The organism is Bacteroides sp. (genome assembly GCF_030151085.1).
In the GTDB taxonomy this organism is placed as follows: Bacteria; Bacteroidota; Bacteroidia; order Bacteroidales; family Bacteroidaceae; genus Bacteroides.
The window spans coordinates 1-101,792 of sequence record NZ_JASLER010000002.1 but is presented as its reverse complement, the minus strand read 5'-3'; the positions used below and the strand labels follow the sequence as shown (position 1 = coordinate 101,792).

General features: G+C 39.9%; 78 protein-coding genes and 1 tRNA gene. 27 read left to right on the top strand and 52 right to left on the bottom strand.

All coding sequences use genetic code 11. From position 1 onward, the window contains the following. Nucleotides 1-299 precede the first annotated feature (299 nt). Together dapA and ligA are read right to left on the bottom strand one after the other, a co-directional pair. On the bottom strand, nucleotides 300-1,193 hold the full coding sequence (gene dapA / locus Q1W14_RS00750) for a 4-hydroxy-tetrahydrodipicolinate synthase (RefSeq protein ID WP_300698278.1): 894 nt from the start codon (nucleotides 1,191-1,193) through the stop codon (nucleotides 300-302). A 103-nt stretch (nucleotides 1,194-1,296) separates the two neighbouring features. Further along, nucleotides 1,297-3,294 (bottom strand): NAD-dependent DNA ligase LigA, encoded by a 1,998-nt coding sequence (gene ligA, locus Q1W14_RS00745; RefSeq protein ID WP_300698276.1) that lies wholly within the window; start codon nucleotides 3,292-3,294, stop codon nucleotides 1,297-1,299. 78 nt (nucleotides 3,295-3,372) lie between these two features. Here ligA and trmD point away from each other — a divergent pair, with 78 nt between their 5' ends. Continuing rightward, nucleotides 3,373-4,050 carry a tRNA (guanosine(37)-N1)-methyltransferase TrmD gene (trmD, locus tag Q1W14_RS00740; protein WP_300698274.1) on the top strand — a complete coding sequence of 226 codons (678 nt, stop codon included), beginning with the start codon at nucleotides 3,373-3,375 and terminating at the stop codon, nucleotides 4,048-4,050. Nucleotides 4,051-4,143: 93 nt separating this feature from the next. Here the strand turns inward: trmD and Q1W14_RS00735 are convergent, their stop codons facing one another. The 5 genes from Q1W14_RS00735 to Q1W14_RS00715 form a co-directional block, all read right to left on the bottom strand. Further along, nucleotides 4,144-5,055: a dihydroorotate dehydrogenase gene (locus Q1W14_RS00735; RefSeq protein ID WP_300698272.1), complete on the bottom strand. Its 912-nt coding sequence runs from the start codon at nucleotides 5,053-5,055 to the stop codon at nucleotides 4,144-4,146. Continuing rightward, nucleotides 5,043-5,819, bottom strand: coding sequence for a dihydroorotate dehydrogenase electron transfer subunit (locus tag Q1W14_RS00730; protein WP_300698270.1), 777 nt, complete (start codon nucleotides 5,817-5,819; stop codon nucleotides 5,043-5,045). The genes Q1W14_RS00735 and Q1W14_RS00730 overlap by 13 nt, the downstream gene beginning before the upstream one ends. Nucleotides 5,820-5,872: 53 nt before the next feature. After that, nucleotides 5,873-6,337 (bottom strand): helix-turn-helix domain-containing protein, encoded by a 465-nt coding sequence (locus tag Q1W14_RS00725; RefSeq protein ID WP_300698268.1) that lies wholly within the window; start codon nucleotides 6,335-6,337, stop codon nucleotides 5,873-5,875. 838 nt (nucleotides 6,338-7,175) lie between these two features. Next, nucleotides 7,176-8,195, bottom strand: coding sequence for a DNA polymerase III subunit delta (holA, locus tag Q1W14_RS00720; RefSeq protein WP_300698266.1), 1,020 nt, complete (start codon nucleotides 8,193-8,195; stop codon nucleotides 7,176-7,178). Between the two features lie 46 nt (nucleotides 8,196-8,241). Next, complete coding sequence (locus tag Q1W14_RS00715; RefSeq protein WP_300698264.1) at nucleotides 8,242-9,018, bottom strand: AMP nucleosidase; 777 nt, start codon at nucleotides 9,016-9,018, stop codon at nucleotides 8,242-8,244. A gap of 64 nt (nucleotides 9,019-9,082) precedes the next feature. Here Q1W14_RS00715 and Q1W14_RS00710 point away from each other — a divergent pair, with 64 nt between their 5' ends. Further along, nucleotides 9,083-9,532 (top strand): type I restriction enzyme HsdR N-terminal domain-containing protein, encoded by a 450-nt coding sequence (locus Q1W14_RS00710; RefSeq protein ID WP_294591493.1) that lies wholly within the window; start codon nucleotides 9,083-9,085, stop codon nucleotides 9,530-9,532. 118 nt (nucleotides 9,533-9,650) lie between these two features. Here the strand turns inward: Q1W14_RS00710 and Q1W14_RS00705 are convergent, their stop codons facing one another. The 10 genes from Q1W14_RS00705 to Q1W14_RS00660 form a co-directional block, all read right to left on the bottom strand. After that, nucleotides 9,651-12,770 (bottom strand): efflux RND transporter permease subunit, encoded by a 3,120-nt coding sequence (locus Q1W14_RS00705; protein WP_300698262.1) that lies wholly within the window; start codon nucleotides 12,768-12,770, stop codon nucleotides 9,651-9,653. 24 nt (nucleotides 12,771-12,794) lie between these two features. Continuing rightward, complete coding sequence (locus Q1W14_RS00700; RefSeq protein WP_300698260.1) at nucleotides 12,795-13,895, bottom strand: efflux RND transporter periplasmic adaptor subunit; 1,101 nt, start codon at nucleotides 13,893-13,895, stop codon at nucleotides 12,795-12,797. Between the two features lie 36 nt (nucleotides 13,896-13,931). Beyond that, a complete protein-coding gene (locus Q1W14_RS00695) occupies nucleotides 13,932-15,365 on the bottom strand; it encodes an efflux transporter outer membrane subunit (RefSeq protein WP_300698258.1) in 1,434 nt (477 codons plus the stop codon). Nucleotides 15,366-15,429: 64 nt separating this feature from the next. Further along, the gene (locus Q1W14_RS00690; RefSeq protein WP_300698256.1) at nucleotides 15,430-16,212 is read right to left on the bottom strand and encodes a porin family protein; all 783 of its coding nucleotides are present in this window, start codon (nucleotides 16,210-16,212) and stop codon (nucleotides 15,430-15,432) included. Between the two features lie 24 nt (nucleotides 16,213-16,236). Then, the gene (locus tag Q1W14_RS00685) at nucleotides 16,237-17,361 is read right to left on the bottom strand and encodes a PCMD domain-containing protein (RefSeq protein ID WP_300698254.1); all 1,125 of its coding nucleotides are present in this window, start codon (nucleotides 17,359-17,361) and stop codon (nucleotides 16,237-16,239) included. A gap of 145 nt (nucleotides 17,362-17,506) precedes the next feature. After that, nucleotides 17,507-18,346 (bottom strand): C4-type zinc ribbon domain-containing protein, encoded by an 840-nt coding sequence (locus Q1W14_RS00680; RefSeq protein ID WP_300698253.1) that lies wholly within the window; start codon nucleotides 18,344-18,346, stop codon nucleotides 17,507-17,509. A 5-nt stretch (nucleotides 18,347-18,351) separates the two neighbouring features. Next, the gene (locus Q1W14_RS00675; protein ID WP_300698251.1) at nucleotides 18,352-19,446 is read right to left on the bottom strand and encodes a Nif3-like dinuclear metal center hexameric protein; all 1,095 of its coding nucleotides are present in this window, start codon (nucleotides 19,444-19,446) and stop codon (nucleotides 18,352-18,354) included. 181 nt (nucleotides 19,447-19,627) lie between these two features. Further along, nucleotides 19,628-20,428 carry an ABC transporter permease gene (locus Q1W14_RS00670; protein WP_300698249.1) on the bottom strand — a complete coding sequence of 267 codons (801 nt, stop codon included), beginning with the start codon at nucleotides 20,426-20,428 and terminating at the stop codon, nucleotides 19,628-19,630. Nucleotides 20,429-20,438: 10 nt separating this feature from the next. Further along, on the bottom strand, nucleotides 20,439-20,720 hold the full coding sequence (locus tag Q1W14_RS00665; RefSeq protein WP_300698247.1) for a hypothetical protein: 282 nt from the start codon (nucleotides 20,718-20,720) through the stop codon (nucleotides 20,439-20,441). Between the two features lie 10 nt (nucleotides 20,721-20,730). Beyond that, on the bottom strand, nucleotides 20,731-21,354 hold the full coding sequence (locus Q1W14_RS00660; protein WP_300698245.1) for an ATP-binding cassette domain-containing protein: 624 nt from the start codon (nucleotides 21,352-21,354) through the stop codon (nucleotides 20,731-20,733). Nucleotides 21,355-21,444: 90 nt separating this feature from the next. Here Q1W14_RS00660 and Q1W14_RS00655 point away from each other — a divergent pair, with 90 nt between their 5' ends. From Q1W14_RS00655 to Q1W14_RS00645, 3 genes are all read left to right on the top strand, one after another. After that, nucleotides 21,445-21,987 carry a ferredoxin domain-containing protein gene (locus tag Q1W14_RS00655; protein ID WP_300698243.1) on the top strand — a complete coding sequence of 181 codons (543 nt, stop codon included), beginning with the start codon at nucleotides 21,445-21,447 and terminating at the stop codon, nucleotides 21,985-21,987. 146 nt (nucleotides 21,988-22,133) lie between these two features. After that, nucleotides 22,134-23,246 (top strand): agmatine deiminase family protein, encoded by a 1,113-nt coding sequence (locus Q1W14_RS00650; protein WP_300698241.1) that lies wholly within the window; start codon nucleotides 22,134-22,136, stop codon nucleotides 23,244-23,246. 37 nt (nucleotides 23,247-23,283) lie between these two features. Beyond that, on the top strand, nucleotides 23,284-24,171 hold the full coding sequence (locus tag Q1W14_RS00645) for a carbon-nitrogen hydrolase (RefSeq protein ID WP_300698240.1): 888 nt from the start codon (nucleotides 23,284-23,286) through the stop codon (nucleotides 24,169-24,171). 13 nt (nucleotides 24,172-24,184) lie between these two features. On the opposite strand, the gene Q1W14_RS00640 is transcribed toward Q1W14_RS00645, so the two are convergent. From Q1W14_RS00640 to Q1W14_RS00625, 4 genes are all read right to left on the bottom strand, one after another. Further along, nucleotides 24,185-24,565 (bottom strand): GtrA family protein, encoded by a 381-nt coding sequence (locus tag Q1W14_RS00640; protein ID WP_300698238.1) that lies wholly within the window; start codon nucleotides 24,563-24,565, stop codon nucleotides 24,185-24,187. A gap of 20 nt (nucleotides 24,566-24,585) precedes the next feature. Next, nucleotides 24,586-26,343, bottom strand: a complete 1,758-nt coding sequence (gene aspS / locus Q1W14_RS00635) for an aspartate--tRNA ligase (RefSeq protein ID WP_300698236.1) — start codon at nucleotides 26,341-26,343, stop codon at nucleotides 24,586-24,588. A gap of 123 nt (nucleotides 26,344-26,466) precedes the next feature. Further along, a complete protein-coding gene (locus tag Q1W14_RS00630; protein ID WP_300698234.1) occupies nucleotides 26,467-28,686 on the bottom strand; it encodes an ATP-binding protein in 2,220 nt (739 codons plus the stop codon). Nucleotides 28,687-28,712: 26 nt separating this feature from the next. Continuing rightward, nucleotides 28,713-29,756 (bottom strand): diacylglycerol kinase family protein, encoded by a 1,044-nt coding sequence (locus Q1W14_RS00625; RefSeq protein WP_300698232.1) that lies wholly within the window; start codon nucleotides 29,754-29,756, stop codon nucleotides 28,713-28,715. A 208-nt stretch (nucleotides 29,757-29,964) separates the two neighbouring features. On the opposite strand from Q1W14_RS00625, the gene Q1W14_RS00620 reads away from it, so the two are divergent. Both Q1W14_RS00620 and Q1W14_RS00615 read left to right on the top strand, forming a co-directional pair. After that, complete coding sequence (locus Q1W14_RS00620) at nucleotides 29,965-31,152, top strand: aminotransferase class I/II-fold pyridoxal phosphate-dependent enzyme (RefSeq protein WP_300698230.1); 1,188 nt, start codon at nucleotides 29,965-29,967, stop codon at nucleotides 31,150-31,152. 99 nt (nucleotides 31,153-31,251) lie between these two features. After that, the gene (locus Q1W14_RS00615; protein WP_300698228.1) at nucleotides 31,252-32,058 is read left to right on the top strand and encodes a M48 family metallopeptidase; all 807 of its coding nucleotides are present in this window, start codon (nucleotides 31,252-31,254) and stop codon (nucleotides 32,056-32,058) included. Nucleotides 32,059-32,094: 36 nt separating this feature from the next. On the opposite strand, the gene Q1W14_RS00610 is transcribed toward Q1W14_RS00615, so the two are convergent. From Q1W14_RS00610 to Q1W14_RS00585, 6 genes are all read right to left on the bottom strand, one after another. Further along, nucleotides 32,095-35,721: an AAA family ATPase gene (locus Q1W14_RS00610; protein ID WP_300698226.1), complete on the bottom strand. Its 3,627-nt coding sequence runs from the start codon at nucleotides 35,719-35,721 to the stop codon at nucleotides 32,095-32,097. Between the two features lie 713 nt (nucleotides 35,722-36,434). Beyond that, nucleotides 36,435-37,241 (bottom strand): hypothetical protein, encoded by an 807-nt coding sequence (locus tag Q1W14_RS00605; RefSeq protein ID WP_300698224.1) that lies wholly within the window; start codon nucleotides 37,239-37,241, stop codon nucleotides 36,435-36,437. A gap of 71 nt (nucleotides 37,242-37,312) precedes the next feature. After that, nucleotides 37,313-38,398, bottom strand: a complete 1,086-nt coding sequence (locus Q1W14_RS00600) for a carboxypeptidase-like regulatory domain-containing protein (RefSeq protein ID WP_300698222.1) — start codon at nucleotides 38,396-38,398, stop codon at nucleotides 37,313-37,315. Nucleotides 38,399-38,402: 4 nt separating this feature from the next. Continuing rightward, entirely contained in the window at nucleotides 38,403-39,479 is a 1,077-nt protein-coding gene (locus Q1W14_RS00595; protein ID WP_300698220.1) for a hypothetical protein, read from the bottom strand. Between the two features lies 1 nt (nucleotide 39,480). Further along, entirely contained in the window at nucleotides 39,481-41,952 is a 2,472-nt protein-coding gene (locus tag Q1W14_RS00590; RefSeq protein WP_300698218.1) for a tetratricopeptide repeat protein, read from the bottom strand. 11 nt (nucleotides 41,953-41,963) lie between these two features. Continuing rightward, nucleotides 41,964-42,584, bottom strand: a complete 621-nt coding sequence (locus Q1W14_RS00585; RefSeq protein WP_300698216.1) for an NYN domain-containing protein — start codon at nucleotides 42,582-42,584, stop codon at nucleotides 41,964-41,966. Nucleotides 42,585-42,812: 228 nt separating this feature from the next. Here Q1W14_RS00585 and Q1W14_RS00580 point away from each other — a divergent pair, with 228 nt between their 5' ends. Continuing rightward, nucleotides 42,813-43,499, top strand: coding sequence for a hypothetical protein (locus tag Q1W14_RS00580; protein WP_300698214.1), 687 nt, complete (start codon nucleotides 42,813-42,815; stop codon nucleotides 43,497-43,499). Between the two features lie 5 nt (nucleotides 43,500-43,504). Here Q1W14_RS00580 and Q1W14_RS00575 read toward each other — a convergent pair whose 3' ends face one another. The 10 genes from Q1W14_RS00575 to Q1W14_RS00530 form a co-directional block, all read right to left on the bottom strand. Next, nucleotides 43,505-45,520: a hypothetical protein gene (locus Q1W14_RS00575; RefSeq protein ID WP_300698213.1), complete on the bottom strand. Its 2,016-nt coding sequence runs from the start codon at nucleotides 45,518-45,520 to the stop codon at nucleotides 43,505-43,507. Next, nucleotides 45,517-46,161 carry a hypothetical protein gene (locus Q1W14_RS00570; protein ID WP_300698211.1) on the bottom strand — a complete coding sequence of 215 codons (645 nt, stop codon included), beginning with the start codon at nucleotides 46,159-46,161 and terminating at the stop codon, nucleotides 45,517-45,519. The genes Q1W14_RS00575 and Q1W14_RS00570 overlap by 4 nt, the downstream gene beginning before the upstream one ends. 28 nt (nucleotides 46,162-46,189) lie before the next feature. Continuing rightward, a complete protein-coding gene (locus Q1W14_RS00565) occupies nucleotides 46,190-46,480 on the bottom strand; it encodes a RyR domain-containing protein (RefSeq protein ID WP_300698210.1) in 291 nt (96 codons plus the stop codon). Nucleotides 46,481-46,646: 166 nt separating this feature from the next. Next, complete coding sequence (locus tag Q1W14_RS00560; protein WP_300698209.1) at nucleotides 46,647-47,321, bottom strand: ABC transporter ATP-binding protein; 675 nt, start codon at nucleotides 47,319-47,321, stop codon at nucleotides 46,647-46,649. 39 nt (nucleotides 47,322-47,360) lie between these two features. Further along, complete coding sequence (locus Q1W14_RS00555; RefSeq protein WP_300698208.1) at nucleotides 47,361-49,718, bottom strand: ABC transporter permease; 2,358 nt, start codon at nucleotides 49,716-49,718, stop codon at nucleotides 47,361-47,363. 57 nt (nucleotides 49,719-49,775) lie between these two features. Then, entirely contained in the window at nucleotides 49,776-52,118 is a 2,343-nt protein-coding gene (locus Q1W14_RS00550; protein ID WP_300698207.1) for an ABC transporter permease, read from the bottom strand. 16 nt (nucleotides 52,119-52,134) lie between these two features. Continuing rightward, entirely contained in the window at nucleotides 52,135-54,507 is a 2,373-nt protein-coding gene (locus Q1W14_RS00545) for an ABC transporter permease (RefSeq protein ID WP_300698205.1), read from the bottom strand. 2 nt (nucleotides 54,508-54,509) lie between these two features. Continuing rightward, nucleotides 54,510-56,822: an ABC transporter permease gene (locus Q1W14_RS00540; protein WP_300698204.1), complete on the bottom strand. Its 2,313-nt coding sequence runs from the start codon at nucleotides 56,820-56,822 to the stop codon at nucleotides 54,510-54,512. A gap of 42 nt (nucleotides 56,823-56,864) precedes the next feature. Then, the gene (locus tag Q1W14_RS00535) at nucleotides 56,865-58,115 is read right to left on the bottom strand and encodes an HlyD family efflux transporter periplasmic adaptor subunit (protein WP_300698202.1); all 1,251 of its coding nucleotides are present in this window, start codon (nucleotides 58,113-58,115) and stop codon (nucleotides 56,865-56,867) included. Between the two features lie 316 nt (nucleotides 58,116-58,431). Beyond that, nucleotides 58,432-59,883: a TolC family protein gene (locus tag Q1W14_RS00530; protein WP_300698279.1), complete on the bottom strand. Its 1,452-nt coding sequence runs from the start codon at nucleotides 59,881-59,883 to the stop codon at nucleotides 58,432-58,434. A gap of 252 nt (nucleotides 59,884-60,135) precedes the next feature. Between Q1W14_RS00530 and Q1W14_RS00525 the strand changes: the two genes are divergently transcribed. Then, entirely contained in the window at nucleotides 60,136-61,509 is a 1,374-nt protein-coding gene (locus tag Q1W14_RS00525; RefSeq protein ID WP_300698200.1) for a sigma-54 dependent transcriptional regulator, read from the top strand. After that, nucleotides 61,506-62,471 carry a HAMP domain-containing sensor histidine kinase gene (locus Q1W14_RS00520; RefSeq protein WP_300698198.1) on the top strand — a complete coding sequence of 322 codons (966 nt, stop codon included), beginning with the start codon at nucleotides 61,506-61,508 and terminating at the stop codon, nucleotides 62,469-62,471. Before Q1W14_RS00525 ends, Q1W14_RS00520 begins: the two co-directional genes overlap by 4 nt. A gap of 54 nt (nucleotides 62,472-62,525) precedes the next feature. Here the strand turns inward: Q1W14_RS00520 and Q1W14_RS00515 are convergent, their stop codons facing one another. Next, entirely contained in the window at nucleotides 62,526-62,882 is a 357-nt protein-coding gene (locus Q1W14_RS00515) for a lipocalin family protein (RefSeq protein WP_300698196.1), read from the bottom strand. A gap of 213 nt (nucleotides 62,883-63,095) precedes the next feature. Between Q1W14_RS00515 and Q1W14_RS00510 the strand changes: the two genes are divergently transcribed. From Q1W14_RS00510 to Q1W14_RS00485, 6 genes are all read left to right on the top strand, one after another. Then, nucleotides 63,096-63,170: transfer RNA gene (locus Q1W14_RS00510), tRNA-Pro, on the top strand. A 158-nt stretch (nucleotides 63,171-63,328) separates the two neighbouring features. Further along, complete coding sequence (locus Q1W14_RS00505) at nucleotides 63,329-64,351, top strand: sensor histidine kinase (RefSeq protein ID WP_300698194.1); 1,023 nt, start codon at nucleotides 63,329-63,331, stop codon at nucleotides 64,349-64,351. Nucleotides 64,352-64,357: 6 nt separating this feature from the next. Further along, entirely contained in the window at nucleotides 64,358-65,113 is a 756-nt protein-coding gene (locus tag Q1W14_RS00500; protein ID WP_300698193.1) for a LytTR family DNA-binding domain-containing protein, read from the top strand. Between the two features lie 33 nt (nucleotides 65,114-65,146). Further along, nucleotides 65,147-66,631: a 4Fe-4S binding protein gene (locus Q1W14_RS00495; RefSeq protein ID WP_300698191.1), complete on the top strand. Its 1,485-nt coding sequence runs from the start codon at nucleotides 65,147-65,149 to the stop codon at nucleotides 66,629-66,631. A gap of 29 nt (nucleotides 66,632-66,660) precedes the next feature. Next, on the top strand, nucleotides 66,661-68,064 hold the full coding sequence (locus Q1W14_RS00490) for an aldo/keto reductase (RefSeq protein ID WP_300698188.1): 1,404 nt from the start codon (nucleotides 66,661-66,663) through the stop codon (nucleotides 68,062-68,064). A 36-nt stretch (nucleotides 68,065-68,100) separates the two neighbouring features. After that, on the top strand, nucleotides 68,101-70,401 hold the full coding sequence (locus tag Q1W14_RS00485; RefSeq protein ID WP_300698187.1) for a TonB-dependent receptor: 2,301 nt from the start codon (nucleotides 68,101-68,103) through the stop codon (nucleotides 70,399-70,401). Nucleotides 70,402-70,420: 19 nt separating this feature from the next. Here the strand turns inward: Q1W14_RS00485 and Q1W14_RS00480 are convergent, their stop codons facing one another. Next, entirely contained in the window at nucleotides 70,421-72,127 is a 1,707-nt protein-coding gene (locus Q1W14_RS00480) for a lipid A phosphoethanolamine transferase (RefSeq protein WP_300698185.1), read from the bottom strand. Next, the gene (locus tag Q1W14_RS00475; protein WP_300698183.1) at nucleotides 72,114-73,307 is read right to left on the bottom strand and encodes a BamA/TamA family outer membrane protein; all 1,194 of its coding nucleotides are present in this window, start codon (nucleotides 73,305-73,307) and stop codon (nucleotides 72,114-72,116) included. The genes Q1W14_RS00480 and Q1W14_RS00475 overlap by 14 nt, the downstream gene beginning before the upstream one ends. A 206-nt stretch (nucleotides 73,308-73,513) precedes the next feature. Between Q1W14_RS00475 and Q1W14_RS00470 the strand changes: the two genes are divergently transcribed. From Q1W14_RS00470 to Q1W14_RS00460, 3 genes are all read left to right on the top strand, one after another. Continuing rightward, nucleotides 73,514-74,800: an NAD(P)/FAD-dependent oxidoreductase gene (locus Q1W14_RS00470; protein WP_300698182.1), complete on the top strand. Its 1,287-nt coding sequence runs from the start codon at nucleotides 73,514-73,516 to the stop codon at nucleotides 74,798-74,800. A 56-nt stretch (nucleotides 74,801-74,856) separates the two neighbouring features. Continuing rightward, on the top strand, nucleotides 74,857-75,294 hold the full coding sequence (locus tag Q1W14_RS00465) for a DoxX family protein (RefSeq protein ID WP_300698181.1): 438 nt from the start codon (nucleotides 74,857-74,859) through the stop codon (nucleotides 75,292-75,294). A 137-nt stretch (nucleotides 75,295-75,431) separates the two neighbouring features. Then, nucleotides 75,432-75,986: a DUF3332 domain-containing protein gene (locus Q1W14_RS00460; protein ID WP_300698180.1), complete on the top strand. Its 555-nt coding sequence runs from the start codon at nucleotides 75,432-75,434 to the stop codon at nucleotides 75,984-75,986. A 91-nt stretch (nucleotides 75,987-76,077) separates the two neighbouring features. Here Q1W14_RS00460 and Q1W14_RS00455 read toward each other — a convergent pair whose 3' ends face one another. Then, a complete protein-coding gene (locus tag Q1W14_RS00455; RefSeq protein WP_300698179.1) occupies nucleotides 76,078-78,390 on the bottom strand; it encodes a BamA/TamA family outer membrane protein in 2,313 nt (770 codons plus the stop codon). A gap of 144 nt (nucleotides 78,391-78,534) precedes the next feature. Here Q1W14_RS00455 and Q1W14_RS00450 point away from each other — a divergent pair, with 144 nt between their 5' ends. After that, nucleotides 78,535-79,296 carry an RNA methyltransferase gene (locus Q1W14_RS00450; RefSeq protein ID WP_300698178.1) on the top strand — a complete coding sequence of 254 codons (762 nt, stop codon included), beginning with the start codon at nucleotides 78,535-78,537 and terminating at the stop codon, nucleotides 79,294-79,296. A 297-nt stretch (nucleotides 79,297-79,593) separates the two neighbouring features. Here the strand turns inward: Q1W14_RS00450 and Q1W14_RS00440 are convergent, their stop codons facing one another. From Q1W14_RS00440 to Q1W14_RS00400, 9 genes are all read right to left on the bottom strand, one after another. Next, nucleotides 79,594-80,517 (bottom strand): DUF4296 domain-containing protein, encoded by a 924-nt coding sequence (locus Q1W14_RS00440; RefSeq protein ID WP_300698176.1) that lies wholly within the window; start codon nucleotides 80,515-80,517, stop codon nucleotides 79,594-79,596. Then, on the bottom strand, nucleotides 80,514-81,143 hold the full coding sequence (locus Q1W14_RS00435; RefSeq protein ID WP_300698173.1) for a lipoprotein signal peptidase: 630 nt from the start codon (nucleotides 81,141-81,143) through the stop codon (nucleotides 80,514-80,516). Before Q1W14_RS00435 ends, Q1W14_RS00440 begins: the two co-directional genes overlap by 4 nt. 2 nt (nucleotides 81,144-81,145) lie before the next feature. Next, nucleotides 81,146-81,526 carry a TraR/DksA C4-type zinc finger protein gene (locus Q1W14_RS00430; protein WP_007218473.1) on the bottom strand — a complete coding sequence of 127 codons (381 nt, stop codon included), beginning with the start codon at nucleotides 81,524-81,526 and terminating at the stop codon, nucleotides 81,146-81,148. A gap of 30 nt (nucleotides 81,527-81,556) precedes the next feature. Then, entirely contained in the window at nucleotides 81,557-85,045 is a 3,489-nt protein-coding gene (ileS, locus tag Q1W14_RS00425) for an isoleucine--tRNA ligase (protein WP_300698172.1), read from the bottom strand. Between the two features lie 220 nt (nucleotides 85,046-85,265). Then, on the bottom strand, nucleotides 85,266-85,370 hold the full coding sequence (locus Q1W14_RS00420) for a smalltalk protein (RefSeq protein WP_300698170.1): 105 nt from the start codon (nucleotides 85,368-85,370) through the stop codon (nucleotides 85,266-85,268). 36 nt (nucleotides 85,371-85,406) lie between these two features. Continuing rightward, nucleotides 85,407-86,087, bottom strand: coding sequence for a DUF6266 family protein (locus Q1W14_RS00415; protein WP_300698168.1), 681 nt, complete (start codon nucleotides 86,085-86,087; stop codon nucleotides 85,407-85,409). A gap of 350 nt (nucleotides 86,088-86,437) precedes the next feature. Beyond that, on the bottom strand, nucleotides 86,438-88,249 hold the full coding sequence (locus Q1W14_RS00410) for a DUF3987 domain-containing protein (RefSeq protein WP_300698166.1): 1,812 nt from the start codon (nucleotides 88,247-88,249) through the stop codon (nucleotides 86,438-86,440). Nucleotides 88,250-88,269: 20 nt separating this feature from the next. After that, a complete protein-coding gene (locus Q1W14_RS00405; RefSeq protein ID WP_300698164.1) occupies nucleotides 88,270-88,908 on the bottom strand; it encodes a BT4734/BF3469 family protein in 639 nt (212 codons plus the stop codon). Then, nucleotides 88,895-89,260, bottom strand: coding sequence for a helix-turn-helix domain-containing protein (locus tag Q1W14_RS00400; protein ID WP_300698162.1), 366 nt, complete (start codon nucleotides 89,258-89,260; stop codon nucleotides 88,895-88,897). The genes Q1W14_RS00405 and Q1W14_RS00400 overlap by 14 nt, the downstream gene beginning before the upstream one ends. Before the next feature lie 287 nt (nucleotides 89,261-89,547). Here Q1W14_RS00400 and Q1W14_RS00395 point away from each other — a divergent pair, with 287 nt between their 5' ends. After that, nucleotides 89,548-90,435, top strand: a complete 888-nt coding sequence (locus tag Q1W14_RS00395) for an Rpn family recombination-promoting nuclease/putative transposase (RefSeq protein WP_300698160.1) — start codon at nucleotides 89,548-89,550, stop codon at nucleotides 90,433-90,435. A gap of 15 nt (nucleotides 90,436-90,450) precedes the next feature. Beyond that, the gene (locus Q1W14_RS00390) at nucleotides 90,451-91,458 is read left to right on the top strand and encodes a hypothetical protein (protein WP_300698158.1); all 1,008 of its coding nucleotides are present in this window, start codon (nucleotides 90,451-90,453) and stop codon (nucleotides 91,456-91,458) included. A gap of 9 nt (nucleotides 91,459-91,467) precedes the next feature. On the opposite strand, the gene Q1W14_RS00385 is transcribed toward Q1W14_RS00390, so the two are convergent. After that, a complete protein-coding gene (locus Q1W14_RS00385; RefSeq protein WP_300698157.1) occupies nucleotides 91,468-93,000 on the bottom strand; it encodes a carbon-nitrogen hydrolase family protein in 1,533 nt (510 codons plus the stop codon). A 215-nt stretch (nucleotides 93,001-93,215) separates the two neighbouring features. Here Q1W14_RS00385 and Q1W14_RS00380 point away from each other — a divergent pair, with 215 nt between their 5' ends. From Q1W14_RS00380 to Q1W14_RS00360, 5 genes are all read left to right on the top strand, one after another. After that, nucleotides 93,216-93,494: a hypothetical protein gene (locus Q1W14_RS00380; protein ID WP_300698155.1), complete on the top strand. Its 279-nt coding sequence runs from the start codon at nucleotides 93,216-93,218 to the stop codon at nucleotides 93,492-93,494. Nucleotides 93,495-93,549: 55 nt separating this feature from the next. Then, nucleotides 93,550-94,656, top strand: coding sequence for an efflux RND transporter periplasmic adaptor subunit (locus Q1W14_RS00375; RefSeq protein ID WP_300698153.1), 1,107 nt, complete (start codon nucleotides 93,550-93,552; stop codon nucleotides 94,654-94,656). A gap of 15 nt (nucleotides 94,657-94,671) precedes the next feature. Then, nucleotides 94,672-97,779 carry a CusA/CzcA family heavy metal efflux RND transporter gene (locus Q1W14_RS00370; protein WP_300698151.1) on the top strand — a complete coding sequence of 1,036 codons (3,108 nt, stop codon included), beginning with the start codon at nucleotides 94,672-94,674 and terminating at the stop codon, nucleotides 97,777-97,779. After that, nucleotides 97,766-99,022 (top strand): TolC family protein, encoded by a 1,257-nt coding sequence (locus tag Q1W14_RS00365; protein ID WP_300698149.1) that lies wholly within the window; start codon nucleotides 97,766-97,768, stop codon nucleotides 99,020-99,022. Before Q1W14_RS00370 ends, Q1W14_RS00365 begins: the two co-directional genes overlap by 14 nt. Nucleotides 99,023-99,105: 83 nt before the next feature. After that, nucleotides 99,106-100,302, top strand: a complete 1,197-nt coding sequence (locus Q1W14_RS00360; protein WP_300698147.1) for an ectonucleotide pyrophosphatase/phosphodiesterase — start codon at nucleotides 99,106-99,108, stop codon at nucleotides 100,300-100,302. A gap of 72 nt (nucleotides 100,303-100,374) precedes the next feature. Here the strand turns inward: Q1W14_RS00360 and xylE are convergent. Next, nucleotides 100,375-101,792 (bottom strand): D-xylose transporter XylE (gene xylE, locus Q1W14_RS00355; RefSeq protein ID WP_300698145.1); only part of this gene is annotated, 1,418 nt, incomplete at its 5' end.

The following is a 101,792-nucleotide window of genomic DNA, read 5'->3' as shown; positions in this document are numbered from 1 at the left end:
GCACATCAACAAGATCAAAGTAATCCAAAGTACCTTCAGGAAGAAGAAGGCGATAACCATTTAACTCCATAATCAATTAATTTGCAGGCAAAGATAAAAAATTATAATTTTATCCCCTCAGGTTTTTACATTGATCCGTTTTCACTTCTTTGCCATCGAAATGGCAAAACTTTGCCTTACCTTTGGCAGGCTTTTGCCACTTCGATGGCAAGGTCTTGCCAAAGGCATGGCAAAGAATAAAAAAAGCCCTGCATAAGCAGGGCTTTAAATTTAAATTATAAATTATAGGAAGTAGGTAATCAACATTTTATATTCAATTCATCCAAAATCTTACGCATAGCTTCGAAAGTAGTAATTCTGGTAGGTACTAATGGTAGGCGAAGCTTATTCTCAATCATTCCCATTACGTTCAGCATTGCTTTTACACCGGCAGGATTGCCATCAACAAATAGCAGTTTAAATAATTCAGCAAACTTATGATGGATTGTTAGTGCATTGGCATAATCACCTTGCAATGCCAGACGTACCATACGACTAAATTCACGTGGAAATGCATTTCCAATGACCGATATGATACCAACGGCTCCCAAGGTAATCAAAGGGAAGGTAATGCCATCATCTCCCGAAATAACGTCAAAATTGGCAGGTTTATTTTTAATGATATCATCCATTTGGGTAATATCACCTGAAGCTTCCTTGATAGCAATTACATTTTTGAAATCGTGTGCTATGCGCAAAGTCGTTTCTGCTTTCATGTTAACACCTGTACGGCCAGGAACATTATAAAGTACAATAGGCAGTGGTGTAGCTTCTGAAATAGCTTTATAGTGTTGATAAATACCTTCTTGTGATGGCTTATTGTAATAAGGTACAACAGAAAGAATAGCATCTACTCCGGTGAAATCGTCATTTTTCAGTGTTTCCACGATAGCGCGTGTATTATTGCCACCCACTCCAAGCAGGATAGGTATTCTTCCGTTCACACGTTCGATGACCATTTTCTTGATTTTCATCTTTTCTTCTTCCGTTAATGTCGGAGTTTCAGCAGTGGTGCCTAGAACACACAGAAAATCAGTATTGTTTTGTAGTTGATAATCTACTAAACGCATTAATGCATCGTAATCAACGCTTTCATCCTCTTTAAATGGAGTAATTAGCGCTACCCCCATTCCTTTCAATCTTGTCTGTATCATGAGTATTATAAAGTAATCTCTTATTAAATGACTCGCAAAAGTACGAATTTTTTCGATTTAGCCTACAAATATAAGCTATAAAAAAGCTTTTTGTAGAAATTTGTTAGGATATCAGCTCTAAAAACTCATCTTCGCTCATTATCTTTACTCCTAATTTCTCTGCTTTTTCTAGTTTGGCAGGTCCCATATTATCTCCAGCCAAAATGAAACTGGTCTTGGCAGAAATACTTCCTACATTTTTGCCTCCATTTTTTTCAATCAGATCTTTGTACTCATCTCTTGAGTGATGGGTAAATACTCCGCTGATAACAATAGACTGCCCTGCGAGTTTATCAGTATAATCGCTTCGATCTTCTTCTTTGCGGAATAGTTGTAAACCGGCAACTTTCAAGCGATTAACCAAATTGCAATTTGCTGGGTTAGAGAAGTATAATATAATGCTTTGCGCTATTTTTTCGCCGATTTCATCGATGTTTTTCAGCTTTTCTAGATCTGCGTTTTTCAGTTCTTCAATGTCTGCAAATGATTTGGCTATTTTCTTGGCTACGGTTTCCCCCACAAAACGAATGCCTAATGCGAACAGTACTCTTTCAAAAGGAACTTCTATACTTGCGGCAATTCCATTTATGATATTTTCAGCAGATTTTTCTCCCATTCTATCCAGTCCTTTGATATCATCAGTTTTGAGCAGATATAAATCTGCTGTATCTTTTATCAGTCCTAAGCGGAAGAACATATCTACGGTTTCCGGTCCCAAGCCATCTATATTCATAGCTTTGCGACTAATGAAATGTTCTATTTTACCTTTTATTTGCGGGGGACAAGCAGTTTCATTGGGGCAATAGTGAGCCGCTTCACCCTCATAACGTATGAGTTTACTACCGCATTCGGGACAATGTGCGATGAACTTTACTTTTTCACCTAGCAACATGCTTCGGGCATCTATATCAACTCCTGTAATTTTGGGTATTATTTCTCCACCTTTTTCTACATATACCATGTCTCCGATATGTAAATCCAACCCCTCTATAATATCTGCATTGTGTAAAGAAGCTCTTTTTACTATTGTACCGGAAAGTTGTACCGGATCAAGGTTTGCTACAGGGGTTACGGCACCCGTACGCCCTACCTGATAGGTCACTTTGTTTAAACGAGTTAAAGCACGTTCTGCTTGGAATTTATATGCTATAGCCCAGCGGGGAGATTTTGCGGTGAAACCGAGATTTTTTTGCTGCCTTAAGCTATTGACTTTTAAAACGATGCCATCAGTTGCTACCGGCATATTTTTGCGTTCAGTATCCCAATAGTTGATAAAATCAAATACTTCATTCAAACTATGAGCTTTTCTCATATGTTCAGATATCTTAAATCCCCAGCTAGCAGCCATTTGCAGGTTTTCGTAATGTCCATCACAGGGTAAATCTTCTCCTAATAGATAATACAGGTAAGCATCAAGTTTGCGAGAAGCTACAATTGCGGGATTTTGCAATTTCAAAGTACCTGATGCAGCATTGCGCGGATTTGCAAATAAAGGTTCTTCGCGAGCTTCTTTTTCACGGTTTAACTCTTCAAACACTTCCCAAGGCATTAGAATTTCTCCTCTTATTTCAAATGATTTGGGGTAATCGCCATGAAGTACCAAGGGGATAGAACGGATTGTTTTAACATTATCGGTTACATCGTCTCCTTTTTCTCCATCTCCACGGGTAACGGCACGCACTAATTTTCCATCTTCATAAGTTAATGAGATAGAAGTACCATCGTATTTTAGTTCGCAACAGATTTCAAAGTCTTCATTCAACGCTTTATTTACACGCTCGTAGAAATCTGTTACTTCGCTTTCAGAGTATGTATTGCCGAGCGAAAGCATCGGATATTTATGCGATACTTGCGTAAAATTCTTGTTTATATCACTTCCTACACGCATCGTAGGTGAATTATCATCTTGAAATTCAGGATGTTCTCTTTCCAAATCCTGTAATTCACGCATCTTGTCATCAAACTCTTTATCAGATGTTTGAGGGGTATTCAGCACATAGTAATTGTAATTATGCTGATGTAATTCAGCTCTGAGTTGCTCTATTTTTTCTTTTACGGTCATATGGTTTCGGATTGTTTGAACACAAAAATACAGGTTTCTCCCCGAATATTTGTATTTTTGCAGAAAATTAAAGTTTATATGCGCATTGACATTATAACAGTTTTGCCGGAGATGATTGAAGGGTTCTTCAATTGTTCCATTATGAAACGTGCTCAGAATAAAGGGCTTGCAGAAATACATCTGCATAACCTTCGTGATTATACAGAAGACAAGTATCGCCGTGTGGACGATTATCCTTTTGGAGGATTTGCTGGAATGGTTATGAAGATAGAGCCTATTGAATGTTGTATCAACGCCTTGAAAGCTGAACGCGATTATGATGAAGTGATTTTCACTACACCTGATGGTGAACAGTTTAATCAACCCATGGCAAATACATTATCTCTTGCCCAAAATCTCATTATTCTCTGTGGGCATTTCAAAGGCATCGATTATCGTATTCGCGAACATTTTATAACTAAGGAAATCAGTATTGGCGATTACGTACTAACAGGTGGTGAACTGGCTGCTGCTGTAATGGCAGATGCTATTGTACGCATTATACCAGGTGTTATTTCTGATGAACAGTCTGCACTTTCCGATTCTTTTCAAGATAACTTATTAGCTGCTCCTGTTTATACGCGACCTGCTGAGTACAAAGGTTGGAAAGTTCCAGATATTTTACTTTCTGGTCATGAAGCTAAAATTAAGGAATGGGAACTACAACAATCTTTGGAAAGAACCCGTAGATTACGTCCGGATTTGCTAGATGAGTAAGATTACTAATGTAAATAAAAAGAAAAAGGACATTCACAATTGAATGTCCTTTTTTATGAATATGAATAGCGAATGGCAATTCATTGTTATTCATTATACCTCAAGCGCACCAATTATTTCCTTTACAGACTTGTATCCGTGTCTGTCGAGATAATCATTAATACCTTCTTCTACCTTTATGGTTATTTCTGGATCAATGAAGTTAGCAGTACCAATTTGGATAGCAGTAGCCCCTGCGAGCATGAATTCTACTGCATCTTTCCAATTCATGATTCCGCCTAAACCTATGACGGGTATTTTTACCGCTTTAGCTACTTGCCATACCATGCGTAGTGCTATGGGTTTTACAGCTGCACCGGACATACCGCCTGTTATAGTAGATAGTATAGGGCGTCTGCGCTCTGCATCAATAGCCATTCCTAACAGCGTATTGATAAGGGAAACACTGTCTGCTCCGCCATTTTCAGCAGCACAAGCCATTTCTGCAATATTAGTAACGTTGGGTGAGAGTTTTACGATAAGTGTCTTTTTGTAAACTGAGCGAACTGCTTTAGTCACTTCTTCCACACCTTCAGTTGTGACACCAAAAGCCATTCCACCTTGCTTTACATTAGGGCAAGAAATGTTTAACTCAATAGCAGGAATTTTGTCAAGTTCATTAATAATTGCTGCTGTTTCAACATAATCTTCGATAGCAGAACCCGAAACGTTTACAATCATGTGGGTTTGAATATCCTTGATACGGGGATATATATGTTCAACAAAGTAATGAACACCCTTATTTTGCAGACCTACAGCGTTTAACATACCTGCTGGAGTTTCTGCCATACGAGGATAAGGGTTACCTTCACGTTTGTGAAGAGTGGTTCCCTTTACAATTATACCACCTATTCGCGATATATCAATGAAATCAGCAAACTCTTCACCATATCCAAATGTTCCGGAAGCTGTCATTACCGGATTCTTCATTTGTAATTCGCCAATATTTACATTTAAATCTGCCATAATAGTTTGTTTATATTAAAAATCGGACCTTCTTTACATACACATAGATGTCCCTCTGTAGTATTTTCTACACAGCATAAGCAGGCACCAATGCCACATGCCATTGTGTTTTCCAATGATACTTCACAATTTATACCTTTACTTTTGGCATATTTAGCTACGGCTACCATCATCGGTTTTGGACCGCAAGTATATATTTGTTCAAACTCCACCTTGTTTAATATGGAATGTTGTGTTACATATCCTTTTTCTCCATAGCTACCATCTTCAGTAGTAGTATATACATTACCATAAGTCTTAAACTGATCTAGTTGAAGCAAGTCTTTATTGCTTCTGGCACCTAATAAGAAAGTAGGTTTACATCCCTTTTTAGCCAATTGCTCACCTAAATACAACATTGGTGCCGTACCTACACCTCCGCCCACTAATAGAAGCCTGTCTGAAGGCTTTTCAGGCATAGAAAAGGAATTTCCCAGCGGAAGTACCACATTAATAATATCGTTTGCTTTAGCTTCTCCTAAACGCTTAGTGCCATCACCTATAAGCTGGATTAAAAACCATATTTCATTATGTAGTCTATTTACATAGTTAATTGAAATGGGGCGGCGTAAGAAGGTAGAAGGCGAACCATCTACACGGATCTCTGCAAATTGTCCTGGTAGCATTTCCGGAAGCGGAGACGGAGAAGTCAGTTTCAGCAATACATAGTTTGCATGCAGACGGACGTTCTCGGTCACAGTCAGATCTAAAATATATTTTTTCATATTATCTATAAAAGAGGTATTATCTTTTCGGGTACAAAGATAGTGGAAACTTCTTATTTTTCAGGCCTGAATGTTTCGTAAGTATTATCATCAAAGAAAATTCTTATTTCGGTTATTTTCCTTGAAGGTCTTTCTTTATAGATAATCTCTTGTTTTACAATCTCTTTAGTAGCTATTTTAGGAGATTCTAGTGCAATTTCCTTGCGATTTTCAATTTCTTTCGATCTATCGGACAGATTTTCGGGATTGTCAGCGAATAGAGGATAATCAAATCCGCTATTGTCTTTGCTTTCATTGTTGCTGTTACTCATTTCACCTTCGCCGGTAAGTAGCCATTCCAAGTTTATATCATTATACCGTTTGTGTAATCGGAGGATTACTTCAGTACTTGGATATTTATTACGGGGGCCTAAGATGTGGGAAATAGTAGCTTGTGCTACGTCTATACTTTCAGCGAAAGCTCCAGCCGTTAACTTTTCCCTGTCCATTATCATTTTAAATCTATCCTTGATGCTCATGACTTGAATGTTATTACAATTGTACTTCTCTAGAAATGCATCACAAAAGTAAAAAATGAAAATCACAAATGCAAATTATAATTGTAAAATATGTAATTTTACCTTTGTAATTAGTATATTTCAATTGTTATTAGTACAAAAGTAATGATAAGATTACGACACTAATATGATATATAGTTTTAGTGCATTAAAAATGCGTATATGATTGATATATATAATTATATGTTTATGTTTTATGAAGACAAAATAGCCTTTACAATTGTTTTTATATCATTTTGGACTAGTATTAATCAATCGATTTATTTATATAGTATATATATCAGATTTACAGTGTATTATTATTTAAAATACAACAAGTTAAGATGATGCATACACAAACGTAATGTGTATATATTTAGTGCTAATTATATGTGTATTACACTTGTAATAGATCGGACTTGGTTACTATTGTTATATTTCAAATATATATAATTACATTAGTGATATGATTAAGTTTACATTAATGAATATATATAGTTGTAATATATAACTATTATCTAAATTAGTATATGCCTATTGTTGATTATATGCCCTCTGTATAATAAAAAAGATCTGACATGAATGTAGAATTTGAGACTTTTTTATAGACTTCTATTCTATGTTGTCAAATCTGAGCTTTATTTCCGTAGAATGGATCAGTTGATTGAAAATAAACGATTCTCAGAGCTTGAAAAATGATGTATAATTCTGTATTTCAGTAGTATACGTGCTGTTTTTATGTTGGAGGGATTAGCTGAAATAGAAAAAAGGGGGATAAATCCCCCTAAATATGACAAAATGATATGAAATAAATATGTTTTTAGTGCAAAATCTTAAAGACCAATTCCCGGAGAATGTCTCCGTCATTTAAAGAAGAATTGCCAACTCCTTTTGATTTAGCATCTGCATAACGAATTTCTCCGATGATTTGCATGGTCTTTACTCCACTGTACCGACGCATGGCACTTAGATATTCTCGAGACTGCCATGGACTTTTCAGACCTATGAAGGTAGCAAGTCCTTGCTCTGACTTTTCGGGTGCATAATAGGCTAACATTAAATTGGAAAAGAAGCCAAAAAGTAAAGATAAAGTCATCTGAATAGGATTTGTTTTGGGATTTTCTTCAAAATATTTTATTATCTTATTAGCCTTTAAAATATCTTTTTCTACTATGGCTCCACGGAGTTCAAAATTATTATAATCTTTGCTGATACCAATGTTACGTTCTATCTGTTCAGGGGTAACTCGTGTCTGACCTTTTGGAAGTGTTATTATCAGCTTTTCCAGCTCTCCGGTAAGGCGACTGAGATCAGTACCGACGAAATCTGCGAGCATGGAAGTAGCTTTGGGTTCAAGATCTATACCCTTGCGTTTCATATAAGATGTGATAAATGCCGGAAGCTGGGCATCTTTCACTTTTTTAGATTCGAATAGAAAGCCTATTTTTTCAATTTCAGCGGCTAGCTTTTTTCTTCTATCCAATACTCCGTGCTTATGGCAGATAACTAGAATCGTTGAATTTAGTGGCTTTTGCAGGTAGTATGATAACTCATCCATATTGCGGATGGATTGTGCTTCTTTAACTACGACGACTTGATATTCAGACATCATAGGATATCGTTTAGCTGCATTAATTACAGTGGCTATATCTACATCAGCACCATATACAACAGTTAGGTTAAATTCTTTTTCAGTATCAGTCAAGATATTGTCTGTGATATAGTCTGCAATAAGATCGATGTAATACGGTTCTTCACCCATCAGGTAATAGATGGGACGATACTGCTTGGCTCTTAACTCTTTTAATATGTCGTCATAAGTTATTTCCTGTTTTGCCATATAAAAAATATCTATAGTTCTGATTATCAATTATAAATGTAAACGATTACCAGTCGAATTTTAGGTGTTTTACGGTTTTTTTCTCGTCAATAATCATGCGGAGGGATGCAATACCTATTTCAACATGCTCCGTTACGTAGTTTTGGGTAACTATGCTGTCGCTCTTATCCGTTTTTACTCCTTCAGGAATCATGGGTTGATCAGAGACTAATAAGAGAGCACCTGTGGGGATATGATTGGCAAAACCGCAGCTAAATATGGTTGCAGTTTCCATATCGACTGCCATAGCGCGCGTTTTCTTCAAATAATCCTTGAAAGCTTCATCGTGTTCCCATATACGGCGGTTGGTGGTATAAACAGTACCGGTCCAGTAGTCGCGAGCATAGTCACGAATGGCAGATGAGACGGCACGTTGCAACATAAATGCCGGAAGTGAAGGAACTTCGGGTGGAAAATAGTCGTTGGAAGTACCTTCGCCACGGATAGCGGCTATTGGAAGGATAAGATCCCCTATTCTATTTTTCTTGTCAATGCCGCCACACTTACCTAGAAACAGGCATGCTTTGGGGTGAATAGCACTCAGTAAATCCATGATAATGGCAGCATTAGGACTTCCCATACCGAAGTTGATGATGGTCATGCCTTCTGCAGTGGCAGATATCATATTGGCATCTTTACCTAAAATGGGAACATTGAATTTTTCTGCGAATATTTCTACGTATCTGTTGAAGTTGGTCAACAAAATGTACTCTCCAAAATCCTCCAGGTTACGTTTTGTGTAACGGGGCAGCCAATTAGCTACGATTTCTTCTTTTGTTTTCATAAGATTTCATTAAATTTGTGTTCCCAAAAGCAGGGAGCCATTATTTAACTTACAAATGTAGTAAATGTTATCGTTAAACCTACCAGCATTCGATGCTAAAATTGACACTAGGAACGGAAAAAATGTTATTTTTGATGTGATACGTCGTCGATATGTCGCCTTAACGCCCGAAGAATGGGTACGACAGCACTTCGTTCACTTTCTTCTTGCTCATAAAGGATATCCGCAGGCGTTAATGGCAAACGAGGTGCAGGTACAACTGAATGGCACAAAGAAGCGTTGTGATACTGTGTTATACCGTCGTGACCTTACGGCGCGAATGATTGTAGAATACAAAGCTCCGGAAATAGAAATTACTCAAGCTGTTTTCGACCAGATAACCCGTTATAATATGGTGTTGAAAGTAGATTATTTGGTAGTAAGTAATGGGTTACAACATTATTGTTGTCGCATGAATTATGAACAAAATAGCTATACTTTCTTACGTGAAATACCTGATTATCAACTATTATAATTTAACTTTTCGGATTGAGTTGATGAGGAGTCTATATCGAACTATATTCACTATACGACTGAATGCCATTCAGTCGTATAGTGAAATAGGTTCAGTCGTATAGTGAATGCATCTCTCATTACTTCACTTTCTTCTTACTGAATTTTTCTTGCAGTTTCTGCATAAGTTCATAGAAATTAGGAATGTAGATCGTGGCAAGTAATGTGTTCAATGCCATACCGAATACGACTGCCGCACCAAGGGCAACACGACTACCTGCTCCCGCTCCTGTAGCGAACAGTAAGGGCATTACACCGAAAACGAAAGCCAGTGAGGTCATTAGAATCGGACGTAGACGGATATGCCCTGCCTGGAATGCGGCATCGCGTATAGAATTGCCTTGAGTACGGAAATCGCGTGCAAATTCCACGATAAGAATACCGTTTTTAGCAGAAAGAGCTACTAGTAAGATGATACCGATTTGAGTATAGATACTTACCGGTGTCCCCATGATATAACATCCTATCATAGCACCCAGCAATGCAACTGGAAGGCCAATGACAGCTGCCACAGGGCTGGTCCAGCTTTCATATTGTGCAGCAAGGACAAGGAAGGCAACTAACAATGCCATAATAAATACGATGGTTGTTGTAGAGCCTGCATGTGTTTCCTGATAAGCCACAGAAGTCCATTCATAACCGAATTCATTACCCAGTTGATCATTGATAAGACTCTCCACCTGTTTGATAGCCTCGCCGGAGCTGCTGCCCGGAGCTACATTACAAGTGACAGATGCAGTAGAGTACATATTATATCGGTTTATCTGATCCATACCCAATTGCTCTTCAATACGAGTGAAAGAAGAGAATGGAACCATCTCGCCCGAAGCGTTGGGGACACTTAATTTAAGAACATCGTTGATGATGCGTTGCGAATTGTCGCTCGCCTCCAACTTAACCTGATAAATATGTCCGAATTGAACATAATCATTGACATAAGCCTGCCCCATATAATATCCAAGTGCTGTGAATACACTACTCAAAGGGATACCCATTAATTGTACTTTGTCACGGTCTATATTCAGAAAATATTGTGGAACATTGGCTTGATATTGGCTGCTGACGGACGTTAAGGCCGGATAATTGCGATAATTAGCCATTAGTGTCTCCACAGCCCGTTGCATTTCGGTTGGACCTAAATTATTTCGATCTTCCAATTGCAGTTGTAATCCTCCAGTTGCTCCCAGTCCGGGTATGGCTGGCGGAACCATTGCGAATATTTCTGCTTCCTGAATTCCGTACACTTCCATATTGAAACGTTGTACAATTGCACCGGCGGTATGCTCCTTGCCTTTACGTTCGTCCCAATTCTTCAGTACAACGAAATAAGTGGCCGCATTACTTTGCTCTCCACCTCCCATAATTGAGAATCCCGATATGCCGATATAGTCTTTGACTTCCGGATAAGTGCTGAGAATAGCGTTTATTTGTTTACCTACGGCTTGTGTACGTTCCAAACTAGCGGCAGGCGGTAGTTGTACAACGGCAAGAAAGTAACCGTCGTCTTCTTCCGGCATAAAAGTGGAAGGCCATTTTACGAAGAACAAAACAGCAATCAGCGTAAGTACTGCATAAGAGATTAATGCGGCAAACGGACGTTGCAATAGATATTTTACAACTTTATCATACAATCCCTGTGTCTTATCAAACAAGTGGTTAAAGCCTTTGTATAAGGGGAATTTAGAGGGTTTGGTCGGTTGTAACATCAATGCGCAAAGTGCCGGAGTAAGTGTCAATGAATTGAAACCACTCAACACTGTGCTGGCGGCAATTGTCAAAGCAAATTGCTTGTACAACTGCCCTGAAATACCTCCTACCAACGTTGTAGGAATGAATACTGCCAACAATACCAATACAACTCCAACGATGGGACCCGTAATTTCTCTCATCGCTTCTGAAACAGCTTCGCGAGCAGTATATTGTCCGGTGTCTAATAGTCGGGTAGAATTTTCTACAACTACAATGGCATCATCCACCACAATGGCAACAGCAAGTATCAGTCCGAACAGCGTCAGTGTATTGATTGAGAACCCGAATAATGCCATAACGGCCAATGTACCTATCAATGAAACCGGAATAGTAATACATGGAATAAGGACTGCTCTCCAGTTTTGTAGGAATAGGAAAATAACGAGTACAACGAGTAATGTCGTTTCTAAGAAGGTTACCATAACTTCATCAATAGAAGCATGAATAACATCTGTTGTATCCAGCGTTACGTTATACTGTATGCCTGATGGGAAATTTTGAGCCAAATCCTGCATTTTGGTTTTTACCCCTTTTGATACATCCAATGAATTACTGCCAGGTTGCTGGTAGATAGCAATAGCAGCGGTTGGTTGCCCGTTTAGCTGGGAAACAACGCTGTAAGAGGCAGATCCCAAATCAATATGTGCTACATCACGAAGGCGTAGCACTCTCCCGCCCGATTCGGTGCGCAGAATGATATCACCGAATTCTTCAGGAGATGTAAGGCGTCCTTTTACAGTCAAGCTGTATTGATAAGCATTCTTATTATCAGTACCGATGGGTTGTCCAACGTTTCCGGCACTGACTTCAATATTCTGCGTCTGAATAGCTTGATAGACATCGGTAGGTGATAAATTACGAATACGCATGGCTGCCGGATCGAGCCAAACGCGCATGGAATAATCACCCGCTCCCATTACGTTGACGGCACCTACACCGGGTACACGTGTCAACTGATCTATAAGGTTCAATTTGGCATAATTGCTTAAGTACAGTCCGTCATAATCTTTATTATCAGATTTTAAAGTGAGGAACATAACAATATTGCTGGACTGCTTCTGTACCGTCACTCCTTGTACAACCACAGGAGCAGGCAGTGAACTTTGCGCTATACTGACACGATTTTGTACTTGTACTGTTGCCATATCAATGTCAGTACCCACGGCAAAAGTTATCGTCAGAGAGTAAGCTCCTGAAGAAGAGGAGTTTGAGGACATATAAAGCATACCATCCACTCCGTTTACTTGCTGCTCAATGGGGATACCGACAGTTTGTGCTACAGTTTGCGCATTAGCACCGGGGTACACAGCACTAACTTGTACGGTTGGTGGTGTGATCTCCGGATATTGCGCAATAGGCAGAATACCTAAAGTGACCAATCCCGCTACAACGATGAGCAGCGCCAGAACAGTTGCAAATATGGGACGGTTTATGAAGAACTTTGAGAACATAATCTTTATATTAAATGATTATTATTAATTTTGTACGGGTGAAACCTTCATTCCATCCCTTACTTTTATTAATGCCTTGGTAACATAACGTTCTTGCGGGGATATCCCTTGCTTGATTTGCCGTAAACTATCCCCTATCAGTTGACCTATTTCTATATGGCGATAACGCACTATATTCGAGTCGTTAACGATATATACATATTTCCCTAACTGATCGGTACCAATAGATGCATCAGGTATCAGGATCGCCTGTTTCTCTTTTCCGTAAGGCAAGGTGATACTCACATATAATCCGCTTTTCAGTAATCCTTTAGGATTATCCAGGCGGGCACGAATATTCAAAGTTCCAGTATTCAAATCCACATTAGGCGAAAGATAATCCAATGTAGCAGGATAGCTAAGATTTCCATCTTTTCCAAGGCTTACCGTAACTTGCCGCGGAATGCTATCTCCTTGTTGCATCATCATGGAAAGCCATTGATTATCTGCGACATTAAAATAACTATATAACTGGTTATCTTTATAAATGGTGGCTAAAGTTGCAGGTTGTACGCCTCCATTGACGTATCCTCCCGCATCAATAAGATTACGGCTTACGGTGCCATCAAACGGAGCACGTATTGTACAGTAACTGAGGTCGGTACGTGCTGTATTCAGAGTTGCTTCCGCATTACTCACAGCAGCTTGCGAACTGGCTACGTTCGACTTGGATTGAAGTACTTGTATCTGGCTCACCGCATCAGTTTTTACAGCTTCCTGCATACGCTCATAGTTGTTTTGCGCATATTCCAGGTTAGCCTTGGCCGTCTTGAGTGCGGCTTCCGCTTGAGCTACATTATCTTGATAGACTGTAGGTTCGATCACAAACAATACTTGTCCCTGGCGAACCCGACTTCCCGGTGCATAAGCAATAGTTTGTAGGGTTCCACTGACTCTGCCTACTAAATCAACCGTTTTTTCTGAGCTCAGATAACCCGGATATTCTTTCGTCAACGTAATGTCCTGTACCGATGGGTGGGCAACGCTTATTTCGGGAACAGGCATTGTACGTGCAGCTTCTTTCTTGTCCCCACATCCTGCCAACAATGGAAGGATGAACAGGGCGATGTACATTTGATTCTTCATATATGGTTTGGTTTTTAATTCATGTCAAAATCTTAATTACTTTTCATTCATTCCGTATCCTCCACCTAACGCCTGATACAAAGCGATTAGTTGGAGTAACGAACCACCTTGTGCCTGCACTAACTGATTTTCGTAACTCAATAGCGAACGTAAGGCATCCAATACATTTTGGAAAGGACTGAGTCCTTGCTTATAAAGGTCAAGAGAGAGTTTCAAAGTTTCTTCTCCTTGATGGCATACTTCGCGCATTGCTACAATTTGTTGTATAGAGTTGCGGTAAGCATTCATAGCATTATCCGTTTCCTGTACAGCAGTAAGTACGGTTTGATTAAATTGATGGATAGATTCATCCAATTGAGCATGTGCCAAACGAGTGGCATTGACCAGTTTAGTTCCATTGAACAGTGTCCAGCTAATACTTGGGGCTATTTCGAAGGTCATGCTGTTTCGTTTGGTCAGGTCATTCAGGTCATGTGAAGAATAACCTACAGAACCCTTTAAGAAAATTTGGGGCAACCAGTCACTTTTTGAGGCTCCCAGCAGTGCAGCTTGAGCGTTGACTTGTCTTTCGGCTTGTCGAATATCGGGACGACGCAACAGTAAATCAGCAGGAATACCTACACCGATGGGTTCCATATAGTCGGGCAATTTACCGGATTGCTCTAAGATGGGACGAATATGTTGCGGATAAGTACCTAGTAAAATTGCTAAAGTAGTGATGTATTGGTTAATCCCTGCTTCCAGCTGTGGCATGGAGGCTTTTGTACTATAATATACGGATTTAGCTTGGGCTACATCTAATTTTGAAACCAATCCTGTTTTATACCGTGTTTCAGTAATGCTGAGTACAGCAGCCTGTGTATCGTAGTTTTTGGTTACTACGCTGAGTTCTTGCTGCAATTCACGCAATCCTACATAAGCGGAAGCTATCTGAGTACAGAGTGAAATCATTACGGAAGTATATTCTTCTTTACTGGCGGCAAAGTTTTCCCGTTGTGCTTTTACCCGTTGTCGGATGCTACCGAATACGTCCAGTTCCCAACTAGCATTGAGTGAGGCACTGTAGGCACTACTTATAGACTGCGGCAATGCTGTAACATTACCACTACTTTGCTGACGATCCCACCCGCCGTTTAAAGAAATAGAAGGGAAAAAACTGCCACGTTCGATTCGCAGATTAGCCTTTGCCATATCCATGCGATCTATGGCGGAAAGTACGGAATAATTTTGAGTAGATGCTACTGTGATAAGTGAGTCGAGCATGGGGTCACCAAATGCTTTCCACCATTGATCATCAACGGGTTGTATTTGCCCCGTGAATAGATTGTCATCACCTGGAATAGCGTGTGATGTATCAGTTCCCCACCCTTGGGGAAGCGGCTTCTCCAAATATCGGTTATTCTTCTGAGCTATAGCCGCAGGACATAAGCATAAAATGAGCAGCGCAAGGCTCCAAACTTTTATATTCATAAGGTTTAGGTTGTTATGTTATGGGAAAGATAACAACCTAAACCTTTATTTGTTTATGCTAATTTTAGAAGGCGTATCCGAATCCTACATTTAGATAGATAGGATACATAGCGAAAGTAATTGTATTAAAATCTTTCTTGAAAATGTCGTTCATTCCCCAGGTAAGATCGGCAAATACATTTAAATGTTTGAAGGCACGCCAGTCTGCTCCGGCTTGTATTCCCCATGCAAATTTTCGCATATCATTAGTAAAGTCATAATTAGCAACTGCTCCATTAGTGAAATTGACTTTTTCTCCGGTAGGATTTCCTTCGCGTAAATAGCCTTCGTAAACATATCCGGAGAATTCTCCATCCATCAGGTAAGATACGTATGCTCCTAGTTTTGCACGCCAACGTGAACTTATTTTATATGCACCAAGCACCGGAACGGTAACGTATGCATTGCGTACTTTGGTTTGTACTCCTCCTGTCCAGTTCCCTTTCAAGTGATTGCCGTCACCACCAATGATTTCCATGCCATAGTTTTTTACTGTTGCTTTGGTAATCATATTCTTGTTTTCCACACGTACACCAGTTATTACGCCCCACTTCTTTTGTGTTCCTAGCCATTTGATGGCATTTCCTTCGAGTACAAAAGCTAAAGTAGGATTATATGAATCAATACTTCGTATTTCCACAGGCAGAGGTAATGGAGCAGTACCGCCAATGCTAATACCGGCTTTTAACTCGTACTCCCATCCATGCAGTGCTGCATTGATGAGTGTCCGGCTCTGATTTTCCTGAGCATGTAAGGTGATGTGTATTCCACCTATCAATGCGATGAGTATTACTATTTTCTTTATCATAATGTTTCGAGTCTTAGAGTTGTATTATTCGTAAATCAGTTCCACTTCATCTATTAAGAGGGTACTTCCGGGTGCACCTTGAAAGAGAGCTCCATCTTTACTTGAAGCAAATATGATACTTACTTTGTATCCGCCGCTGGCCAGTTTGTTTTCATCGATTGTCTTTCCATATCGTTTGTAGTCGAATGGAATATCAAAGAATTCCCAATCATCTGTTTCGTGTGGGTTGGATATCAAGGCAAGAGCTACCATATTAGGATTATTGTAGTTTTCATTTGCCAAATTTCCGTCTAACATTTCAGTATCTTTCGTGGTCTCATAAAAGATAGCATAGATATTGAACATATCTTTGCGGTTTGTATAGCCTCCGTTTTCATAGAACTTCTCACCTGCTTTGTATTTGTAATAACCAATTAAGCGTGTCGGTCTATTATAGAAAGGTACTCCAAAGCGAGTAGCGGTAAGCGGACTGGTGATGGCATTCAGCATATTAAAGCTTCCAATAAACAGATTACCGGCAGCGATAGGCATTTTTACCATTTCTCCCAAAGAGCCGGTTGTCCTTGTTTCTAATTTTGCGCATTTACCTACTTTTCCATGAGCATATTGTACAGTCGGATATTCATCTGCTTTAGCCTCACTCATGGCGAAGTTAAAACCTGCATTACCACTTGCCCATGTCAACTCCTCACCATTTTGCTCAGAGTAAAATTCTTGATATTTGTTTTTGATAAGTCTCACGTGCTCAAAGTGATATGTGGTAGGAATATTACTTGCACTTTGCTCTTTAGCAGTGATCAAGTAGATACGTTGCCATTTCTTGTCTTCCGAAGTTACAGTATAGCGTACCGGATTTGTGAAGTTTTGGCTACTACCACTCGCAGGATTAATGGTGGCACCGGGAGTCAGTTCAAATATAGGAGCTAGATCAGTAAGGTCAGTTCCTTCCTTTACACTGATTAGTATTGGATATGCTTTTGATATTTCGTTATAGGGTGGATTAAGATCAATATAAGAATTAGCCAAAACATCTTCTTGGAAGGATATATTTGTTATATCTGCTTCAGCATTGGGTGCTTCGTCTTGTATACACGACCCTAGCAGTAACCCTATAAAGGTGCATTGCAAGAATATTTTTGTTAGTTTCATACGTTTCTAGTTATTTAAGTCTTTTTATTTAAATGACAAAATTACGTTTTTTTCTTTAGATAATTAGATATAATGTTCATATTTAACAAAAAACGGCAATAGTTGTTCCTCTATTGCCGTTTTTAGTATGAAAAATGTTCTATTTTTAATCTTCTGATCCGATATGCACGATTTTTCTTTTAGCTCTTGTCGGCTTTTCTTTTGGAACTTCTACCTTTATCTCTGGACATATACCTGCCAATTCAGGGTCAATCATAATACGACCACAGTATTCGCAAACGATAATTTTCTTACGAGAGCGGATATCCAATTGTCTCTGAGGCGGAATTTTGTTAAAGCAACCACCACATGCGTCACGTTGTACATAAACAACTCCTAATCCATTACGTGAGTTTTTACGGATACGCTTGAATGATTGAAGCAAACGTGGTTCGATTTTTGTTTCGAGTTCTTTTGCTTTGTCTCTCAATTTTTCTTCTTCCTGCTTGGTTTCTGAAACAATCTCGTCCAATTCGCTCTTCTTCACCTCCAAGTCTTTTACTCTTTCATCTAAAGCTGCAGTGCTGTCTGCTACTTCATTTGACTTTTCAGCCTCTTGTTCTGCAAATTCCTTAATACGTTTTTCGCAAAGTTCAATTTCCAAAGTTTGGAATTCAATTTCCTTGCTCAAGAAATCATATTCACGGTTATTGCGTACGTTATCTTGTTGATCTTTATATTTTGCAACAGAAGCCTTTGCTGTTTCTATTTCTACTTTCTTACCGGCAATAGCAGACTTTAATTCTGAAACTTCAGCTTTGATTCTGTCAATACGAGTACTCAGACCGGCAATCTCATCTTCCAAGTCTTGTACTTCCAACGGAAGTTCACCTCTTAACGTCTTGATTTCATCAATTTTAGACAACATGGTCTGCAATTGGAACAAAGCTTTCAACTTCTGTTCCACTGTTAATTCCTGAGGATCTTTTTTTGCTTCTTTAGCCATTTTACTTACATGTATTTTATGGGATTTGTATTCACTTTGGTCTGTTGAACCTCCAAGTTTGGAAATAAATCCCGGATTAATGTATAAAATATTTCTTTAGTATATTGTTCGCTCTCGTAATGTCCTATTTCAGCCAGTAAGATGTCATTTTCATGTCCGAAATAGTCATGATATTTAATTTCACCCGTTATGAAAACATCGGCATGGTTGCGTATGGCGAGCGGCATCAGAAAAGCACCTGCACCACCGCATAGAGCAACTGTTTGTATTTCACGTCCAGTCAATTTGTTGTGTTTGAGGCAGCCTACCTCAAAAGTCTTTTTAATACGTTTCAAAAATTCCAGTTCGGTTTCTGTAGTTTCCAGTTCACCAATAACACCTGCTCCTGCCTGTGCCCAAGTATTCTGCAAAGGGTAAATGTCGAATGCAGGTTCTTCATACGGATGGGCGGCTAATAATGCCTTGACGGCTTCTGCCTTTTTATAAGCAAGTAAAATAGTTTCAATGCGTATTTCTTTTTCAGTATGGATCTCTCCTATTTCTCCACAATATGGATGAGTTCCTTCGCTTGCACGGAAAGTTCCTTCTCCTTCCAGATTATAACTACAAGAATCATAGTTGCCGATATTACCGCATCCTGCATTGAACAGTGCTTTACGCACATCTTCAGCCTGTGCTGTGGGTACGAAAGTTACCAGTTTTACCAAAGCATTTTCTTTCGTTTCCAAAACACGCACATTCTTTAATCCTATTTTCTCTGCAATCTTGAAGTTAACGCCTTCAGGCGCATTGTCCAGATTAGTATGAGCAGCATAAATTACGAGGTCGTTCTTGATGGCTTTCAAGATACAACGCTCCACATAATCCTTACCTGTAATGGATTTATACCCTTTAAAAATGAGGGGATGATGTGCAATTATCAAGTTGAATCCTAACGCAATAGCTTCATCCAATACGGTTTCAGTAACGTCAAGACACAACAAAGCCCCTGTAACTTCCGCATCTGTCAATCCGATTTGCAGGCCGGCATTATCAAATCCGTCTTGCAATGGCAGAGGCGCGAACTGTTCAAGGGCGCTTACTATTTCCTTAATTTTCATTATGAACAGAAAATTTGGTTGCAAATATAGCAAAAAGTAATGAATGGGGAATTCTTTTTTATTCTTTTTTATTGGTATTGTATAATTCAAGAAATTAATATCGTGTAGTACAGTAAGTTAATATCGTGTTTACACGTTACATATATCCTGTAAACACGATATTAACTTCTTGGTAGAGTCTTTATTTATGCTCTTTTTTTTCAACTGTGACCGGTAATAACTTACCGTATGCATCAAATGATTTGCGGGAAGCCAAAGATATTGTGATCATCAGCGAAAGCATGGATGCTGCAAAAGTAATAACCATAATCATCATCTGATATTTGATGGCTACATTCGGACTACTTCCTCCTAATATTTGCCCGATCATTGTACCGGGGAAAGCCACTAACCCCATGACGGAAATATTGGCTATCAACGGACTGAATGACTTGATAATAGCTTGGCGTATAAATGGTGCTTGCGCCTCTGCTCTCGTAGCGCCGTTTCCTAGAAGATAGCGATAGAGTTGCTGTTCCCGTTTTAGTCCGCTGTAATATGCATTGAGAGCTATCACATTGCTGGATAACATATTGCCCATTAGTATACCGAAAATTGGTATAAAGTACCGCGCACTAAAAATATTCTCAATTCGCAAAACTATCCCGATAAAATACAAACCTACACATACTACACTACACAAGAATCCTATGGAAATGGGAATAAGCAAGATTTTTCGCTTCAGTTGCGTACGTACCAGTGCTGTATGGGATGCAACAAATATCATCACAATGACCCACAAGAAATTAATCCAGGGGTTATCCCATAAAAAAAGATAATTCAGATAAATACCGATGAAAAATAATTGTACAATCATACGAGCCGTACCAATAAGAGTGGCTTGCAAAAGTCCCGTCTTGAACTTCCAGATATAGAACAACGGAATTAATAATAAGAGTAAACCGATGCCTAGGCTTAAATATGATATATCGATAGTTCCCAAAGTTATATTTCTATTTGATAAATATAAATACTATGATTGATGCCAGTACAATGCAAATAACTAAAATGATCAAAGTGATGCGTAGCCTGTAACGTTGTTCCTGACATTCTTTCTCTGCCGTTTGTTTTTGTATTTTCTCCATATCTTCGGCAGTTGTATTTTGCGGTAATCCAATATGCCCCTCATACATTTTGTTTCGACGGTCGTTTAAGCGTTGCCGACGTAAATTGCGCAAATCACGGTTTTCCTTATCGCGCCGTATCATATCGAAAACAAATCCTGAGAAGCTCATGGTATTCTTTTTATTTCATTATTATGTGTTGGTCACATCCCGAGAAGAATCCTTCATCGTGTGATACGGCCAATATACTGCTGCCTATCTCCATTTGCTGCCGGAAAAAAGAGAGAACTTTTTCAGTAGAACCTGAATCTAATGCAGATGTAGGCTCATCGACAATGATTAACGGTTTGCCAATCATGGAGGCTACGGCTATCATTATGCGTTGCCGTTGACCACCAGAAATTTCATTTACACGTTTATTATATAGCTTTTGCTCCAATCCTAAATGTTCAAAGCAGGCAAATAACCGGGTTTCAGAAAAAGGACTGTTCCGATTAGCTTTCAAACCAAACGGGAGTTGCACCATGTCTTTTACCCATTCTATTGGCAATGCCAATTCTTGGGGAATCCATGCTATCTGTTTTCTGATTGCGTCAACATTTCCTTTTTCTAAAGTAATGCCATTTAGGGTAATGCTCCCCTCTTTTAGAGGAGTAAAACCTAGTATGGCATTAAGCAGCGACGTTTTTCCGCAGCCCGAAGGTCCGGAAATGCTTGCAATCTCTCCCCGTCCAAGGTAGAGGTTGAATTCGGAGAAAAGTATATTATTGCCATATGCTATACAGGCATCTTTTATTTGGAGCATTTGTTTCTCTTTAATTTAGCATCAGCAAAGATAGAGAAAAAAATATTTGTACTATCTTTGTCCTACTAATTAATTCAGGAAAGGAAAACTATGATACAGAATGAACGTGATTGCCGTCATGAACATGTGCTAGACGTAGCAAGACAAATGTTGACTGCCGCTCGCACGGCACCAAAGGGTAAAGGTATTGATATAATTGAAGCAGCTTTGGTTACAGGTGAAGATGTGAAGAAGCTGGCAGCAAAGATGGTTGCTATGGTTGAAGAGCATGGAATGAAGTTTTTCCTCCGTGATGCGGATAATATTTTGCAAGCCGAATGTGTGGTTATTATAGGTACGCGCGAGCAAGCTCAAGGATTGAACTGCGGACATTGTGGCTTCTCTACTTGTGCAGGGCGTACAGAAGGAGTACCTTGTGCGTTGAATACACTGGATGTGGGTATTGCTATAGGCTCTGCATGTGCCATGGCTGCTGATATGCGTGTAGATACTCGCGTGATGTTCTCTGCCGGACTTGCAGCACAACGCTTGGATTGGCTAAAAGGCTGCAAAAATGTTTTCGCTATTCCTGTCAGTGCATCTTCAAAGAATCCGTTCTTTGACCGGAAACCGAAAGAAGAAACTGCCAAATAACAAGGAGACTTTACACATATAAGTCCGTAGCCTTACACTTATAGGACCGAAGGCTTACATATATAAGAGTGTGAGCTTACGCATATAAGAGTGTAAAATGAAAAGTATATAATAGGTTTTAAAGGGAAAAATTTAATTGATTAAATATGGGAATTATTGTCGGACTTCCATTGGGTGGAGCTTCAGAGAAAGATTATCAGGTACAATTTGGTAAGAATATAAACGTACAAGTAGAAACGCGTGCCCCTCTCCTGCCCGCCGAATGGGCGCTTCAAAGCGGTATACAATTGACTTGGCCTCATGCAGGAACTGACTGGGCATATATGCTCGACGAAGTGCAGGAGTGTTTCATCAATATAGCCCATGAAATAGCTCTACGTGAGAAGTTGCTTATTGTAACTCCGGATTCGGAAGAAGTAAAGCGCTTGATTTCTGATAAGGTCAACATGGAAAATGTACATTTTTTGCAATGCGAAACGAATGATACTTGGGCACGCGATCACGGGGCGATTACCATGATGAATGCTGATGGTCCTTCCCTGCTCGATTTTAAATTTAATGGTTGGGGTTTGAAGTTTGCTTCCGACAAAGATAATTTAATTACGCGCCATGCTGTAGAAGCCAAAGTGCTAAAGGGAAGCTATATAAATCGTTTAAATTTTGTTCTTGAGGGTGGCTCCATCGAAAGCGATGGCGTGGGTACATTGCTCACCACATCCGAATGCTTGCTTTCTCCTAATCGTAACGGACAAATGAATCGGGTGGAGATAGAAGAATATCTTCGTTCTGTATTTCATTTAGAGCAGGTGCTTTGGCTGGATCATGGTTATTTGGCAGGCGATGATACAGATAGTCATATCGACACGCTTGCCCGTTTTTGTTCACCCGATACCATTGCATACGTGCAATGTACCGATGCCAATGACGAACATTACGAAGCACTCCGAGAGATGGAAGAGCAGCTGAAGACATTTCGCACATTAAAAGGCGAGCCTTATCAATTACTGCCTTTGCCTATGGCTGATAAGATTGAGGAAGAAGGTGAGCGCCTTCCAGCTACTTATGCTAATTTCTTGATAATGAATGATGCCGTATTGTATCCTACCTATCGCCAGCCGGAAAATGATGTTCGTGCCCGAGAAGTATTGAAAGAAGCTTTTCCGCAACATGAAATTATCGGTATTGATTGTAGAGCTTTGATAAAACAGCATGGTTCCTTGCATTGCGTGACAATGCAATACCCTGCAGGTGTGTTTTAAATATTTAATTGTAACCCTTTAAATTATAACTAGATAGATGACAAGAAAGATAAAAGTCGGTATTATCCAGCAAGCTAATACGGCTGATCTCCGGACAAACCTGATGAATCTAGCCAAAAGCATTGAAGCTTGTGCTACTCAAGGTGCCCAATTGGTAGTTTTGCAGGAATTGCATAACTCTTTATACTTCTGCCAAACGGAGGATACGCAATTGTTCGATCTGGCAGAGCCTATCCCCGGACCTTCTACCGGATTCTATTCGGAACTGGCTGCTGCTAATAATATCGTGCTTGTTACTTCATTATTCGAGAAACGTGCTCCGGGACTGTATCATAATACAGCCGTAGTTTTTGAACGTGATGGAAGTATTGCCGGAAAGTATCGTAAAATGCATATTCCGGATGATCCGGCTTATTATGAAAAGTTTTATTTTACTCCCGGAGATATAGGTTTTGAACCTATTCAGACGTCTTTAGGCAAATTAGGAGTATTGGTTTGTTGGGATCAGTGGTATCCTGAAGCTGCTCGTCTCATGGCGCTTAAAGGTGCGGAAATCCTGATTTATCCTACAGCTATCGGTTGGGAAAGTAGTGACACAGAAGAAGAAAAATCTCGTCAGCTCAATGCTTGGATTATCTCTCAACGCGGACATGCTGTAGCTAATGGCTTGCCGGTAATTTCTGTGAACCGTGTGGGACATGAACCCGATCCTTCTAAACAAACAAATGGTATCTTGTTCTGGGGAAACAGCTTTGTAGCCGGACCTCAAGGTGAGTTCCTTGCACAAGCAGGAAATTGCGATCCTGAAAATTTGGTTGTAGAGATAGATATGGAACGTTCGGAAAATGTACGACGCTGGTGGCCGTTCTTGCGTGATCGTCGTATTGATGCTTATGAAGGACTGACGAAGCGATTCCTTGATTAGTTTGTATGCTTTCTTATTTGAAAGTTAATTTCTTGTTCATCATGAAATTAACTCCTCCATACAGAAACAAGCCCAAGAACTGAGCAAGGTATTCATCGCAATTCAACCCCTCTACCAATCCGATTAAGAAAAGGAATTGTGCTCCGTATGCCATTCCGAAAGCTATAGAAAAGAGCAGCACTTGTCGCCAAGTGTTGCTCTTTTCATTTTTGGGGAATATCCAATACTTGCACCACATGAAGTTGTGAATCTGTGCAAGTATGTATGCAGTTACGTTAGAGAGCATGTAATTGATATCCAATTCATCCATCATTATCCAAACGGTAACAGCCATGATAATGGCATTCAATGTACCGATTACTGCAAAACGAAAAATGCGCGTGGACTCTTTCACTCTCTCCTGACTCTTCGCTATTATTCTTTCACCTCAACAATCAGATTCAGTTCATCCAATTGCTTTTGATCGATAGCCGAAGGAGCATCCAGCATCACATCGCGTCCGCTGTTGTTCTTCGGGAATGCGATGCAGTCACGAATACTATCAAGACCGGCAAAGATACTAACCCAACGGTCGAGACCGTATGCCAAACCACCGTGAGGAGGTGCGCCAAACTTGAATGCATTCATCAGGAAGCCAAACTGTTCTTGTGCTTTCTCCGGAGTGAAACCTAAAATTTCGAACATCCTTGCCTGTAATTCTGCATCGTGGATACGGATAGATCCACCACCTACTTCGATACCATTGCAAACCATATCGTATGCGTCTGCACGAACAGCTGCCGGATCAGTATCCAACAAAGCGATATCTTCATCTTTCGGATGAGTGAACGGATGGTGCATAGCCATCAAGCGACCTTCTTCCTCACTCCACTCAAACATCGGGAAGTCAACAATCCACAACAAAGCGTACTTGTTTTTGTCACGAAGACCCAATTGGTTACCCATTTCAAGGCGAAGTTCATTCAGCTGCTTGCGAGTTTTCATTGCATCGTCGCCGCTCAGAATCAAGATTAAATCACCCGGCTTGGCACCGAAAGCAACTTTCATTTCTTGCAGAACTTCTTGTGTATAGAATTTGTCTACACTCGATTTTACTGTTCCGTCTTCTTCTATACGGGCATAAACCATACCTTTGGCTCCAATCTGAGGTTTCTTCACGAATTCAGTCAGAGCATCCAGTTGTTTGCGTGTATAGTGTGCGGCACCTTCTGCACAGATACCACCTACATAAGCAGCGTTATCGAATACAGAGAAACCATGTCCCTTCATGATATCCATCAACTCAACGAACTTCATACCGAAGCGGAGGTCTGGTTTGTCACTTCCATAATATTTCATAGCATCAGCCCATGGCATACGTTGGAATGGTTCAGTTAGTTCCACACCTTGAATTTCCTTGAACAGATACTTAGCCATACCCTCGAAAAGGCTGATCACATCGTCTTGTTCTACGAAAGACATTTCACAGTCAATCTGGGTAAATTCCGGTTGACGGTCGGCACGCAAGTCTTCGTCACGGAAGCATTTTGCAATCTGGAAGTAACGGTCAAAACCGGATACCATTAATAATTGCTTTAGTGTTTGCGGGCTTTGCGGCAAAGCGTAGAATTGTCCCGGATTCATACGTGAAGGAACAACAAAGTCACGTGCACCCTCAGGAGTAGAACCTACAAGAATAGGAGTTTCTACTTCAATGAATCCTTTGCTATCCAAGTATTTACGTACTTCAATAGTCATTCTGTGACGAAGTTCAAGATTGCTGCGTACATTTGCACGGCGCAAATCAAGATAACGATATTTCATACGGATATCGTCACCGCCATCTGTATTCTCCTCTATAGTGAAAGGAGGTGTTAATGAGGAATTCAGTACATTCAGTTCTGAAACGATGATTTCAATATCTCCGGTTGGAATATTGTTGTTTTTGCTGAAACGTTCGTTTACAGTACCTGTTATCTGGATAACGAATTCACGCCCCAGACGATTGGCACGCTCACAAAGTTCAGCGTTTACCTCTTCATTAAATACTAACTGGGTGATTCCGTAACGGTCGCGAAGGTCGATAAAAGTCATACCACCCATTTTGCGACTACGCTGTACCCAACCTGCCAGCGTTACTTGCTTGTTAACATCGGAGATACGCAATTCTCCGCAGGTTTGTGATCTATACATCTTTTTTATATTTAACTATTTACAATTTGCTATTTGGACTGTGCTGTGAGGGCACAGTATATAAATATCATGCAAAAATACATAAAACATATTATATGTCACACCAAAGAGAGGGAGATTCTTTTAAAAAATCACTTTACAAGGCAGTATTATTGTAAAACGGCTGCCTTTACCGGGTTCCGACCAAAGCTCTATGCATCCGTTCAACCTGTCAATGATACTTTGGCAGATGGAAAGTCCCAGTCCAACCCCTTGGGCAAACTCATCTTCCTTATAGAAACGATTGAAGATCATTTTCTGTTCTTCAGGATTGATACCTTTTCCTGTGTCTTCTACAAAGATTTCCACAACGGATCTTGCAGGAACATACCGGTAACCCAGGGTTATACTTCCCTGCTTGGTAAACTTGCAAGCATTGTTTAAAAAGTTTGTAATAACCTGTGTTATACGTACTTTATCTGTACTTATCTGAAGCTTGACATTAGTTTCCTCTTCTAGTAAAAATTGCAAATAGTCAGGTATCAGCATTTGATGAGTGATGTAAACGTTATTAATTAATTCGTCTACACGACACTCTTGGTATACAAAAGTCATATTACCCGATCGTAAACGGGATAATTCCAAAATATCATTTATTAGTTTCAGCAGCAATTCATTGTTATGATTGATAGCCTGAATGTAGTCCTCCCTTTCTTCTTTATCGAGTTTTTCATCCGAGCCCAAAATAGTAGAAAAGCCCACAATAGCATTTAAAGGGGTCCGTATTTCGTGGCTCATATTAGCAAGGAACGATTCTTTGAGTTCTGCTTTCTCGGCCAGTTGCTTAGCTTCTTCCAGTTCCTTCTCTCGTTCTTTAAACTTTTGGATATTAAGCAATAAACCGGCAGTACGAAATTGCTTACTAGTGGTATAACGGAATTCCCACCATTGGTACCCCTTATTATTGAAGTCGCATTGTACTTGGACTATTTCCTTTTGTGCGGTATCCAGTCTTTCCCAATTCTGGATGAAGATTTTCCGATAATCAGGATGAAGAAACTCGATGATTTCTTTAATGGTTAGCTCTCGTGGGAAAAGACCTAATGACTGCCAAAATGCTCTTTCGAAAGTAATGGTATCACCCTCTAATTTCCAGACAAAAGTATTACTACCTTCAATAGCTAGCGCAAGTGTTTCTTTTTCATCAGCCAATGCGAACAATGCCTTTTTCTTTCTTTTGTGTTCGCGCTTATATAAGAAGGTAAGCCATATAATAAGAGATAGAAGCAACAAGCTTGAAAGAATAATGCTGACAATCCAAAGAGTGTAGTGCTTCAATCTAAAAGGTGCATTCGGAATGATATAGTCAGTAGGTATCTTACTGATAGGAATTTCCAGTTGTTCCATAACCTTCCAGTCGACAATGTATTGTTTGGCACTTTCCTGAATAGGCATCTCCGATGGCTTTTTGCCATGCAGAATCTGAATGGCAGCTCCAACTTCCTCTTTTACCTGTATGGAAAGAGGGGTAAAATATCCCCCTAATAGCTTCTCTCCTCCTTCGAATGCTTCGTTGATAGCTGTAAGACTTGGACTGGAACTGATATTACCAATATTCACTGTAGTAAAGTCACGCTTTACTTGAAGATAACATCGGTTTTTGGTGTATTTACTGAGAGTCCACATTACTGGCCCATCTCCTATATGACTACGTACTGAAACAGTGCTATATACAGTAGGGGTTTCTCTTTGTCGCATATACTTGACACCAGTCTCTAAAAAGATTATTCCTTTTCCTTTAATTTGTTCTTTGATATCCGAACGTATACGCTTGTCTAAAAATGTGCTATCGAGTATTGAAAAAAAGTTTGTTTGATTACCGAAGATCTTCTTTCCCATACTAATATTTGCCATGTAATCTATTTTATCATGAAAGCCGGTAACATTCGGGAATTGCTTGATTAAATTCCAATTAGGGTAATTGACTCCACCAAAGACAATAGGCAGACGTTTTACCATGGGATTGTTGCATTTCAGTAAAGAGTAGGTGGCTTGATCTTCATTGACTATTATGATTTCGGGATTCCAGACTTTAAAAGAGTCAAGCAGACTATTCATCCGTTCTAATTCAGGTTTCTCCTGATACAATTCACAGTCTAAATATATATAATGTATGTCAGCCTTAATACCTTGTTTCTTAAACTCTTCTGCAATAAGACGATTGAATTGAGGATATCCTACATAACTATCCTCATACGAATGCACAACAAGTACTCTTCTAATTTCCGTTTTGGTGCAGCTACTAAAGCTAAAGCTTAATAGTACCAAAATAAAAAATAGTTTGATTGTACTTATTCTATTCATAGTATCAGCAGGGTGTGCAAGTGTTTTTAGATTTTTGTTAACTTCTTTATCTTCTCTTTTCCTCTATCTATTATCTTTTTGTTTTTGTGAGTGAGGTCCTCCACAAAAGCTTCGTTTATCTGCTTCAATCCATTGATATAATCTTGTGCCCGTTGAATCACATTCGAAGTATCTTTCTCTGCATTCTTGGGAATAATGACCTGCAAGCCTTTCTGAATGATTTCAACATCCACATTCTCTCCCATTATCATAGGGTCTCCATCAAAATGAACCACTCCCTGTGTGGCACGATGAATACGTAATGTTTTGCAACGGAAAGTCTTGATACGGCTGTTCTGATCAATGGTTTTATTGAATAGTTGGAATGAAAGCGACGGTACATCCAGCACGGTAAATGGCTCCAGGATTGTAACATCCAGCAATCCATCATTCAATGTGGCTTGAGGAGTGATGTACGCATTATTTCCGTATTGCGATGCATTGCCGCAGGCTATCAGGAATGCCTTGTAGCGCGAGGTACTACCATCCATTTCCAATTCATAAGTTTCCGGACGATAGTTCAGACTCTCGATCAAAGTCTTTTCCATATAAGTAAGGGGACCTCTCTTACCGGCCTTGGAGAATTGCAGACTGACAAATGCGTCGAATCCTACTCCACAGGTACAAAAGAAAGGTACATTATTTATTTTGCCATAATCGATAATGTCTATCAGCCCTTCATTGATAATGTCAATGGCTTTTTTAGGTTCCATTGGAATTTGCAAATGCCGGGCCAGTCCGTTGCCTGAACCACAGGGAATAATACCCAATGCGGTCTTTGAATGTACCAACGAGCGGGCTATTTCATTAATTGTGCCGTCTCCACCAATAGCAACGACCGCATGTACACCTTCCTGAGCTTTTGTTGCAGCAATTTCTACAGCATGTCCTGCGCGCTCTGTATAAATAACCTCATGTACATACTTCTCTTGATCCAGCTTTTCATTAACCCATTTCAAGATCTGTTCTTTGCTTTGGGTTCCGGAAATTGGATTTATAATAAATGATATTTTTTTCTTTTGTTCGTCCATGCAAAAGCGTGTTACTATGCAACTTTTCTGTCTTGCAAAAGTAATATAATTCCTTTAAATTTTAACCATCTTGGTATTTTAAAACGAGGATAATAGATTTTTTAGAGTAAATGAAACACATAACAACATATTTTGTTATCTTTGCCCCCTGTTTTCAGAGTTTACTATTTTAATAGTAATTAAATATTCATTATATAATAGACATTTCATGGGTTTACTACAAGACAAATTTGCGAAATACGACGTGCCACAACAGTTTATGGCAAAAGGCGTATATCCTTATTTCCGTACAATTGAGAGTCATCAGGATACAGAGGTGATGATGGATGACAAGAAGGTCCTGATGTTCGGTTCGAACGCGTATACAGGATTAACTTATGATAAACGAATCATAGATGCCGCAAAAGCAGCTACAGATAAATACGGTACAGGTTGTGCCGGTTCTCGTTTGTTGAACGGTACACTCGACATCCATGTTGAACTGGAAAAAGAACTGTCTGAGTTCGTTGGTAAAGATGACGCCTTGTGTTTCTCTACCGGTTTTACAGTAAATGAAGGTGTGATTCCCCAATTAACCGGACGTAACGATTATATTATTTGTGACGACCGTGTGCACGCATCTATCGTAGATGGACGTCGTCTCTCCTTCTCTACTCAGTTGAAGTACAAGCATAACGATATGGAAGACCTGGAAAAGGAACTCCAAAAGTGCGAACCGGATGCTGTCAAGTTGATTGTGGTAGACAGTGTATTCTCTATGGAGGGTGACCTTGCCAACTTACCGGAAATCGTTCGACTGAAGAAGAAATATAATGCCAGCATTATGGTGGACGAAGCTCATGGCCTCGGTGTATTCGGTAAAGAAGGACGGGGTGTTTGCGATTACTTTGGTGTAACCGATGATATAGATTTGATAATGGGTACCTTTAGCAAATCATTGGCATCTATCGGTGGTTTCATTGCCGGTGACAAAGAAGTAATCAACTGGTTACGTCACAATGCTCGCTCTTATATCTTCCAGGCAAGTAATACTCCTGCTGCAACAGCAGCTGCTCGTGAAGCACTTCATATTATCCGTACTGAGCCCGAACGTCAGGAACGTTTGTGGGAAATTACAAATTACGCTTTAAAGAAGTTCCGCGATGCAGGATTCGAAATTGGTGATACAGAGTCTCCTATTATTCCGTTGTATGTTCGCGATGCAGAACTGACATTTACTGTAACGAAGCTGGCTTTTGATGAAGGTATTTTTATCAATCCGGTTATTCCTCCTGCATGTGCTCCGCAAGACACATTGGTACGTGTAGCATTGATGGCTACTCATACAAAAGAACAAGTAGACTATGCTGTGGAAAAGCTGACAAAATGCTTCAAAGCATTGGATATCATTAAGTAATTTGACAGAAACATATTGAGAAAACCGTTTAGTCATAAGATTAAGCGGTTTTTTTCTAAATAGCAAACTGAATTAAAACCCATTAAACTGTTAGTAAACATGAAAAAGACATTTTTCATTATTGCCGCTATTGTATGCGGTATGAGTTTTGCCACTACTGCATCGGCACAATTTAAAATCGGTGGAAAGAAAATTAACGTAGGTAAAGCTGTACAAGCAGGAACTGACGCTGTTAAAGCCGTAACTTTGTCTGACGCAGACATTGCAGCCATGAGTAAAGAGTATATGCAATGGATGGATACGCATAATCCATTAACAAAGCCTGATACTGAATATGGCAAGCGTTTGGAAAAGTTAACCGGAAACATTAAGGAGGTAGACGGTTTGAAAGTAAACTTCGGTGTTTACGAGGTAATCGACGTTAACGCCTTTGCATGTGGAGATGGTAGTGTACGAGTATGTGCAGGCTTGATGGATATTATGACTGACGAAGAAGTGATGTCTGTAATTGGTCATGAAATAGGTCATGTAATTCATACAGACTCTAAAGATGCTATGAAGAACGCTTATCTTCGTTCTGCTGTGAAAAATGCAGCCGGTGCTGCAAGCTCTACAGTAGCCAAAATGACTGATTCTGAATTGGGTGCAATGGCAGAAGCTTTGGCAGGTGCACAATATTCTCAAAGTCAGGAAACAGAAGCAGACGATTATGGATTTGAATTCTGCATTAAGAATAATATCGATCCTTATGCCATGTATAATGCTTTGAATAAGTTGCTGGAACTTTCTGCTGAAGCTCCAAAAGATTCCAAGTTCCAAAAATTATTCTCTTCCCATCCTGATACGGCTAAGCGTGTAGCTCGTGCCAAGGAGAAAGCTGACGAATATATGAAGAATAAGAATTAAATCTTTTCTATATAGTATAATAAGGTGGGGTCAGAATTACTTGAACCCCACCTTATTTTTTATATTTTTCCAAATGAATCCTTCTACATCTTGAGCTATTACTATTCCTTTGGTAGCTTCTTTATCTAATTTGCTTTCACGTAACAAGGCAATGCCAGCGATGGAACGTGAAAGAAGCTTCATAGTGCGTGCATTGGCATATCCCAATTCTCTGTTTTCGCAAAGTTGGGAAATATATTTAGCCATGATAACTTTAGCTTTAGTTTCCATTTTCATTTTCCGCTTTTTCAGCATTTGTTCCAGAATTTGTAATAGCTCATTAGCGGTATAATCTTCGAAATGCAGGGTGTGGTCAAACTCCGCTATTCCACATTGCTTCAGGCTATTTACCAAAGGCTGTCTGATGGCTTCATGTTCAGCAATAATTAAGGCATAATTTCCCGGAAGATCCGCCGTTAGCGATGTTAACCGGAAACGTAACCTCTCACTATCAAAGTGTGATTGCGAACTTTTGAATGCCGGTGCATCCCCATCGATAAATAGCAATCCTTGCTGTGAACGCTTCATGGCATTTTTCAGAATCTCATCGACTTTATAATCTTGTACATTGTATATTTCTTCAGCTTTCAATTCTATCAGTTGCCCTTTGCCCAATAAGTTCATGGCATGAAGTAGTTCGGCCATAATACCGGCAACGGTACTTTTGCCGGTACCGGTATTTCCGGTGAAGCTCCATTTTAGAGGGCCGGCATTTCCAGCGTATGCCAATTCCTGACTATTAAGGTAACGTGATATGTCTACAAAGTCGTGAATAGCTTTCTTTATCTGCTGCAAACCTATCATGCTGTCCAGTTTCTGTAGAGAGCGAGCAATGCTTTTCTCGTCGAATCCGTTATTTTGGATATTTTTCAGTTCATCTTCCGTGATTGGAATATCCTGCGCTTGAATGGTTTGCAAAGTGTTTTTGTTTTTCAATTTACTTTCGGGCAAGGTGGCCAAACGGCTACTCATAGCAGGAATAATCTTAGTGTTAATGAGCTGAGTTACAAAACGTCCGTTGCCGAAGTGCCGGTCTTTATGCCGTACTTCTTTTGTTATCAAGGCTTTTAATGCTTTGATGGCAGCCGCAGAGAAACTGTAACCATTCTTTTGGGCTACTCCCTTTGCTATTTCCATTAATTCGTCCGCTGTGTAATCTTCAAAGTGGAAAATATATGGAAAACGTGATTTCAGTCCGGGATTGGATTCAAGCAGTTTTTCCATCTCTTCCGGATAACCTGCCATAATTACAAGCATATCGGTTTCTTCACGTCCAAGGGCGGTAAGCATGGTTTCTATCACTCTGGGACCTGAATCATTGGAAAATTCGCTTTCTTTTAACAAAGAATAGGCTTCGTCAATGAAAAGTACATTGCCTTGGGCGCTTTTCAGGATTGCTTTGGTTTTTAGTTCTGTTCCTCCTACCCGCGTATCCATAAAGTCACTCCGTTCTACGCGTACCACATTACCTTTTGATAACAATCCCAATGAAGCATAGATTTCTCCGATAAAATCGGCAACAGTTGTTTTTCCTGTACCGGGATTTCCGGTGAATACCATGTGCATGGATGGTAAAGTAGTATGAATGTCTTGCTCATTCCGGAGGCGGACCAAGTTTACAAAATTCAGATGATTGCTGATACTCTTCTTGAGTTGTTGCAACCCGATCATTTGCTGTAATTTAGCTAATGACTTCTTGTAATCACCCTGTTTCAGACGAGGGATATCTTCTTTTTCTATAGTGATGAGTTGTTCGCGTGTTGGAGACGAAATCTTACTGATGCGTTGTGCCATGTTATGCAGGATTTCTTCCGAAAACAGTGTTTCCATGTAACGCCCGTTGCCAAAAGTTTCATCGTGCATATTGTATGCCCGTTTTACAACCGACTGCAAGGCTTTTCGAGCATCTTTTGTAAGCTCGTAACATTTTTGTCGACAATAAAGATCACCAATTTGCATCAGTTCATCCATACTATAATCATCAAAATAGTAACGGTTGGTTTCGGGAATACGTGATTCAAGTCCGGGATTGCCATTCAGCATATTTTTCATAGGTCCAGGATAACCTGCCAATAATAACATCCAGTCGCGGTTCGATTCGTCGGCTAAAGCTGTGAGCAAGGTTGTCAGAATGTTCATGCCGGGATCTTTGGGATCTTCCGGTTTATAGAGTGTATATGCTTCGTCTATAAATAAGATACCACCTTTGGCACGCTTCATGGCAGCAATAGTCTTTTCTCCTTCGCTGCTATAATATTGCCCTAACAAAGTACTGCGTTCTTCATATACCACATGTCCTTTGGAAAGCATACCCATATCTTTCAGAATCTTGCCAAGCAAGCCGGCTACGGTAGTTTTACCAGTTCCCGGGTTACCAATAAAAGCAGCGTGCAACGAGTGCATTTGTGTAGGAAGTCCCATAGCGTTGCGTTTCTGCTCCATGAGAATAAGGCTCCGGTAATCGCTAATTTTATTTTTAACACTGGCAAGCCCTATCATGTCATTCAGTTTTTGCATGGGGTCGTTCACTATATCCGAGCGGAGAATCTTCTTTCCGGCAATGTTCGTCTTGGGTTGTATAGCTTCTTGTCCATATATGCTTTCTACATCTTTATTCCCGATTTCGAATGGAGCGGATATAATGGTCTCGTCCATGAAAAGTATTTCAACGAGATAAATACCTTTTTTCCAGAAATTCCGTTTGCCTTGTCCTATCTCCCAACATAGAGACAGATACTCTTGCTCTTCGCTAGTACAGAAGTTACTAGACATAATCTCTGTAACTACAATCCGTCCTGTTTCGTCATGCAGGCGTACTTCGAATTCGGGAGTGAAGCTCGGAACCTCTTTCTCTGACAATAAGCTTTTGACGATTTGTACCATAACAACGGATCCTAAATGGAGTTGGTTGAAACAGCTTTGCGGACGCATCGGCTGACTGTAATCCACCTCTTCACCTTCTTCATTACGGAATAATGCAAAAGAGTGTTGTTGAAAACATTCCGTATAGCTTTCCGGAAGTTCCATCAACTGAAAACCTTTGCAATGTACTTCTGATCCGTTGTGACATACGGTAATAGAGAAACGGCTGTTTCTGATATTATCCAGGTCGAGCATATTACTAGGTACCGGGAAAGATATATATAACTTTCCAAGTAGGTCATGTCTGTTTACCTGAACAGTCCGGGTTATCTTGTCCAGCTGCTCGTCGTTATTGTCTAATGTGATATTGAGTTTTCTGCTCCAACGGAATTCTTCATAATGCGGATTGTGTATTTGTATTTCTGCATGTAGATACTCTCCCGGCTTGGGTGAGCGAAATTGAGTGCGTTTCGTAAAGCAACCACTATATTCCTCTTCCGCAGAAAAGGCTAAAAGGATGTCAGTAATGCGTACTTGAGGTTCTTCGTCGAAGAAATGTTCTTCTTCTTCGTTGTCGTCATCTTCTTCTTCAATATCATTATCTTCCAAACTTGTTTTGATGAATTCATCCAGTAAACGTGTAAATTCATCATCATCGTCGTCTTGTTCTTTTAAGTTTATGTCATCAGCCTTTTCAGGGGTAAATTCTGCATCTGTTGGCAGTTTGTCGAATTTGTCTTCCTTTGTATTTTCAGTTTCCATAATTGATTCCGGGTTTGGAGGACAAATATAATTATTTTTGTTAGAATGCTTGTATTTCCGATTATAAAACGTTTGTTTTTATGTTCAGTAAGAGTGAATAGTACTGTTTATTTTATTATAAGATTTGCTTCCACTTCCACTCTTTTTATTAAGCTATTGATTATCAACTGATATGTATCTAATAAAAGATGTATGCGGGTGTATGAAGATATTTTACTTCCACTATACCTGCTGCTTTTTATCCTTAATATTAGTCTGTAACATCCTTATTTACAGGCTTTACATATACTTTATGGCATCCCTGCCCTTTTGTCGTTAAATAGCCTTTATCTACGAGTATCGTTCAGCGCTATCAATGTCAGCCTATGTCTGAAACCATAAGCATTACTGTGCTTTCCTATAGTGATAATTGATACACGATATGTCTAATTGTCAGTGTATTGCATTTACATATATATTACATGCTAATGTAAATGTCGTTACATATAAGTGTAACAGCCTTTACGTCATATTGTAACGATCGTTACCTAATAGTGTAAACACCTTTACTCCATAGGGTAAAGGATGTGATGCAATGAGGTAACTGATGTCTTCTTCTAATGTAATGGGACTTATTGACTACAGCCTTAACTCCTGCAACTACTCACTTGCGTAACATCAGTATTCATCTTATTGTTATGTAAAACTTTGTTTTGGGAGTAAATGAATGAGGGTTATTTTATTTTCTCTTTTATTTCTTTCAATAACTTTTCTTCAAATTCTAACACTGTAATGGCTGTTTCGTCCGTCTTTTGTAATTCCTTGAATAGAGAATGCGCTTGTTCGATTGATTTTATTGCGTTGTCCCAGGATTGTCCCTCTTTGTAAAATATCCCGATGTTATGGTGAGACATGGCATAAAGTTCTAAAAGACGTTCGGATTTATCTTTTTCATATAGATATTCATAAGCCTCAATATGTGCCAAAAGTGCTCGTTCAGCTAATTTTTTATCTCTTATTTCTCCTGTATGCCAATAACTATACCCTATTTTGTAGAAAGTTTTGGCTATGAATTCCTGATATTTCATCTTTTCGAACTTAAGCATTTGTTTTTGGAAGACAAGTGCTTTGGAGAAAAGAGGTATGGCTTCCTTATAACGTTCTGCCAGAAAGAATATGTTTGCAAATCCAAAAATCAAATCGGCGGCGAGGCTGATATAATCGCTTGCTAATTCTTCGTCTTTTATACTTTCAGAATGTTCGCAGTAATAAATGACTTTCTTATAATATTCCATAGCTTTGTCTAAACTCCCCCCTTCACTACGGCGATAATGATCCCCCAAGCAGCAATAGATGTCGACGAGTTCGATTTCAAAACGCAATTTATCAAGTTTGTATCCTTTCAATGCTAACTTTAAGGCATTCTGCATCAGTTTTTCTGCTTGTTGGGGTTGCTCGTGTTTTATACTTTTGCTGTCTGCCATCAGTAAGGCTATATTGTCTACTAGCTCTTCTATGCTTTTTTGTATTTCTTCTTCCATTGAATTGGGGATTTATAGTTGGTAAAACTGGAGGATGAGATTTATAAATTCTGCTTCCACTGCTTATTAAATTACTGCCTTAAAATAATTTTCCATTCTATTTTATTAGATACAGGTCCTGTAAAATCCCATAGTTCATATCCTTTTTTAGTCACTACAATTCTCTGCTCCACACTTTGTAAATGAGCAGGAATATCAATACTAAAATATCCATTTTCATTAGTTATCGCACTAAGTTCACCTATGGCAACACAAGCTCTCTCTACAGGTACATTATTTTCATCTTTCACCATTCCAAACACATGTCCAAATGTATTATCCCGATGAATTGGAAGTACTATATTTCCACTCAATACTAAAGTTGTATCAATTGATTGAAAACCGGGAGAGGAAAATAATATTTTTGCAATTTTACCCATATAACGAGAATGAACTTCTTTATAAATCAGCTCTCTTCCCAAAGCTTCTAAATGTTGCATTTCATTTTTATCAGCATACTGTAAACTAATATCTGCTCCTTCAAAAGCAAGTGGAGTTGGAGATACTTCCTGAACACGGATGGTGACTGTATTAGGAGTAAAATAGTAAAAAGTTAAATATCCCAATATCACAACTATCAGTGGCAGTAGAACATATAGTGAAACAAAACGAACAATGCGTGGAAGATCTATCGGGTCTGATTGGATGAATCTTTCATTTTCAAGCAATTGCAGTTGTTTGTCAAACTTCATCAACAAATCTTCATAGGAAGAATACACATCACAAAAATGTCCTAATTCTTTTTCGCATGTTCTTTTAAATATGCCCATTTCCGCATCTTGATTTTCGGTTTCTTTGAAGTAAATAAAGATACGCGGTTTCTTTCCTGAACGTTGAAAACATTCTTGCGCCTTCTGCAACTCTTCCAACGTATATTGTCCCATTTTGCTATGAAATAGGAATACGGCAATATCACATTGATTAATATATTCATTATAACGATCTTGTAAACGTCCGGTGTGGGTTAAAGTGCTGACAAAATCTTTCCAAGTACGTTGATCAAAATCAATATAACGTTTTCTGTATAGCTTGTTCTTTTCAGAAAAGTATAGATCGAAACGGGTCTTATCCTCATCAAGTTCAGCTGATGAACCTATAAAAACTTTTACTACTTTCATGTATTTAGTATGTTTTATATTTTACAATACGTTGTGCACTCTTTATTCTCGCTTCCAACGACTTGACTTTGAACGAATTTATTAATTGAGGATTTTGTTGCAGCCTTTCTATATGTGCTGCCAATACATTGAGCTCAACGGTATCTCCGGAAATAGTCAAAACGCTCAGTAATGAATTATAAACATTTAGTGCTTCATTATATTGCTTATAGTTCAGTAACCATTCTGCATAGCTATATTTGTAAGACAAGTTTTTGGGAAAAGATGCGGTTAATACATGATAAATGGAATCTATCCTATTGTTATATTCGCCTTTATCATTGACTTCTTTCAATAGCTGCAATTCTTTAAACAAGTTTTTTTCCATGATTACCAAATTTTGCATTGCATTATTTCGTATTTCTCCGTGTTCATCCATCTTTTGAAGAAGTTGCATTTCTTCATAAACGCGAATCGCTTCTTCTATTTTTCCTTCATCAACCAATATGAGGGCTCTTTTTTCTATATCATCCAGTTTATCCCGATTAATTCTTGCAAACTTATCGGCATACGCATTCAGTTTCAAACAGTATTCTTGTAATTTACTATTGAGAGAATCTACTTTCTGCTGGTACAATTGCTCTGACAATTGTTGGGCTGCCTTTTCCTTGATTAAATTATCAAGGATACTTTGATATTTCTTTTGGTACGCAGTCACACCAATCCGATAATACTTCCGTTTGGCATCCTCAATATATCCCGAACGGGCTAAAACAATGCTCAATGTATGCTTTTCCGAAAGTGCCCAAGTGTTGATTTCGTTCTTATTCACAAGCTCATATCCTTTTTTATAAATCTCATGCACCATCAGTACATCTCCGGGGAAAGCATCTCGGAAATTCAAACAAAAATGCCCATTAGTATCACTATCAGTAGGCGGAGCATTGGTTATGATAATAGATACTCCGGCAATAGGTTTGCCACCGGAACTAATTTCGGTAACCACTCCATTTTGCATAACTTGTCCGGATGCTTGCGTAGCATATAAAAAAGCTACGAAAAGAATACGACACAGTCTCAACAAGATATCCATCTTTCTCATGCTAATTTTTCTCTCTATAAAATTCACCAGCTTGATAATATCCTATCATAGATGTTACCATCGGATTATCAGAATAGGCTTTCAAGTCTTCTAACGCTTTTCTTACAATGAGTCCTCCTTGTTGGGTACGTCCGGTCTTCTCATACAATACCCCTTTATATAGTTGTGTTATAAAAATAATCGGAGTATAATCATTAGAATATTTTTCAGCTGCATCAAATGCTAAAGCACTCACGTTTTTCAAGACTTCTTCTGCCTGTTTCAAATTCTTATTCATGTAATAAGCAGAAGATAAATTTAATTCGTTAAGCAGAAAATACAATAAATATACTTGCTCATCATAACTCACAAGGATTTTAAATTCCCTAGCAGCTTCTTTTAAGTTTTTAATGGCTTCTACACTTTGCTTTAATTCCAACCCTATACTTCCGCTATAACTGCAATTGTAAGCATGCTGGAACTTTTTTTCTATATCTTGTGGAAATTCTTCCATTTTTTGTAAACTAAGCACTTGTGCTTCTCGAGAAACTTGTAGTGCCTGAACTAAATTATGTTCTTCATAATATATGCCGGACAACTTATTAAAAACATAGCTATATATACTTTCCATTCCTATATGATGGTTCGGATAAAGAGTGAAGAGGTTGGCGACTTTCTCATAACAAGTCTTAGCAGTCACAGTATCTTTTTCAAGCATGGCAAGCGCTCCTTTGGTATAATATGCCATAGCTATGCTAGAAGCACCCGTTTCAATATTACAATTCTCCATATAATTAGCAATTTCCATAGCTTTTCTATTCCATGAAGCAGCTTCTTCATATTGTTTTTGGCGGATATAATGAATAGCGATAATCGATGGATAATTGTAAATGCCATATAATTGAGTCTGAACTAAAGATTGCTCTTTTTCATTCCCTTTTAAAAAAAATGTCAAAGCTTGTTCGTTATTTCCTTTCTTTTGCTCACTTGCTCCTAATATATGATATATCGAGCAAAAGTTTCCTGCAGTTTTATAATTTACTTTTTTTATATTCTTGCCAATTTCTAATGCTTCCCACGCATTAGAAATTGTCTTATTAATATCTTTATCTTTCCACCAAGCGTATTCCGCCATACGAGTTTTATATTCAAAGAGAATCACACGCCTATCTTCCTCATTCGTGGTTCGTGATAAAAGTGATTCATAATATGCATCATTATATTTCAAAGCTAAATCCCAATTTTTCATTGCATCATAACAAAGTGATATATTGCTATATATACTTTCTTTAGAAACTGTTTGATCACTTCCATACTGTTTTTCATATGACTTTATACTTTCCAATGCTCTCTTACTTTCTTTTATCGCTGCTTCATAATCACCAGCTCCATAGAGCAGCATTGGAAGTATAGTACATCTTCCTAAAAAGTAAACCTCACGTATTATCGGCGCTATTTGCAAATTCGGATCTTCAATACACTCAGAAAAGCGATCGTAACTTTTTTGCATTAACGTTTTGTTTTCTACTAATAGTGATTGTCCTCCATAAGCACAAACAAGAAAAAACAAAGCCTGCACAAGCTCGGCATCACTACTCACTAACTTTACTGCTTTTTCACACCACAAGTATACATCCTTGGATGCAGTATTTAGCAGAAAGCTGGCATAAGCATTCACATACGTATAATTATCCGGATTATCTTCTGCTATTTTTTTATAAATATCTTCCGCCTTTTTTCTGTTTTTTTCATCTCCTGCTAACATACAAATATTAGCATACCTATAAAGAATGGAAATGTAATTTTCTACTGTTTCAGATTCTTTGATTGAAATGTTCAGTTGTTTAATGGCTTGTTCTAACAGTTGTGACTGACGATATATCGTAATAGCTTGTTCTATATTTCCCCGCTTTACATAATTTAGTACCTGTTTCTCTAATTTTGTAATTTCATCAGGATTAATACGGGCAAAATAGTCAGCACATTGTTCAAATGCTTTCTTTTGAGAAGCTATTTCCATTTTTAACGAAGTCAGTTTCTCCTCTCTTTGTTCAAGAGTCATCTTCCCTGCACGATACAAAGAGTTCAGTTTTTCTTGTTGTTGATTTAACCTCATATTGGCTTGTTTCAGACCAACATCATAAAATTTCTCTTTACTTTCATTTATGGTTCCGACAGGTGCCATTACTATATTCATTGGTCGCTTCTCTGAAATAATCCATGAATATAGCATTTGATCATTAACCAATTCATACCCTTTTTTGTAAATACTGGTAACTACCAATGCTTGCCCCGGAGAAGCTTTGGGAAGAGTCAATACAAAATTACCATTAGCATCCGTATCAGAAGCAGGAGCTCCAATAACAAGAATTTCTGTTCCGGACAATGGCTGTTTACCCGAATTGAATAAAGTAACTTTCCCTTTTTGAGTAGCTTGTCCATGGCTATAAAGGGTAAAAAGTGATATAAATAAAAATAGAAGTACGTTTTTCATGCCATTGATGTTCAATTTACACATAATTTCTTCAATAAATCTTTTTCCTTCGTTATCAAATTACTTAGCTCCAAATGAGTGCATGCTTCATCTTTCAGCAATTTTGCAGTAGAAGTAGATTTATCATCCGACACATCCCACGTTAGTAGGATTGTATATATCTTCAATGACTTTAATTTTCGAATCAGCATTTCGTGGTCTGCATCACCGGTAATTAATACTACATAATCAAATTTGCGAATTATGGAAAGTTCGTATGCTTCGAGAGCAAACGATACATCTATACCTTTTTCAATAACGGTGATTTCACCTTCTCTTTGGACTTCACGCAAATGTTTATAATGGAAGATAACATCATTCTCGATGAGGGAATCTTCAAATTTACGTTCACTGAATAGAAGATGCTTGTTATTGGCATCGTTTACCCGATAACGTCCACGAAAATAATGGCTTTCTATAATATGGCAATCTGCAACAGGAGACTTGCTCAATAAACTGACTTGCTGGCGAATGAAGTTCATAAAAGCAGTCACATTAATATTTAAAGAAAAATGTTCCTCTAAAACTTCGTTGATTTTAGCAAAATAACCACCATCAATAAAGAGACCTATTGACTTGTATGTGTCGTTCATAGTTGAATTAATTATGTTTATTGACAACAATATTAAGCATTAAAACTTAATATCACAAGAAAAGATGTAACATTTTGTTTGAATATAATAAAGTGTCACGGTTTTCCGTTACAAGTATTCAGCCGATTGATATTATTACGATTTTATCTATTTATTTGCCAATATGCTTTCGATTTAGAAAATAATTAGTATGTTTGCCACGTAATTTATGAAAAACATGACTTTCGTATGAAAAAGCAAGATTTTATCTTTACTCTGGTATTAGTGGTAATTTTCTTACCATTCTTTTTAAGTGATACAATTTACGACTGGTACAAATCTTTTAATGCAGCACATGGAATGGTAATGAGCTTCATTAAGTTTGGAATTCTTGCTACGATGGGTGAAGTGCTAGGACTTCGCATTAGTGCGGGAGTCTATAATCGAAAAGGCTTCGGTATACTTCCTCGTGCAGTGGTTTGGGGACTTTTAGGTTTAGGAATCAATGCCGCTATGATAATCTTCTCCAAAGGTGTGCCACAGTTCATGGCATATATGGGTATGGCTGATGCTGCAAATATTATAAATGGAGTATTTAGTGCAGATAAAGTTTGGATAGCTTTCGCTATTTCAGTTGCTATGAATACGATATTTGCACCTGTATTCATGACATTTCATAAGATTACTGATACACATATTTTAGATTGCGGCGGTTCTCTTCGCAGTCTTATCACTCCTATTCCAATGACACGTATCATTACACATTTGAACTGGGATGCACAATGGAACTTTGTATTCAAGAAAACGATTCCTTTCTTCTGGTATCCGGCGCACACCATCACATTCCTCCTGCCTGGAGAAATGCGAGTGTTGTTTGCTGCTATTTTGGGTGTGGTGCTAGGTGTATTGTTGGCTATTGCAGCGCGAATGAAGTGAAAGACTTAATCGCACTTTACGACCAGCGGTATTCCTGCTGTAATACATTTGTCATAATTCTTCGATCCTTCTGACAATTCATCGTATGGACGGATATCTGGATGCACAAAGCGTTTTTCTTTATACTCCTTTTTCTTCGCTTTACTACTGTTGATGATAACTTCTTCTTCAGCAGTAGGTTTGCGATAGCCGAGTAGTAGTTTTTCCATATTCCAACGATTATGTTCCACTTCCGACAAAAGTGCTATTTGATCATCAGTTAACTGTATATGGTTACTTGTGATTTGCAAGGAACGAAGCTTGGGGCCGATAGAAAAGGCACTGTATAAATTAGACCATTGGTGGGAAACCGGACGCGTATTCCACATTTTCTTTAATTCCACATCATTTGGACAAGCTTGAGGAACACTGCCATAAGTATCATAAAAGTTATACACGTAATGAATAATCTGGCCTTTACGCTGACTTTGTTTATCTAAATCGTAACAGTTGTCAAGCATTCCAAAAGGAAAAATATGAGAGTATTTGTGTATTTCGTCGTCTTTCTTTTTACTATTAAGCATATTAAGTAAAGCACTGGAAGTTTCCTGACGAACAAGTACCGGAATGTTGTTGTCATAAACATCGTCCGGAAGATATAACCCCATAGCCATGCTTTGAGGGGGATAATTGAGGCATACTGCAATAGTTAGGATTTCATTCGGATTGTGAACCCACTCCTTAATTCTATTTTGAATAATAGGGTTTTCTGCCCGGCCTTTTATAAACTCGAATTGTACGTCCAGGAAGTCAGCATCTTTCCCACTAAAGCGACTTGGAGGAATTACTTTTTTTCTGACTTCATCACTACTCATATCATAATAGCATGTAGAAGCTATTTCAAAATAGTGCCGGTAGCGTCCGCAGAAAAAGTTCATTTCTTCATCTGCAATTTCATCTATGAAAGTGATAACGCTCTTTTTACTATTATCTCTACAGAAATTAGGGAAATGAAGTAGATGGGCAGCTTCCACTCCGAGGGCTACTCCCATACGGCTCATACCAATAATCACCAAATGAACATATTTGTTACTTTCGTAAGTAACCGCTTCATGATCGAGTGGCAAATATTTAATCAAGTCTTCTCCTTTACCGTATTCTCTATTGACGAGTATCTTCTTTGCCCAACCCTCATAGAAATTGAATGGATGGAATTCAATGTATTTTCTCCATTCTGCGGATAAGTCGGTAAGTTGGAAAGCAGCAAAAGTTGTTTGATTTTCAAAGAGTACAGTGAATGGAATGAGCGGACAATTCTTACACTTCTTATGTATATCCACTATTTTTTTAAGGCAATCGATATTAAGGGAATCGTGGTCATGTTCATCTCTTTCTCCAATAATGAATACTTCACGTGCTTTAGTAGTATAAAGTTTCTCTAGCTCTTCTGTTGAGTTACGTTGAGCATGCAATACCACTATTCTTTTTTCGTTCTTGGCATCCAGTTCTGTATGAATTTTGCTGCGAATATCTTGTGCCGGCAATGAACTTTGAATTAATATGTGGCATTTCTCGTATTGGGCATAATCACAGATTTGCTGAACAAGTGTAGGTACCATGTCATCAAAACCGATAACCACAATATGATTACGTAGCGGATAAACAATATCTCCTTCACGGAAACGTTCTACCCTACGTTCTAACATATTAGAAATGACCGAAATAAGCAGACCACAGAACAGGATGAGCCCTAATAATACTACTAATAAAGAAAACCAACGTAGTGCAGGTGGAACCTCTGTAATATTTCCGGGATCAATAAATAAACAGATCAATTGGAGTAAACGTCCCATTGGCACATCACCCTGCTGCTCTAAAGGTTTTATTTCAGATGGATCTGGAAAATGATATATAAAACTGATGAAATAAATTGTAACAAAGACCGTTACAATAACTCCAAAAAGCCATGCTAGCTGTTTCCAACCTTTCCCTGAAAAAGAACGGTCGAAATGAAGTGTAAATAGTCGGGTTATGAGATTCATTTGATAATGATATCTTTTTCAAGTAATTGTTTATTGATTTTCTCAAGATACTCTATTTTCTCTTTCTGAAACTTTATGAGGGCTGTTTTTTCATATTCTCTTTCATTCATATTTTGAAGCTTCTCAATTAAGTCTTTTTGGGCTTCTTCTGTTTCTTTCAAGTTCTTGATAGTATTCCGAGCGTCTTTCAACTCATCTTTTTCATTTTTTTCTGCATCTTTTGCCTTATCAAGCCTAACAATAAGCCGTTGTTGCTCTTCTAAGTATAAATTTGCTAAAATCTCTCTCTCTCTTTCCATATTCTTGGCATATATAGCTATCAATTTTAAGATAGCAACACATAGGCAAATAAAGACAACTACAGCAATAACAGAATGCAGAGTCATTAAATATAGTCTTCCACTAGTAGGATAGTATAATGAGAAGTTTTGGGTTGTAAAGTACACCATGTAAATACCTACTATTAAAAACAGACCAATTAGTATAGGAATTGCCCATTTCCATGATTCAAAAATTGGAAGATATTCACTTTTTGTAGAGCCTTTTTTATTTGCTTTACCATTATCTTTATCTTGCTTTTCCTGCTTTTTATTACCAGGTGTTGGTGTTAAACCTGTTGAGTCCGCGAGTTCTTCATTCATAGCTTTAAGTATCTTTTTGTTTATATATTTAATCCTTGGTAATTTTATAACCTAACTTCATGATAAGTTTTAGTGTCTGTATTGCAGTCTGTCGGTCGTATTCGCGTTCAGAATCAGGCAAATCTTCATAGGACACTAAACAGGGATGTGTCTTCATCTCATCATTTCTTGTCGGACCATATTTCCATCCTTCTCTTACTCGTCCGGAGGCCCAAACTTCATGAACGTTACGAGCCATAGCTTCAGTTAGATTTGCTAAACTTTCAGGTAGTGATATATCTGTAGTATTCAGAGGAGACGGAGTATATTCTTGTTTCATAATGTTTTTTTGATTTATATTATCGGAAGCAATATTAATAAATAGAAATGAGACAGGCAAAGATTTTGTTATCTAAATTCAGTTTCTGTTATATGAAAAAAGAGTTTGTCACAGAAAACCGTGACAAACTCTTTATGTGGTGAAGAAGTGAATTACTTCTTCGTTATTATAAGTTTGCTTCCGTAATCACTTGACCATCGAATAAATTGATAATGCGTCCTGCAAACCCAGCGTCATGTTGAGAGTGCGTTACCATAACGATAGTCGTACCTTCTTTATTGAGTTCGCTTAATAATTCCATTACCTCTTTTCCATTTTTAGAGTCCAGATTACCAGTGGGCTCATCGGCAAGTATCAATTTAGGATTAGAGACAACTGCACGAGCAATGGCTACACGTTGTTGCTGACCTCCAGATAGTTGTTGTGGAAAGTGTTTGCTGCGATGCATGATGGCCATGCGTTCCATAGCTGCTTCTACACGGCGCTTGCGTTCTGCAGCGGGAATACCCATATACAGCAGAGGAAGTTCAATGTTTTCGTATACATTTAGCTCGTCAATCAAATTAAAACTTTGGAAGACAAAGCCTATTACACCTTTACGCAGACTAGTGCGTTGTGCCTCAGTATATTTTGACACTTCCTTTTCATTCAAATAATACTCCCCTTCCGAAGGATTGTCAAGTAGTCCAAGGATATTGAGCAATGTAGACTTTCCGCAACCTGACGGTCCCATTATAGCTACAAATTCTCCATCTTTCACTTCGATGCTAACATTATTCAAAGCTAAAGTTTGCACTTCTTCAGTTTTGAAAATCTTCTGTAAGTTTACAGTTTTAATCATAATGTTTTAATTTTTATGGTTTATAAATAGATAGATATATTATTCGGTTTTAATAGAATCAATTGGATTTGTTTGGTTCAGTAGATAACCTTGCAAACAAACTGTTACAGCAGATATTCCCCAAACAATGGCTAATGGTAGCAAGAAGTCTGCGATAGACAAAGATGCTTGGTAGGCAAATTGTTCCCGCCAATGCAGCATTAACCAATAGACCACAGGAATGCCAAGTATGTAAGCAATGATAACTTGCCAACAGAAAGGTTTATTGAGTAACCAAATGATTTGCCAGGGTGTTGCACCATGTATCTTGCGAATACTGATTTCACGAATGCGTTGGCGGGTGGCATACCAAGAGATTCCAAAAAGACCGAAGCATGTCAGTAGAAGTCCGATGAGAGAATATCCGATAAGAATTCTGGCAAAAGAAAGGGTCTTCTGATTCATCTTCATAAACTGTTGGTGTAAATCGGTATACTGAAAAGCTTCCCCTTCATTCATTCGCTCCCAGGTTTGAGTTATTTTTTTGATGGCTTCCTCCCGGGTATCAGGATTCAATTTAATATGCAGATAATTAGCGTTAGGCATTTTTTCTGCTGTAGGGATATTAATAATTGTGGGAGTTACTTCACTTTCTAATGAGCTTGTCGGGAAATCTTTTACAACACCACCAATAATGGATAAAGTATCTGCAAACTGATCAAACTCTTTTATATATTTGCCGATAGGATTGACACCTGCCGGAACAAGATTTCGTACATAGCTTTCGTTGACTAATACCGGATGAGAATACTCCTTTTGAATTTGTTCCGGAGTGTTTCCTGAAGTCTGCTGGATATCTAATGTTTTAATCAAATCTGCATCACTGAATAACATAAGCAGAAAAGATTTCTTTTCCGTACCGTCAGGTTGTCTGATAGAAAGTTCGCGTACCCAAGCACTCAATATTGGACCAGCAGAGAGAGCAATGGATTCAATTCCCGGCACATTTTTCTTTAGTTCACTTTTCAATGTTGCAAGAGGAGGAGAAAACATGCTTCCTATTTCTATTCTATTTTCGTAGCAGTTGGCTTTTTCTTTTATGAGGTCAATTTGTCCATTGGCAATGAGAGTGGCAAATATCAATCCTATAGAGATGATGAATTGAAGAATAACTAACAGCCCAATGAAACGTTGCTTTTTCCGTCCTCCATAGAGAGTTTTATATTCGCTGAACGAGAGACGCGAAAGTTTATAGCTGATATACCAAGCAGGTACAATGGCCATAATAAGTGCGAATAATAAGAGTAAAGGAAGCATTTGAAGGCTGAAGAAGAAATGGAAGTTCAGACGTGATGCCAATAATTCGTTGAAGAAAGAAAGGCAGTCGCTGATAATAAGCAAGGACAAACTGAATGCGAGTAGTACGGTGAGAAATGCATCACCGAATAGTTGTATGCGAATGTTTTTCAGTCCGCTGCCCATCAATTTCTCAACGTGTATCATTTTTAATTGTTGTAATATGCGACTCAGACTCATATTGGTGTAGTTACAGCATGCAATGAGTAACACAAGTAAGGCGGCTGCCAGACCAATGTACAATAGTTGAACATTGCTTTGGTTGATATAGGGTATAGATTGTTGAGAATCGCTTTCGGGCGTTACAAAATAGATAGTAGATAAAGGGTCAGCGTAATATTGCGATTTTCCCGGTACTAATGTAGGTACTTTATCCTGATTTATTTTCCGTGCAAACTGTTCGGGTGAAGTATTTGCTGATAACTTTAAGAAGGTTGTCCCGCCGAAAAAGTTCTCGTCAGTCCCGGTAATCATGTCGAACTGAAGTAGCGATTGTGACCGTACTTTCAATATGGCTGCTACTTCGTAATTCTTGGTATTGGTCGTCGTTTTTATCTCAAAAATCTTTCCTAAAGGATCATTATCTCCAAAAACTTTATGCGCAAAGGTTTCACTAAGTGCTATCTTGCCAGGTTGTTTCAATACTTGTTCCAAGCTTCCAATAATAGTCTGATATTGGAAAAAATGAGGTAACGTACTGTCAACACATATAAAAGTAATATCATGAAAGATATTCTCCCCTTCTTTACAATATAAAGGTTCAAGAGAACTAATACGTAAAAAGTCTTCGACTTCTACATACTTTTCTTTCAACATAGGGGGGATTTCACCAGTAACATAATCCACTTTTCTTCCCTCTTGCAGCGGGTTATCCTGACGCAAGCAGAAGATACGTTCTTTATCCTGATTTCCACTTTCAATGTTATAATCATGTACAAAATAAGTAAAAAGTAAATTGGTGCATGCCAATCCTATCGCCAGACTCACTACTGAGATTATGAAGAAAACCTTGTTTCTCCACCAGCTGCGGATAATTATTTTTAGGGTTGCAAGTACAGTCATATTCTTTGTAATTTAGGATGTTATTAGTCAACTTTTATAAGTTCAATTTAAATTGTATCATTCGCTTTTTATTACTTCTGCCGGATTCTGCCGTGCAGCCTGCCACACACGCCAACCAATGCAAAGGGTAATAATGAAAGCGATCCCCGCAAAAATAGCAGTATAGATCCAAAAGCTGATGGTAGTTTGTTCGATATAGCTTTGTAGCCACTGCTTCATTAAGAAATATCCTATGGGGAAAGATATCAGAGCGGCGATACTCAATATTAAGAAATATTCTTTAATGAACATGAGCAGAATATCTTTTACTCTGGCTCCATTGACTTTACGAATAGCGATCTCTTTTCTCCGTTTCTCACATGATAAGGTGATTTGTGAGAATATTCCGAAAGCGGATATCAAGATACAAACAATCGTTCCAACTCCTAACATCTTTAAGAGAGCATTTTCTGATTTGAGGTATTTATTGTACTCCTCTTCTTCATTGAATAGTCGCAGACCGGCAGTGGGAAAGTCCTCCTTGTGTATGGCTTCAATCGCTGCTTTGCACTCATTCCAAGTCCCTTCTTTGAATTTGAACAAAATACTTGCCCGAAACCATAAGTGCTTTTGTTTATCAGTCAGAATGAATCCAATGAGAGGTGTTTTTGCCGTGGGTGGTACATAATGAAGGTCTTTCACAACCCCTATGACATTGAATTTCATCTCTGCATTTATTTCAATCTGTTTGCCAACAGGATTCTTCCATCCGAATGCTTTTGCTGTAGACTCATTAATAACGATATCCGCAGCAGTACTTTTTTCATTCACAAATTCTCCTTCAAGCAATTCTATATCATAGAATTTAAAGAAAGGTTCTTTGGCCAAAACAAGCCCTATACTGATATTATCGGATGCTTTATCTTTGCCTTCCCAGGTGTTAATATCCATATACATCATAGGACCAGTTGGTATTAATGGAAAATACTGTGGGGGCAAAGCTTCTGTTATCATTGGCAATGCGGCTATTTTGTTAGTCCATGCATTAATGTCTCCGGCCATCCATAAGGCTACACTGCCAATGTTATGCCGTTCCATATTGGCATCGGCATTTTTTATAAAATGCAACTGTTTCAAAATCACTATTGTTGAGAACATGAACAAGATGCTGATAGTTAACTGAAACGCAAGTCCCGCCTTCTGATACATATTTTGAGAACCCTTTTTTATTTTATATCTACCCTGAATGCTTGCTGCAAGATTTTTCCTACGGGAATAAGAAACGATTACTTGTGCTATAATGAATGTCAATGCAATGACGCCACCCAAGTATAAGATCGATTTGAAATACAATTCAGCCTTGCTAATCTCAATCTCTGAGAATTTTAAGAAACTATTGCTTACAAGTTCAATCAATATCATACCCAGAAACATGGCGATAAGTAGCAATAGTATGATTTCAACAGAAAACAAGCCCAATAACGAATGATTACTTGAGCCGCAAACTTTTCGTAGTGCCATTTCTCTGACTCTCATGCGGAGGTTGCTGATAAACAGAGAAAAGTAGTTGAACAAAGAGCAAAGGATAATCAGTCCACCTGTTATACAAAAATAGAGAATATTGTTGAACGACATCACCAAATCATTGTTCTGATGAAAGTCTGAATAACGTATAGCTTTTAGTGGAGTGAGTATCAAATTACCCAAGTTACTTTCCGAATTAATATCAGTGAGTTTTATTTTACTGAGTTTCTTTACGAACACATTCTTGTCTGTTTGTGAAGAAACCTGTATAAAGCTATGCAGAGTACTTCCCCACCTTGTGCGTGACACATCAAGTGGCGTAAGGATATCATAAGGCATATTAGAGTGACCTGACCATCCACTCACAACAGCGCAAATCTTATAATCTTTATTATTAACATTCAGCACCTTATTCAGGGGAGATTGTTCTTCAAATAGTTCACATGCTAAACTCTCGGTAATTGCTATTTCACCTTTTTCGTCTTCGATAAAGTTCATATTTCCTTCCTTTATCTGAATCTGAAACATCTGTATATAAGCGCTGTCTACGCCTAAAACAGAGGCTATTCGGTTAGTATCTTCCAATTTCAGAAATCCTTTTGAAATACGAGCATTGCTTGCTTTATCTATTTCAGGATAAGTATTCTTCAAGTAAGGGCTCAATGGATAGGGTGTATAGTTACTAATCCCATTGACATAATAAGTACTTTGGGCACGCACTAAAAAAATATTATCCGCTTCTTTGTGAAAACTGTCATAAGTCATTTCATACCGAAGCCATAAAGTAGCTAACACGAAACAGGTAAACCCTACTGCCAGCCCGATAATAGAAATTGCGTTCTGCATTTTATATTTCAGCAGATTGCGAAATGATATTTTAAAGTAGTGTTGTAACATAAGCCTATTAATTAAATTATTCTGTTTTCATGATTGTTGCAGGGTTAATATTTGCTGCCTTGCGTATTTGCCATAACAATGTTCCTAATGAAACAAATGCGACTATGCATAAAGAGATTAAATAAATACTTATTCCTACGGAGGCTTTCATTACAAAATCTTGTGTATATAAATAGATACAATAAGAAGACAAAGGAATGGCTACTACAAAGGCAGTTGCTAATACAAATACATATTTACGGAATAACAGCATATAGAGTTCACGCACCCCTGCCCCATTCACCTTGCGGATAGCAATCTCACGATAACGTTGGCGAATGTCGAACAAAGAAATACCGAATAGACCTAAGCAAATTATCAGTATGGCGATAAAGGCAAACAGTACATAGACTGATGCTATCTGTTTGTCAATCTTATATAAATCTGCCACTTCGTCTTTCAATAACTTATATTTGAAATCTTCTGTGCCATAGACTTTCTTTTGAATATTTTTTAAAAAGGTAAGTACTGCTTGCGTTTTGCCGGGGCGACAAGCTATCTGATAATAGTCGCCTCCCAATCCAGACATTATCATATACACCGTAGGACGAATGCCGATACTGATGTGACCATCGTAATAATCGGCAGATACAGCATTTATCGGTTGTGCTTGTGCGTCAGGATTGTAGTGTTTCATTAGCGTGCTTAGTATTGTGGCGCCTTGACAAGTAGTATAACCCAATACTTTCAGGGCAGCATTATTGACCACAATACACTCTTGGTGAGAGTCTGGTCCCGTCTTTGGCAAACTACCTTCTACCATTGGTATATTGAATATTTTAAAGAAGTCAGAGTTAACATAGCACGTATTGAGTTGCACGCTTTCTCCTTCGGCATTCAAATAACTTGATTTATAATCAAATCCTAAAATAGAATAGAGACTTGTTGTCCACAATTGAATATCGGGACAACTGTTCATTAAGCGGTCTATCTCTGCTATATTTTCTTTTCGTTGTCGAATATTTTCTTCGTCGTAGATTGAATAATCTTTTGATTCATAGATTAAACTTGCTTGAATGATATCTTCTGTACGGAATCCGGGGTCAGTATTCAACATAAAGAAGAGTTGTTTGCTGAAATACAAAGAAAGCGATACTAATATAAAAGTCACTACATACTGCACAAAAAGGAAAATCATGCGTGAGCGGATGGAACGGTTATCATTTCCGGTTGACCTGATAGAGATAGCCAGCATAGATTTGTGACATTTCTTGAAAGCATACCCCGAAATGCAAAGCGGAAGTATCAGTAATAGTGAAATAGATACAATCAAGTCAAATGGAGAGTATACAAGTTCACTACCCAACAAGTGCTGTATAGGCGTCTGCATTATCTCCATAATAACCCAAGCCAAGAACATGGCACTAGCTATCAATAAGAAATTCTCTAAAAATATTTGCATAAACAAGGTTTGTGCATTTGCACCGAATATCTTTCGAAGGATATAGACTCTGCTTCGTTTGGCAGCCGATACCATGTATAGGTTTACAAAGTTGATAACACCTGCAAAGAAAATCAAAAAACACATGCAACTTAGAATATAAAGCTGGGCAAGGTTGCCACTGACTAGCATATTCAGTCCCGTTTGATACATCAATGACTGGTTCCAGTACATTTCTTTTACCGGAATCAGCGAAAAAGTATATGTCCGTGAGTCAGGGGTGTTAGGATTGACTAACCGTGAATAACTACCAGTCTTGTTTACTTTTTCTACGGCACTCTGGGAAGTAAAACGGATAAACTCCAGTGGCGTACGATCCCAACTATCTGAAAGATGAGAAGACAGGATGATGTCAAAATTGAATGTTCGCTTATTGCTTGGTTTGGCAAGTACACCCTCTATTCGTATGTCTTTTCCATTGGAGAAGCGTAGTATTTTTCCAACCGGATTTTCTTTACCGAATACTTTTCTAGCGAAGTCTTCCATCACTAACACCGATTCTGGAGCTGAAAGAGAATTTGTGCCTTGTACTACATGGTAAGGGAATAGTTGGAAATAGGCACTATCCGCCACCATGGCATGAATAGTATAACGATGAGATTGATAAGTTACATGGTCATTCTCAAACAGAGTGACACGCGAACGTATTAATACGCTTCTTTCATCAATAAAACTACTGTCACGTCTACTGTTTTCAGCCAAGCCAAGGATTTGGTTTCCCTCCATCATACCCTTCACACCATATACTTGCTCCCGGTCAATACAATGCGTGTCTACAGTCAATTCCCGGTGGATATATCTTAATAATATGATACAGCAAGCCAGACTGAAAGCCAATCCCAGCAGATTGATAATGGTATATGATTTAGAACGTACCAAAAAACGAATGGCGTATTTTAGTGTTTTCATATCTATTCAGTTTTAATGGTTTTTGCCGGGTTTTGTCGAGCTGCTTGCCATACCCGCCAACTAATGCAAATGGTAATGATAAATGCAATTCCTACAAAGATGGCAATATAAATCCATGCGCTGATGACTGTTTGTTCAATATAACTTTGTAGCCATTGCTTCATTAAGACATATCCTACTGGAAATGCAATAACAGATGCAATAACCAATAAAAGTATGTATTCTTTCCCAAACATGACTAGTATATCTTTTATGTTTGCTCCATTTACTTTTCGTACTGCGATTTCTTTACGTCGTTGTTCGCAACTGAGTGTTACCAATGAAAAGATTCCGAATATGGCAATCAAAACACATACGAAGGATATGAAACTGAGTAATTTTAACAAAGTGTCTTCTGATTTCAGATATTGATTATATTCATCTTCTACATTTACTAACTTATATCTTACATCAGGATATTCTTGCAAGAACATATTCTCGATTTTTGTTTTTAACTCACTCCATTGTCCTTCATGGTATTTTATCAGAATTTGTTTCTTTCCCCAAAATGAAGCTTTTGTACCATTTTCTCCGATTAATAGTATGGGGCTCACAGGAATGGTCGGTGGAGATGTATGAAAATCTTTCAGCAATCCCACGATGGTAAGTTCTGATTTTTGTTCATCTCCCCAATAGATCTTTTCACCTACAGGTTCTTTTAATCCTAAAGCTCTTGCGGCAGATTCGTTAATCATCACTTTCTTTCTATCTTCCTCTTTTACCATTTCTCCTTTTAGTAGCTTCAGATTATAGAATTTGGCAAGTTTCTCTCCTTCGGGTATAGCCATCATGTTTATATCTTTAATGGAATCAGGTTTTCCTTCCCACTCATTAATATACAGATTCAAACAACCTCCTTTGGGCAATAGTCCTAAATGTTGTTTTAATACTTCACGAGTACATGACATTTGTTCTACTTTATCAGCAATTTCATCGAAATGATCAGTTGGATAAAGCAAAGGGAAAACGGCTATATTCTTTCTATCCCAACCTAAATCTGTGTCTTTAAGAAAGAAGATCTGTTTCATGATTACACTCATGCAAAACATGAAAAGGATACTGATGATTAGCTGAAAGATGATACTGACTTTTCGAAATTCATTCTTGTTATTACTACTTTTATAGGTGCGTTTTAGTATAAAAGGTAGTAAGAAGAGAATTGAGATAAATACTACTCCTACAAAGAAAATCAGTGATTCCAAGTAAATATTGCCTGATACTTCCGACATCTTTCTAAAAACAGGAAGTACGATTTCTACCAGTGCCATTCCAACTGCACCGGCTATGAGAATTAACATTAAGTATTCGGTAGCAAATAATATGAGAAGGCCGCTTCTTGTCGATCCACATACTTTTCTAAGTTCAGTTTCACGATTGCGCATTCGCATACGTGTAACAAATAGGGATAAATAATTGAATAAGGAACAAAGAATAACTAATCCGCCGGACACTGAGAAAAGAATCAAATAGTTGAATCTGATAGGAATTTCCTCATTCAATGATGAATTGCGATACTGATTCAAGGGCATTAACTGTATTCCTTCAAAACTTACAGTACTTGAGGAATCTGTATTTTGCTTTTCAGAAGCTAATTTTTTTTGAAAAGCGATAGGGTCTACTCCTTTGTGCAATTGAATAATGATATAGAAAGAACCTGCGCTCCATTCATTCTGCCATTCGCGAATATACTTACCATGTCCCCAAAAGTCGAATGACAGATTACTATGCTTTAAATCCTTTAAGGTGGCACCAATCATCTTCTTCTCACCATCGACCTTGATTTCCTTTCCTAAAACATCTTTTGTTCCAAATATGCGCAAAGCTGTTTCTTCTGTTAATGCGATTTGTTCGTCCGAATACATGAAATCTATATTTCCTGATGATATAGTTATCCCGAACATATTCATCATACAAGAATCTGCTATCATTTCATGAGATTCAAAAATAGGTTGACCCTCTACCTGTAGTTCTATACCCTTCCATCTGGAATATGCGCAAGCTGCCTCTACTTCTGGAAATTCATTAACGAGCAGTGTTGATAATGGATAAGGCATATAAGGGCTATATCCGCTATCATGGTAAGGATCGTTTTGGTAAAGTATGTAAAGTCGGTCTGCTCCTTTAGGGTTACTGTCATAGGATACTTCATAATGAATCCACAAGTTAGCAAGGGCAAAACAAGTAAAACCTACTGCTAAGCCAATAATGCTTATAATACTTTGCATTTTGTATTTGAGCAGATTGCGTAATGCTAATTTGAAATAATGCTTTATCATCGTTTTATTAATCTGTTTATTATGTTTTAATTGTCAGTGATCCTATTTCAAAATAAGTTCTTCTGCTTCGCCAAAGGTATCATATCCTGTGGTAATTACCCAATCTCCGGGCTGCAAACCGTCGGTAATTTCGTATTGTTGCGGGTTCTGACGTCCGATGCTAAGCGGTACACGGATCGCTTTGCTCTTCGAAGCATTCAGTTTATAGATCCATTGGCCGCCCGTGTTTTGGTAGAAGTTTCCACGAGGAATGACGAGTGCCTGCTCCGGTTGACCGAGTTCTATCTGCACACGAAAACTCTTACCTACCCGCACATTATCGGGCATTTCTCCTGTAAAGACAAGGTCTACATCGAAAGTACGATCTTTAACTTCGGGTACTACTTTTGTGATGCGCAGCGGATATTTCTTACCTTGATAATTTACGGTTGCCGGCAATCCGGTAGTAATGCGGTCAATGTAGTATTCGCTGAGAGAGGTGTGTATCTTATACTGGTCTAGTACTTTGATTTCGGCAATACTTTCGCCTGATGCAACTTGTTGTCCCGGGGTTACTTTCACAAAACTGAGTTGCCCTGATACAGGAGCTTTCACAACTAGATTGTCCAATCGTTCGCAAGCACGCTCGTACTTCTTGCGCTCACGTTCGCGATCGTTGCGAATAAGGTCTTTGCGAATGATAGATACTGCCGAATCATGGCGCAGGCTTTCGCGTTGCAGGCGGGCATTCTTTACCTTATAGTTGTATTCGTCTTCCGACACACCCAATTGGGCTTTACTCTTGATACCCATGCGAAACTCTTCCCGGTCGAGGTCGAAACTCTTGCGAAGGCGGTCTAATTCGTAATTGGTTTCGAGGGCTTGTTGTTGCAGGGTCAGGCTTTGCTGCTCCATTTCGATTTCTTTTTCACGATAGGTGATGAGTTGTTTCTCCCAGTCGTCACGTTGGTCGTCAATGCTGCGCAGCAGGTCAGGATTCTCTAATACAAGAATGGTATCACCTTTCTCGAGCAGACTTCCCTCATCGCCTATAATATGCTCTACGCTTCCGGCTTCGCGGACATTGACTTTGATGGTGAGTATTGGTTGAATAAGTCCTTCCACATCTACATATTCCATGAACTTGCCGTCCTTCACTTCGGCTATCTGAATGTTATCTTGCTCGATGCGCAGTTTGCTGGGACCGAAGGACAAGATAATAACGTAGATAAGGAAAGCAAGGAATACAACGCCTCCTATCAGGTAATAACGGTAACGGAAGTACCAGGGTTTCTTTTCAAGTTTTATATCCATAATATCTGTTCTTTAATCATTATTTGTTGCGTATTTTTATGCTGTTTTAGAGCGTTTTTCAAGTGCTTTTCCTACTCTTACTAAAACCCGAATGGAGTTTTACTAAATCTTCATTGGATTTTTACTAAATCTCCGACAGATTTTTAGTAAAAACTTGACGAGAATTTACTAAAAAAAATAGCCCCTCTACAAGTATCTGTAGAGCCGTTTTTTTGAAATAATCAGAAACAGGTTGTCAAAATCTCATTTTGTAAATAAAACAGATTATATTTCGTTATTTGACAAAGACTATTATCCGACTAGAAACTCTCCTGCTTTATGTCGAGAAAACTATTGCTTCTAAATTCTCCGTCAGTGGAGCATCTTTTTCAAAATCGTAAAGCGTGAGGCTCCGCAGGGTATAATACAAACTCCAAAAATTGTAGAGCGTGAGTATATAGTTTCGGCGGGCTGTATCTTTTTCGGTGATCGAGGCATTGAGGTCGAGCACCGATGATTTTCCAAGAAGATAGAGTTTCCGGGCTACTTCGGCACGCCGTTGAGCTGTCTCATCAGTGCGTGCGGCGATGCTGACCCGCTGTGCTTGTAGATTGAATTGCTTGACGAGTTTACGAACATTCAAGTCGAAATCGGTCTTATCCTGTTCAACCTGTGTATATACCAAGTCGCGATTGGAACGGGCTACACGTACCTGTCCTTTACCACGTCCCCAATCCAGGATGGGGAGTGTGACGCCTAAGCTTACATATTGCTGGTCGAGCGGATTGCGATAAGCTTCCTTGAATTTCTCGGCAGTCTGCGTCAAACCGAAGCGAAGGTAAATATCAGCTTTTAGACCTGCATTGGCACGGGCTTGGGCAACGGCACTCTCGCTTTCGAGCTTGCGGCGAAGCATGTTCTGTATCTCCGGGCTATTCTCATTGGCAAGTAGCAAGGCAGCGTTCAAGTCGATATTCAGTTCGGGAACCTGCTGATTGACATCGGCCTGCAAGTTGACATCTTCCTGAATACCGAGGTAAGAGCGAAGTTCTTGCATACTGTTTTCCATCTCGATGCGGGCGTTCATGCGGTTGGTTTCTTCAGTGAGTTTGTTGAGCTCGAGTTGCAACATCTCATTTTCGGAGATGGTGCCGATGTTGTATCTTCCTTGGGCATATATATATAAGGTGTCTGCGTTGGCATAATTGGTATTGGCTATTTCGTAGTTGCTTTGCGCTCGTGCCAGGTTGAAGAATTTTTCGGTGGCATTGGCGGCAACGAGTTCCAGCGTCTCTACAAGAGTCTTTTTTGCTTCACGATAACGGATAGGTTCAATGCGACGATCCCACTTCAGGCTATTGTAGCCGAAGAGGGATTGGCTGTAACCGATATTAATGGGAGAAGTCTGCCAAGAGTAAGTGTCGTTACTGAATAGATCAAGGCGTTGAGCGGCGGTTTCTACAAAAAGCGTACCTCCTGTCCAGGGGATATTTTGTGTCAATCGCAATGTCAAGTCGGTGCTGAGTAGATTCTGCTCTACAAACTTCACGCTACCATCACCCAGTGTTACTTTGTTGATGGCACGATCCAAATAAGGATTGGAAGTCAGTTTGAGTGTCGGCAGATAATTGGCACAGTAATACTTATAATTCCAATAGGCCGACCGAAAACTGTGACGGGCACTCTGTGCGTCGGGCGATTGCTGGCGGGCACGATCGATGGTCTGATTTAACGTCAGTTTTATAGTATGTTCCTGGGCGGTGGCAGTCAGTGTTATGCCATAAGCCATTAGTATCAGTAGTAGTATATTGCGATGCATAGTTCATTTGTTTACTAAATATATTCAAATCTTGTGCCAAACCGATAATTATTTGTTATATAGTATGTTATGATGAATGATTGATAAAAGAATACGTGCTAATTCGCACAAAAAACGTGTGATATAGCACATACAACACATGGATATTATACTTATCTTTGTGGGCACACAATATAGGATATACGTAAATCGAAAGTTTAGAAACTCAAAAAAAACAATATAATGGAACAATTAGGGAAAATACTGATCGTGGATGATAATGAGGATGTTCTTTTCGCCCTTAATCTACTCCTTGAACCCTACACCGAGAAGGTAAAGGTAGCTGTAACTCCGGATCGTATTGAGCACTTCATGACTACCTTCCAGCCTGATATTATCCTGCTCGACATGAACTTCAGCCGTGATGCTATCAGTGGTCAAGAAGGATTTGACAGTCTGAAACAGATCTTGAATATTGATCCCCAAGCTGTAGTAATCTTCATGACTGCATACGCTGACACAGATAAAGCTGTGCGTGCTATTAAAGCCGGTGCCACAGACTTTATTCCTAAACCGTGGGAGAAGGAGAAGCTATTGGCAACACTTTCGTCAGGAATGAAACTACGACGTTCGCGTTGTGAGATCAATCTACTCAAAGAACAAGTAGAGGTATTGAGTAGTACCGTTGCCGGTACTTCCGAAGAGATGATTATCGGAGACTCGGCCGCTATGCAGGAAGTCTTCTCTACTATTGACAAACTACGTGATACAGATGCTAATATCCTCATATTAGGAGAAAATGGTACTGGTAAAGATGTAATTGCCCGTTTGCTTTACCGAAACTCTCCGCGTAAAGAAAAGCCATTTGTTACAATCGATCTTGGAAGCATTCCCGAACAACTATTCGAGAGTGAACTGTTTGGCTATGAAAAAGGTGCTTTTACCGATGCTCGTAAGTCCAAAGCCGGACGAATGGAAGTCGCAACTGGTGGTACTCTTTTCTTGGATGAGATTGGCAATCTTTCCTTGCCTATGCAAGCTAAATTGCTTACTGCTATAGAGAAACGTCAGATCAGTCGTTTGGGCAGTACGCAATCAACCTCTATTGATGTACGCCTTATTTGTGCCACAAATGCAAATATTCGTCATTTGGTAGAAGAAGGTGATTTTCGTCAGGACTTACTATATCGCATCAATACAATAGAATTACATATTCCTCCTTTAAGGGAGCGCGGTAATGACATTATTCTTTTAGCAGAATATTTCCTACAACGTTATGCTCGTAAATATGAGAAAGAGATGCGTGGACTTACGCGCGAAGCGAAAAATAAATTATTAAAATATGCCTGGCCCGGTAATGTACGCGAGCTACAACACACCATGGAACGTGCGGTAATATTGGGAGACGGTTCCCTACTCCGTCCTGAAAACTTTATGTTTCAAGCTTCCACTCCCCGTCAGAAAAAGGAAGAAGAAGTGCTCAATCTCGAACAGTTGGAGCGGCAAGCCGTGGAACGTGCTATGCGTCTTAGTGAAGGCAATGTGACACGCGCTGCCGAATATCTCGGTATTACCCGCTTCGCTTTATATCGGAAACTTGAAAAATTAGGATTATGAAACGATACTCATTCATTGTAGCACTGCATATTATTGGTATTGCTTTGTTTTCAGTCGGAATCTTTTTATTGGTAGATGCCGGGCTATGGTTCAGTTCATTAATGGCTTTTCTGATTTTACTTGCCATTGCTATCCATTTATATCGTTTGCAAATGATGCAAATACGTATGATGCGCCATCTTGCCGAGAGCCTGCGTTACGATGATATGATGCTTTCTTTTCGCTCTCCTTATCACAACCGTTCCATGGAAGACATGGTAAATGAGTTATCAGAAGCAATGAAGAATTTTCGTACTCGTGTATTAGAACGCAACGAGATGGAAGCTTGGCAGAAACTGATCCGTGTATTGACGCATGAAATCATGAATTCAATCACTCCTATCATATCCTTATCGGAGACATTGAGTGAACGCGAAATGACGGAAAAGAACTATCCGGTTATGCGTCAAGGTATGCAGACCATACATCGACGGAGTAAAGGTTTATTGGAGTTTGTAGAAAATTACCGTAAGCTGACGCGCCTTCCTGCTCCTGTTCGTTGTCCGGTATCCGTGCGTGAATTATTGCAAGACTTGCAAAAGCTGTTTTCAGAAGAATACATCCATATTGAAATACCTCAAACAAATAGAACTCTGCAAATAGATCGGACTCAGATAGAACAAGTCTTAATCAATCTGATTAAAAATGCCAAAGAAGCATGTGGTAAGGTTCAAAATCCATTGATAGAAGTGAAAATGAATCCGACTGCGTCGTGGCAGTGTCTCATTACTGTTCAAGATAATGGGGAAGGTATATTACCGGAGGTTTTGGATAAGATATTTGTTCCGTTCTTTACGACAAAAACGTCCGGTTCGGGAATAGGGTTAAGCTTATGCAAGCAAATCATGAACCGCCATGGAGGAAACATTACTGTACAATCAATCGTAGGTCAAGGTAGTTGTTTTACTCTACAATTTGGATGATGATAATCTTTCAAAGACCATGCTTGAAATAAGGCATGGTCTTTGAAAGATTATTTATTTCTGTCTTACATAACGTAATGTATATCCATAATTGGAACTCAATATTAAAGAATCAGCTGTTAGCTTTTCTATTTTCAAAGTATCTATTCCTTCAATTTCCATACCATTGCCGATACTTTTTACGGCAAGGAAGAGATCATCACCTTTTTGTTCCCAACTTTTATAAACTAGCGTAGCCATATTAATGGAGGATGCTTCTCCTCCTGCATCCATTTTAATACCTTGTACTTGTCCCGGTTGTCCTTCGATAGGCATCACCCATGAACCAACAATCGATTCTGCATTTTTTTTTCCTCCACAAGCTGCTAATGCCATTACTATGACTACCGCTCCTAAAATAAATTTTTTCATATCATTTCTTTATTTGAATGTGATTTGTTTATTATGCACATATTTACAAAGATAAGAATAAAAGAGAAGTTCGCAAAAGGAATATATTTTTTTTGATTATTAATTGTTGTTTTCCAGTGTTTTATAAAATAGTTATACAGAAAACTATCAAAATGTTTGGTGTATATTGAAATTGTTTTTACCTTTGCACTCGCTTTTAAGAAGTAAAGCATTCGGGGTGTAGCGCAGTCCGGTTAGCGCACCTGCTTTGGGAGCAGGGGGTCGTGGGTTCGAATCCCGCTACCCCGACGAAAGAAAGACTTAACTAGTAATTAGTTAAGTCTTTCTTGTTTTATAATTATAATATCTCTTTTCGCTTTTAGATACTTTTCTTTCGTTTTAGTGCAACTGATACTTGAAGACTCTCTTTTTTGTGTATTTTTGCATTGAAATAAATAAGGCAGTTCATGAACACGTTTGTAACATACATTTCTCGTAGATTCTTACTGATTGGATTGATTGGGGCGGCCTTTACTATATACCCTAATATAGTATGTCTGCCATGGGAGCTTTATTGCCCTGCGGCAATAGAGTATAGAACTGTATACTGTCTTTTCTTCTTATTCCGTTTCCTCTATTTCTGGGGGTTATTTTCAATCTTGATTCGATTCAATTTGCATAAAGCGGCATTACATACGTTAAAACGCCGGTTCTATTATAATTTAATAATTTCAACTGCGGCTTACGCTATTTTTGTTCCTTTGTCATTACTCTTCTCTTTTTGTGGTGCGCGCGACCATCTTGGTAGTGTACTTATATTTCAGTTTCTTGTAATTTGTGGCGTTAGTACCTTGCTAGGGCATATTATAATGCTATACATTACCCAGCAGGAAAAGGAAATGGAGATAGAAAGGTTGCGGACTGAGAATTTACAAAGTCGTTGTGATGCCCTGACAAATCAGATTAATCCGCACTTCTTTTTCAATTCACTCAGTGGTATCTCATCGTTGATACGTAAGAAAGACGATAAAATGACTTTGCAATATGTCGATGAATTATCAGATATGTTTCGTTATATTCTGCAAAGTGATCGTAAGGGCATGGTTTCACTGCGTGAGGAATTGGAGTTCATTGAAGCGTTCCGGTTTGTTGTCGAAGTTCGCTTTGCCAATAAGTTAACCTTTACCATCCAAATAGATGAAGCGGTGAAGGATTCGTTGACATTGCCTGTGTTATCCTTGCTTCCATTGGTCGATAATATTGTAGTTCACAATAGAATAGATGCTGATCATAAAATGGAAATCTCCATCTGCCTGAACGAAAAGAATGAACTGGTAGTTTCAAATCCTATATATCCCAAACTTACTCCACCCCTTACTAATGGTACGGGATTGAAGAATCTAGAGAATAGATTTGCCTTATTGACTAGCCGAAAGATCAGGATAGAAACTATCGATGAAAAGTTTATGGTTTATCTACCTCTAAAATAATCTACGATGAGAGTACTGATAGTTGAAGACGAAACATCGTCGTATGAGAATCTGAGGGAAATCTTACACGAAATCAACCCTGAAATTGAAATTGCTGGAAATACGGAAAGTGTAGTACAGACAATCAACTGGTTGAAGTCGAATCCTGCTCCCGATTTGATTTTCATGGATATACACCTTTCTGATGATTCTGCTTTTGCAATCTTCGACAAGATCAATGTGGAAACTCCAATTGTTTTTACTACTGCTTACGATCAATATGCTATTGATGCATTCAAGGTGAATAGTATAGATTATCTGCTAAAACCCATCAAAGTAAATGCTGTAGAACATGCTATTGAAAAGTTTAACAAGCTCAATCATACTGATATCACGCATTATTTGTCGCAGTTGATGCTACTTTCACCTTCATCAAGACGAAGAGGTAAATTACTGATACCGTATAAAGATAGCCTTATTCCGGTTAATATGTGTGATGTATCTTTCTTTTATACAAGTGATAAAAACACTTTTGTGTATAAGAATGACAATACTCAATATCCTTACTCTAAAACATTAGATCAGATAATGACAACTCTTGATCCGGAAACTTTTTTTCGAGCAAATAAGCAATTTATAATCCGAAGAGAAAGTGTTGTCAACATTACGATATGGTTTGATAGCCGTTTATTGATAACTTTAGCTACCGATGTACCGGAACGTATTTTCATCAGTAAAAACAAAGCTGCTGAATTTAAAGCTTGGTTAACAGCAGGCTACTAAAAATAAAGAATAAACTCAAAATAATAATTTGTCATGTTACGAAAAATTAGACTGACTATTGCAATGATTTGCTTTACACTCATCACCTTGCTATTCCTGGATTTTACAGGTACATTGCATGGATGGTTTGGGTGGTTGGCTAAAATCCAGTTTTTACCGGCAATATTAGCACTAAATATAGGTGTGGTATTGTTGCTTGTGGTTCTTACATTGATATGCGGACGCATTTATTGTTCTGTAATTTGTCCTCTGGGAGTATTTCAGGACTTAATAGCATGGTTGGGGCGAAGACCAAAAAAACGTAGAAAACGCCCCTACTCTTATTCTCCCGCATTGTCTTGGCTGCGATATGGAGTATTGGGAATATTTATAGTTACACTGATTGCTGGAGCCGGAACTTTGGCAGTCTTGCTTGCTCCTTATAGCTCGTATGGTCGAATTGCTAATAATCTTTTCCAGCCCTTGTGGCAATGGGGAAATAATCTGCTTGCCTACTTAGCTGAACGTGCAGATAGTTATGCTTTTTACGAAGTAGATGTTTGGGTTAAAAGTTTGCCTACATTTATCATAGCTGTAGTTACACTCATTATACTTATTGTCCTGGCAGGACGTAACGGACGAACTTACTGCAATACAATCTGCCCGGTAGGAACAATCTTGGGAGTTCTATCACGTTATTCTCTATTTCGCATTACGATTAATACAGAGAAGTGTAATAATTGTAGTCTCTGTTCTCGTAATTGCAAAGCCGCTTGTATAAATTCTAAAGAACATCAAATCGATTATAGCCGTTGTGTAGCTTGTATGAACTGTATTGAGAAATGTAAACATGGGGCAATCTCTTATAAGTTCAATCCTATCGGCTCGGCAAAAGCTACCAAACAAACAAATGAAACCCGTCGTAGCTTTTTATCTGCAATAACCCTGGTAGCTGCCACTTCTGCTCTTAAAGCTCAAGAAAAGAAAGTGGATGGCGGACTGGCAACCATAGAAGATAAAAAAATTCCGGAACGTAATACTCCTATCACTCCTCCGGGATCATTGAGTGCCCGCAATTTAGCAAACCATTGCACTGCTTGCCAACTTTGCGTATCAGCCTGCCCTAACCAAGTATTACGTCCATCGACTGAACTAACGAAATTGATGCAGCCCGAAATGTCTTACGAATGTGGTTATTGCCGACCGGAATGTACAAAATGTTCAGATGTATGTCCCACTGGTGCTATTCATCCGATAACTAAAGCTGATAAATCTTCTACCCAAATCGGTCATGCCGTATGGATTAAGAAGAATTGCATACCATTGACTGATGGAATGCAATGTGGAAACTGTGAGCGTCACTGCCCCGTAGGAGCTATACAAATGGTCCTCAGTGATCCTACTGCCAAAGATTCCCTTAAAGTTCCGGTAGTAAATATAGAGCGATGCATCGGCTGTGGAGCTTGTGAGAATCTTTGCCCTGCTCGTCCCTTCAGTGCCATCTACGTAGAGGGGCACGAAAGACATCGTATTGTATAACATTTTGAGACAAATTACTATATAATAATATGGAAGATCATTCTAAAAATATGAATCGCCGTGATTTCCTAAAAATAGTAGGTATCACCGCTGCAACATCTACTGCCGCACTTTATGGATGCAGTTCAAAGGATAACAATCCGAACAGTAAAGCTTTAGGAGCAGTCCCTACTGATAAAATGACTTACCGAAGTTTCTCCAACTTGGGTGATGATAAAGTTTCTCTTTTAGGATATGGATGTATGCGCTGGCCTACTGTTCCTTCACCCGATGGCAAAGGAGATATGATAGATCAGGATGCTGTAAATGAATTAGTGGATTATGCCATTGCCCACGGTGTGAACTATTTCGATACGTCTCCGGTCTATGTTCAAGGTTGGAGTGAAAAGGCAACAGGTATCGCTTTGAAACGCCATCCTCGTGAATCATACTATCTGGCAACTAAGCTCTCCAATTTCAGCAATTGGACGCATGAAAACTCTCTTGCCATGTACCGCAAGTCATTTGAGGATTTGCAAGTCGATTATCTGGACTATTATTTGTTGCATGCCATTGGTGGTGGTGGAATACCCAATCTTAAAGCACGTTATATAGACAACGGCATACTCGACTTCCTGAAAAAAGAGCGTGAAGCCGGACGTATTCGTCGATTAGGCTGGTCTTTTCATGGAGATATAGAGGTATTTAACTATGCTTTACAGATGCACGATCAGGGTGAAATACACTGGGACTTCGTGCAGATACAGCTTAATTATGTGGATTGGAAGCATGCTTCAGGTAGCAATATCGATGCCGAATATCTATATGGAGAATTAGAAAAACGCAGTATTCCTGCTGTTATTATGGAACCTTTATTAGGAGGACGCCTCTCCAAAGTGCCCGATCATATTGTGGCGCGACTCAAACAACGTGAGCCGGACAGCAGTGTTGCATCTTGGGCATTCCGGTATGCAGGCTCTCCCAAACTGGTACTCACCGTGTTGAGTGGCATGACGTATATGGAACATCTTCAGGATAATATCCGTACCTACTCTCCTCTTGTGTCATTGACCGAAGAAGAGACTCAATTCTTATACGATACGGCGGACTTGTTAGTTCAATACCCCACCATTCCGTGCAACGATTGCAAATATTGCATGCCTTGCCCCTACGGAATAGATATTCCGGCTATCTTAGTACATTATAATAAATGTGTCAATGAAGGTAATGTGCCCAAGAGCAGTCAGGATGATAATTATAGGGAAGCCCGCCGTGCATTTCTTGTAGGTTACGATAGAAGTGTACCTAAATTGCGACAAGCTAGCCATTGCATCGGCTGTAATCAGTGTACACCACATTGTCCTCAAACAATTAAAATTCCTCAGGAATTACAACGTATCGACAAGTTTGTAGAACAACTAAAACAAGAAACATTAGGACAGGAAAATATTTAGACAGAACAGAATCCAACTAAACTCACAAAATTATAAATGGAAAGCATTATTGATATACTACATACGGGAGGATATTCCTGTGTATTAAAGAACCAAACAGAGATTCGCACTTTTACTCAACGTGGAGTAGCCGATTTATACGATTTATATCAATCTGATCCTACTTTCATGCAAGGTGCATCTATTGCTGATAAAGTTATTGGTAAAGGTGCTGCTGCAATGATGGTACTTGGAGGCATAAAAACGGTTTATGCAGATATTATTAGTACTCCGGCATTAACTTTGCTTCGTGATGCTGGCATAAATACTACTTTTTCCCAAGAGGTTCCACATATTATTAATCGCGATAAAACAGGTTGGTGTCCCTTGGAAACAGCTTGCGATAAACTGAAATCCGTAACTGAAATGTATCCGGTCATCCAGAATTTCATAACTAATATTCGGTCAAAGGGAAGCTTTTCTTGCATTTTGTTGGCTTGTTTATTAGCAGGAAGTGCTTTACAGGCAAAAGCACAAAATGACACATTGAAAGTGTCCCGTAATGTGAACATAGGAGAAGTAGTGGTGACTGGTACGCGAAATGAAACAGATATTCGCCATTTACCAATGACTGTTTCGGTCGTAGGTCGCCCTCAGATAGAAAAACGCTATGAACCCTCTCTTCTTCCTACCCTTACCGAACAAGTTCCCGGACTTTTTACTACGGCCAGAGGAATTATGGGATATGGAGTATCTACAGGAGCAGCAGGGGGCATGAGTTTGCGTGGTATAGGTGGAAGTCCCACTACCGGGTTGCTGGTGTTGATTGACGGACATCCTCAATATATGGGATTAATGGGACATCCTATCGCCGATGCTTACCAATCTATGCTAGCGGAACGGGTGGAAGTACTTCGTGGTCCGGCTTCTGTATTGTATGGTTCGAATGCAATGGGTGGAGTTATTAATATTGTAACTCGTAAACAAGTGGAAGATGGTATAAATACAGGGATAAATGTAGGTGCAGGTTCTTATGGTACCCTTCAGACAGAAATATCAAATCGAGTAAGAAAAGGACGTTTCAGTAGTGTGGTTACCGGTTCTTACAATCGTACAGATGGACATCGTGCCGATATGGGCTTTGAACAATACGGTGGATATGCCAAGTTGGGATATGATATTATGAATAATTGGAAGGTGTGGGGAGATGTAAATATTACTCAATACAATGCTTCGAATCCGGGCTTGACAACTGCCCTGCTCATTGACAATGACTCACGAATAACTCGTGGTATGACCTCTTTTGCACTTGAAAATCATTATGAAGAAACATCAGGAGCTCTTAGCTTCTTTTATAACTGGGGACGCCATAAGATTAATGATGGATATTCTCCCGGAAAGGAGCCGCAGAAATCGCATTTTAATTCCAAAGATAAGATGTTGGGAATTTCGTGGTATCAGAGTGCTACACTATTTACCGGAAACAGATTGACTGTTGGCTTGGATTATCAACATTTCGGCGGTGAATCTTGGAGCCGTATTGTAGCAACAGGTGAACGTAAACCTGGTGTGGATAAACAAATGGATGAATTTGCCGGTTACGTTGATTTCCGTCAGGATATAAGTAGTTGGCTTTCATTGGATGCCGGAGTTAGAGTCGATCATCATTCTCATGTAGGAACCGAATTTATCCCACAGGGTGGTTTAGCCTTTCATTTACCTGAAAGATCGGAATTAAAAGCGATGGTGAGTAAAGGTTACCGTAACCCTACTATCAGGGAGTTGTATATGTTTTCTCCCAATCCGGAATTATCTCCTGAGAAATTAATGAATTACGAACTCTCATACTCTCAACTCCTATTAGACGGGGCATTCTCTTATAGTGCAAATTTGTATTATATTAATGGTGATAATATAATTATTGCTGTTCCGGATGAAAATGGTCGTCGACAGAATATGAATACCGGAAAAATTGAGAACTGGGGAGCAGAAGTTGCCATTGCCTATCGTATCAATTCAACATGGAGTATGTCTGCTAATTATAGCTGGCTACACATGGAACACCCGGTTGTGGCAGCTCCGGAACATAAATTATTCTTTGGAGCGGATTATACCAAAGGGCGTTGGGGAATTTCTTCCGGCATTCAATATGTAAAAGGATTATATACTTCAACCACAGCAAATAATGAAAAGCAAGAAAACTTTGTCCTTTGGAATATTAGAGGTAATTATCGTTTATGCAAATATGCCCAACTTTTTGTAAAAGGTGAAAACCTATTGGCGCAGCGTTATGAAATTAATATTGGTTATCCTATGCCGAAAGCAACCTTTATGGGTGGGGTTAATATTAACTTTTAGTGAGGCACATTTAAGCCCATCATTTGTAACTGATACCTTTCTCGGTAAACATACTGAAATCTTCTTTACACAAGCTAATATCATCTAATGGACAAGCTTCGTTGTGGTCATTCAGATAAACTCTGGACTTCTCCGTATACAAAGGATTGATTACAGATAGTGAGTCATTCCTATACGGAGTTTCTATACCACTTAACTCAAGCATAGTCGGAAAAAATGAAACACTCGAAGATATATTCTTCTGTTGATTCTTTTGTGCACCCTCCAATAAGGAGGGATATGCTTCTTTATAGCTTTCTGACATCCAAACCAAGAAAGGTACATGCATCTGATAATACGAAGGTACCGGAGATGCATGAAGGAATAGTCGCCTGTTATCATCAAAAATATCTTCTCCATGATCAGAAGTATAAATCATTGCCGCATCAACATTTTGCTTTTGCAGCATCTCAATAAGTCGTGCCAAGAAAGAATCTGTATAACGGATGGTATTATCATACGCATTAACTAGATTATCTCTATATTTGGCTTCCGCATCGGCAGGTGAGTCCGGAACGAAGAAGGCTTTGTCAGCCGGATAACGCTCCCGGTAATTGAAATGAGAACCATAAGTGTGGAGAACTATAAACTGTTTGGTAGCTTCTTTTTCCAGTTCTTTTGCTACTAGTTTCAACAGTTCGTCATCCGAAGGATTATAACCGGGATCAGCTACATCCTCTTTTATAAAATCAGATGTATCCGCTTCCTTGCCAAAGAAATCTATAAATGAACGATTATAACGTTGATTTGAGAAAAAAGCTGTTTGAAAGCCTACCTCATTGAATGCTGTGATAATTCCTTTCTGATAATAAATGGAATCGAAGTCGCTAGCGCTAATCGAAGATAATAACATCGGTACACTCTTGTGCGTAGTATTTGATTCTGTTAATACATTGCAAAAAGCAGTTAGATCTTTTATTTTTGAAAGTTCAGGGTTCGTTTCACGCTCATAACCATATATTGACCAGTTCTTTGCACGCGAGGTCTCTCCTATTACCATCACATAAATTTCCTTTTTATCAGCCGGATGGGTAGGTTGGGCTTGAAACGTAAAATTCCGGGATGTATTGTAATAATCTTGTGTCAAAGTGGTTCTTTGAACTGCGAGCGCAATGTTGTAGCACACATTGGCAGGATAGAGATCCGATTTCATTTCATAACGTTTATCCAGCAAGTATGCCGATCCTAAAGATAACAGACCGATGGCAAGAACATACCCTGCCCGCTTTCTTTGGCGGTGAATAAAAGTATCGGATAACTTCCGCTTGCGAATAATAGAAATTATAGCCAAAACCAATGCAGGTATATAAAGTAATACCACAATGATGATAGCCGGTATCAGATTATCCAGCAATTCCAACGCTTCACTTGAATTGGTAGTTACCAGATTCAAAAACATGTCTACGGCAATGATAGATTGTCCGAATAGATATAATAGTACTATTTGAAATGCTCCGAGGAAGATAAACGGGAATAAGATCCAAAAAGTCTTCCCACAATTTCTTGACCAAGTCATTACTATATAATAGAGGGAAAAAGGCAGCAAAATATTGCATACTTTTGCCACCAATGGCATAGGTTCTGTAAAACAGAGTACGATATTGGGTACTATCAGAATAACTAGAAACAAATAAAATAAATGTTCCTGATTATCAAACCATTTCTTTATGTCTTTAAAAAGCTTCATTGATATTAAATATAAATCCGGTTTGGTGTTTGCCAAAACCTAAGTCTAAACGTACATTTACTCTTTTTTTAAACTCCCAGCGATAGCCAAAACCATAATTAGGGAGAATGTGTTTGGTTTTAAATTCAGAGAATTTAGGAAAAATAGTTCCGGCACCTGCCCAAACAGCAACTCCATTTCTTTTCCATACATGCTGACGCAATTCCAACTGGGCATCCATAGCGCATTTGTCACGATAACGTCCCTCATAATATCCACGCATGGAATATGAACTGCCTAACGTTGCCATTAACCCCCATGGTGGATTTCCATAGTTTAATAGTGTATGAAACTGACCGGCCAATACTCCACCTTTCCAAATGGTATGGTAATAATTCGTAGTCAGTTCAGTACTACTAAATGCATATTTGTTCCCCAGGAATGCAGGGCTGAAACGTTGGTCAATTCTTAAATAGTAACCCTTGTAAGCATTTGTCAAGAAATCGCGCGAATCATATAGCAAAGAAAATCCAAGACTGCTATTCGTAGTGCGTGCACTCATGCCTTCCCACAACTCTGGTTTCTCAAAATCATGTCCGTACACATAATCAAATACAGCCATCGGACCCATATAAAAATTCTGCACTAAGCGGAACATAAAGTCAACTTTGACTTGTGCCTGAAAACGATTATACTCACTTTTATTATCGTTGTTTGCACCATTATCATAACCTTTCCCCCAATAGTAGCTTGGGAACGAATAGAAATATAAGTTATAGTTTAAACGGTATTTGTTCTGTGGAAAAAGATGATTTCCTCGTATTCCTAATAAATAGAAACCTACTGTAGATACATCTCCATACAATGAAACATTGGATGGTGGCAAAAACGTATCATTCCTGTCAGTTCTATATAATCCTGCGGCCACTAATCCAAGTCCTAGTTTGGTATCGCTTGAATAGTGGGGTCCTCCAATGACACTAAAATCGAACTTCTTGTTCTTCTTTTCTTTATTAGCATCATTGAAATAGTCAAGGAACTTCTTAAAAAAACTATGTTTCTTAGGAAGGGAATCGATCTTAGGTGTATGCGTAGAATCTAACTGGGTAATTACTCCTGTAGAACTATCTTGTGCATGAATAGCAGTATCTGTTATCAGCAACGACACCAATAATATATATCTAGTAAGTTTTGTGCTCATCTCTTCTATGAAACTGTGGGAGCAAAGTTAGTTTTTGTTGTTCTCATTACAACAAAAAAAATGCTCTTTTTGTTTTCCAAAATTCTGATTTAATGTCCTATTATGTCGGCTTTTTTAATTTCACTTATTTTATGCCAGCTGTATATGCAACTTTCTTACATCTGTAATGTTACTTCTATATACAAAGAACAACATGATTATAGATTATGAAAACAGCAATGGATATTCCCGATAAAGAGGGAAGAAAACGAATTATAATTGTAGGTGGTGGATTTGGTGGACTGAAATTGGCTAGAAAACTGAAAAGTGATAAATATCAGGTATTATTATTGGATAAGAATAATTATCATATCTTTCAACCACTCCTTTATCAGGTAGCAACTGCGGGTATTGAACCAAGTGCCATATCATTTCCCTTCCGGAAAATATTTAAGAGACGGGAACATTTTCACATACGTATTTGTGAAGCACAGCAGGTCTTTCCTGAGAATAATCTCTTAGAAACTTCGATTGGTACCGTAGCCTATGACTATTTAGTGATATCAACCGGATGTAATACGAATTATTTCGGAAATGATAGTATGGCTAAAAATACCATGGCTCTTAAAAATACTTCAGAAGCTTTATTCAATCGGAATCAGATATTGGACAGTTTTGAACAAGCCCAAAACACTAATAATGAAGAGGAACGAAAGCGATTGATGACTTTTGCCATCGTAGGTGGTGGAGCTACCGGTATAGAATTGGCAGGTGCTTTGGCAGAGATGAGAAAGTTTGTTCTGCCGCAAGATTATCCGGATTTGAATATTAATGAAATGCGTATTGTTCTGATAGATGCAGCTCCCAGACTTTTGTCGGCTTTCTCTGACGTCTCTTCTCAAGAGGTAGCAGAATATTTGAGAAAACGGGATGTTGAAATCAAGCTGAATGCTCTTGTGAAAACTTATGAGGATAATAAGTTGGTACTAAGTGGTGATACTGTTATTGAGACTAATAATGTATTTTGGGTGGCGGGTGTAAAAGCAAACAGTCTGCAAGGTCTGTCAATCGAAGCCTACGGACCTGGTAATCGTTTAAAAGTAGATAGTTTCAACCGTTTGCTTAATTACGCTAATATCTTTGCTATTGGAGATACGGCACTCATGATAACAGATCAATACCCCAAAGGACATCCACAGGTAGTTCAACCGGCCATCCAACAAGCCAGAAACCTGATAGTAAATTTACAACGATTGGAAGAAGGTTTGCCGCTGCAACCTTTTGTATACCACAATAAAGGTTCTATGGCAACTATCGGACGTAATAATGCAGTCGTTGAACTTAAAAAGATGCGTTTTGGTGGTTTTCCGGCTTGGGCTGTATGGCTTTTTATTCACTTGATGAGTATTGTAGGTGTCAAGAACCGCCTATTTATCTTTGTCGATTGGATGTGGAGCTACTTTACTTACGATCCTTCTTTGCGGATTATAATTAAACCTTTGAAACGGGAATAAACTTTTATTCAACAATATTTGTTGTATTTCATATACGAACTTAAAAACGAATGAATATGTTGAAACGATTTTTATTTCCCGTCAAACCGGACGGAACAGCCGAATCTATTATATTATTAATAGTAAGAATAGTATTCGGTGTATTGCTGATGAGTCATGGTATTGCAAAGTGGGCTAACTTTCAGGAAATGTCCGCTGTGTTCCCTGATCCGTTAGGTGTTGGTAGTACTCTATCTTTGGTATTAGCTATTTTTGGTGAATTGGTCTGCTCTATGGCATTTATTGTAGGATTCCTGTATCGTTTGGCAATGATACCGATGATATTTACAATGTGTATTGCATTTTTTGTCATTCATAGTCATGATCCGTTCTCTACGAAAGAATTAGCTTTTGTATATTTGGTAGTGTTTGTGTTGATGTACATTATAGGTCCCGGCAAGTTTTCTGTGGATCGCTGGATAGGAAATATCCTTTCGCGTAAAGCCGTAAAATAAAGTGCGATTCGTTTTACAGTAAGAATAGAATTAAGGTTCTATCCTATGTTTTTTTGCAAAAAATCCTATATTTGCAGAATCTTTGATTTAGCTCATGAGCTAAATTGACAAAACACTGTAAAATTATAAAAGTAATTATGAAGAAAATCAATTTGAAAATGGCCGCAACCGTGATGATTTGTGGCTCATTTCTTTTCAGTTCTTGCATTGGTTCTTTCGGATTGCACAGCAAACTTGTAAGTTGGAATCAAAGTATCGGTACGAAGTTTGTAAACGAGCTAGTATACCTTGCATGTAATATCATTCCTGTATATGCTGTATGTTACTTAGCAGACGCTCTGGTTATCAACTCCATTGAATTTTGGAGTGGCAGTAATCCTTTGGCTAGTATTGGTGATGTTAAAAAGGTAAAGGGTGAAAATGGTAACTACCTGGTGGAAACACTCGAAAATGGTTATTCTATTACCAAAGAGGGTGAAACAACTTCTATGGAATTGATTTATAATAAAGAACTGAATACATGGAATGTAGTAGCCGGTGGTGTTAGTACTGAGTTGTTACAACTGAATAATAATGGTACTGCACAATTGAATTTGCAAAACGGTGAAGAAATGACTGTTTCACTCGATGCTCAAGGTGTGGCAAATGCACGTCATGCGGTAGGTATTAATACTTACTACGCCAGCAGATAAATAGTTGAAAGTTGAAAGAGGAGAGTTGAAAGTTATGCTGCGCATTAATCCGCATGGAAACTTTCAACTCTCCTCTTTCAACTTTCAACTATTAGAACGGGTATCCTACTGCAAAGTGGAATGCAAAATCACGACCAAAGTCAGGATTAAAAATAGGATAATGCTCTTTTTTACTTTGATATGCAGGATTTATAGCTTTCATACCTCCATCAAAGCGTAATACAAAGAAATCTAAGTCCATGCGTAATCCTAAACCGTAAGCTACGGCTATTTGCTTATAGAATTTATTGAATTCAAATTTTCCACCCGGTTGATCTTTATAGTCGCGTAAAGTCCAGATGTTACCGGCATCTACAAAGACTGCTCCCCGGAACTTCCAAAATAAGCGGGTACGATATTCAATACTTGCATCCAACTTGATATCTCCCGACTGATTCATAAAATTGCCATCACCTACAAAAGAACCTGGTCCCAAATCACGTACAGACCAACCACGTACACTGTTGGCACCACCTGAGAAGTAACGTTTCTCAAAAGGAAGCATAGTTGCATTGCCATACGGAATAGCGATACCTGCGCCTAAATGAAAAGCTAAGGAATTTCTATTATCTATAATAATATTCTTGGCAAAATCAAAATCTCCCTTAATATATTGGGCAAACGGGATGTTTAATAATGTATATTCCCCATCATCATTCTTTTTAAGACGAGCCATCTTAGCTAATGAGTATAAGAAGTTACCGGCAGACTCAAAATTAAGGCGAATAGAATAGGAATTACCAACAAGAGCATTGTTCATTAATGCCTGCCCTGCACTATTATAGGTGTAACTATATCCGGTACGTACAATCAGACGGTTGGCATAGTTATATTTTAAAATATAATTTTCATTTTTTTCTAAGTACTCTTCTTTAAATTTGGAGTCTATCCAAGGCATATACAGATAATTGATGTCTAAAAGATCAATACGATGCTGTGAACGTTGGCGTTGCACTCCCCATTTATAGCTCCATCCTGCTGATGCTACGATGCGGGTAAACTCGGGGCGCATTTGGAAATTATACTGAAGTCCAAATTCTGTAGTAGCTCTTATTCTCCGCTTGAAATCGCTAGATATGAATGGGAACATGAATCGGGGGAAGTTTACTGTTGCTTCAGCACCAAATTCCGTATAATTCTGGTTTTGTATTCCGCTCTGTAAACCTGATACAGCTTCGTATGCACCACGTATTTTGAACATAAAAGCTTCGGAACCTTTGAACAAATTACGATGCTGAAATGCCACAGCAGCAGCAGCTCCCAAATCACCGGCAGAGTTTGTTCCTTCTATTTCAAATGAAACGGACTGGTGCTTACTCTTGGTCAATAGTACGTATGCATTCAATTTTGCACTATCACCTTGCATGGTTTCGAAGAAACGAATATTGGTATATTTCAACGCTTGCAAGCGTCCGAAGCTGGAATATGTACGTTGTACATCTTGCTCGTTATACAAAGTACCGGGAATAATTCTAAGATTATTAGTTAAGACTTTAGGGCGTAAGTACAATTTGTCCTTATAATAAATAGGATAGCCTTTGTAATGTAACGAGTCATTTACTTCAATACTATTTAATGCAGATGACTCCAGCATATTATAATCTGTGATGAAATTCACCTTATTAATAGTATATTGACGATGATTTTGAGGTTCGTCTTCACTACGTTGCTTGTATGGATTCAAGTGCATGGTCAGATCCACCAAATAGGTATTACGAACAGTATCTGCCGAATAAGAAATATAATCCTTATTGAATTTATAATAACCGTTCTGCAAAAGATTACTTGTAATACGTTGACGTTCCGCATTCAGAACATTGACATCAAAGTACATGCCTTCGGATAAAAGAGTGGTTGTCGAATCTTTCAGCATATACTCTTTGATTTTCGGGTCATGAATGTCGTATTTTAACGTACGTACTTTATAAGGCTTACCGGTCGTAACCTTATAAGTAAGTTTCATTTTTTTCTTTTTGACTTGACGTATAGGTTCTACCACAGCTCCCATATACCCCATGTTTTGTACGGCTTTGGTTATTTCTTCACTGGTACGCTCGGTTTCTTTGGCGTTATAGATGACAGGAGCATCTCCCAATTTGCGCAAAGTGCGATTGACCCAGCGTGTGGAGTCACGTCCTGACCAGTTATAGACATACAACTGAGTCTTTATCAGACTAAACCATTTGGAATTTGGATTTTGACGAAGGTAAAGCGATAAGTTCGACGGTTTTACTTCCTTATTGTCCGTTTGTATGCGCACCTCATCCAGCAAATAAGTACCATCCGGCACATATTTGGTGGAAGAACAAGAAGTCAATAAAAGTACGACAGTAGCATATATCGCGTAGCGGAAGCCTTTCTTCATACCGAATTATTAATTGCGCATAAACAGCTACAAATATACTCGTATTTTTTTTGTTTCCGAAATAAAAAACGTCGGAAGAGTGCTGAGTTTTTGATTATATTGAAATAAACCTGTATTTTTGTCAAATGATAACATTTATCAAATATGGCATTAAGTAAAAACCGAATAAAATATATCCATTCGTTGGAATTGAAGAAGAACCGGAAAGCTGATAAAGTATTTCTGGCAGAAGGTCCTAAGCTTGTAGGTGATTTATTGGGACATTTCCCATGTCAATTTCTCATAGCTACTGCCGAATGGCTTTCTCAAAACAAGCATTTGCCTGTAAATGATATAACCGAAGTCTTGGAAGAAGAACTATCCCGTGCCAGCCTTTTGAAAACCCCTCAGCAAGTTTTAGCGGTGTTTCAACAACCGGATGAGACATTGGATGTTTCTGTTATCAGCCGTTCTCTATGCCTTGCTTTAGATGACGTACAAGATCCCGGCAATTTAGGAACTATCATCCGTTTGGCAGATTGGTTCGGGATAGAGCATATCTTTTGCTCACCTAATACGGTAGATGTTTACAACCCCAAGACCGTACAAGCTACTATGGGAGGTATTGTACGTGTAAAACTTCACTATACTCCCCTACCCGAACTTATCAGTTCTCTAAAAGATATACCGGTCTATGGTACTTTCCTGAATGGAAAAAATATGTATTCGGAGACTTTATCTCCGCACGGACTAATTGTGATGGGAAATGAAGGCAATGGCATCGGAAAAGAAGTTGAACAGCTCATCAACCGCAAACTCTATATACCCAATTATCCGGCAGATCGCGAGACATCCGAATCATTGAATGTGGCTATTGCTACGGCAGTAGTTTGTGCCGAGTTCCGGAGACAGGCAGCATTGTCGTAACATCAAAATTAGAGAAGTAGACCGGGAACATTCCATAATCCTGATAAATAAGGGTTGGAAAGTCCTTTAATACATTGTGAGGGAATCTCAAAAGGATTTTTGTTAAGTCGTTATCACAATCTTGCAGTTCCTTTGGCGTTAAAAGTATAATTGCTCCCGGTAACCATTCCACATTTTCAATTTCTTCGGTTAGAGGGAAGGCATGCACTACACATCCTGCTTCGGTCTCGACCACGTATTGTTTCAAATATCCGTATTCGGGTAAAAATAAGAAATGCGAAGCGTATCTTTTCATTGTTAATTTCCAGATTGGCGCAGTCTTGGACGAGGACGCACTTCGCGACGGGGAGTAGTATTCTCTTCATCCGGTTTCTTCACCTCTACCGTGGTTGTTGTTACCGTATCTTTCTTTTGTGGTTCCGCAATACTATCCTTCTTTGCATTGAACAGTGTATCGGTAGCATGATAACGCATTAATGAAATGCGGTCTGCCAATAGTGATTTAGCTGCTTTTTGTAACGGATAATAAATAAATCCACGTACTTCTTTTATCTTTCCTATAGAATCACCAGATAAACTGATAGTCTCAATTCCGGTTTTCTTTACCTTCTGAATGCCACTGATAATACTATCATTCTCATAAAGTATCTGCATTGCCATCATAGGTGCATATGCGCTATCCGGCGCACCGTTGTGGAAACGGAAACGTACACTCCAACGCAATGTATCCCGGTCGTGGAAATTAGAATCAGACGGCAGGGTAAATGTGATTTTGTTGTCCAAAGGCATACCAGTCAACTGATATATATGCTGCCATGCCCATACGTCGATACTATCACCGGGCAAAGACTCTTTCGGCTTATTATCACGCATGGCAATTAAGTGGTTGATACCGTCTCTTTCAGCTTTCAACCGCAGGTTTACCTTTTCATAAATTTTAGTGAGAGTTTCGGGATTGCGGGCATACCAAACCATTGAAGAGTCAAAGACTGCTTGGGTGATACCCTGTTTTTTGAATACCGATTCAATATACAACTGACGTTTGTAACTTTCGTTATAGGGTACTTCTTCTCCCATGGCTTTCGCTATGTGGTAGTCATAAAGTACGTTTTCCATTTTGGCATCCGGCAAAACATCCTTAGGTCTTTTAACCTGACAAGATGTTAAACAGAATGCCAAAAGGGCTACGCTATACCATTGAATCCGGTTTCTTCCTTTCATGATTTTTTTATCGCATGATAGGATTCATTCAAATATTTACTGTAAAACAGCAATAAAGCAATGATTCCACAACTTATTGCCGCATCGGCAAAGTTGAATATCGGGCTGAAGAATATAAAATGTTCTCCACCGATAATAGGCATCCATTGGGGCCAATTGGTTTCGATTATAGGGAAATAGAACATATCCACTACTTTTCCATAAAATAGTGGGGCGTATCCTCCCCCTTCGGGCATAAAAGAAGCTATTTGCGCATGGGTACTTTCATTAAACAGTACACCGTAAAATACGCTGTCAATGATATTTCCTAATGCTCCGGTCAGGATGAGAGAAATACAAATAATAAATCCGGTCTTCATTCCCTGTTTCACGAATTTATATAAGAACCATCCTATCACGGCTACCGCAACAATACGGAAGCTGGTAAGGAACAATTTCCCGAATATCTCCATACCGAAAGCCATACCATTATTCTCAGTGAAGTAGATATAAAACCAATCTGTAACACGTATGCTTTCGTGCCAATACATGTGTGTCTTGATCCAAATCTTTATTACCTGGTCGATAATCAGTACCGAGAAAATAATAAGTAGGGCGATACGACCTTTCGTGAAAAATTTTCCCATTCTTACTTCTTACCGTTGTTTTTAGCTTCGATGCTTAATGTTGCATGAGGTACGGCACGCAGACGTTCTGCCGGAATCAGTTTACCGGTTTCACGACAAATACCATACGTTTTGTTCTCAATACGTACTAAAGCAGCTTGTAAGCCTTGAATAAACTTCAGCTGGCGTTGTGCCAGACGTGTAGTTTCTTCTTTGGATAAGGTGTTGGCACCTTCCTCCAATACTTTATACGTAGGAGATGTATCGTCGGTATCATTACCGTCGGCACCTGTCAAACTAGCTTTCAGCAATTCATAATCGCGTTGTGCCAACTCTAACTTCTCATTTATAATGGCGCGGAATTCTTCCAATTCAGCATCCGAGTATCTTGTTTTTTCTGCCATAACTTTTACGTGTTAATCGGTTAGTATTTATTATTCTTTTACAACGTTCACAAACAGCGAGAAATCGTCAAAGTTCAATTCTGTAGCGTTTTCTACATTGTCTGCCAGCGTTAGTGAGGTTCCTAAAACTTGGTTACAAATATAACCATTATATTCATTTACCGCATCATCTGTTTGAGGATTTTTAGATAGCATAATCTTTATTTTGTCTGTTATCTCAAAACCGCTTGACTTACGGATATTCTGGATTCGATTTACCAACTCACGGGCAATACCTTCGCGACGAAGATCTTCGGTTACGGTAACTTCCAAAGCAACAGTCAGTTTTCCTTCATTGGCAACCAACCAGCCCGGAATATCTTCACTGAAGATTTCCACGTCAGCAGTTTCAATAACAGCTTCTGCCCCATCAAGGTTCAAGACATACGATCCGTTCTTTTCCAGTTCGGCGATAGCTTCTTGTGACATTTCCGCTACAGCGGCGGCAACTGCTTTCATCTGTTTACCGAACTTAGGTCCCAGTTTCTTGAAGTCACATTTTACTTTCTTCACCAGTACACCGGCGGCACCATCCACAAACTTGATTTCTTTTACGTTCACTTCGTTCATGATAAGTGCTTTCACAGCTTCGATGTGGGCGCGTTGGTCTTCGTCTACTACCGGAACCATGATACATTGCAGCGGTTGGCGAACTTTGATGTTCACTTTACGACGCAAAGCCAGTACCATAGAAGTAACGTCTTGTGCCATCTGCATGCGGGCTTCCAGTTCTTTGTCTATCATCTCTTCTTTATATTCGGGATATTTAGAGAGATGTACAGAAACTACCTGATCACGTCCGGTTGCAGAGATTAAATCCATGTATAACTTATCTGCATAGAATGGAGCAATAGGTGCCATCAGTTTGGCAACGGTCTCCAAGCAAGTGTATAATGTTTGGAATGCAGAAAGCTTGTCTTGCGTCATGCCACCACCCCAGAAACGTTTACGGTTCAGGCGAACATACCAGTTAGAGAGGTTGTCGTTCACGAAATCCGAGATAAGACGTCCGGCTTTGGTTGGTTCGTAGTCGTTGTAGCAAGTATCCACTTCTTTAACCAACGTATTTAGTACGGAAAGAATCCAGCGGTCAATCTCCGGACGTTCTGCCATGGGTACGTCAGCTTCTTTGTACTCAAATCCGTCTACGTTGGCATAGAGTGCAAAGAAAGAATAGGTATTATATAAGGTACCGAAGAATTTACGACGTACTTCTTCCACTCCTTCTACGTCGAACTTCAAATTATCCCACGGTGAAGAATTAGTAATCATGTACCAACGCAAGGGGTCGGAACCATACTTTTCAATGGTTGAGAATGGATCAACAGCATTACCCAGTCGTTTGGACATCTTGTTGCCGTTCTTATCGAGTACTAAACCATTGGAGATTACGGCCTTGTAAGAAACGCTATCAAATACCATGGTAGCAATGGCATGCAGGGTAAAGAACCAACCACGAGTTTGGTCTACACCTTCGGCGATGAAATCGGCAGGATAAACTTCATGGTTATCCAGCAATTCTTTGTTCTCAAACGGATAGTGTACTTGTGCGTAAGGCATAGCACCTGAGTCAAACCATACATCGATCAAGTCTGATTCACGCTTCATCGGTTTGCCATCTTTGGAAACGAGGATGATGTCGTCTACGTATGGGCGGTGCAGGTCTATTTTGTCGTAGTTCTGCTGATTGTAGGCACCTGGTTCAAAACCTTTGTCTTTGTAAGGATTAGAAGCCATCAGACCCGCAGCTACGGACTTTTCTATTTCATTGTAGAGTTCTTCTACTGATTCAATGCAGATTTCTTCGCTACCATCTTCCGTACGCCAGATAGGCAATGGAGTACCCCAATAACGTGAACGGCTCAGGTTCCAGTCATTCAGGTTTTCCAACCATTTGCCAAAGCGACCGGTACCGGTGCTTTCGGGTTTCCAATTGATGGTCTTATTCAATTCCATCATGCGCTCCTTGCAAGCGGTACTGCGGATAAACCAGCTATCCAGCGGATAGTATAATACAGGTTTGTCTGTACGCCAACAGTGAGGATAGTTGTGCACATGTTTTTCTATCTTGAATGCCTGGTTGGCGGCTTTCATCATCATACAGATGTAGATGTCCAGTGATTCGGCAGCTTGCGCAGCTTTCTCGTCGAACTTGCCGTCAACGGTGAATTGTGGATCGTAGGCGTTTTTCACCCACTTGCCTTGATAGTCTTTATAGAGGTCTACGTTGACGCATTCTTTTACGAAGTTTTCGTCTAGTTCGTCCAACAAATAGAATTTACCGGTAAGGTCGACCATTGGACGGGTTTCACCTCTCTTGTTAATCATGAAGAGAGAAGGTATACCGGCTGCACGAGCAACGTTGGCATCATCCGCACCAAATGTGGGAGCAATGTGTACGATACCCGTACCGTCTTCAGTCGTTACGTAGTCACCGGGAATAACACGGAAACCGTTGTTGCTTACACTCCAATTACCTTCGATATCTACGGTTACGGGTTTCACCCACGGGATGAGTTGTTCATATTCCATACCTACCAAGTCCGGACCTTTGTACTCGCCTACTACCTTGAAAGGAATAAGCTTATCTCCGACCTTATAATCCTCTAATGCAATGCCTTCTGCTTTTTGATTAAAGTGTGTGTAGAGTAATGCTTTTGCTAGAACTACCGTCATCTTTTCGCCGGTATATCCGTTGTAAGTCTGTACGGCAACGTAGTCAATCTTCGGACCCACGCAAAGTGCAGTATTCGAAGGCAAGGTCCACGGAGTAGTTGTCCAAGCCAAGAAGTAAGGAGTTCCCCACTCTGCCATTTCGGGCTTCGGGTTCTTCATCTTGAATTGTCCTACTACCGTTGTATCTTTTACGTCACGGTAGCATCCGGGCTGGTTCAGCTCGTGCGAGCTAAGTCCTGTTCCGGCTGCGGGAGAATAAGGTTGGATGGTATATCCTTTATATAAAAGCCCTTTTTTATAAAGTTGCTTCAGAAGCCACCACAATGTTTCGATGTAACGGTTATCATAGGTGATATAAGGGTCTTTCATATCTACCCAATACCCCATTTGATGTGTCAAGTCTTCCCACTCTTTGGTGAACTTCATGACATCTTTGCGACATGCGGCATTATATTCAGCAACAGAGATAGTTTTACCGATATCTTCTTTCGTAATACCCAATGCTTTTTCCACACCAAGTTCTACGGGAAGTCCGTGTGTGTCCCATCCGGCTTTACGTTTTACCTGAAAGCCTTTCATCGTTTTGTAACGGCAGAAGATGTCCTTAATGGAGCGGGCCATTACGTGGTGAATACCCGGCATACCGTTAGCCGAGGGAGGTCCTTCGAAAAACACGAAAGAAGGACAACCTTCACGTTCTGTCATACTCTTGTCGAAAACATGGTTCTCGTCCCATTTCTTCAACACTTCCTTGTTTACCTCCGAGAGGTTGAATTGCGAATATTCAGCAAACTTCTTAGCCATCTTTTATATGTACGATTTATCGATTTACAATTTACGATTGAAGATACCTTCTGAATAAGCAGATAGCTACCTTCTTTATTTTAAGGGTGCAAATTTACAAAAAAGTTAGAGAAAAGAGAGTGTTGAGAGAAAAAAAGCACACTTTCTGATGCAATCATCCAATGGCGACGCAAAAGGAAGTGTGCTGAAAAGATTGATTATGCCGATACTGATATTATCCTCAGCCCATGCAAGCACCCAGTCCGAATGCTCCTGCTACTGCCGTAGCCAGTGCGATGATTAGCTTGAGAATGGTTCCCCAAAGCTTCTTATTAGATTCTTTCATACGTGTTTCATTTTGTGTGTATTGATATTTTCTTTTTTATCCCAAAGGGTTATCATCAGGATTTGAGCCACCACCACCACCAGAAGAGGCGGTATCACTGAGGCAAATGCTGTTTGCTATACGTATGCCGTCTTCGTCGCTAAAACCCAGATAGATAGCAAGTGCATCATCCGCCCAATTAGCGGGCAAATCTAGTTCTGCGGTAGCAGAAGCACGAGTACCTGCCGAGGTAAGATAAACCGCCTCGCCTTTGTCTTTGTTGTAGGCAAGCGGCATGGCTACATCTGTTTCGCGGGCGTCGCCCATGCCGGAGTTGTCGGTCCAAGTGAAAACCACTTTGTTATCTTTCACGGTACTTGTGGCATTGAACACCGGCATCAGCGAGCCACGGCTTACCAATACTTTGGCATAATCTATCGAGAGATCAAGACCGCTTCCCTTCACGGCATTGCGGATGATGTAGGACATAGCCGCATTGAAAGATGTTTGTCGATGGGTATAGTCTCTATAACCGATACGTACGTAAGGGTTTATTGCCTTCAGAAAGGCTACTGTCATGCTGAATTTTGTACGCTGATGTTGCTGCTTGTCCGTACGCGGATTGCTGACGTTTACTGCCAGTGCACGCATGTAATGCACTGTTTTCCAATTACTGCCTACTACGGTGCCTACTCTTCCTGAGAAGCCACCAAGAATACCTTGACTTATTCGTCCCATTGTTTTCTACTTTTTTTAATGTTATACTTTGATATTTTGTTAGTGACGGTCCGGGGAAACTTCTGCAGCAGCTCTTTCGTCTCGTTCACTGACACAAAGATAATGCTTGTGGAGAAGGGTTATTCGGTCTTGGTTTTCATTGCATCTTGTTGCATCATTTTGCATAGATGGGGCTGATTCTTCCTAAAGTTTCTACGTTTCCTAAAGTTTAGGATTGGGGGGGAGCTCATTTCTGAACAAAAAGACCATAACTTCGCTACTCCTCCCCTTCCTCTCCGCTCCTGCTCCGCTTACAGGTACCCGCAAGCGAAGGAATAGCGGAGCAGATAGCGATTTGGTAGTTTCAGAGCCTATTCAGGCTGAACCTTCTGATAATTTCCCGGGGATAGGCGCTGTATCAATTCCCGCTTGATGAAAAGGTCTATCTGCTTCTCCGCCGCTTTGGGCTTGATGCCGATGGAGGTGGCAAGCGACAAGTACTCCTGCCTACTGAAATGTGCAGGCAGACGCAGGAAGAACTGCTTTTGATAGAGCGAACGGAAATCGGGCACTTCCGTCTTTCCGTCTGCCGGCTGACGGTCGTGGTTGAGTTGGCGGAATACGTACAGACTATGCCCTACCAGTACATCTATCATCTGCATGGCACGCTGAAAATCATCGTCACGGCAGGTAGTGATAAAAGCTCCCGCCTCGTCCATCGAACGCAGCGCGCTCAGTATCATCATCAGCCGATAGGCTATCAGTCCCAGACGACGAATGGAGGCAAGAATATCATCGCCAAAAAGCTCATAACAACTGTTGTGCAACGAAGTGAAGCGCGCATGAAACGCCTGCTGCTGTGCCGGCGTAAGCTCTATGCGGCAAGTAGTGCCTGCCTCTACATTCCAGTGATAGAAGTCGAAGAAACGTTCGCCAAGCCTGGCAAAGACCTGGTCGAGCGGTTCGCCCTGGCTATGAACAAACACATCTTTCCAAACAGGCTCCACGTTCATCTCATAAAAGATAAAACGGCTGAGCAGTCCGTTTTCGGCATCTTTTATCAAGGTATGTATCTGCCGTGGAGTACCACTCAGCGCTACCGATAGACGGGGTTGGAGAAGCTCCACAAGTTCACGGTCGGCACGGCGGTTGTAGCTGATGGTTTCGTGGTGGAAACATTTACGCAGACCATCGTCATAGTTGCCGTAATCGCTTGCGAAGGTATTGGCAAGGGTATCGCCTTCGGTCTCGAACATCAAGCCTTGACCGCCGTTGTCGTTCAGCGTCTGATACATAGCGGTGGCGCTGCTGTTGGCAGGTAGGAAGAGGACACGGACGGGAGGTTTTTGAGGCGGCATCGTGCCGGCATTTTTGTTGGCATTGTAGGTAGCTAGCTCTTCGTAATAGCTTTGTACCTCTCTGCAATGTTGCTCTTTGCGCAACTGATGAACAGGCGCCACGAGGTGACGGCACAGGGTCATCTTGCTTTTTCCCGCCGAAGCCTTACCGGAGATAAAAAGGAAGAGATTGGCAAATACGACACGTTGGTCATATACCCCCTCTACCCAAGGCAAGCAAGCCGAAAGGGTGACCAATGAGCTGAGAAACAACACATCACGCTCTTCGGGAGTGTCGTAATGGGCAGTGATCTCGTCCAATAGAGACGGAAGTCCTTCATACACCTCGGAGGGAAAAACGGGTAGTTTTTCTTCTTCGGTAACAGACAAAGTGTCTTTCGTTGGATTAATCTTTACACCTGAATCCGCACCTATGGAATTATTATTTACAATAGGGGTTGCATCAACTACACTTCCCCTTCGTTTTTCCCCTTTTCCTAAAGAAGGGGAAACGGGGGAAGCAGGGGAAATATGCTCCGGACTTACGTGGATGTCCACTCCTGCCTGTTGGGCAAGATGAAACAAAGTACCTACGCCCGAAGTGCCTCGCCCACCCTGCAAGGCACGCTCGTACAGCTTCTGCGCCTCTGCCTGCTTGTAGCAGGGATGCAATGCCGAGAGACGGTGGAAGTCGGCTTCACCGTTGCGCCCCAAGGCGTTGGCTAGTGCAAAGGCTATGTTCACCCAGTTGTTGTACTCTTGTGTCAGGTCGATGCCTGTGCGGACAATGCGGTCCACTATAATGCGGACTTGTTGCTCTATGGGCAGCGGAGTCCAGTTTTTCATATTGAAGTTGGTCATGATAATCAATCGTTGTTAAATGTTACATCCGGGTCCCAGCACAAATAGCAGGCCCGCACCAGGTCGCTGCAAGCACTATCTACCTCTACGCCATACCGGCAGAGCATGTAGTAGGCCATTGCATTGTAATAATCACGATGGCTGCCTGCTGTGAGGTCGATAGCGGTTACTACTTTCAGCCCTGTGCCCGAAGGGCTTCGGAATAAGAGTTTGCAGCCCAATTCACGGTCTTGCCGGAGGGCGTAACGAAGTCCCTCTACGCCTTTCAGTTGAGAGATAGGCCAGTCGGTATGCAGTTGCTTCAGCGGAGTATCTGCCGCTTGCCAGTCGGTGATGTCGTCTATGTCGAGACACAGGTTCTCACTGTGACTTTCTACTTCCGAGGCACGGCGCAAGCGGCAAAGGGCGCTCCAGGTGACGCAAGGCAGATGGGAGGCTTTATAGGCTTGTATCTCCTTCTTATCGGCCTTTCCTTCTTCTTTGAGATGGACCAACTGACGCAAGTGCAAGGTGCATTCGCGCAGCTCGTCACTGGCCACTATGCAGGCCACCTCTTCGGTGGTGAGCGTGCGTGCAGGTTTTACGTTTCTTATCGGGGCGTTGAAGTAGGAAAATTGGTCTTGAAGTATTTTAAATTCTGCCATGACTGCTCCCTTCTTCTTTTCCGTGAGCCGAGAGGCGGTACATGACGTAAGCGTTTCGCAGCAATTCATCAATATCCCGCTTCTGGTAATAGAATTTGTGGCCTATGCGACTGTAGGCCAAGGTTCCGTTTTGCCGCAAGGTGGCAAGGGTGCGTTGCGAGATGTGTAACATTTCCATTACTACCTGTCCGTCTATCCATTCATCGGTAAGTTCGGGGGAGTCATTTCCCTCTTTTCCTCCTTTTCCTAAAGAAGGGGAACTGTAGGATAACAGCTTTTCGAGCCGTGTCATCTTTTCGTCCAAATCCTGCAATATGCCTCGGATAAGGAAGAGATTTATTTCTTCAGTCATAATTTTTACTGATATTAAAAAGATTTTTTTGATTTAAGTCCGGCTGCCTCGGCCGAAGGCGCCTGTCTATGCAATCGATTACGACGACAAAGTTAGAACAGAGGTTTGGATGGAGCACCAAGATTTAGGGGGTGGAATGCAGTTTTCTGAGAAAAAGTTATAAAGGATTAATATATAGAACATTGCGTGCATATACATCGAAATACCTTTTAAATAACAAAAATATATTTCGTTATCATGAAATCAATTTCGTATCTTTGTGGTACAGATTTCTAAATATTGGCACAATGTCACGATTCATTAACCCCTTCACCGACTTCGGGTTCAAGAAGATATTCGGACAAGAAATCAACAAAGATTTGCTGATAGAGTTTCTTAATGATCTTTTGGTGGGGGAACGTTTCATTACCGACCTGCGCTTCCTTAACAATGAGCAGTTGCCCGGATATGAGGAAGAACGTACAGCCATCTACGATATATATTGCACCACAGATACGGGCGAACATATCATTGTAGAGATGCAGAATCGCCGGCAGGTGAATTTTCGTGACCGGGCACTGTTTTATGCGTCACGTGCCATTAACGGTCAAGCCGAACGCGGATGTGACTGGCAATATGAACTTAATGCCGTTTATGGTGTTTTCTTCATGAATTTCACTCTTCCCGGAGAAAATATTCCCAAATTGCGTACAGACGTAATTTTGGCAGATAGGGATACAGGGAAACTTTTCAGTGGCAAGATGCGCCAAGTATTTATCGCCCTACCGCTACTGGACAAGGAAGAGGATGAATGTGAAACTGATTTTGAACGTTGGATTTATATACTGAAGAATATGGAAACTCTAAAAAGAATGCCGTTCAAGGCACGTAAGGCTGTATACGAGAAACTCGAAGAGATAGCCGATGTGGCAGCACTCTCGGAAGAGGAGCGCCAAAAGTATGAGAGTAGCCGCGATGTATACCGCACGCATCTGGCGGTGATTGCAGCGGCAAAAGAGGATGGTTGGGAAGAAGGAAAAGCAGAAGGTAAGGCAGAAGGTCTTGCAGAAGGTCTTGCAGAAGGTGAAAAACTAAAGCAGTTTGAAATAGCACGCAACATGAAAGCCTTAGGTATTTCCGCTGAAATTATTGTTCAAAGCACCGGACTGCCTCTCGAAGAAGTGGAACATCTCTAAAATCATATTTGTCAGATGTTTACTTCTACCATGAGCGATTTCGAGATACAACAAGAAGCTCGGAAAGATTTTTTTGAATTGGGCACTAAAGTGCGCCTTGCCGGTGAAAGTTTCAATCACAGGCATTGTAGCTTAATAAACAACAGTCAGCTTCAGGTTAACGATATTCCTACAAGTTTGATTAGCAGACTGGTAGAGAACCGGAAATGGTGCACAAGAAGAAAAAATACATGGACATCCCATTTTAGATTCAATAACGACAAAATGGGACTGTCCATGAGTATGGAGTTTTACCTCTACACAGCCGTATACCGCACACATGGAACAGAATATATCTTCCTGAGCAGCCTTACCTCCCCTGTGGCAGAACGTTTCACCATGCACTTCATAGAACGCTATAAAGAACGTCACCTCAAACCCCACAGTATTGACATAGGAGCTATGCCCGTCCCACTCTACTTTCAGATACATAACCCGGACTGTATCTTGGGACGTTATTACAAAACCTCGGATCTCGATATAGCAGAAGGTAAGCACAAAAGGTTCTGGATTGCCCCGGAAGGAATCTATGTAACCGATTACATTGACGGTATGCTAACCTACATCACATTTATGGATAAAGACGACCTGTCCCCTCTCAAAAAACAAGTTTACGAAGAGGAAATCGTGTGGGACTTGCAACTAAAGGTCATTAACGAGAAACTTAGCGACGAAGATCGGACCAAAGCTGCATTCAGTTTATACCACAACCCCGATTTAACACCGATCATGGAACGATTTGCCAAGCGGAATGTGAAAGATGAAGCTGACGGGGAAAAGCAGAAACTTCTGTTGTCTATCAGAGAACAAATGGCCGAAATAGAAGCCACTATGCAAGAAGCCGTAGAGATCGCCAAGCAACAGGAAAAGGATAATCTTCGAAAAAGCAAGATTACCGGAACACTGAATGCCTGCAACTTCATAGAAGATGTAGATATCAAGCCGTATGATGTTGATAAAATTAAGAATGCAAGCAAGCTATAGAACGAAATCTTATTTCTTCATTCTTACCTCATACAAATCATCTCTACGGTCTTTCAAATTACGGACACTTCCATAAGTATGGAGCTCATTCAATAAATCCAAGTCTACATCGGATACAAGAATCATCTCTGTATTGGGAGTTGCCTCGGCACGTTTGCCATCCGTTGGGAAAGCGAAGTCACAAGGAGTAAACACACCGGACTGTGCATACTGTATATCCATATTGTGCACACGTGGAAGATTCCCCACACTACCGGCTATTACCACAAAACACTCGTTCTCGATAGCACGGGCATGGGCACATACCTTCACACGGGAATAGGCATTCTGTGTATCGGTAAGGAAAGGAACAAATAATATCTGCATGCCTTGGTCGGCCATGATACGGGATAGTTCGGGAAATTCGACATCGTAACATATCAATACACCAATCTTTGCACAATCTGTTTCGAAGGTTTGCAAAGCTTTACCGCCGCTCAATCCCCAGCTCTTCATCTCATCGGGAGTGACATGTATCTTTTCATACATATCGTATGATCCGTCACGACGGCACAGGAAACCGACATTGTAGAGTCGTCCGTCTTCCTTGATAAGCGGCATGCTACCTGTGATGATATTGATATTATAACTGATAGCCAACTTCATAAAACGCTCTCTAATCTCTTCCGTATAAGCAGCCAGGCCACGAATGGCATCGGATTCTCCTTCATCATTGAATTTAGCCATCAACGGAGCATTGAAATATTCGGGGAAAAGAACAAAATCGCTCTTATAATCGGATACGGCATCCACAAAGAATTCTACTTGTTCAAATAAGTCGTCCAATGTCTTGTATGTACGCATTTGCCACTGTACAAGCCCTACACGAACGGTAGTCTTCGGATTTACATATTCCTGCGTAGGTGGCTGGTAATAGATATTATCCCATTGCAACAGGCAGGCGTAGTGTTTCGATTCCTCGTCATTGGGCAGATAGTTGCGCATCACCTTGCGTACGTGGAAGTCATTGGAAAGCTGGAAGGTTAATACAGAATCATATATTTCTTTCTGACGAACTTTGTCAATGTATTCTTTCGGGCGTATCTGATCGGCATATTTATGGTAATTCGGAATGCGTCCACCAAACATGATAGCCTTTAAATTCAGTGTTTCGCAAAGCTCTTTGCGGTATTCGTACATTCGGCGGGCCAGTCGCAAGCCACGATATTGGGGATGAATAAATACTTCAATGCCATACAGGATATTACCGTCTGGTTCATGTGTATTAAATGTTTCTTTACCCGTTACTTGTGCATAGGTATGGTCATTCTTTACATCATCATAATTCACAATAATAGAGAGGGCACAACCTACGATCTTATCATCTACTACCGTTACTATCTGTCCTTCTGGAAAAATGCGAATCAGTTTTTCTATTTGTTTGTGTGTCCAGAATACATCACTACCGTCAGAATAAACACGTGTAAAGGATTGCGCTAACTGATCGTAATCTTCTATTTGCAGATTGCGTATCTGCACTTTATTTATTTTCATTGAATCCATCTCTCTTGTTACATTTTATAAAAAACGGTACAAAGGTACGGTTATTACTTACATAATGTATCAACCCATCTATAAAAATAAGAATATATCCTCCATAGGTTAAAATAAATAATAATTTGTAGTACCTTTGCCGGCGAACAGACGCATTGCATGTGAAAAGGCTATTTATCAACATATTAAAATCACTCCTCATAGTAATATTCGTATATTATTATGTGGGAAATACAGCCTTTACCCATACTCACATCATCAATGACTACCTCGTCACTCACTCGCATCCGTTTCTGCCGGGCATGCATCATTCGCACAATGCAGCCGAAATAGAAACAGTTGCCTTGTTTAATGCCTTCTTCATAGATGCAACGACTAGTTTGCCGGTAGTACCTTTCGTCCTGTTCTTTTTAGGTTTTATCTATTCACAAAGTATCATTAAAACTGCTGTCAGGCGTTCTTACTCTTTTCATCTGCGTTCTCCCCCTTCTTGTCAAGCATAATCTGCATTTGTAAGAAATCAGTTTTTCAGATTATTCATATTAACGACAAGAAATAATGAAATATATAGGTATATTGTGCTTGGTAGGCATGATGTGTCATGCATGTACCAGCCCCAAGAATGAACAAGAAACTCAAGAATTTATTGTATCAGGAGATACTATTACGATATCTCCTCAGTCCCCTATAGCGCAAAAGCTGCAAATCAGTGAGGCTAAAAAAGAACTGCATCAGATGACATTTACTGTGTCGGGTGTGGTAAAAGCCATTCCCAATCATTATGCAGAAGTAGCTTCCCCGTTTGCCGGACGGGTAACCCGCTCATTCATCCGTTTGGGACAAAAAGTAAGTCCGGGCAGTCCGCTTTTTGAGATCAGTTCGCCCGATTTCTTTGAAACCGGCAAAGTCTATTACCAGGCAAAACAGGAAATGGAACTGGCCTCTAAGAACCTCCGCCGTGAAAAGGACTTGTATGCGCACAAAGTCAGCGCTCAGAAAGAAGTAGAAGAAGCAGAAGTCAACTACGAACTAAAAAAGAAAGATTACGAGAATGCCTTGGCTGCACTGAAAGTATTCCAAATAAAACCTGATGAACTTGTGTTGGGACAACCGATGATTGTACGTTCTCCCATAGCAGGCGAGGTGGTTAAAAATAGTATTGTCATCGGCCAGTTCATTAAAGAGGACGCAGAGCCGGTAGCTGTTGTAGCCGATTTGAATGAAGTATGGGTGGCCGCCAATGTAAAAGAGAAAGACTTGCCCCTGCTTTCTGCATTGAAGCAGGTAGACATCTCTTTGATATCACAGCCCAACCGTACTTTTAGTGGCAGTATCTATCACATTAGCGAAATGTTGGATGAAGAAACCCGTTCGGTCGAAGTCCTCATAGCCTGTAATAACAAAGAGCGATTGATGAAACCTGCCATGTATGCCACCGTAAAACTTACTGATGCAGCAGCAGAAACCATTCTTATCCCTACAGCCGCCATTTTGCAGGAGGAGAACCAGGCTTATGTATTGGTAGCTACAGGTGATAATCAATACCGGAAACGTAAGGTAGAAACTTCTGCAACCGATGGTGACAAAAGCATCATTCTATCCGGTCTGCAAGCCGGTGAGAAATATATTTCCGACGGCGCTTTCTATTTACTGAATGCCAACTAAAAGCTGCACTGAAATATGAAGAAACTTATATTTCTGGCGATACATCGTCGAGGACTGATGTTCGTCTTATTCAGCTTCATTGCAGTGGTGGGCTATTATTCGTGGACCCGATTGGCAATTGATGCTTATCCGGACATTGCAGATACCACCGTACAAATTGTGACCCAAGTTCCGGGACTGGCAGCCGAAGAAATAGAACAACAAATAACAATTCCCATCGAACGTGCAGTTAACGGTATGCCCGGATTGAATGTAATGCGAAGTAAAAATACTTTCGGACTGAGTACCGTAGTGCTGGTCTTTGATGACGGTATTGACGATTACTGGGCTCGCCAACGAGTACAGGAGCGTCTTATTGATGTAGAACTGCCATACGATGCTGTACCGGGACTTAATCCGTTAACCTCTCCTACCGGAGAAATCTATCGCTACGTGATAGAAAGTGATAATCTGGATTTACGCGAAATAACCGACCTGCACAAATGGGTCATTATTCCCCGCTTGAAACAAGTGACAGGAGTAGCCGATGTGAGCAACTACGGCGGCATCACCACCCAGTATCAAATAGAGTTGGAACCTCGTAAAATGGAGGAATATGGAATTTCACTAGCCGATGTTACCGAGAAAGTGTCCATGAACAACGTTAATGCAGGTGGAAGCATGCTGAGTCGCGGTGATTTAAGCTACGTCATCCGGGGCATCGGCCTTGTAAAAGATCTCGAAGATTTGGGTCGTATCGTTATCAAGACCGATAAAGGTGTTCCGGTATACCTCAATGATATAGGTACGCTGAAATACGGTAATCTCGAACGCAAAGGTGTACTGGGCTTTTATGATGGTAAGCGTAACTACTCCGATGGCGTGGAAGGTATTGTACAAATGCTACGTGGGCAGAATCCCTCACAAGTACTCGAAGGTGTACACGCTGCCATTGATGAACTGAACAACGATGTACTGCCTAAGGGTACTCGCATTCATCCTTTTATGGACCGCACTAATCTCGTAGAGATGACACTTCATACGGTTTCGCATACCTTATTTATGGGTATGGTTTTAGTGGTATTAGTGCTTATCTTATTCTTAGGTAGTTGGCGGGGTGCGTTACTCGTAGCACTCACCATACCTTTGTCCTTACTGATTGCATTTATCCTGATGCATGTTACTGACATTCCGGCCAATTTGCTTTCATTGGGAGCCATAGACTTTGGTATTCTTGTAGATGGTTCTATTGTTATGATGGAAACCATCTTGAAGAAGCGTGAACGTCATCCGGACGAGATGTTGGCAGAAGATTCCATATTGCGGCGTACCACCGAAGTAGCACGTCCCATCTTCTTCTCCGTGCTGATTATCATTACTGCTTACCTTCCTTTATTTGCATTTGAACACATAGAGAAAAAGCTCTTTACTCCTATGGCCTATACGGTAGGTTACGCACTGATTGGAGCCTTGTGCGTAGCCTTATTCTTAATTCCGGGACTGGCATACATGGCTTATCGTAAGCCACGCAAGGTATATCATAACCGTTGGTTGGAGAAGTTGCAGATGCTTTACCATGCCCAAGTAGTTCGGGTGATTGATTGCCCTAAAGCAGTGTTAGGTGTATTGGCAGGCATTCTCCTTTTTGCCGGAGTATTAAGTTATACGGTAGGTAAAGATTTTCTCCCGCCCTTGGACGAAGGTGCTGTTTGGATTCAGGTACAACTGCCTCCGGGCATCTCCATAGAACGTTCTAAGGAGATGGGAGCCGATTTGAGAAAGGTATTAAGCAAATTCCCCGAAGTATCATACGTCATGACCCAGGTGGGGCGTGATGATGAAGGAGCCGAAGCATTTTCATTGTCACATATAGAGTGTGGAGTGGGTCTGAAACCGTATGATAGCTGGACAACCGGACGCAATAAAGCCCAGTTGATTGAGGCAATGAACGATACACTTATGAAGATGCCCGGTTACTCTGTAGGCTTTTCCCAACCTATCATCGATATGGTGATGGACCAGATAGCCGGTGCACACAGTGACCTAGCTCTGAAAATATATGGTGAAGACATCACCGAGACGCGTCATATTGCCGATAAGGTAGTGAATGTAATCAAACAAATTCCCGGTGCTACGGATGTAGCTGTAGATCAGGAACCTCCTCTGCCCCAACTCCAGATTGTGGCAAATCGTGATCGTATAGCTCAATACGGACTGAATGTTTCGGATGTTGCTGATTTGATTGAACTTGCTATTGGTGGAAAAGCAATCTCACAAATATTTGTAGGTAGTAAATCCTACGATGTTATCTGTCGCTTCAGCGAAGAGATGCGTAACACACCTGAGCGTATCGGTAGTTTGATGCTGACATCAGGTTCAGGAGCTAAAATCCCGTTGAGTCAGGTAGCCGATATCAAGCTGACTACCGGCGCCAGCACCATATCTCGTGAAATGAACAAACGGCATCTTACGATTCGTGTAAATCTGCGCGGTATCGACCTTACTTCTTTCTTACAGAAAGCCAATGGAATGATAGACCGGCAGGTGAAATACAACCATGAGGAATTTCATCTGAAATGGGCAGGACAATTTGAAAATCAACACCGTGCCTACAGCCGTCTGGGAGTTATTGTACCTTTGGCATTGGGCATTATGTTATTACTGCTGTTTGCCGCTCTTGGTAAATTCCGGCAGGCATCTTTATTAATGTGTGTAGTTCCAATGGCACTCTTTGGCGGCATGTTGGCATTGAATGTACGGGGAATGACGCTGAATGTTTCTTCGGCCGTAGGGTTCATTGCGTTGATTGGTGTCGCTATCCAGAACGGAGTTATCATGGTGTCTCATATCAATAACCTGCGGGAACGCGGACGTGATTTGCGCGACGCCGTGGTTACAGGTGTTCGTCATCGGTTCCGCCCTATTTTAATGACGGCTACCGTTGCTGTACTGGGCTTGCTTCCTGCATCTTTGAGTACAGGTATCGGTTCGGATGTACAACGTCCCTTGGCTACTGTTATTGTTTACGGATTGCTATTTGCCACAGTAGTAACCTTATATATTCTCCCTACTTTATATTATATGATGGAGAAGAGAACAGAAAATAAAAATCAGAATAAACAGGAAGAAGATGAAAAGATATAATGTTATACTATTAATGGTTACTCTCAGTGCTTGCTCTGTGCAGGCACAAGTAACCAAGTCTATTACTTACCAGCAATATATTCATAAAGTATGTACGGATAATCTGGAATATGCGGCCGAAAAGATGAATGTCAGTGCAGCACGTGCCGATGTAATTGCTGCGAAAGTGTTTGATGATCCGTCACTCTCCTTCACTTATTCTAACAACGAAGACCACACCTTGCAAATGGGGCAGAGCTATGAGTTGGGGCTCTCGCAGAACGTAACTTTAGGACGAAGAACTGCCGGCATTAAACTGGCACGCAGTCAAAGTGAACTGGCTGAGATAGTACTTACCGATTATTTTCGTAATCTGCGTGCAGATGCCACCCTTGCTTATATGGAAGTAATGAAACAGAAGCAGCTCTATGACATCAAGAAAAGTGCTTGGAGTAATATGCATGGCTTGGCACAATCGGATAGTATCCGCTGGGTATCTGGCAAAATCATGGAAGTGGAAGCTATTCAAAGCAAATTGGAAGCCAGCATCATGTATAATGAAGTTCTTCAGGCAGAGACTGGTTTAAAACAAGCTTGCACGCAGCTTTCTCCCTTTACTGGTACTGCCGTTACCGATACCCTCTTCAACCCCTCAGGGGCATTGCAAAAGCCGGAGCAAACTTTCGTTCTCAATGATTTAATAGAAGCAGCCATCAATCATCGTTCCGATTTATCAGCTGCTTTGAAGAACGCGGAAGTAGCGCGTCGGGAATTAACTTTGGCCAAACGCGAGAAACGACCTGATTTGGAATTTTCTTTAGGTTGGAGTTACAATAAGCGAGTACGCAATGAAGAAGCTCCTGCTCCCGCATTCAATGGGGTAAGTGCCGGAATTGCCATTCCTCTGAACTTCTCGTCCTTGAATCGTGGAAGTGTCAATGCTGCCAGTTTTCGTGCCAAACAAGCGGAATTGCAATATGACCAAATGCGCCTGCAAGTTCAGCGGGAAGTGATGGAGGCATACCAACAATTCCAATCTCAAACCATACAACTAAAACATTATGAAGGTGGCATCTTGAAGCAAGCACAAGAAGTGCTTGACGGAAAGGTGTACAGTTATAATCGCGGAGAAGTATCTTTACTCGAAATTCTGAATGCACAACGCACTTATGATGATGTGCAGGCGCAATACATTGAAACGCTTTTCAATTATAATGCTGCACTTGTTGAATTGGAAAGAAGTAGTGGAATTTGGAGTCTGTAATCTTTCTAAATTAGAATATTTCTTCATGTGCAAACAAAACTTTCATACCTTTGCTATTATTTAATTTTTAAATAAAATAATGTATGCATAAACTTATTATGAGTGTATTCAGTCTTTTGCTCTTTTTGATGCCACTGAATGCTCTGAATCCGAAACAACATTATACAGTTATTGTCTCGCTCGATGGTTTTCGTTGGGATTATCCAACTATGTACAAAACGCCTAATCTGGATCGAATGGGGCAAGAAGGTGTGAAAGCTGTTATGCTTCCCTCCTATCCTGCTTCTACTTTTCCAAACCATTATACCATTGCTACAGGATTAGTCCCTGCCCATAATGGCATAGTCAATAATTCCTTTTGGGACGCAAAGAATAAACGGCATTATTCTATGGGAGATTCGGCTACTCGTAATAATCCGGATTATTATTTGGGAGAACCTATTTGGGTTACTGCTCAAAAGCAAGGCTTGAAGACCGCAAATATGTATTGGGTAGGCTCAGATATTGCCATTAAGGGCACTCATCCTACTTATTATAGAATGTGGACTGCCAATCCTCATCTCAGTTTTGAACAGCGTATAGATACTGTGCTTACCTGGTTGCAAAAACCGGAGGAAGAACGTCCAAGACTAACCATGCTCTATTTTGAAGAACCGGATGGTAGCGGTCACCATAATGGACCATGCAGTAAAGAAACCGGTACAGTAGTGCAATATGTAGATAGTTTGATAGGAGTTCTGCGTAACCGGATAGAAAGCCTTCCTTTTGCAGATAACATTAATCTTATCGTTACTTCCGATCATGGTATGATGGATATCAGTCCGGAACGTGTGGTGAATATGAATCAATATCTTAAACCGGAATGGTGCGAAGTAGTAGAAGGTCGTACCCCGACTTCCATTTTTTCAAAAAAAGGTTATCGTGACTCTATCTATAATGCACTGAAAGGAGTAGCTCATATCCATGTATGGAAGAAAGAAGAAATTCCCGCTGAGTTGAACTACAGTGAAAGTGATCGTATTGGCGATATAGTAGTTGCCCCAGAATTGGGCTGGCAATTTACCGATGTAGCACGAAGTAACAAAGGTGCTCACGGTTACTTTCCGCAGAGCCCTGAAATGCAGGTTATATTTAGAGCCATAGGACCGGATTTCAAGAAAGGATACACTTCTACCGGTTTTGTCAATGTAGATATCTACTCTCTCCTTTCTTATTTGCTGCAAATCGCACCTGAGAAAACGGATGGACAATTCGAACGTATACGTGGTATATTGAAATAACCTCTATATAATATAAAGAATGGGCTACTTCAGTTGAATGAAGTAGCCCATTTCTATGCAATAAACTGCCAATTAGCTTTTATTTTTTCTATTCTTCCACAGTTGGGTCATATCTTCCAATGTCTTGCCCTTTGTTTCGGGAACAAGCTTCCATACGAAGATAGCAGCTATTATACAAATGATGCCATACAATCCGTAAGCAAACATGTGTCCGAAGCTATCGCCCATTTCTCCAAGGCGCATGTTGTACATCGGCAGGAAGGTAGATGAAACAATGAAATTGAATATCCATTGGAATGCTACCGCAATAGCAACCGCTGTTCCACGAATAGTGTTCGGGAAGATCTCTGCAATCAATACCCAGCAGATCGGTCCCCAGCTAAACATGAATGAAGCACTGTAAATCATGATACTTACAACCGAGAAAATCGGCGGAAGACCTGCTATCATGTTGCATAGAGCTACACCGAAAGCACCTATTGCCATACCGATAGAACCGGAAATAAGTAACGGTTTACGACCCCATTTTTCAACTGTAAATACAGCCAACAAGGTAAACAGAATATTGATGATACCCATGATAACCGTTTGTACCATCGGATTGCCCATACCCATTGTACCGAATATGCGCGGAGCAAAGTAAAGTACAGCGTTGATACCTACTGCTTGTTGGAAGACGCTCAACATGATACCAATAAAGATAACCATCCATCCGTAAGTGAAGAGTCTTTCTTTCTTTTCTTCGGTGCTTGCTTTGATTTCAGATAAGATAACCTTAGCTTTTGCAAGACCGTTAATACGGCTCAATACACTCAATGCTTTTTCATCCTTACCACACATGGCAAGATAACGCGGAGTTTCGGGCACTAACAATACCAGTAAGGTAAATATACCGGCAGGAAATGCTTCACTACCAAACATTAGGCGCCAACCTGTTGCGGTAGTCCATGCAGCTGCTTCCGGATTCATAATTTGATTGACCCCATTCACCAAATCTATTACAGGATTAACATGATTACCTAAAATAATAAAGTTGACGAAGTACACCACCAACTGACCAAAGATTATGGCAAACTGGTTCCATGATACCAACGTACCACGAATATTACTTGGCGCAATTTCTGCAATATACATCGGACAGATTGCCGATGCGAGACCTACGCCTATACCACCTACTACACGATAAAAGTTAAACGCAATCAGTAGGGAAAAAGAGGGTTCTCCATAATCGAAGAACAAGAACTCCGGATAATAAGAGCCCAATGCTGATAAGAAAAAGAAGAAACCAGCTATAAAAAGTGATTTCTTACGACCAAGTCTTGATGCAAATATACCGGAAAGAGCACTACCAATAATACAGCCAATTAGTGCGCTGGAAGAAGTAATGCCGTGCATCGTGTCTGTGTATTGAAAATCGGCCCCCATAAAGAACGCCTGAAGTCCCTTTTCCGCACCAGATATTACTGCCGTATCGTATCCGAATAGCAGAC

Coding starts and splice junctions, on each gene's coding strand:
- holA (WP_300698266.1), bottom strand. CDS start 8,195: ATGGCAAAACAGGAAATAACTTATGACGACATATTAAAAGAGTTAAGA.
- Q1W14_RS00705 (WP_300698262.1), bottom strand. CDS start 12,770: ATGTTCTCAAAGTTCTTCATAAACCGTCCCATATTTGCAACTGTTCTG.
- Q1W14_RS00485 (WP_300698187.1), top strand. CDS start 68,101: ATGGAAAGCATTATTGATATACTACATACGGGAGGATATTCCTGTGTA.
- Q1W14_RS00530 (WP_300698279.1), bottom strand. CDS start 59,883: ATGGCTTATGGCATAACACTGACTGCCACCGCCCAGGAACATACTATA.
- Q1W14_RS00370 (WP_300698151.1), top strand. CDS start 94,672: ATGAAGAAACTTATATTTCTGGCGATACATCGTCGAGGACTGATGTTC.
- Q1W14_RS00405 (WP_300698164.1), bottom strand. CDS start 88,908: ATGGCAGAATTTAAAATACTTCAAGACCAATTTTCCTACTTCAACGCC.
- Q1W14_RS00605 (WP_300698224.1), bottom strand. CDS start 37,241: ATGGAAGAAGAAATACAAAAAAGCATAGAAGAGCTAGTAGACAATATA.
- Q1W14_RS00660 (WP_300698245.1), bottom strand. CDS start 21,354: ATGCTCCAAATAAAAGATGCCTGTATAGCATATGGCAATAATATACTT.
- Q1W14_RS00710 (WP_294591493.1), top strand. CDS start 9,083: ATGTTATCGTTAAACCTACCAGCATTCGATGCTAAAATTGACACTAGG.
- Q1W14_RS00590 (WP_300698218.1), bottom strand. CDS start 41,952: ATGAAAAACGTACTTCTATTTTTATTTATATCACTTTTTACCCTTTAT.
- Q1W14_RS00480 (WP_300698185.1), bottom strand. CDS start 72,127: ATGAAGCTTTTTAAAGACATAAAGAAATGGTTTGATAATCAGGAACAT.
- Q1W14_RS00695 (WP_300698258.1), bottom strand. CDS start 15,365: ATGAATATAAAAGTTTGGAGCCTTGCGCTGCTCATTTTATGCTTATGT.
- trmD (WP_300698274.1), top strand. CDS start 3,373: ATGCGCATTGACATTATAACAGTTTTGCCGGAGATGATTGAAGGGTTC.
- aspS (WP_300698236.1), bottom strand. CDS start 26,343: ATGTATAGATCACAAACCTGCGGAGAATTGCGTATCTCCGATGTTAAC.
- Q1W14_RS00585 (WP_300698216.1), bottom strand. CDS start 42,584: ATGAACGACACATACAAGTCAATAGGTCTCTTTATTGATGGTGGTTAT.
- Q1W14_RS00615 (WP_300698228.1), top strand. CDS start 31,252: ATGAAAAAGACATTTTTCATTATTGCCGCTATTGTATGCGGTATGAGT.
- Q1W14_RS00475 (WP_300698183.1), bottom strand. CDS start 73,307: ATGAGCACAAAACTTACTAGATATATATTATTGGTGTCGTTGCTGATA.
- Q1W14_RS00410 (WP_300698166.1), bottom strand. CDS start 88,249: ATGAAAAACTGGACTCCGCTGCCCATAGAGCAACAAGTCCGCATTATA.
- Q1W14_RS00460 (WP_300698180.1), top strand. CDS start 75,432: ATGAAGAAAATCAATTTGAAAATGGCCGCAACCGTGATGATTTGTGGC.
- Q1W14_RS00550 (WP_300698207.1), bottom strand. CDS start 52,118: ATGTTACAACACTACTTTAAAATATCATTTCGCAATCTGCTGAAATAT.
- Q1W14_RS00515 (WP_300698196.1), bottom strand. CDS start 62,882: ATGAAAAAATTTATTTTAGGAGCGGTAGTCATAGTAATGGCATTAGCA.
- Q1W14_RS00525 (WP_300698200.1), top strand. CDS start 60,136: ATGGAACAATTAGGGAAAATACTGATCGTGGATGATAATGAGGATGTT.
- Q1W14_RS00505 (WP_300698194.1), top strand. CDS start 63,329: ATGAACACGTTTGTAACATACATTTCTCGTAGATTCTTACTGATTGGA.
- Q1W14_RS00470 (WP_300698182.1), top strand. CDS start 73,514: ATGAAAACAGCAATGGATATTCCCGATAAAGAGGGAAGAAAACGAATT.
- Q1W14_RS00535 (WP_300698202.1), bottom strand. CDS start 58,115: ATGGATATAAAACTTGAAAAGAAACCCTGGTACTTCCGTTACCGTTAT.
- Q1W14_RS00600 (WP_300698222.1), bottom strand. CDS start 38,398: ATGAAAGTAGTAAAAGTTTTTATAGGTTCATCAGCTGAACTTGATGAG.
- Q1W14_RS00540 (WP_300698204.1), bottom strand. CDS start 56,822: ATGATAAAGCATTATTTCAAATTAGCATTACGCAATCTGCTCAAATAC.
- Q1W14_RS00575 (WP_300698213.1), bottom strand. CDS start 45,520: ATGAATCTCATAACCCGACTATTTACACTTCATTTCGACCGTTCTTTT.
- Q1W14_RS00665 (WP_300698247.1), bottom strand. CDS start 20,720: ATGAGCTTCTCAGGATTTGTTTTCGATATGATACGGCGCGATAAGGAA.
- Q1W14_RS00655 (WP_300698243.1), top strand. CDS start 21,445: ATGATACAGAATGAACGTGATTGCCGTCATGAACATGTGCTAGACGTA.
- Q1W14_RS00385 (WP_300698157.1), bottom strand. CDS start 93,000: ATGGATTCAATGAAAATAAATAAAGTGCAGATACGCAATCTGCAAATA.
- Q1W14_RS00625 (WP_300698232.1), bottom strand. CDS start 29,756: ATGGACGAACAAAAGAAAAAAATATCATTTATTATAAATCCAATTTCC.
- Q1W14_RS00395 (WP_300698160.1), top strand. CDS start 89,548: ATGTCACGATTCATTAACCCCTTCACCGACTTCGGGTTCAAGAAGATA.
- Q1W14_RS00690 (WP_300698256.1), bottom strand. CDS start 16,212: ATGATAAAGAAAATAGTAATACTCATCGCATTGATAGGTGGAATACAC.
- Q1W14_RS00560 (WP_300698209.1), bottom strand. CDS start 47,321: ATGATTAAAACTGTAAACTTACAGAAGATTTTCAAAACTGAAGAAGTG.
- dapA (WP_300698278.1), bottom strand. CDS start 1,193: ATGATACAGACAAGATTGAAAGGAATGGGGGTAGCGCTAATTACTCCA.
- ileS (WP_300698172.1), bottom strand. CDS start 85,045: ATGGCTAAGAAGTTTGCTGAATATTCGCAATTCAACCTCTCGGAGGTA.
- Q1W14_RS00735 (WP_300698272.1), bottom strand. CDS start 5,055: ATGGCAGATTTAAATGTAAATATTGGCGAATTACAAATGAAGAATCCG.
- Q1W14_RS00430 (WP_007218473.1), bottom strand. CDS start 81,526: ATGGCAGAAAAAACAAGATACTCGGATGCTGAATTGGAAGAATTCCGC.
- Q1W14_RS00610 (WP_300698226.1), bottom strand. CDS start 35,721: ATGGAAACTGAAAATACAAAGGAAGACAAATTCGACAAACTGCCAACA.
- Q1W14_RS00500 (WP_300698193.1), top strand. CDS start 64,358: ATGAGAGTACTGATAGTTGAAGACGAAACATCGTCGTATGAGAATCTG.
- Q1W14_RS00650 (WP_300698241.1), top strand. CDS start 22,134: ATGGGAATTATTGTCGGACTTCCATTGGGTGGAGCTTCAGAGAAAGAT.
- Q1W14_RS00725 (WP_300698268.1), bottom strand. CDS start 6,337: ATGAGCATCAAGGATAGATTTAAAATGATAATGGACAGGGAAAAGTTA.
- Q1W14_RS00645 (WP_300698240.1), top strand. CDS start 23,284: ATGACAAGAAAGATAAAAGTCGGTATTATCCAGCAAGCTAATACGGCT.
- Q1W14_RS00580 (WP_300698214.1), top strand. CDS start 42,813: ATGAAAAAGCAAGATTTTATCTTTACTCTGGTATTAGTGGTAATTTTC.
- ligA (WP_300698276.1), bottom strand. CDS start 3,294: ATGACCGTAAAAGAAAAAATAGAGCAACTCAGAGCTGAATTACATCAG.
- Q1W14_RS00360 (WP_300698147.1), top strand. CDS start 99,106: ATGCATAAACTTATTATGAGTGTATTCAGTCTTTTGCTCTTTTTGATG.
- Q1W14_RS00675 (WP_300698251.1), bottom strand. CDS start 19,446: ATGAAAATTAAGGAAATAGTAAGCGCCCTTGAACAGTTCGCGCCTCTG.
- Q1W14_RS00555 (WP_300698208.1), bottom strand. CDS start 49,718: ATGACTGTACTTGCAACCCTAAAAATAATTATCCGCAGCTGGTGGAGA.
- Q1W14_RS00545 (WP_300698205.1), bottom strand. CDS start 54,507: ATGAAAACACTAAAATACGCCATTCGTTTTTTGGTACGTTCTAAATCA.
- Q1W14_RS00680 (WP_300698253.1), bottom strand. CDS start 18,346: ATGGCTAAAGAAGCAAAAAAAGATCCTCAGGAATTAACAGTGGAACAG.
- Q1W14_RS00375 (WP_300698153.1), top strand. CDS start 93,550: ATGAAATATATAGGTATATTGTGCTTGGTAGGCATGATGTGTCATGCA.
- Q1W14_RS00685 (WP_300698254.1), bottom strand. CDS start 17,361: ATGAAACTAACAAAAATATTCTTGCAATGCACCTTTATAGGGTTACTG.
- Q1W14_RS00465 (WP_300698181.1), top strand. CDS start 74,857: ATGTTGAAACGATTTTTATTTCCCGTCAAACCGGACGGAACAGCCGAA.
- Q1W14_RS00390 (WP_300698158.1), top strand. CDS start 90,451: ATGTTTACTTCTACCATGAGCGATTTCGAGATACAACAAGAAGCTCGG.
- Q1W14_RS00630 (WP_300698234.1), bottom strand. CDS start 28,686: ATGAATAGAATAAGTACAATCAAACTATTTTTTATTTTGGTACTATTA.
- Q1W14_RS00435 (WP_300698173.1), bottom strand. CDS start 81,143: ATGGGAAAATTTTTCACGAAAGGTCGTATCGCCCTACTTATTATTTTC.
- Q1W14_RS00450 (WP_300698178.1), top strand. CDS start 78,535: ATGGCATTAAGTAAAAACCGAATAAAATATATCCATTCGTTGGAATTG.
- Q1W14_RS00420 (WP_300698170.1), bottom strand. CDS start 85,370: ATGAAAGAATCTAATAAGAAGCTTTGGGGAACCATTCTCAAGCTAATC.
- Q1W14_RS00620 (WP_300698230.1), top strand. CDS start 29,965: ATGGGTTTACTACAAGACAAATTTGCGAAATACGACGTGCCACAACAG.
- Q1W14_RS00700 (WP_300698260.1), bottom strand. CDS start 13,895: ATGAAGAATCAAATGTACATCGCCCTGTTCATCCTTCCATTGTTGGCA.
- Q1W14_RS00715 (WP_300698264.1), bottom strand. CDS start 9,018: ATGAAAACAAAAGAAGAAATCGTAGCTAATTGGCTGCCCCGTTACACA.
- Q1W14_RS00520 (WP_300698198.1), top strand. CDS start 61,506: ATGAAACGATACTCATTCATTGTAGCACTGCATATTATTGGTATTGCT.
- Q1W14_RS00365 (WP_300698149.1), top strand. CDS start 97,766: ATGAAAAGATATAATGTTATACTATTAATGGTTACTCTCAGTGCTTGC.
- Q1W14_RS00455 (WP_300698179.1), bottom strand. CDS start 78,390: ATGAAGAAAGGCTTCCGCTACGCGATATATGCTACTGTCGTACTTTTA.
- Q1W14_RS00490 (WP_300698188.1), top strand. CDS start 66,661: ATGGAAGATCATTCTAAAAATATGAATCGCCGTGATTTCCTAAAAATA.
- Q1W14_RS00570 (WP_300698211.1), bottom strand. CDS start 46,161: ATGAATGAAGAACTCGCGGACTCAACAGGTTTAACACCAACACCTGGT.
- Q1W14_RS00565 (WP_300698210.1), bottom strand. CDS start 46,480: ATGAAACAAGAATATACTCCGTCTCCTCTGAATACTACAGATATATCA.
- Q1W14_RS00415 (WP_300698168.1), bottom strand. CDS start 86,087: ATGGGACGAATAAGTCAAGGTATTCTTGGTGGCTTCTCAGGAAGAGTA.
- Q1W14_RS00400 (WP_300698162.1), bottom strand. CDS start 89,260: ATGACTGAAGAAATAAATCTCTTCCTTATCCGAGGCATATTGCAGGAT.
- Q1W14_RS00440 (WP_300698176.1), bottom strand. CDS start 80,517: ATGAAAGGAAGAAACCGGATTCAATGGTATAGCGTAGCCCTTTTGGCA.
- Q1W14_RS00495 (WP_300698191.1), top strand. CDS start 65,147: ATGTTACGAAAAATTAGACTGACTATTGCAATGATTTGCTTTACACTC.
- Q1W14_RS00730 (WP_300698270.1), bottom strand. CDS start 5,819: ATGAAAAAATATATTTTAGATCTGACTGTGACCGAGAACGTCCGTCTG.
- Q1W14_RS00595 (WP_300698220.1), bottom strand. CDS start 39,479: ATGAGAAAGATGGATATCTTGTTGAGACTGTGTCGTATTCTTTTCGTA.